109 protein-coding genes and 4 tRNA genes (2 of these 113 cut by a window edge) are annotated in these 112,328 nt (G+C 64.9%); 41 read left to right on the top strand and 72 right to left on the bottom strand.

The features are described 5' to 3' along the window. The 6 genes from AC5RTB_RS06030 to AC5RTB_RS06005 all read right to left on the bottom strand — a co-directional run. Positions 1-1,039 carry the 5' portion of a GNAT family N-acetyltransferase gene (locus AC5RTB_RS06030; RefSeq protein ID WP_494060171.1) on the bottom strand. Its footprint begins 56 nt before the window's first position, so only the first 1,039 of its 1,095 coding nucleotides appear in the window; its start codon is at positions 1,037-1,039; the stop codon falls past the left edge of the window. Between the two features lie 120 nt (positions 1,040-1,159). Beyond that, on the bottom strand, positions 1,160-1,867 hold the full coding sequence (rplA, locus tag AC5RTB_RS06025; protein ID WP_494060170.1) for a 50S ribosomal protein L1: 708 nt from the start codon (positions 1,865-1,867) through the stop codon (positions 1,160-1,162). A 202-nt stretch (positions 1,868-2,069) separates the two neighbouring features. Further along, on the bottom strand, positions 2,070-2,498 hold the full coding sequence (rplK, locus tag AC5RTB_RS06020; RefSeq protein ID WP_490889702.1) for a 50S ribosomal protein L11: 429 nt from the start codon (positions 2,496-2,498) through the stop codon (positions 2,070-2,072). A gap of 119 nt (positions 2,499-2,617) precedes the next feature. Continuing rightward, complete coding sequence (nusG, locus tag AC5RTB_RS06015) at positions 2,618-3,466, bottom strand: transcription termination/antitermination protein NusG (protein ID WP_494060169.1); 849 nt, start codon at positions 3,464-3,466, stop codon at positions 2,618-2,620. Positions 3,467-3,526: 60 nt separating this feature from the next. After that, a complete protein-coding gene (secE, locus tag AC5RTB_RS06010; protein WP_494060168.1) occupies positions 3,527-3,787 on the bottom strand; it encodes a preprotein translocase subunit SecE in 261 nt (86 codons plus the stop codon). 105 nt (positions 3,788-3,892) lie between these two features. Next, a tRNA-Trp gene (locus AC5RTB_RS06005) sits at positions 3,893-3,965 on the bottom strand. Positions 3,966-4,248: 283 nt separating this feature from the next. Here AC5RTB_RS06005 and AC5RTB_RS06000 point away from each other — a divergent pair. Continuing rightward, positions 4,249-5,481: a pyridoxal phosphate-dependent aminotransferase gene (locus AC5RTB_RS06000; protein WP_494060167.1), complete on the top strand. Its 1,233-nt coding sequence runs from the start codon at positions 4,249-4,251 to the stop codon at positions 5,479-5,481. A 136-nt stretch (positions 5,482-5,617) separates the two neighbouring features. Here AC5RTB_RS06000 and AC5RTB_RS05995 read toward each other — a convergent pair whose 3' ends face one another. Both AC5RTB_RS05995 and AC5RTB_RS05990 read right to left on the bottom strand, forming a co-directional pair. Beyond that, positions 5,618-6,268: a LuxR C-terminal-related transcriptional regulator gene (locus AC5RTB_RS05995; protein WP_494060166.1), complete on the bottom strand. Its 651-nt coding sequence runs from the start codon at positions 6,266-6,268 to the stop codon at positions 5,618-5,620. Next, complete coding sequence (locus tag AC5RTB_RS05990; protein ID WP_494060165.1) at positions 6,261-7,505, bottom strand: ATP-binding protein; 1,245 nt, start codon at positions 7,503-7,505, stop codon at positions 6,261-6,263. The genes AC5RTB_RS05995 and AC5RTB_RS05990 overlap by 8 nt, the downstream gene beginning before the upstream one ends. Before the next feature lie 124 nt (positions 7,506-7,629). On the opposite strand from AC5RTB_RS05990, the gene AC5RTB_RS05985 reads away from it, so the two are divergent. The 5 genes from AC5RTB_RS05985 to AC5RTB_RS05965 all read left to right on the top strand — a co-directional run bounded on the left by AC5RTB_RS05985 (position 7,630) and on the right by AC5RTB_RS05965 (position 11,633). Then, positions 7,630-9,156, top strand: coding sequence for a PspC domain-containing protein (locus tag AC5RTB_RS05985; protein WP_494060164.1), 1,527 nt, complete (start codon positions 7,630-7,632; stop codon positions 9,154-9,156). Continuing rightward, complete coding sequence (locus tag AC5RTB_RS05980) at positions 9,153-9,371, top strand: hypothetical protein (protein ID WP_494060163.1); 219 nt, start codon at positions 9,153-9,155, stop codon at positions 9,369-9,371. The genes AC5RTB_RS05985 and AC5RTB_RS05980 overlap by 4 nt, the downstream gene beginning before the upstream one ends. A 63-nt stretch (positions 9,372-9,434) precedes the next feature. Further along, a complete protein-coding gene (locus AC5RTB_RS05975; RefSeq protein ID WP_494060162.1) occupies positions 9,435-9,677 on the top strand; it encodes a PspC domain-containing protein in 243 nt (80 codons plus the stop codon). A gap of 132 nt (positions 9,678-9,809) precedes the next feature. After that, positions 9,810-10,835 carry a 6-phosphofructokinase gene (locus AC5RTB_RS05970; RefSeq protein ID WP_490889720.1) on the top strand — a complete coding sequence of 342 codons (1,026 nt, stop codon included), beginning with the start codon at positions 9,810-9,812 and terminating at the stop codon, positions 10,833-10,835. 60 nt (positions 10,836-10,895) lie between these two features. Further along, positions 10,896-11,633, top strand: coding sequence for a GNAT family N-acetyltransferase (locus AC5RTB_RS05965; RefSeq protein ID WP_494060161.1), 738 nt, complete (start codon positions 10,896-10,898; stop codon positions 11,631-11,633). Here AC5RTB_RS05965 and AC5RTB_RS05960 read toward each other — a convergent pair. The 4 genes from AC5RTB_RS05960 to AC5RTB_RS05945 form a co-directional block, all read right to left on the bottom strand. Beyond that, complete coding sequence (locus tag AC5RTB_RS05960) at positions 11,630-12,031, bottom strand: ankyrin repeat domain-containing protein (RefSeq protein WP_494060160.1); 402 nt, start codon at positions 12,029-12,031, stop codon at positions 11,630-11,632. The two genes, AC5RTB_RS05965 and AC5RTB_RS05960, sit on opposite strands and share 4 nt — an antisense overlap. Then, complete coding sequence (gene ygfZ, locus AC5RTB_RS05955; RefSeq protein ID WP_494060159.1) at positions 12,028-13,113, bottom strand: CAF17-like 4Fe-4S cluster assembly/insertion protein YgfZ; 1,086 nt, start codon at positions 13,111-13,113, stop codon at positions 12,028-12,030. The genes AC5RTB_RS05960 and ygfZ overlap by 4 nt, the downstream gene beginning before the upstream one ends. A gap of 63 nt (positions 13,114-13,176) precedes the next feature. Beyond that, positions 13,177-13,776: a heme-binding beta-barrel domain-containing protein gene (locus tag AC5RTB_RS05950; protein WP_494060158.1), complete on the bottom strand. Its 600-nt coding sequence runs from the start codon at positions 13,774-13,776 to the stop codon at positions 13,177-13,179. A 188-nt stretch (positions 13,777-13,964) separates the two neighbouring features. Then, positions 13,965-14,702, bottom strand: a complete 738-nt coding sequence (locus tag AC5RTB_RS05945; protein ID WP_494060157.1) for a hypothetical protein — start codon at positions 14,700-14,702, stop codon at positions 13,965-13,967. Positions 14,703-14,950: 248 nt separating this feature from the next. Between AC5RTB_RS05945 and AC5RTB_RS05940 the strand changes: the two genes are divergently transcribed. Next, a complete protein-coding gene (locus AC5RTB_RS05940) occupies positions 14,951-15,655 on the top strand; it encodes a winged helix-turn-helix transcriptional regulator (RefSeq protein WP_494060156.1) in 705 nt (234 codons plus the stop codon). Between the two features lie 141 nt (positions 15,656-15,796). Here AC5RTB_RS05940 and AC5RTB_RS05935 read toward each other — a convergent pair whose 3' ends face one another. Together AC5RTB_RS05935 and AC5RTB_RS05930 are read right to left on the bottom strand one after the other, a co-directional pair. After that, positions 15,797-15,988 (bottom strand): alpha/beta fold hydrolase, encoded by a 192-nt coding sequence (locus tag AC5RTB_RS05935; RefSeq protein ID WP_494060155.1) that lies wholly within the window; start codon positions 15,986-15,988, stop codon positions 15,797-15,799. Then, a complete protein-coding gene (locus AC5RTB_RS05930; protein WP_494060154.1) occupies positions 15,946-16,527 on the bottom strand; it encodes an alpha/beta fold hydrolase in 582 nt (193 codons plus the stop codon). The genes AC5RTB_RS05935 and AC5RTB_RS05930 overlap by 43 nt, the downstream gene beginning before the upstream one ends. A 138-nt stretch (positions 16,528-16,665) precedes the next feature. On the opposite strand from AC5RTB_RS05930, the gene mshD reads away from it, so the two are divergent. From mshD to AC5RTB_RS05895, 7 genes are all read left to right on the top strand, one after another. After that, entirely contained in the window at positions 16,666-17,655 is a 990-nt protein-coding gene (mshD, locus tag AC5RTB_RS05925) for a mycothiol synthase (RefSeq protein ID WP_494060153.1), read from the top strand. Between the two features lie 73 nt (positions 17,656-17,728). Further along, complete coding sequence (locus tag AC5RTB_RS05920; protein ID WP_494060152.1) at positions 17,729-19,954, top strand: RNA degradosome polyphosphate kinase; 2,226 nt, start codon at positions 17,729-17,731, stop codon at positions 19,952-19,954. A 2-nt stretch (positions 19,955-19,956) separates the two neighbouring features. Further along, positions 19,957-20,919 carry an NUDIX hydrolase gene (locus AC5RTB_RS05915; protein ID WP_494060151.1) on the top strand — a complete coding sequence of 321 codons (963 nt, stop codon included), beginning with the start codon at positions 19,957-19,959 and terminating at the stop codon, positions 20,917-20,919. A gap of 25 nt (positions 20,920-20,944) precedes the next feature. Continuing rightward, on the top strand, positions 20,945-21,754 hold the full coding sequence (locus AC5RTB_RS05910; protein WP_494060150.1) for a thymidylate synthase: 810 nt from the start codon (positions 20,945-20,947) through the stop codon (positions 21,752-21,754). Then, the gene (locus AC5RTB_RS05905; protein WP_494060149.1) at positions 21,751-22,326 is read left to right on the top strand and encodes a dihydrofolate reductase; all 576 of its coding nucleotides are present in this window, start codon (positions 21,751-21,753) and stop codon (positions 22,324-22,326) included. Before AC5RTB_RS05910 ends, AC5RTB_RS05905 begins: the two co-directional genes overlap by 4 nt. A gap of 47 nt (positions 22,327-22,373) precedes the next feature. After that, complete coding sequence (gene asd, locus AC5RTB_RS05900; RefSeq protein WP_494060148.1) at positions 22,374-23,531, top strand: aspartate-semialdehyde dehydrogenase; 1,158 nt, start codon at positions 22,374-22,376, stop codon at positions 23,529-23,531. Between the two features lie 101 nt (positions 23,532-23,632). Continuing rightward, positions 23,633-24,061, top strand: a complete 429-nt coding sequence (locus tag AC5RTB_RS05895; RefSeq protein WP_494060147.1) for a hypothetical protein — start codon at positions 23,633-23,635, stop codon at positions 24,059-24,061. A gap of 67 nt (positions 24,062-24,128) precedes the next feature. On the opposite strand, the gene AC5RTB_RS05890 is transcribed toward AC5RTB_RS05895, so the two are convergent. From AC5RTB_RS05890 to AC5RTB_RS05825, 14 genes are all read right to left on the bottom strand, one after another. Continuing rightward, positions 24,129-25,202: a UDP-N-acetylmuramate dehydrogenase gene (locus AC5RTB_RS05890; protein ID WP_494060146.1), complete on the bottom strand. Its 1,074-nt coding sequence runs from the start codon at positions 25,200-25,202 to the stop codon at positions 24,129-24,131. After that, complete coding sequence (locus AC5RTB_RS05885; protein WP_494060145.1) at positions 25,199-25,639, bottom strand: MaoC/PaaZ C-terminal domain-containing protein; 441 nt, start codon at positions 25,637-25,639, stop codon at positions 25,199-25,201. The genes AC5RTB_RS05890 and AC5RTB_RS05885 overlap by 4 nt, the downstream gene beginning before the upstream one ends. A gap of 2 nt (positions 25,640-25,641) precedes the next feature. After that, positions 25,642-26,091 carry an FAS1-like dehydratase domain-containing protein gene (locus tag AC5RTB_RS05880; protein WP_494060144.1) on the bottom strand — a complete coding sequence of 150 codons (450 nt, stop codon included), beginning with the start codon at positions 26,089-26,091 and terminating at the stop codon, positions 25,642-25,644. A gap of 109 nt (positions 26,092-26,200) precedes the next feature. Then, on the bottom strand, positions 26,201-26,434 hold the full coding sequence (locus AC5RTB_RS05875) for a hypothetical protein (protein WP_494060143.1): 234 nt from the start codon (positions 26,432-26,434) through the stop codon (positions 26,201-26,203). A 55-nt stretch (positions 26,435-26,489) separates the two neighbouring features. Next, positions 26,490-29,027, bottom strand: coding sequence for an AMP-binding protein (locus AC5RTB_RS05870; protein WP_494060142.1), 2,538 nt, complete (start codon positions 29,025-29,027; stop codon positions 26,490-26,492). 25 nt (positions 29,028-29,052) lie between these two features. After that, positions 29,053-30,186, bottom strand: coding sequence for an ABC transporter ATP-binding protein (locus AC5RTB_RS05865; protein WP_494060141.1), 1,134 nt, complete (start codon positions 30,184-30,186; stop codon positions 29,053-29,055). A 4-nt stretch (positions 30,187-30,190) separates the two neighbouring features. After that, positions 30,191-31,885 carry an ABC transporter permease gene (locus tag AC5RTB_RS05860; protein ID WP_494060140.1) on the bottom strand — a complete coding sequence of 565 codons (1,695 nt, stop codon included), beginning with the start codon at positions 31,883-31,885 and terminating at the stop codon, positions 30,191-30,193. Next, complete coding sequence (locus AC5RTB_RS05855) at positions 31,882-32,910, bottom strand: extracellular solute-binding protein (protein WP_494060139.1); 1,029 nt, start codon at positions 32,908-32,910, stop codon at positions 31,882-31,884. The genes AC5RTB_RS05860 and AC5RTB_RS05855 overlap by 4 nt, the downstream gene beginning before the upstream one ends. A gap of 136 nt (positions 32,911-33,046) precedes the next feature. Further along, the gene (locus tag AC5RTB_RS05850) at positions 33,047-33,955 is read right to left on the bottom strand and encodes a DUF2797 domain-containing protein (protein WP_494060138.1); all 909 of its coding nucleotides are present in this window, start codon (positions 33,953-33,955) and stop codon (positions 33,047-33,049) included. A 91-nt stretch (positions 33,956-34,046) separates the two neighbouring features. After that, positions 34,047-34,613, bottom strand: a complete 567-nt coding sequence (locus AC5RTB_RS05845; RefSeq protein WP_494060137.1) for a type 1 glutamine amidotransferase domain-containing protein — start codon at positions 34,611-34,613, stop codon at positions 34,047-34,049. Positions 34,614-34,680: 67 nt separating this feature from the next. Further along, positions 34,681-36,105 carry a MinD/ParA family ATP-binding protein gene (locus AC5RTB_RS05840; protein WP_494060136.1) on the bottom strand — a complete coding sequence of 475 codons (1,425 nt, stop codon included), beginning with the start codon at positions 36,103-36,105 and terminating at the stop codon, positions 34,681-34,683. A 132-nt stretch (positions 36,106-36,237) separates the two neighbouring features. Continuing rightward, positions 36,238-36,311 (bottom strand) — tRNA-Met (locus tag AC5RTB_RS05835). 55 nt (positions 36,312-36,366) lie between these two features. Continuing rightward, positions 36,367-36,438 (bottom strand) — tRNA-Thr (locus AC5RTB_RS05830). Between the two features lie 153 nt (positions 36,439-36,591). Next, positions 36,592-38,517 carry a DEAD/DEAH box helicase gene (locus AC5RTB_RS05825; protein ID WP_494060135.1) on the bottom strand — a complete coding sequence of 642 codons (1,926 nt, stop codon included), beginning with the start codon at positions 38,515-38,517 and terminating at the stop codon, positions 36,592-36,594. 423 nt (positions 38,518-38,940) lie between these two features. Between AC5RTB_RS05825 and AC5RTB_RS05820 the strand changes: the two genes are divergently transcribed. Next, the gene (locus AC5RTB_RS05820) at positions 38,941-40,716 is read left to right on the top strand and encodes a BCCT family transporter (protein ID WP_494060134.1); all 1,776 of its coding nucleotides are present in this window, start codon (positions 38,941-38,943) and stop codon (positions 40,714-40,716) included. Between the two features lie 37 nt (positions 40,717-40,753). Here the strand turns inward: AC5RTB_RS05820 and AC5RTB_RS05815 are convergent, their stop codons facing one another. Both AC5RTB_RS05815 and AC5RTB_RS05810 read right to left on the bottom strand, forming a co-directional pair. Then, entirely contained in the window at positions 40,754-41,398 is a 645-nt protein-coding gene (locus tag AC5RTB_RS05815) for an MOSC domain-containing protein (RefSeq protein WP_494060133.1), read from the bottom strand. Between the two features lie 36 nt (positions 41,399-41,434). Then, positions 41,435-42,187, bottom strand: a complete 753-nt coding sequence (locus AC5RTB_RS05810; RefSeq protein WP_494060132.1) for an SDR family oxidoreductase — start codon at positions 42,185-42,187, stop codon at positions 41,435-41,437. Positions 42,188-42,251: 64 nt separating this feature from the next. Between AC5RTB_RS05810 and AC5RTB_RS05805 the strand changes: the two genes are divergently transcribed. Then, on the top strand, positions 42,252-43,427 hold the full coding sequence (locus AC5RTB_RS05805; RefSeq protein ID WP_494060131.1) for an amidohydrolase: 1,176 nt from the start codon (positions 42,252-42,254) through the stop codon (positions 43,425-43,427). A gap of 1 nt (position 43,428) precedes the next feature. Further along, positions 43,429-43,881, top strand: coding sequence for a hypothetical protein (locus AC5RTB_RS05800; RefSeq protein WP_494060130.1), 453 nt, complete (start codon positions 43,429-43,431; stop codon positions 43,879-43,881). Positions 43,882-43,883: 2 nt separating this feature from the next. On the opposite strand, the gene AC5RTB_RS05795 is transcribed toward AC5RTB_RS05800, so the two are convergent. From AC5RTB_RS05795 to AC5RTB_RS05785, 3 genes are read right to left on the bottom strand one after another with little or no spacing between them, the layout of a single operon-like run. Further along, positions 43,884-44,474 carry a TIGR03086 family metal-binding protein gene (locus AC5RTB_RS05795; RefSeq protein WP_494060129.1) on the bottom strand — a complete coding sequence of 197 codons (591 nt, stop codon included), beginning with the start codon at positions 44,472-44,474 and terminating at the stop codon, positions 43,884-43,886. A 32-nt stretch (positions 44,475-44,506) separates the two neighbouring features. Continuing rightward, positions 44,507-45,661, bottom strand: a complete 1,155-nt coding sequence (locus AC5RTB_RS05790) for a cystathionine gamma-synthase (protein ID WP_494060128.1) — start codon at positions 45,659-45,661, stop codon at positions 44,507-44,509. A gap of 28 nt (positions 45,662-45,689) precedes the next feature. Beyond that, complete coding sequence (locus AC5RTB_RS05785; RefSeq protein ID WP_494060127.1) at positions 45,690-47,066, bottom strand: cystathionine beta-synthase; 1,377 nt, start codon at positions 47,064-47,066, stop codon at positions 45,690-45,692. A 75-nt stretch (positions 47,067-47,141) separates the two neighbouring features. Between AC5RTB_RS05785 and AC5RTB_RS05780 the strand changes: the two genes are divergently transcribed. Further along, positions 47,142-48,104, top strand: coding sequence for a DNA-3-methyladenine glycosylase family protein (locus AC5RTB_RS05780; RefSeq protein WP_494060126.1), 963 nt, complete (start codon positions 47,142-47,144; stop codon positions 48,102-48,104). Between the two features lie 41 nt (positions 48,105-48,145). Beyond that, positions 48,146-48,895, top strand: a complete 750-nt coding sequence (locus AC5RTB_RS05775) for an SDR family oxidoreductase (RefSeq protein ID WP_494060125.1) — start codon at positions 48,146-48,148, stop codon at positions 48,893-48,895. Positions 48,896-48,956: 61 nt separating this feature from the next. On the opposite strand, the gene trxA is transcribed toward AC5RTB_RS05775, so the two are convergent. After that, positions 48,957-49,358, bottom strand: coding sequence for a thioredoxin (gene trxA / locus AC5RTB_RS05770; protein WP_494060124.1), 402 nt, complete (start codon positions 49,356-49,358; stop codon positions 48,957-48,959). A 171-nt stretch (positions 49,359-49,529) separates the two neighbouring features. Between trxA and AC5RTB_RS05765 the strand changes: the two genes are divergently transcribed. Further along, complete coding sequence (locus tag AC5RTB_RS05765; protein ID WP_494060123.1) at positions 49,530-50,237, top strand: hypothetical protein; 708 nt, start codon at positions 49,530-49,532, stop codon at positions 50,235-50,237. A 122-nt stretch (positions 50,238-50,359) separates the two neighbouring features. Here the strand turns inward: AC5RTB_RS05765 and AC5RTB_RS05760 are convergent. Next, positions 50,360-50,441: transfer RNA gene (locus AC5RTB_RS05760), tRNA-Tyr, on the bottom strand. 214 nt (positions 50,442-50,655) lie between these two features. On the opposite strand from AC5RTB_RS05760, the gene AC5RTB_RS05755 reads away from it, so the two are divergent. After that, positions 50,656-51,144, top strand: coding sequence for a YajQ family cyclic di-GMP-binding protein (locus AC5RTB_RS05755; protein ID WP_309071229.1), 489 nt, complete (start codon positions 50,656-50,658; stop codon positions 51,142-51,144). An 85-nt stretch (positions 51,145-51,229) separates the two neighbouring features. On the opposite strand, the gene htpX is transcribed toward AC5RTB_RS05755, so the two are convergent. The 5 genes from htpX to AC5RTB_RS05730 form a co-directional block, all read right to left on the bottom strand. Beyond that, positions 51,230-52,108, bottom strand: coding sequence for a zinc metalloprotease HtpX (gene htpX, locus AC5RTB_RS05750; RefSeq protein ID WP_494060122.1), 879 nt, complete (start codon positions 52,106-52,108; stop codon positions 51,230-51,232). A 65-nt stretch (positions 52,109-52,173) separates the two neighbouring features. After that, on the bottom strand, positions 52,174-52,821 hold the full coding sequence (locus tag AC5RTB_RS05745) for a 4a-hydroxytetrahydrobiopterin dehydratase (RefSeq protein WP_494060121.1): 648 nt from the start codon (positions 52,819-52,821) through the stop codon (positions 52,174-52,176). 49 nt (positions 52,822-52,870) lie between these two features. Further along, positions 52,871-53,602: a GntR family transcriptional regulator gene (locus tag AC5RTB_RS05740; RefSeq protein ID WP_494060120.1), complete on the bottom strand. Its 732-nt coding sequence runs from the start codon at positions 53,600-53,602 to the stop codon at positions 52,871-52,873. Next, positions 53,599-54,093, bottom strand: a complete 495-nt coding sequence (locus tag AC5RTB_RS05735; RefSeq protein WP_494060119.1) for a PTS sugar transporter subunit IIA — start codon at positions 54,091-54,093, stop codon at positions 53,599-53,601. The genes AC5RTB_RS05740 and AC5RTB_RS05735 overlap by 4 nt, the downstream gene beginning before the upstream one ends. Continuing rightward, positions 54,090-54,320, bottom strand: coding sequence for a PTS sugar transporter subunit IIB (locus AC5RTB_RS05730; RefSeq protein WP_494060118.1), 231 nt, complete (start codon positions 54,318-54,320; stop codon positions 54,090-54,092). Before AC5RTB_RS05730 ends, AC5RTB_RS05735 begins: the two co-directional genes overlap by 4 nt. 191 nt (positions 54,321-54,511) lie before the next feature. Here AC5RTB_RS05730 and AC5RTB_RS05725 point away from each other — a divergent pair, with 191 nt between their 5' ends. The 3 genes from AC5RTB_RS05725 to nagB are packed head-to-tail and all read left to right on the top strand — an operon-like array spanning position 54,512 to position 57,820. Next, positions 54,512-55,834 (top strand): PTS transporter subunit EIIC, encoded by a 1,323-nt coding sequence (locus AC5RTB_RS05725; RefSeq protein WP_494060117.1) that lies wholly within the window; start codon positions 54,512-54,514, stop codon positions 55,832-55,834. Beyond that, a complete protein-coding gene (gene nagA / locus AC5RTB_RS05720) occupies positions 55,824-57,041 on the top strand; it encodes an N-acetylglucosamine-6-phosphate deacetylase (protein ID WP_494060116.1) in 1,218 nt (405 codons plus the stop codon). Before AC5RTB_RS05725 ends, nagA begins: the two co-directional genes overlap by 11 nt. A gap of 2 nt (positions 57,042-57,043) precedes the next feature. Next, a complete protein-coding gene (nagB, locus tag AC5RTB_RS05715; RefSeq protein WP_494060115.1) occupies positions 57,044-57,820 on the top strand; it encodes a glucosamine-6-phosphate deaminase in 777 nt (258 codons plus the stop codon). 4 nt (positions 57,821-57,824) lie between these two features. Here nagB and AC5RTB_RS05710 read toward each other — a convergent pair whose 3' ends face one another. Next, entirely contained in the window at positions 57,825-59,096 is a 1,272-nt protein-coding gene (locus AC5RTB_RS05710) for an MFS transporter (protein ID WP_494060114.1), read from the bottom strand. A 137-nt stretch (positions 59,097-59,233) separates the two neighbouring features. Between AC5RTB_RS05710 and AC5RTB_RS05705 the strand changes: the two genes are divergently transcribed. Then, positions 59,234-59,974 carry an MBL fold metallo-hydrolase gene (locus AC5RTB_RS05705; RefSeq protein ID WP_494060113.1) on the top strand — a complete coding sequence of 247 codons (741 nt, stop codon included), beginning with the start codon at positions 59,234-59,236 and terminating at the stop codon, positions 59,972-59,974. Between the two features lie 4 nt (positions 59,975-59,978). Here AC5RTB_RS05705 and AC5RTB_RS05700 read toward each other — a convergent pair whose 3' ends face one another. After that, complete coding sequence (locus AC5RTB_RS05700; protein ID WP_494060112.1) at positions 59,979-60,668, bottom strand: esterase/lipase family protein; 690 nt, start codon at positions 60,666-60,668, stop codon at positions 59,979-59,981. Then, positions 60,655-61,410: an alpha/beta fold hydrolase gene (locus AC5RTB_RS05695; RefSeq protein WP_494060111.1), complete on the bottom strand. Its 756-nt coding sequence runs from the start codon at positions 61,408-61,410 to the stop codon at positions 60,655-60,657. Before AC5RTB_RS05695 ends, AC5RTB_RS05700 begins: the two co-directional genes overlap by 14 nt. A 93-nt stretch (positions 61,411-61,503) precedes the next feature. Between AC5RTB_RS05695 and AC5RTB_RS05690 the strand changes: the two genes are divergently transcribed. Together AC5RTB_RS05690 and AC5RTB_RS05685 are read left to right on the top strand one after the other, a co-directional pair. Continuing rightward, a complete protein-coding gene (locus tag AC5RTB_RS05690) occupies positions 61,504-61,980 on the top strand; it encodes a Fur family transcriptional regulator (protein ID WP_494060110.1) in 477 nt (158 codons plus the stop codon). A 14-nt stretch (positions 61,981-61,994) separates the two neighbouring features. Next, positions 61,995-63,491 carry a catalase gene (locus tag AC5RTB_RS05685; protein WP_494060109.1) on the top strand — a complete coding sequence of 499 codons (1,497 nt, stop codon included), beginning with the start codon at positions 61,995-61,997 and terminating at the stop codon, positions 63,489-63,491. A 42-nt stretch (positions 63,492-63,533) separates the two neighbouring features. Here the strand turns inward: AC5RTB_RS05685 and AC5RTB_RS05680 are convergent, their stop codons facing one another. The 11 genes from AC5RTB_RS05680 to AC5RTB_RS05630 form a co-directional block, all read right to left on the bottom strand. Then, positions 63,534-64,151, bottom strand: a complete 618-nt coding sequence (locus AC5RTB_RS05680; RefSeq protein ID WP_494060108.1) for a TetR/AcrR family transcriptional regulator — start codon at positions 64,149-64,151, stop codon at positions 63,534-63,536. A 44-nt stretch (positions 64,152-64,195) separates the two neighbouring features. Continuing rightward, positions 64,196-65,704 carry an amino acid permease gene (locus tag AC5RTB_RS05675; protein WP_494060107.1) on the bottom strand — a complete coding sequence of 503 codons (1,509 nt, stop codon included), beginning with the start codon at positions 65,702-65,704 and terminating at the stop codon, positions 64,196-64,198. Positions 65,705-65,775: 71 nt separating this feature from the next. Further along, the gene (locus AC5RTB_RS05670; protein ID WP_494060106.1) at positions 65,776-68,346 is read right to left on the bottom strand and encodes an MMPL family transporter; all 2,571 of its coding nucleotides are present in this window, start codon (positions 68,344-68,346) and stop codon (positions 65,776-65,778) included. Positions 68,347-68,361: 15 nt separating this feature from the next. Then, the gene (locus AC5RTB_RS05665) at positions 68,362-68,976 is read right to left on the bottom strand and encodes a TetR/AcrR family transcriptional regulator (RefSeq protein WP_494060105.1); all 615 of its coding nucleotides are present in this window, start codon (positions 68,974-68,976) and stop codon (positions 68,362-68,364) included. 76 nt (positions 68,977-69,052) lie between these two features. Next, the gene (locus AC5RTB_RS05660; RefSeq protein ID WP_494060104.1) at positions 69,053-70,207 is read right to left on the bottom strand and encodes an FAD-dependent monooxygenase; all 1,155 of its coding nucleotides are present in this window, start codon (positions 70,205-70,207) and stop codon (positions 69,053-69,055) included. 166 nt (positions 70,208-70,373) lie between these two features. Then, complete coding sequence (locus tag AC5RTB_RS05655) at positions 70,374-71,747, bottom strand: MFS transporter (protein ID WP_494060103.1); 1,374 nt, start codon at positions 71,745-71,747, stop codon at positions 70,374-70,376. Between the two features lie 11 nt (positions 71,748-71,758). Next, positions 71,759-73,615: an ATP-binding cassette domain-containing protein gene (locus AC5RTB_RS05650; RefSeq protein ID WP_494060102.1), complete on the bottom strand. Its 1,857-nt coding sequence runs from the start codon at positions 73,613-73,615 to the stop codon at positions 71,759-71,761. Further along, entirely contained in the window at positions 73,608-74,465 is an 858-nt protein-coding gene (locus AC5RTB_RS05645) for an ABC transporter permease (RefSeq protein WP_494060410.1), read from the bottom strand. Before AC5RTB_RS05645 ends, AC5RTB_RS05650 begins: the two co-directional genes overlap by 8 nt. A gap of 43 nt (positions 74,466-74,508) precedes the next feature. Beyond that, positions 74,509-75,450 (bottom strand): ABC transporter permease, encoded by a 942-nt coding sequence (locus AC5RTB_RS05640; protein WP_494060101.1) that lies wholly within the window; start codon positions 75,448-75,450, stop codon positions 74,509-74,511. 43 nt (positions 75,451-75,493) lie between these two features. Continuing rightward, positions 75,494-77,041, bottom strand: coding sequence for an ABC transporter substrate-binding protein (locus AC5RTB_RS05635; protein ID WP_494060100.1), 1,548 nt, complete (start codon positions 77,039-77,041; stop codon positions 75,494-75,496). A gap of 164 nt (positions 77,042-77,205) precedes the next feature. Next, positions 77,206-78,642, bottom strand: a complete 1,437-nt coding sequence (locus AC5RTB_RS05630; RefSeq protein WP_494060099.1) for an FAD-dependent oxidoreductase — start codon at positions 78,640-78,642, stop codon at positions 77,206-77,208. A gap of 172 nt (positions 78,643-78,814) precedes the next feature. Here AC5RTB_RS05630 and rarD point away from each other — a divergent pair, with 172 nt between their 5' ends. Continuing rightward, positions 78,815-79,777: an EamA family transporter RarD gene (gene rarD, locus AC5RTB_RS05625; RefSeq protein WP_494060098.1), complete on the top strand. Its 963-nt coding sequence runs from the start codon at positions 78,815-78,817 to the stop codon at positions 79,775-79,777. A 7-nt stretch (positions 79,778-79,784) separates the two neighbouring features. Here the strand turns inward: rarD and AC5RTB_RS05620 are convergent, their stop codons facing one another. From AC5RTB_RS05620 to AC5RTB_RS05610, 3 genes are all read right to left on the bottom strand, one after another. Then, complete coding sequence (locus tag AC5RTB_RS05620) at positions 79,785-81,326, bottom strand: APC family permease (protein ID WP_494060097.1); 1,542 nt, start codon at positions 81,324-81,326, stop codon at positions 79,785-79,787. 226 nt (positions 81,327-81,552) lie between these two features. Further along, positions 81,553-82,920 (bottom strand): 4-aminobutyrate--2-oxoglutarate transaminase, encoded by a 1,368-nt coding sequence (gabT, locus tag AC5RTB_RS05615; RefSeq protein WP_494060096.1) that lies wholly within the window; start codon positions 82,918-82,920, stop codon positions 81,553-81,555. A gap of 33 nt (positions 82,921-82,953) precedes the next feature. After that, positions 82,954-84,384, bottom strand: coding sequence for a gamma-aminobutyraldehyde dehydrogenase (locus AC5RTB_RS05610; protein ID WP_494060095.1), 1,431 nt, complete (start codon positions 84,382-84,384; stop codon positions 82,954-82,956). A gap of 149 nt (positions 84,385-84,533) precedes the next feature. Between AC5RTB_RS05610 and AC5RTB_RS05605 the strand changes: the two genes are divergently transcribed. Continuing rightward, the gene (locus AC5RTB_RS05605) at positions 84,534-85,961 is read left to right on the top strand and encodes a PucR family transcriptional regulator (protein ID WP_494060094.1); all 1,428 of its coding nucleotides are present in this window, start codon (positions 84,534-84,536) and stop codon (positions 85,959-85,961) included. Positions 85,962-85,963: 2 nt separating this feature from the next. On the opposite strand, the gene AC5RTB_RS05600 is transcribed toward AC5RTB_RS05605, so the two are convergent. After that, the gene (locus AC5RTB_RS05600) at positions 85,964-86,314 is read right to left on the bottom strand and encodes a TraR/DksA family transcriptional regulator (RefSeq protein ID WP_494060093.1); all 351 of its coding nucleotides are present in this window, start codon (positions 86,312-86,314) and stop codon (positions 85,964-85,966) included. An 85-nt stretch (positions 86,315-86,399) separates the two neighbouring features. Here AC5RTB_RS05600 and AC5RTB_RS05595 point away from each other — a divergent pair, with 85 nt between their 5' ends. Both AC5RTB_RS05595 and AC5RTB_RS05590 read left to right on the top strand, forming a co-directional pair. Beyond that, positions 86,400-87,032: a putative glycolipid-binding domain-containing protein gene (locus AC5RTB_RS05595; RefSeq protein ID WP_494060092.1), complete on the top strand. Its 633-nt coding sequence runs from the start codon at positions 86,400-86,402 to the stop codon at positions 87,030-87,032. A gap of 263 nt (positions 87,033-87,295) precedes the next feature. Continuing rightward, positions 87,296-87,451: a zinc transporter permease gene (locus AC5RTB_RS05590; protein WP_494060091.1), complete on the top strand. Its 156-nt coding sequence runs from the start codon at positions 87,296-87,298 to the stop codon at positions 87,449-87,451. On the opposite strand, the gene AC5RTB_RS05585 is transcribed toward AC5RTB_RS05590, so the two are convergent. Beyond that, positions 87,448-89,109: a sensor histidine kinase gene (locus tag AC5RTB_RS05585; protein ID WP_494060090.1), complete on the bottom strand. Its 1,662-nt coding sequence runs from the start codon at positions 89,107-89,109 to the stop codon at positions 87,448-87,450. The two genes, AC5RTB_RS05590 and AC5RTB_RS05585, sit on opposite strands and share 4 nt — an antisense overlap. Before the next feature lie 154 nt (positions 89,110-89,263). On the opposite strand from AC5RTB_RS05585, the gene AC5RTB_RS05580 reads away from it, so the two are divergent. From AC5RTB_RS05580 to AC5RTB_RS05565, 4 genes are read left to right on the top strand one after another with little or no spacing between them, the layout of a single operon-like run. Further along, positions 89,264-90,385, top strand: coding sequence for a PP2C family protein-serine/threonine phosphatase (locus AC5RTB_RS05580; protein WP_494060089.1), 1,122 nt, complete (start codon positions 89,264-89,266; stop codon positions 90,383-90,385). After that, a complete protein-coding gene (locus tag AC5RTB_RS05575; protein WP_494060088.1) occupies positions 90,382-92,334 on the top strand; it encodes a glycosyltransferase family 2 protein in 1,953 nt (650 codons plus the stop codon). The genes AC5RTB_RS05580 and AC5RTB_RS05575 overlap by 4 nt, the downstream gene beginning before the upstream one ends. Next, the gene (locus AC5RTB_RS05570) at positions 92,318-92,650 is read left to right on the top strand and encodes an STAS domain-containing protein (protein WP_494060087.1); all 333 of its coding nucleotides are present in this window, start codon (positions 92,318-92,320) and stop codon (positions 92,648-92,650) included. Before AC5RTB_RS05575 ends, AC5RTB_RS05570 begins: the two co-directional genes overlap by 17 nt. Next, the gene (locus tag AC5RTB_RS05565) at positions 92,643-93,074 is read left to right on the top strand and encodes an ATP-binding protein (protein ID WP_494060086.1); all 432 of its coding nucleotides are present in this window, start codon (positions 92,643-92,645) and stop codon (positions 93,072-93,074) included. Before AC5RTB_RS05570 ends, AC5RTB_RS05565 begins: the two co-directional genes overlap by 8 nt. 38 nt (positions 93,075-93,112) lie before the next feature. Here the strand turns inward: AC5RTB_RS05565 and AC5RTB_RS05560 are convergent, their stop codons facing one another. From AC5RTB_RS05560 to AC5RTB_RS05515, 10 genes are all read right to left on the bottom strand, one after another. After that, on the bottom strand, positions 93,113-94,570 hold the full coding sequence (locus AC5RTB_RS05560; protein ID WP_494060085.1) for an FAD-dependent oxidoreductase: 1,458 nt from the start codon (positions 94,568-94,570) through the stop codon (positions 93,113-93,115). A 67-nt stretch (positions 94,571-94,637) separates the two neighbouring features. After that, entirely contained in the window at positions 94,638-95,840 is a 1,203-nt protein-coding gene (cobA, locus tag AC5RTB_RS05555; protein ID WP_494060084.1) for a uroporphyrinogen-III C-methyltransferase, read from the bottom strand. Next, positions 95,837-96,778, bottom strand: coding sequence for an ABC transporter permease (locus AC5RTB_RS05550; protein WP_494060083.1), 942 nt, complete (start codon positions 96,776-96,778; stop codon positions 95,837-95,839). Before AC5RTB_RS05550 ends, cobA begins: the two co-directional genes overlap by 4 nt. Further along, the gene (locus AC5RTB_RS05545; protein ID WP_494060082.1) at positions 96,768-97,481 is read right to left on the bottom strand and encodes an ABC transporter ATP-binding protein; all 714 of its coding nucleotides are present in this window, start codon (positions 97,479-97,481) and stop codon (positions 96,768-96,770) included. Before AC5RTB_RS05545 ends, AC5RTB_RS05550 begins: the two co-directional genes overlap by 11 nt. Next, positions 97,478-98,647, bottom strand: a complete 1,170-nt coding sequence (locus tag AC5RTB_RS05540; RefSeq protein WP_494060081.1) for an ABC transporter substrate-binding protein — start codon at positions 98,645-98,647, stop codon at positions 97,478-97,480. The genes AC5RTB_RS05545 and AC5RTB_RS05540 overlap by 4 nt, the downstream gene beginning before the upstream one ends. Then, the gene (locus AC5RTB_RS05535; protein ID WP_494060080.1) at positions 98,637-100,022 is read right to left on the bottom strand and encodes a sulfate adenylyltransferase subunit 1; all 1,386 of its coding nucleotides are present in this window, start codon (positions 100,020-100,022) and stop codon (positions 98,637-98,639) included. The genes AC5RTB_RS05540 and AC5RTB_RS05535 overlap by 11 nt, the downstream gene beginning before the upstream one ends. Beyond that, positions 100,022-100,981 (bottom strand): sulfate adenylyltransferase subunit CysD, encoded by a 960-nt coding sequence (gene cysD / locus AC5RTB_RS05530; protein ID WP_494060079.1) that lies wholly within the window; start codon positions 100,979-100,981, stop codon positions 100,022-100,024. Before cysD ends, AC5RTB_RS05535 begins: the two co-directional genes overlap by 1 nt. After that, positions 100,978-101,724, bottom strand: a complete 747-nt coding sequence (locus tag AC5RTB_RS05525) for a phosphoadenylyl-sulfate reductase (protein ID WP_494060078.1) — start codon at positions 101,722-101,724, stop codon at positions 100,978-100,980. The genes cysD and AC5RTB_RS05525 overlap by 4 nt, the downstream gene beginning before the upstream one ends. After that, positions 101,721-103,457 (bottom strand): nitrite/sulfite reductase, encoded by a 1,737-nt coding sequence (locus AC5RTB_RS05520; RefSeq protein WP_494060077.1) that lies wholly within the window; start codon positions 103,455-103,457, stop codon positions 101,721-101,723. The genes AC5RTB_RS05525 and AC5RTB_RS05520 overlap by 4 nt, the downstream gene beginning before the upstream one ends. A 129-nt stretch (positions 103,458-103,586) precedes the next feature. Further along, the gene (locus tag AC5RTB_RS05515; RefSeq protein WP_494060076.1) at positions 103,587-104,345 is read right to left on the bottom strand and encodes a sirohydrochlorin chelatase; all 759 of its coding nucleotides are present in this window, start codon (positions 104,343-104,345) and stop codon (positions 103,587-103,589) included. A 62-nt stretch (positions 104,346-104,407) separates the two neighbouring features. Here AC5RTB_RS05515 and AC5RTB_RS05510 point away from each other — a divergent pair, with 62 nt between their 5' ends. Genes AC5RTB_RS05510 through AC5RTB_RS05500 form a run of 3 tightly spaced genes read left to right on the top strand, consistent with a single transcriptional unit; the run spans position 104,408 to position 105,974 of the window. Then, positions 104,408-105,046 (top strand): trimeric intracellular cation channel family protein, encoded by a 639-nt coding sequence (locus AC5RTB_RS05510; protein WP_494060075.1) that lies wholly within the window; start codon positions 104,408-104,410, stop codon positions 105,044-105,046. A 35-nt stretch (positions 105,047-105,081) separates the two neighbouring features. Beyond that, entirely contained in the window at positions 105,082-105,504 is a 423-nt protein-coding gene (locus tag AC5RTB_RS05505) for a hypothetical protein (RefSeq protein ID WP_494060074.1), read from the top strand. Further along, entirely contained in the window at positions 105,501-105,974 is a 474-nt protein-coding gene (locus AC5RTB_RS05500; protein ID WP_494060073.1) for an HIT family protein, read from the top strand. The genes AC5RTB_RS05505 and AC5RTB_RS05500 overlap by 4 nt, the downstream gene beginning before the upstream one ends. A gap of 180 nt (positions 105,975-106,154) precedes the next feature. Here AC5RTB_RS05500 and AC5RTB_RS05495 read toward each other — a convergent pair whose 3' ends face one another. From AC5RTB_RS05495 to AC5RTB_RS05485, 3 genes are all read right to left on the bottom strand, one after another. Further along, positions 106,155-107,258, bottom strand: a complete 1,104-nt coding sequence (locus AC5RTB_RS05495; protein ID WP_494060072.1) for a polyprenyl synthetase family protein — start codon at positions 107,256-107,258, stop codon at positions 106,155-106,157. Between the two features lie 188 nt (positions 107,259-107,446). Next, complete coding sequence (locus tag AC5RTB_RS05490; protein WP_494060071.1) at positions 107,447-108,733, bottom strand: geranylgeranyl reductase family protein; 1,287 nt, start codon at positions 108,731-108,733, stop codon at positions 107,447-107,449. Further along, on the bottom strand, positions 108,734-109,498 hold the full coding sequence (locus AC5RTB_RS05485; protein WP_494060070.1) for a demethylmenaquinone methyltransferase: 765 nt from the start codon (positions 109,496-109,498) through the stop codon (positions 108,734-108,736). A gap of 93 nt (positions 109,499-109,591) precedes the next feature. Between AC5RTB_RS05485 and AC5RTB_RS05480 the strand changes: the two genes are divergently transcribed. The 3 genes from AC5RTB_RS05480 to AC5RTB_RS05470 all read left to right on the top strand — a co-directional run. After that, positions 109,592-110,944: an isochorismate synthase gene (locus AC5RTB_RS05480; RefSeq protein WP_494060069.1), complete on the top strand. Its 1,353-nt coding sequence runs from the start codon at positions 109,592-109,594 to the stop codon at positions 110,942-110,944. A gap of 119 nt (positions 110,945-111,063) precedes the next feature. Next, positions 111,064-111,870: a transporter substrate-binding domain-containing protein gene (locus tag AC5RTB_RS05475; protein ID WP_494060068.1), complete on the top strand. Its 807-nt coding sequence runs from the start codon at positions 111,064-111,066 to the stop codon at positions 111,868-111,870. Positions 111,871-111,951: 81 nt separating this feature from the next. Then, on the top strand, positions 111,952-112,328 hold the beginning of the coding sequence (locus tag AC5RTB_RS05470) for an amino acid ABC transporter permease (RefSeq protein WP_494060067.1). Its footprint extends 409 nt past the window's final position; only the first 377 of its 786 coding nucleotides appear in the window; it begins with the start codon at positions 111,952-111,954; its stop codon lies off the right edge, out of view.

Below are 112,328 nucleotides of genomic sequence, written 5' to 3'. Positions count from 1 at the left end.
CCAGCTCGATATTCACGTCGAGCATGTGCCGGTTCTCTTCTGCGTTCCAGGTGTAAATGCGTTGTGTTTCCGGCCAGACGTCGACGACAGCGAGCAGGTTGGCAGCCTTCAGCCACATCCCGAGGCGGTGCCCCCGGTGCGAGGACAGCACCAGCGTGTCTTCCTGGTAGACGATGTCCGGCTTTTCCGAGCGCCTCTCCAGAATCGTGTGACCCACCAGCCTCCCGCTCGGCCTGTGCAGCACGGTCCGGACGAGGCTGCTGCCACCCTCACGCGCCAGGCGGTCCTCGTCCTCACGGACGCGGGAACCGTCCCAGGATTCCTCCTCCCAGTCCAGTTCACCCAGCGGAATGTCGGTGCTCATGGTTTGGCGTAGCTGGGCGTACTCCTCGAGCAAACCACCCGGGCAGTGATCAACCCAATCGACAACGGCGTAGTCCGGTCCCGCGGCCCGCTCGGCGTCGTCGGCAAGCACCTTGAGCCTGCCACGATCCCGGTGGACAGGCAGGATGCTGCAGCGGTCCACTTGCGCCAGGGTAAAACCACGTGATGTGGCGAATCGCGCGGGTAGGGACTTCGCGGGGAAGGCCCCGGCACCCGTTGCCGGAATGAGCACGTCAGCGGAAGGATCGAAATCGGCGCGGTGGTCCGTCCACGCCATGATCGTGGTCCGGCCCCGTGACCGCGCATGGTTCTCCACCGCCTCATAGAGAGCGGACCCCAAGCCCTGGCAGCGGCGCTCCGGGTGGACAATCACCAGCGCATAGCAGGTCTGCAGGTTGTCCCGAAGAGGTACATCCACCACGGCTTTCCCAACCACCTGCTCTCCCTCGTACGCCAGGAAGATTCTGCGTTCCTCAAAGTCGTTGGGCCTGGAGCTTTCATAGCGCGTTTCGGCCGTATGGCAATGGTCCTCGTTACCCCACACCTCCCGCTCAATGAGGTTACTTAGATCAGAAGCGGCAATGAACGGAAGCGCCTCGGGGACTGCCAGCGATTCGGGCAACACATACGGCTGAATAGTCGCTGTAGTGGTCATGACAAGAATCATCGTTCAGCGATTGGGAATTGTCAATCACTTGATCGCAGGAACCCTGATCGATAACCCATGAAAAAGGGCGGGTGCAGCATCGCTGCACCCGCCCTTTTTTTCAGTCGCTTATGCGTCTGCGAGGACCTTGGTGACGTTGGGGTCAACCGAGATGCTCGGTCCGAAGGTGGTGGTAACGGTTGCCTTCTGGATGTAGCGGCCCTTCGAGGCGGACGGCTTCAGGCGAAGCACTTCCTCGAGCGCGATCGCGTAGTTCTCGGCGAGCTTGCGGGCATCGAATGACACCTTGCCGATGATGAAGTGAAGGTTGGAGTGCTTGTCGACGCGGAAGTCGATCTTTCCACCCTTGATGTCGGTGACAGCCTTCGTCACGTCGGGGGTCACGGTGCCGGTCTTGGGGTTAGGCATGAGGTTACGGGGACCCAGTACCTTTCCGAGACGGCCGACCTTGCCCATGAGGTCCGGTGTGGCGACCGCTGCGTCGAAATCGACCCAGCCGCCGGCTACCTTCTCGATCATGTCGTCGGATCCGACGAAGTCAGCGCCGGCAGCGATTGCTGCTTCAGCCTTGTCGCCGGTTGCGAAAACCAGGACGCGCTTGGTCTTACCGGTGCCGTGGGGCAGGTTGACGGTGCCGCGCACCATCTGGTCTGCCTTGCGAGGGTCAACGCCGAGGCGGAAAGCCACCTCAACCGTTGCGTCGAACGACGAAGGGTTGGTGTCCTTCGCCAGGGCCACTGCCTCTACCGGCGCGTACTGCTTGTTCGCGTCGATCTTGGCGGCAGCTGCCTCATATGCCTTGCTGCGCTTTGCCATCTGCTCTTTCTCCTTATGCAGTCGTGGTCTGCGGACCGCGCTGGGCCCTGCCACAGACATTCCGTGCCGGTGCGGCGCGGTGTCTTTCTTGGTTGTTTATTGCTCGTCGCCGTTAGACGACAGCGTTCGATTGTCGACTAACGTGCGGGGCTTGCTCCCGGCGGACCCTCGTTCCTCGGCTCCACCGTACGCAATCTCCTCGTTAGACGACGGTGATGCCCATCGACCGGGCGGTACCGGCGATGATCTTCGCCGCTGCCTGGACGTCGTTGGCGTTGAGGTCTTCCATCTTCATGGTGGCGATTTCCTCAACCTGCGCCTGGGTCAGCTTGGCAACCTTGACGGTGTGCGGCGTAGCCGAACCCTTCTGGACGCCGGCGGCCTTCTTGATCAGCTCAGCAGCCGGAGGGGTCTTGGTAACGAAGGTGAACGAGCGGTCCTCGTACACCGTGATTTCGACGGGGATAACGTTCCCGCGCTGGGATTCTGTTGCGGCGTTGTATGCCTTGCAGAACTCCATGATGTTGACACCGTGCTGGCCAAGCGCAGGACCGATCGGAGGAGCCGGGTTAGCGGCGCCTGCCTGGATCTGCAGCTTGATGAGGCCGGTGACCTTCTTCTTGGGGGCCATGAAAGGGTCCTTTTCTTACATTTCGTTCCTCGGGACAGGAGCGTCCCGGGGATGATGACCGCCATGGCGTGGCGGCCGGCCGTCCTGACGGGCCAAAGCGAACCCGACGAAGACGAAGTCTATTGGATCTTGGTTACCTGATTGAACGAGAGAGTAACCGGTGTCTCGCGCTCGAAGATCGACACCAGAACAACCAACTGCTGTGATTCGGGCTTGATCTCGGAGATGGTGGCCGGAAGGGTTTCGAACGGACCCTCGTTGACGGTCACCGACTCGCCGACCTCGAAGTTCACCATGGTCGGCGTGGCCTGGGCACGCGCAGGCTTTCCGGCCTCGGCGCCGGTCTTCACAATGGTGTGCTCCAGCATGGAAAAGACCTCGTTGAGGCTCAGCGGCACGGGATCATGGGCGTTGCCGACGAACCCGGTGACGCCGGGAGTGTGGCGGACCGCGCCCCACGACTCATCCGTGAGATCCATGCGCACCAGCACGTAGCCGGGGATACGGACACGGTTGACGATCTTGCGCGTGGTGTTCTTGATTTCCACGACTTCTTCCATGGGCACCTGGATCTCGAAGATGTAATCTTCCATGTCCAGCGTCTGGATACGGGTTTCCAGGTTTGCCTTCACGCGGTTCTCGTAACCGGCGTAGGAGTGGATCACGTACCAGTCGCCCTCCTGGCGACGAAGCTTGGCCTTGAAATCCGCGACGGGATCGACCTCAGGTTCCTGCGCCTCGTCGGCGTCGCTACCGGCTGCATCTTCAGCGGAATCCCCGGATGCTTCTTCAGCGGAATCCCCGGCAGGCTCGTCAGCTGCATCCTCCTCGAAGGAGAGGTCATCGATGTCCGCGGGCGCAGCGGCATCAGCAGGGGCGTCATCCGCACCTGCTGCAGTTACCTGATCCTCGGTACCCAGATCTTCCTCGTCGGTTGTGATCTGTCGTTCGAGTTCTTGCTCGGACACCTAGCTGCCTGCTTTCTGGATTGCTGTGCTTGCTCGATACTGCCTTTTATGGGGCAGAAACTAGCTGTCGCCGCCAAAGACCCACACTGCGCCGGTGCCGAACAGGAAGTCCAACCCGGTCACGATGAGCATCATGATGATCACGAACACCATGACTGTGATGGTGAACCGGACCAGTTCCTTGCGGGTGGGTACAACCACCTTGCGCAGTTCGGCGATGACCTGCCGTACAAAAAGGATGATTCGACCGAAGAATCCACGCTTGGGATTCTCGTTGCCGGCGGGGTTTCCCTTGGAGCTGCTCGCAGCCGTATCGGTCACCTTCAACCTCACCAATCTTGTAGGTACCTGAGCTGGCCGCACTGACCCATCACTCATAGAGCGTTCAACGCCGCACTGCCGCATGCTGACCATGACGGTGATGCGCAGGGCAGACAGGACTCGAACCTGCAACCTGCGGTTTTGGAGACCGCTGCGCTACCAATTGCGCCACTACCCTTTGGAGTGAAGCTTCACCGTTGCTCATGCCCTGTGCGGAGATTCCGTCGTACAGATTCCGCGGTGCGGGCATGAACCATCATGGCGACTTCAACACCGAGGAACCAGTCTACGCAATCAGGGACGCAACGTCGAACCGGGCCGGGCGCACGCCTACTGACGCCCGCGCCGCCCGTCATTCTCCCCGCCATTCGACGCGTCGTAGAGGTGGCGGTTCAGGGGTGAACCCCTAAGCTGGTGTGGACTCACCCTCACACCCACCCAAGTCGACTGATGGGAAGACAATGACTGCCGCTGATGCCCTGTCCCAGCACTCCAACGGACGCGTGTCCCAGCGGATCGGCGCTATCGCCGAGTCCGCTACCCTCGCCGTTGATGCAAAGGCAAAGGCGCTCAAGGCTGCCGGGCGCCCTGTGATCGGTTTCGGCGCCGGCGAACCGGACTTTCCCACACCCGATTACATCGTGGATGCGGCGATAGAAGCCGCGCGGCAGCCCCGGTTCCACCGCTACTCCCCCGCAGGAGGGTTGCCCGAGCTGAAGCAGGCCATCGCGGAGAAGACGCTGCGCGATTCGGGATATCAGGTTGACCCCGCGCAGGTGCTGGTGACCAACGGCGGCAAACAGGCAGTTTACGAGTCCTTCGCTACACTGCTTGATCCGGGCGACGAGGTGCTGGTCCCGACCCCTTACTGGACCACCTACCCCGAAGCCATCCGGCTGGCCGGAGGCGTCCCCGTCGAGGTATTCGCGGGTCCCGAGCAGTCCTACCTGGCGACCATCGACCAGCTGGAAGCCGCGCGCACGCCCCGCACGAAGATCCTGCTGTTTGTTTCCCCGTCCAACCCGACCGGGTCGGTGTACTCCCCGGAACAGGTGCGGGAGATCGGCGAGTGGGCAGCGGCGAACGGCCTGTGGGTCGTCACGGACGAGATCTACGAGCACCTCACATACGACGACGTCCCGTTCACCTCCATCGCAACGGCGGCCCCTTCGCTGGGCGACCGCGTAGTGATCCTCAACGGGGTGGCCAAGACTTACGCAATGACCGGTTGGCGCGTGGGCTGGATGATCGGTCCGAAGGACGTGGTGAAGGCGGCAACGAACCTGCAGTCGCATGCGACGTCGAACGTTGCGAACGTGTCCCAGATGGCTGCTCTCGCCGCTGTATCCGGCCCGCTGACCGCAGTGGAGGAGATGAAGAAGTCCTTCGACCGCCGTCGTCGTGCCATGGTTTCAGGGCTGAACGAGATTGACGGTGTCCAGTGCCCCACTCCGCACGGTGCCTTCTATGCCTATGCGGACGTCAGGGAACTGCTGGGCCGGGAGCTTGCCGGTGCACGTCCGGCCACGTCGGCCGAACTTGCTGCCCTCATCCTCGACAAGGTTGAGGTGGCCGTGGTGCCAGGTGAGGCCTTTGGCCCAAGCGGATTCATCCGCCTCTCCTACGCACTCGGCGACGAAGACCTCGCCGAGGGCGTCGGCCGCCTTCAGGAGTTCCTGGGTAAAGCCCGCTGACTCGCTTCTGCCGCGCTGCGGCGGCCACCGCGGGCCCTGCCCGCTCCGCGATGCCCAACCACACCGGGGCATCGCGATGGCCGACGCAGCGCTAGTGCAGATCAGGTCAGGTCAGGGGCAAGCCTTGTCATAGAAGTTAAAGCAACCGGCGCTCGGCTGCCCAGCGGGTGAGCTCATGCCGTGAGGAGAGCTGCAGTTTTCTCAGGACGGCCGAGACGTGGGTTTCGACCGTCTTGATGGAGATGAACAGCTCCTTCGCGACCTCCTTGTAGCTGTAGCCCCGGGCGATCAGCCGCATCACTTCCAGCTCCCGTGCGGAAAGCCGGTCCAGTTCGCTTTCGGCTGCCGCGACGGCGGCAGTTCCGAAGGCATCGAGAACGAATCCGGCGAGCCTCGGCGAGAACACGGCGTCCCCCGACGCCACCCGCAGCACGGCGTCGGAAATGTCGGCACCCGTAATGGTCTTCGTGACATAGCCGCGAGCACCGGCCCGGATGACCGTGACCACGTCCTCGGCCGAGTCGGACACGCTGAGCGCGAGGAAACGGGTGGTCTGACCTACATCGGCGCATCCGGCGATCACCTCGGCGCCGCCGCCGCCCTTCCCGCCGGGAAGATGGACGTCGAGCAGGACCACCTGCGGCTGCTGGGCATGAATGACGGCGATCGCCTCCTCAACCGTGGCGGCCTCGCCGACCACCTCGACACGTGCGTCAAGGTCAGCCTTCACACCGGATCGGAAAATGGCGTGGTCATCGACCACGACGACGGTGATCGGCTCAGTCATGGGTAGCTCCTGCTTCCTCTTGGGGCATGGTCAGCTGTACTTCTGTTCCCGCGTCCGAACTGCGGATCCGGGCAGTCCCGCCGTGGCGCTGCATGCGGTTGATGACGGACTCCCGGATCCCCAGCCGGTCAGCGGGCACCTCGTTCACATCGAACCCCGCGCCGCGGTCGCGTACGAAGACCTCCGACCCGGCGGTTCCTGCCTCAAGATAGACCGAGACCGCACCGCCCGCATGTTTGGCCGCGTTGAGGATAGCCTCGCGTGTGGCCTGCACGAGGGCCTCCTGGCGCGGTGTCATGGGTGTGTCCCCGACGGACACGACGTCCACAGGATGTCCGTAGGCTTCTTCCACTTCCGCAGCGATCGCCTTGATGCGGTCGGCCAGATTGCCGGTCCGCTCGGCGGAGTCGGCATAGAGCCAGCGCCGCAGCTCACGTTCCTGGGCGCGTGCCAGACGCACAACGTCCTGCTCCGAGGCAGCCCGGTTTTGGATCAGCGCCAGCGTCTGCAACACCGAGTCGTGGAGATGGGCGGCAATCTCCGCCCGCTGGGTTTCACGGACGCGGGCAGAACGCTCCTCCTCGAGATCCCTCCAGAACTTCACACCCCATGGCGCCAGCACCAGCCCCACGCCGCCAAGTACCGCCGCCGTTGCGAGGAGAACCGGCCAGGTGAACTCCCACGACAGCGAGCCCGAAACCAGGATCAGCAGTCCGACCATCACCAGGACCAGGCCCGCTGCCAGCCGAGCCACGCCTTCAGCCCGGGTAGCGCCTGCGTGATTCATCAGCCTGGTTCGGCGGGTCTCGTCGAGCTGCGACCAGGCGAGGACCGCGCCGAGCGCCACCGCAGCGACCGGAACGAGCCAGCCCCACTGCACATTCACTCCGAGCTGCTGGGCGATGAAAGCCGCAGCAACCACGAGGAGTCCGACGCCGATCATCACCTCACGCCCGCCGGCCGTGCCGAATGAGCGCGCAGGCCTCGACTCCGGTCCCGCAAGGACCGGCGCACCCAGCCGCAGGCCGGCAGGAGTCGCCACGCCCCGCCGTCGTTCTTCCGCAGTGGGAACCAGCAGCCACAGCCAGCCATAGAGAACGACGCCGGCACCCCCCACCAGCGCAAGCGCAACCATCCCGATGCGGGCAGCCCGCTGCGATACTCCCAGGTGGACCGCCAGGCCCGAGCAGACGCCCGCAATGACGGCGTCATTGGAGCGAAGCAGCGGGGGTCTCATGAGTCAATCCAAGCACGGTCAGGGCCCGGTGTTACCCGTTATCAGGGGAATCCCGCGGGAGGTCAGGGGCGGTTCAGGGTCAGCCCCGATGGTTGGAACGGTGGCCGGGGATCAGGATGGAGATATGAACCCGCATCAGGACCCTTCTTCCTCACCCCGGGACGCTGACGACGCTCCGGACTCCCCCGCTGGCTCCACCCCAGACGCCGGTGCAAACCCGGACACTGCGTCCAGCGGCAACCCTGGCACCACGTCCGGCGGCAACCCGCACGCACCCGGCGGGAGCACGCGCATCGGCCCCGGTGCCGGTGCCGGTGCCGGTGCCGGTGCCGGCTTCTTCGGCTGGGTCCGAAGCCTGAGGATCGTTCGCGGCCAGGACCGCTGGATCGGCGGTGTCGCAACCGGCATTTCAGCCCGGACCGGACTGGACGTCATCCTCGTCCGCGGTCTCTTCGTGGTCCTCGCAATCTTCGGCGGAATCGGACTCCTCGCCTACGGACTGGCCTGGGCGCTGCTGCCCGAGCCCGACGGCCGCATCCACGCCGAATCCGCAGGGCGCGGCAGCTGGACCTCCGGCATGACCGGCGCCCTGGTGGTATCGCTCCTCGGCCTGTGGCGTCCTGACGCCCCCTTCTTCGGCAACACCGGCGGGTTCGGCGGTTTCATCTGGAGTCTGTTCTGGATCGGCGTGGCGGTGTTCATCGTCTACTGGATTTCCAACTCCAGCAGGAACAGGGCCGACGGCGGCTCCCGCACTCCTCCGGCCGGTACTGTACCGATGGGTCCGTTCCCTGCCGGCACTCCGTCCGCTAGCACTGCGTCCGCCAACACTGCTTCCACCGACACCGCTTCCGCCAACACCGCTACCGCCGGCAACGATTCCACCGACGCCTTTGCGCCGACTACCGACCCCACATACTCTTACGCCGGTTACTCCGGTTATACCGGCCCCGCCGCCAAGCCCGCGCCCAAACCGGTGGTACCGAGGCCCACGGGAGCCGACATCGCAATCTTCGTTGGCGGGGCGCTCCTCTGTGCGGCTCTGGTGCTTGTCCTTGACTACGTTGGATTCCTCGACCTCGGAGACAGCGTCATCGCCGTCGCACTGGCGACCGGCGTCGTCGTACTGGGGCTTGGAATCGTCCTGCTCGGCATCCGCGGACGTACTTCCGGGGCTCTAGGCTTCCTGGCGATGGTGGGCATCGTGGCCACCATCATCTCGTCTTCATCTCCCCCGACGGGTAACTGGGTCCTCGCCGACCAGGGCAGGTGGTCAATGACCGCCGCCAACCCGGCCTCAGGAGGCTACACCGTCGTCGTCGGACAGGGCCGGGTGGACCTGACGGGTCTCGGGGACATCACCGAAGACGTCATCATTCCAGTCAACGCAGCAGCAGGAAACGTCGGCATCCTCGTTCCGGAGGACGTACCGGTGGATGTGCGCTCCCGGATGGCGCTCAGCTCAACCGAGGTTGTCTCCGCAGATGACACAACGAGCGTCGGCGGCCTCTGGCAGCCCCGCACCCTTCGCCTGAATGAGGACGCGGAAGGCGCGCGCATCATCCTCGACGTGCGGGGTGTGGTCAGCCATATCACCGTCGCCACTACTGAAGAAGCACTCCGAGACACCGAAAGCAGGCAGGAACGATGAGCACCGCCTATCCGAACCAGCACGACGACGACGCCCGACCCCGCGCCGGCACCATCATCTGGGGAGCGCTCGCCATTGTCATTGGCCTGCTCGTCCTGGCGGGCGAGCTGACCGGTCTGGTGCTCGACCCCGTGCTCGTGGTCATGGTGCTCCTTGTAGGCACCGGTGTGGCCCTCATAGTCGGGGGCGTTCTCTCGATGAACCGCCGCAACTAAGTGCAGACCCCGGATATCCCATATTCCCGTGACAACCCCTCACCGATACGAAAGCATGGACCCATGGATCCCTTTTTCAACGCTCTCCGCTCTTCCCCCATCAAGCGCGCACCCGGCGGATGGTTCGGAGGAATCGCCTCCGGGATTGCCCTCAAGTTCGGCTGGCCCGTAGGGCTGGTGAGGATCGGCATCCTGCTCAGCTTCCTGCTGCCCGTCATCGGGCCTCCGCTGTATGTAGTGCTCTGGCTGCTGCTCCCCAAGACGGACGGAACAATCGCACTGGAGAAGCTCGTCTCGAACCGCTGATTGCACGTGCCGTGTGCCGCCGCGGAAGGCTTCACAAACATCCGCGGCGGTTCAGTGTGTCTAGAATCATACGGGGCTCAAGGAGGCGCCTGACCAACTTATCCGTCCCCAATTGATTGGAAAACGCCTTACATGAAGATCGGAATCCTCACCAGCGGAGGCGACTGCCCCGGGCTCAACGCTGTGATCCGCGGAGCTGTCCTCAAGGGCATCAAAACCGACGGCCTCGAGTTTGTGGGGTTCAGGGACGGTTGGCGGGGCGTCGTGGAAGGGGAGATCATCGATCTTCCCCGTCACATGGTGCGGGGCATTTCCAAGCAGGGCGGCACCATCCTGGGTACGTCCCGCACCAACCCGTTCGATGGCAACGGTGGACCCGACGCGATCAAGGCCACCCTTGACCGGCTTGGCATCGACGCATTGATCGCTATCGGCGGTGAAGGCACGCTCGCGGCCGCCAAGCGCCTCACCGACGCAGGTTTGAAGATCGTGGGCGTCCCGAAGACCGTCGATAACGACCTCGACGCCACCGACTACACCTTCGGCTTTGATACCGCAGTGCAGATCGCCACCGAGGCGATCGACCGGCTCCGCACCACCGGTGAGTCGCACTCCCGCTGCATGGTGGCTGAAGTGATGGGCCGTCACGTCGGCTGGATCGCACTTCACGCAGGCATGGCCTCGGGAGCGCACGCCATCCTCATCCCCGAACAGCAGACCTCCATCGAACAGGTCTGCGAGTGGGTCACCGATGCCCGCGACCGCGGACGTGCACCGCTGGTGGTCGTCGCTGAGGGGTTCGTCCCGTCCCACATGGAGCAGGCGCACTCCGAGCGCGGCCTGGATACCTTCGGCAGGCCCCGTCTGGGCGGCATCGCCGACCAGCTTGCACCCGAAATCGAAGCACGCACCGGCATCGAAACCCGCGCCACCATCCTCGGTCACATTCAGCGCGGCGGCGTCCCCTCCGCTTTTGACCGGGTGCTGGCGACCCGCCTCGGCATGGCCGCCGTCGACTCGGTCATCGATGGGCTGTGGGGAACCATGGTCTCCCTCAACGGCACGGAGATTGCACACGTGGGCTTCGAGGCAGCGCTGGGCAACCTCAAGCGCGTCCCTCAGCACCGTTACGACGAGGCGGCCATCCTCTTCGGGTAAGCACTGTCAGCTGGACCCCGCCAGTTCAGCCGGTTCACCCGATCGCGCTAACGTTGATCTATGAATCTCGAGATAAATCTCGAACCGGGCACCATCTCGATCATCCAGCTCGCCTGGTCCAGGCTGCTGGGGTTCGACGACGGCGCGATGGCCGGCGGCCCTGACCGCATCTACCGCGAGGACAACACCGCACCGCTGCTCACCTTCGTCTCACTCTTCGGGAAGGAAGCGCTGGTAGGGCCCACCTGGGCGCTGGATGCGGCCAAGGGTTTGTCGGGTGCAGAGCTGGCCCAGCATTCAACCCTGTTGTCCATGAGCCGGCCGCACGGCGGGCGGGGGCTCGGCGAATCTTTCCTGTACTTCTGCGACACCCTGCCGTCCTTCCCGGAGGACGGGCCTCCCGTCAGCAGCGACCCCGAGCACGCTGTTGCACTGGAACGGCTCTGCCCGCCGGACGATGTTGCCGAGGTCGGTTTGAGCGGTATGGAGCACAATTGCGTGCTTGTGGACGAGTCCCATGAACCGCTGCTCCTCCTCGCCGGCGCCGGCTACGACATTTGGGAGGGCATCCTCGCACACCTTGGGGTACTCACGGCACCGGCCGAACGCCGCCGGGGGTACGCGTCCTACGTTGCGTCGATCGCCGTCGAGGAATCGATGGCGGCCGGGCTCATCCCGCAGTGGCGTGCGCGCACGGATAACACGGCCTCACATCGGACGGCCCTCAGTGCGGGATTCATCCGCGCCGGGAGCCAGACCTCCGTTGTGCTGGAAGGCGATCCCGGGCAACCGGGTTAGTTGAAGAGTTCCAGCATCTCCGGCCGGCCGAACATGCCCGCGGCAGCGCGAGCCGACGGCGTTCCGGCGTCGGGATCCGCTCCTGCGCCGAGGAGGGTGACCACGACGTCGATATATCCCTTGAAGACTGCTCCGGCGAGGGGTGTCTGGCCGCGGTCGTTCGCCGAGTTGGCGTCGGCTCCGCGCGCCAGCAGGTCGGCAACCACCGATGTGTGACCGTTGTAGGCCGCCAGCATCACGAGGCTGTCCCCGGCAGCGTTGGTCAGGGTCGCCGGCACACCGGCGTCGAGATACTTGCGCAGGGTTGCGCCGTCGCCTTCCCGTGCTGCGTCCAGAAGCCGGTGAGCCAGCGCGATCGCCGCGTCGGCTGAGGAATCCGGGGTGCCCTGCTCGGTCATGCTCTGCCGCCTTTCAGCAGTCCTTTTGGACGGCCGACCACCTGGCCGGCGTCCGTGGCAACGATCAGTTCCTGGGCGGCGGCGTAATGCTCATCGCCGTCGACAACCTCTACGGCGGCATCCGGATCCACGCTGCGCTTGATGACCGCAAGGCCTACAGCGCCCATCTCGTAGTGCTGGCCGACGGAGGTCAGCGTGCCCACAGTCCGTCCACCAACGACGACGGCGCTCCCCCGCTCCGGCAGCGTGTGCTGGCTGCCGTCCAGCTGAAGGAAGACGAGCCGACGCGGCGGGTGCCCGAGGTTGTGGACCCGTGCGACTGTCTCCTGGCCTTTGTAGCAGCCCTTGGTCAGGTGGACTGCCGTGCGCAGGAGATCCAGCTCATGCGGGATGGTGCGCTCATCAGTCTCGATGCCCAGGCGCGGGCGCCAAGCCGCTATGCGCAGCGCTTCGGACGCCATCATGCCTGCCAGCTGGAGCCCGTCCACGGCTTCTGCGAGATCGGCGCGGGGAACCAGGTACTCCTGCCAGGGCCGCTCAGCACCCGGGTGTGAGTCCTCGGAGACAGCGCTGTAAGAGTAACCGCCCGAGCGGACGTGGGGCCAGGAGTCGACCCAGGTGATGTTGCCGCTGAAGCGCTCGACAGGCTTCACTGAACCGATCGTGGCCCATTCGGAGGTCACGTCCGCAATCTCGACGCGCAGCATGAACTTCATGCGATCCAGCCACTGCGCAAGCGGAGCAGCTTCCCAGGCTTCGGTGAGGAGCCAGGTGGTGGTGCCGTCGTCGACCACTTTGGGGCTGTACTCGATGCGTCCCTGCACGGTAAGCAGGAGCGTCTCGGTGGATTCACCCGGCACCAGGTCCAGGAGCAGCTGCGAGGAGAGGGTATTGAGCCAGCTCAACCGGTCAGGGCCTGAGACGGTCACGACGCCGCGGTGAGAGAGATCGACGACGGCCTCTCCGCGGGCGAGCGAACGCTGTTCGCGGAGGGGATCGCCGTAGTGCGCTGCCACGCCCTCATCGGGTGCGCCGGCAGCCACGGCGCCGCGCATGGAAAGAAGCGGGCTTGAGAAGGTCATACCGTTAGCAACGTCCTTGGATGGGAGTGGTATTCCGGCAGTGGGGCCAACTATCCGGACGGTTCAGGAGGTCTTCCTGAGTATTGCGGAAGCGTGCGGTTCCAGCGAGTTGCCGTCCGCGGCAATGTCCCAGCGCCAGTAGAGGTCCCCGTTGACCAGCCCGAACAGCCGTGTGGCAGCCGAGTAGTCCTTGGAGTGCTGCCCGCGCATCACGAGGTCGGTGGTGAGCTGGATCTGCGGGCCCTTGATGTTGCCGTAGTACAGCTCCGCGATCCCGCCCGGGTGGACGATGGTGGCCGTGATGTTGAACCCGCCCGCTTCATTACGGAACTGTTCAACCTCGTCGGCACTCTTCAGCGCGGGCACAATGTCCGCAGGCGACAGACCGGGGCCGACGTCGGCGTCGTTCAGTTTGCGGTCCAGCGCCCAGAAGCCGGTCTCCACGGACAGCGGACGCAGAGTGTTCCCCTCTTCATCCGTCAGCCAGCTCTCAGCCGTGTACTGCACGTAGGGCAGTCCATGCTGCACGAAGGTGGCACGCTGGAAGAAGTGTTCGGAATCCGCGTTGCCCTCACCCAATCTGCCGGAGCCCTCCCACGTGCCCAGCAACCAGGACAGGGGAACGAGCTCGGGGGTCAGGTCTGTGGGGATCTCAAACGACATGGATCAGCGTGGGTTACTTCTGGCCCTTGTACAGGCGTGCGATGACGAGTGCAGCGAAACCGGCCATGCCCAGGCCCGCGACGACCAGCAGCGAGATGAAGAAGATTTCCAGCGCAAGAAGTGACATGTTTCCATCCTAACGCCGTGTTTCATTCGCCCGCGCCACTATGAAGGGCGTGTGGGCGGTCTCAACTCAGCAGGAGCCGCTCAAGGAAGTACACGAGCGATCCCATGCCCAGGATGGGCGCCAGCCCGACGGCGAGGACCGACGCCGTGTCCAGGGGCTCCTCCCGGCTGACCACGAGGCGCCGGGCAGCCATGACGACGGCGCCGCACACCGCGCCGATGATTCCGGCGGCAAGCCCCTCCACGTCAGTGAATATCAACGCACACAACGGACCGGCGAGCGCGGCGAGGACAACGCCGAGCGGCCCGACCATGCGGTCCGGCCATGGAAGCAGGGCTGCGGCAATCGCCACCAGAACGCTGATTCCCGTGACGAGCGTGACGCCGGACGTCCCGGCGTTGATGCCGAGGTTCTCGATCGCAATCCAGCCCGCGCCCAGGGCGATGATCAGAACGCCGGAACTGGCTCCGAGCGTCGATTCGAGGCGCAGACTTTGACCTGTACCCCGGACGAGTTGGATGAGGAAGACAGCGCCGAGACCAAGCGCCACCGCAACCGGCAACCAGATAAGTGCTGCTCCGGAGGGAGACAGATAGGCAGCGGCGCAGGCGGCGAGCGCGCTGAGCGCGATGGCGGTGGACTGGCTCTTGCGCGCCGGAACACCCAGAAGGTACGGCCATCCGATCGCAGCCACCAGGATCAGAACGACGACGACGGCGGCGCTCACCTCCAATGACACGTAGGAGGCGCCGACGATAGCGATCAGAGCTACCGCCCCGACCAGTGCCGCCATCATCATTCTCACCCCTGCAATACTGCCTTACCCATGTGGGAGGCGTCGAAAGCGGCAGTCCGGAAGCTGCGTACGCCCTTGTCCGCATCGATTTCCCTACAGCGTGGTGGCCGCAGAATGTTACGGAGTGCAAAGAATCACACCGGTATACTGAACGGAATCCGCTGCGGGCCTGCCGGAACACCCCACTGCTCGCGGCACCCGGCCACCGTTGCGCCCGCCCGATGATGCGCGTCCCAATCCCTGGAGGACATATGCCGCACATCCTGATGCTGACGAACAGCCCGGGCTCGTCCGTGGAGATCCTCCCTGCGCTGGAGCTGCTCAACCACAAGGTGCACATCCTGCCCGCGGAGCCCACCGCCCTGCTTGATACCGAACCGTCCGACGTCGTCATCATCGATGCGCGCAAGGACCTCGTAGGAGCACGTTCACTGACCCAGCTGCTCCGGGCCACCGGACTGAGCGCCCCTATCATGCTGGTCCTCACCGAAGGCGGAATGGCAGCTGTCGCCGCCAACTGGCTGGCCGACGACGTTGTCTTGGACTCCGCCGGCCCCGCTGAGGTCGAGGCGCGCCTGCGGCTGGTGATTTCGCGGGCCAACACAGCGGCAGAGGAGGTGTCGAGCGAGATCCATGCCTCCGGCGTCGTCATCGATGAAGCCAGCTACACCGCACGGGTGGGCGGCGAACCGATGAACCTGACCTACAAGGAATTCGAGCTGCTGAAGTACCTTGCCCAGCACCCCGGCCGGGTTTTCACCCGGGACCAGCTACTGCACGAGGTGTGGGGTTACGACTACTACGGCGGCACGCGGACCGTGGACGTCCATGTGCGTCGCCTGCGTGCCAAGCTCGGTGCCGACCACGAGCAGCTGATCGGCACCGTGCGGAATGTGGGCTACCGGTTCACGCTGAGCCGGCAGTCGGACGACTCCGCGGTCAACCAGCAGGCATAAAGCCAGCAAAGATAAACAAAGACTCCCTCCCGCATCGCGGAGAGGGAGTCTTTTGTTGGTGGAGGACATACGGGTCGAACGTATCGAGGGTGCCCCACTGGCACATCCCCCCGGTTGCACTCTTTCGGGCGCTTGAAAAGCCTAACGCATCGCGCCGATGCCGCCAAAACCTCCCCGACCGTTGACAAGTACGTCCTGGTCGCTGCGCGGGACGAACGGGTCGCGGTCGCCCCAGATCAGAAGCGTCGGCGCGGTGATCCGGTCCAGGAGCGTGGCGGGGTCGGCATCGATCAGCCCGAGCAGCGTGTCCTTCCAGACCCGGGCGGGGACCATAGACTCTCGTCGACCAGGATTTCGAGGAGTTTCTCGGGCATGTGCTCCGGGGTGGTGGCGCGCACGAAGTCCTCGACGAACGCACGATCAAGCGGATCCCTGAGGAGCGCGATGGTGTGCTCCATTTCTGCGACGCCGGGCTTGCCGGCCAGGCTTGCCGGGGTGCTGATGAGCACCAGCCCGGACACCCGGTCAGGACTGTCGACGGCGAGGGCTTCGGCGACCAGTCCCCCGCTGGAGGCACCCACCAGGACCGCCCGGCGAAGGCCGACCGTGTCCATGAAGCCGACCAGGTCGGCGGCGAAGTCGGCGGGCCGGTAACCGTCGCGAGGCTTGTCCGCGTTGCCGTGGCCGCGTTGGGTCGGCGCGTAGCCGTGGATGAACGGCGGCAGGCGTTCAAGGACGGTTTGCAGATACCGCCAGGACTCCACCCACGCGTGCACAAACACTACGGCGATCCCGCCCGGATCCCCGACCTCTGCGTAAGGAAGTCTCAGCTGGCTGGTCACGGCCGCGGTCTTCACTGCAACACCCGTCATGGCCGCCTTCCTTCCGGAGGCTGTCGCCTCACCAACGCTGTGGATGGGGAACCTGCATCCATTGTCACCGGTCGACGAGTTCGCTTGCCACCTTCCGCTTCGTTCGCGTCGGCGCCCTCGCCCACTACGCTTGGTCCCATGACGGATGAAGTAACCACCTGGCCCATCCTCACCATCGGCGGCGCTCCGCGTTACGAGGTACTGGAGGACATTGTCGGCCTCGCCCGCGCCGCTGAGGACGCCGACGGTAACCCTCCCCTCTCTGAACAGACGCTGGTGAATCTGCGCGCTTCCCACGAGCACCCGGATTCACTGCTGGTCTTCGCTACCTACGCCAGTGATGGAGCCAGCGCCGGTGACGCTGATGAGGAACTGGCCGGTGTCGCTGTCGTCAGCCTTCCCCGCGCGGGGGGCCAACCGGGGGTGCTGGAACTCGTGGTCCGGCCCACCTACCGAAACCAGGGCGTCGGCACAAGCCTGGTTCGCGCCCTGCAGGACCATCAGTTGCCGGAGCTCCGGGCATGGTCGCACGGCAATCACGCCGCCGCCGTCGAACTCGCCGGCAAAGCAGGGTTCACGCCCGTACGCGAGCTGTGGCGGATGCGGCAGACGCGCGCAGCGCTCGAAGCATCGGTGCCCGACGCCGTCGTTCCTGACGGGGTCCGCCTGCGCGCTTTCGAACCGGGCCGCGACGAGCAAGCGTGGCTCGAAGCGAACGCCGCCGCTTTCGCCCACCACCCTGAGCAGGGCGCAATGACCCTCGAGGATCTGCAGGCGCGCTTGGCTGAGGACTGGTTCGATCCGAAGGGCCTGATACTGGCAGTCCGTGAATCGGATGACCAGCTGCTCGGCTTCCACTGGACCAAGGTGCACCCCCGCAGCGGCAAGCATCCCGCCATCGGCGAGGTTTATGTGGTGGGCGTGACCCCCTCCGCGCAAGGCATGGGACTCGGCAAGGCGCTGACGATTGCCGGGATCGATCATCTGCATGCCCTCGGACTGCAGGCCATAATGCTGTACGTAGACGCCGACAACACCGCCGCCGTCGCTCTCTACCGTTCGTTGGGCTTCACCCGGTGGGACGTCGATGTCATGTACGCGCCCGGCAATCAAGCGGACAACTTGTAAGGTTGGATTGGGCCTCGACCCGCCGTCCCACGGCAGGTAGGCGTGCCCCGCCGGAACCACAAAAGGAGACACTATGGAAGCCGAAACCGCCGCCCGGATCCCGGCACGGTATGGATCGTCAGAAGTGGCTCCAGCCCGCGCAACGCAGGACCGCATCGACATCCCTGACTTCGCGCCGAGCCTCCTGCCCTCAGGCGAAATTTCCCCGGACCGTTTCCTGGACCGCGAACTGAGCTGGCTCCATTTCAACGCCCGCGTCCTCGACCTCGCCGAGGATCCGGACCTTGCCCTGCTTGAACGGGTCAACTTCCTCTCGATCTTCGCCTCCAACCTGGACGAGTTCTTCATGGTGCGCGTGGCCGGTCTGAAACGCCGCATCGCCACGGGCCTGGCCGTGCCTTCTGCCGCCGGGATGAGTCCCATCGAGCAGCTCGAGACGATCATGACCGAGGGATTGGCGCTCCAGCGACGGCACGCCACAGTGTTCTCGAATCACATCCGGCCCGCACTCGCCGGCGAGAACATCCACCTCACCACGTGGGATCAGCTCGATCCCACGACGCAGGCCGAACTCAACACGCTGTTCGCGGAGAAGGTCTTCCCGATCCTGACACCGCTCGCGGTGGACCCTGCCCACCCCTTCCCATACATCTCCGGACTCTCGCTGAACCTCGCCGTCGTCGTGCGCAATCCGGTGAGCGACAAGGAACTCTTCGCACGTGTGAAGGTGCCCGACCAGTTGCCGCGGCTTGTCTCCGTGGATGGCCCCCGCGCGGGGAACGTGGCCGGCCGGACTGCCCGCTTCATTCCCCTGGAAGAGGTCATCGCCGTCCACCTGGACCAACTGTTCCCCGGAATGGAAGTCCTTGAGCACCACACTTTCCGCGTCACGCGCAACGAAGACCTTGAAGTGGAAGAAGACGACGCCGAGAACCTCCTGCAGGCGCTCGAAAAGGAACTCCTCCGGCGCCGCTTCGGTCCTCCGGTCCGGCTGGAAGTTACCACGGACATCAACCCGAGCATCCGGGCGCTGCTTTCGCGGGAGCTCGGCGTGGAGGAGGCCGAGGTCTATGACCTGCCGGCCCCGCTGGACCTGCGCGGGCTCACCGTGATTGCCGGCATCGACCGCGGCGACCTGCATTATCCGAAGCATGTGGCGCACACCAGCCGCGACCTCAACGAGAGCGAAACCTCGAAGGCGGCGAACGTCTTCGCTGCCATGCGGCGCCGCGACATCCTTCTGCACCACCCGTATGACTCCTTCTCCACCTCGGTTCAGGCGTTCCTCGAGCAGGCCGCGGTGGACCCGAAGGTCCAGGCAATCAAGCAGACCCTGTACCGCACCTCCGGTGACTCCCCCATCGTCGATGCGCTGATCGACGCCGCGGAGGCGGGCAAGCAGGTGCTGGCCCTGGTCGAGATCAAGGCCCGCTTCGACGAGCAGGCCAACATCTCCTGGGCGCGGAAGCTCGAGCAGGCCGGGGTCCATGTTGTGTACGGCATCGTGGGCCTGAAAACCCACTGCAAGCTCTCCCTTGTTGTGCGCCAGGAGATCGACGGACTTCGCCGCTACTGCCACATCGGCACCGGCAACTACCACCCGCGTACCGCCCGCTATTACGAGGATCTGGGGTTGCTGACCGCCAACCACCAGGTGGGCGAGGATCTCTCCCGGCTGTTCAACCAGCTCTCCGGGTATGCCCCCAAGTCAACGTTCAAGCGCCTTCTCGTGGCGCCGCGTTCCGTCCGTTCGGGCCTCATCGAACGCATCGAACAGGAAATCGCAAACCACCAGGCCGGGCTGGAGGCGCGCGTCATCATCAAGGTGAACTCGATTGTTGACGAAGCGCTCATCGACTCCCTGTACCGGGCGTCACAGGCCGGTGTGCGGGTCGATGTGATCGTTCGGGGAATCTGTTCGGTGCGCCCGGGCGTCCCCGGTCTCAGCGAAAACATCACCGTCCGCTCCGTCCTGGGCAGGTTCCTCGAACACTCCCGGGTCTTCGCCTTCGCCAACGCGGGCGATCCCGCCGTGTTCATCGGCTCCGCCGACATGATGCACCGCAACCTCGACCGTCGCGTGGAGGCCCTGGTCCAGCTGTCCTCGCCCGAGCACATCACGTACCTGATCTCTCTCATGGACCGTTACCTCGACAGTGGTACTGCGAGCTGGCACCTCGACAGTGACGGAGAGTGGATCCGCCATCACAAGGACGACGACGGCACGCCCCTGAGTGACGTGCAGTCCTGGCTGCTCGCCTCCCGCTCCCGCAGCCGTCTGCGGCCGGCCCGCCGGTGATCGTGCAGCCCGAAACAGCGATTGATAGCAGGCGGGGCAGGCACGGGGCCGCCGTCGTCGCTGCCGGTGCGCTCTGCTGGCGCAAGAGGTCCGGTGCGCTGGAAGTCCTGCTCATCCACCGACCCCGTTATGATGACTGGTCCTGGCCGAAGGGCAAGATCGACGTCGGTGAGACCACTCCCGAGTGCGCAGTACGCGAGGTCCGCGAGGAAATCGGCATCACCGTGAAGCTCGGTCTCCCGCTGCCGACCATCGAGTACCAGGTGTCGTCCGGGCTCAAGGTTGTGCACTACTGGGCTGCGAAGGCAGAGGGCCTGACGCCGGACCCCGACGGCAAGGAAGTCGACGATTTCCTGTGGTGTTCGGCCGAACGCGCCGCTGAGCTGCTCAGCAACCCCTCCGACCGGGAGCCCCTGGACGCTCTCGTCGAAGCATGTGCTGAAGACAACCTTGACACCTGGCCGCTGATCGTAGTCCGTCACGCGAAGGCCAAGCCTCGGTCCTCCTGGACGCGGGCCGAAGGTGAGCGCCCGCTTGCCGCGTCCGGACGGCGCCAGGCTCTGGCAGTGAGCCGGCTGCTGCAGGCGTGGTCGCCCGAGCGCATCGTCAGCAGCCCTTGGGACCGGTGCGTGCAGACGATCATGCCGTACGTGAAACGCTCCAACGCGAAGCTGAAACTCGTTGACGCCCTCACGGAACGTGATGCCGCCCGGAAACCGGCACGGGCAAGCAGCACGGTCGACAAACTCTTCGACCGGCGCGTCTCGGTAGCCGTGTGCAGCCACCGGCCGGTCCTGCCGCTGATACTCGACGTGCTCCGCACTCATATGCCGCCCCATCTCGGAAAGATGCTGCCGGTGTCGGACCCGTACCTCGCTCCCGGTGAGGCCATAATCTGCCAGGTGAGTTCCAGGAAGTCAGGGCAGGTCGTCTCGGTTGAGCAGTTCCGCGCCTATGACGACTGAAGTCGGCCCCCTTAGACTAAGTGCCGTGACTACCCCGGTTCCCACGCCCTATGAAGACCTGCTCCGCAACGTCCTTGCCAATGGCACGCCGAAAACGGACCGGACGGGGACCGGAACCCGCAGCGTCTTCGGACGGCAGTTGCGCTTTGACCTCTCGGAGTCCTTCCCCCTCATCACCACCAAGCGGGTGCACTTCAAATCGGTGGCCCTGGAGTTGTTGTGGTTCCTCCGCGGTGACTCCAACGTCCGCTGGCTGCAGGAGCGGGGGGTCCGGATCTGGAATGAATGGGCTGACGACGACGGTGAGCTCGGTCCCGTCTATGGAGTGCAGTGGCGTTCATGGCCCACGCCCGACGGCGGCCACATCGACCAGATTGAGCGCCTGATCGAGGGTCTGAAGGCCAATCCGGACTCCCGGCGGCACATTGTCTCGGCCTGGAACGTCGCCGAGATCGAGAACATGGCCCTGCCGCCCTGCCACGCCTTTTTCCAGTTCTATGTGGCGGACGGCAAACTCTCCTGCCAGCTGTACCAGCGCTCGGCCGACACCTTCCTGGGCGTGCCGTTCAACATTGCGTCCTATGCTCTGCTCACCCTCATGGTGGCGCAACAGGTGGGGCTGGAGCCCGGCGAGTTCGTCTGGACGGGCGGTGACGTGCACATCTACGACAGCCACCTTGAGCAGGTCGCGGAACAGCTCTCACGCGAGCCCTACCCCTACCCCACGCTGCGCCTCAACCGGAAGCCCGAGACCATCTTCGACTACGAGCTTGAGGACTTCACGGTGGAGAACTACCAGCACCACCCCACCATCAAGGCGCCGATCGCCGTATGAGCGAGCACGCGAACCTGACCGCGTCGGTCGGGACACCACTGGTCGGAATGATCTGGGCACAGACCATCGACGGCGTCATCGGTCGGGACGGCGGCATGCCGTGGCACTTGCCCGAGGATCTCGCGCATTTCAAGCGCACCACCGAGGGTCATCCCGTCATCATGGGAAGGCGCACGTGGGAGTCCTTCCCGGAGAAATACCGTCCGCTCCCCGGCCGCACGAACATCGTGGTGAGCAGGAAAAATCTGGATCCTGCCGACTACCCGGGTGCCGTCCTCGTCGGCTCGCTGGAGGAGGCGTTCAATCAGGCGCGCCGCAGCGAGGGCGCTGAAGAAGTCTGGATCATCGGTGGCGGCCAGGTCTACGCCGAGGCGGCGTCGCACGCCAATGCCGCGGTTGTGACGGTAATCGATACCTCGGCTGAGGGTGATACCTACGCGCCCGTGCTGGCGAACTCGTGGAACCTCACGAGGGTTGAGCCGTCCGAGGGCTGGACGACGGCGCAGAACGGCACCCGCTTCCGGATCAGTCTCTGGACCCGCCCGGACGCTGATGGGCTCGACGTCACTTAGAAAGTAACGGACTGAGGGAGTTTGCCACCCTCCCCTAAACTGGAACCATGACTTCCGCCGCGCACCTGTCCTCGTCATCCGCGCCTTCCGTCGGTCTGGTCGGCTGGCGTGGAATGGTCGGCTCCGTACTTATGCAGCGCATGCAGGACGAGGGCGACTTCCGCCTCATCAACCCCGTTTTCTTTTCGACGTCCAACGCCGGTGGGGCTGCGCCGTCGTTTGCTGAGGGTGCCGGCCCCCTGCAGGACGCGTATGATGTCAAGGCTCTCGCGAAGCTGCCGATCATCGTGACCGCCCAGGGCGGCGGATACACCTCGGAGGTGTACCCGAAGCTGCGCGACGCCGGCTGGGACGGCCTGTGGATCGACGCGGCTTCCTCGCTGCGTATGGAGAAGAGCTCCATCATCGTGCTCGACCCGGTCAACCGCGACGTCATCGACGCCGGACTGGCGCGCGGCGTGCGCGACTTCATCGGCGGCAACTGCACGGTCTCCTGCATGCTGATGGGCCTCGGTGGACTGTTCAAGAACGGTCTGGTCGAGTGGGGCACCTCGATGACCTACCAGGCAGCATCCGGTGGCGGAGCCCGGCACATGCGCGAGTTGCTGACCCAGTTCGGTTCCATCCACGGGGTCGTTGCCAAGAATCTCGCGGACCCGGCATCAGCAATCCTCGACATCGACCGGGCTGTGCTGACCCAGCAGAAGAACCCGGCCATGGATGCTTCCCAGTTCGGGGTGCCGCTTGCCGGTTCAGTGATTCCGTGGATCGACGCCGACCTCGGCAACGGGCAGTCCAAGGAAGAGTGGAAAGCCGGCGCCGAGACCAACAAGATACTCGGCAATGACATCGCAGATGGCGCCCGGATCCCCTTTGACGGACTGTGCGTACGGATTGGCGCCATGCGCTCGCATTCCCAGGCGCTCACGCTGAAGCTCACCCAGGACCTGTCCGTGAGCGAGATCGAGTCCCTGATCGATCAGGACAACGAGTGGGCAACCGTGGTCCCTAACACCAAGGAAGCCACTCTTGCCGGACTTACCCCGGTGGCGGCCAGCGGAAGCCTGCAGATCCCGGTCGGGCGCATCCGCAAACTCGAAATGGGTCCCGAGTACATCAGTGCCTTCACCGTGGGCGACCAGCTTCTGTGGGGTGCTGCCGAGCCGCTGCGCCGCATGCTCCTCATCGCCACCGGCAACCTCTAGGATCCCCTAGCCGCACCGCGGGTATTCGCTGAGTGCGGCCATGCATGCCTTCGAATTTGTGTTCTAGCGAAATGTCGGTGGCATCCGGCAGACTGTGCTGCATGAATCAGATTCCGGTAGATCAGGTCCTGAGACGGTACTTCTCCGCGAGTGCCGCAGGTAGGCATCCCGCCACCGTTGAGCGCTACGAGCGCGTACTGGCCCACCTGCAACTGTTCCTTGAGCAGGAAGGCGACTCCACCGTCAGCGAAGATACGGCCGCGCTGCTCGCGCTGGAGAGACAGTTTGATCCTGAAGGCGCATTCGGGCGGGTCCTCGGTCCGGAGCAGCTGGTCTTCGCACTCCCCCGCTTCCTGAGCGGCACTTGGCTGCTCACTGACTTCCACGATCGCCTGGCGCAGATCAGCCTCATCTCTCGGCTGGTGCAGTGGCTGTGTAGCCGCGAGCTCGTGGACAGCCGCTGGCACCGCCATGCCGTCATGCAGACCCGTGCGGCCGCTGAAAAGGCGCGGCGTCGGGCCACGACGTGATGGGGGTGTCCCGCGTGGTCGCTGAGAGAGTGCCCGGTTCAGCATCGCGATCAGGTCAGCGCAGAGCTCAGTTCAGCGCGCAGCCGATCAGGAGCGGTTCCGGGTGCAGCCGAATGCCGAAGCGCTCCTCAACGCCGTCTGCCACCAGCCGGGCGATGCTCAGTAGGTCCTCTGCTGATGCTGCGCCGCGGTTCGTGACGGCGAGAGTGTGCTTCGTGGACAATGCGGCACGGCCGCCTGCCGCGCGGTAACCGGCGTCGTCCGCGAGCCCGAACCCCTTGCCGAACCCTGCGTGTTCGATGAGCCAGGCTGCACTGAGCTTCACCGTGTCGTCAGGCATCGCGTATCTCGGCGCGCTCTCGGGCAGGGATCCAGCCGCAGCTGAGTCCACCACGGGATTTGTGAAGAAGGATCCGGTGCTGTAGGTGTCGCGGTCAGCGGGATCCAGCACCATTCCCTTCGCGGCCCGCAGCTTCAAAACTGCGCGGCGCACGTCATTGGCGTATGTACGCCCCCCAACGTCGATGCCGAGCTCCCGGGCCAGTTCCGCATATCGCACGGGTGCCCCCATTCGGCCGAGTCCCAGCTGGAACTGCACCGTCAGCACCACGTAACGGGGTGTCCCCGCGTCGGTGGTGCGCTTCAGGAGGGAGTCGCGGTAGCCGAACTTGAGATCGAAGTTGGCCAGCGACTTGATGGACTTCGTTTCGCGGTCATACGTGCGCACCATGGCGATGGTCTGTGAAACTTCAGCACCGTACGCACCCACGTTCTGCACCGGAACTGCACCGGTGGACCCCGGGATGCCGGACAGTGCCTCAAGGCCCGAATAGGCGTGACGCACTGTGTACTCGACGAGCTCGTCCCAGGGCTGCCCGGCCTGAGCGGTGACCATTACGCCTCCGCAGGTGGCGTCGTCGTCGTTCACGCTGAAGCCCGTCGACGCAATCCGGACCACCGTGCCGGCGAAGCCGGTGTCAGCGACCAGCAGGTTGGAGCCGCCGCCGACGAGCAGGAGCGGCTCCCCCGCTTCATCGGCGGAGCGAACCGCATCGATAATCTCGGCTTCGGTGCGCGCCTCTACGAGTTTGCGGGCGGGTCCCCCGACGGCCGACGTGGTGAACTGGGCGAGCGACGTCACCAGATCCGCACCACTGCCTGTGCCTTGACCAGCACCTTCTGCCCGCCGGCGGTCACCGTCAGATCGATGCGGGCAGTGGAATTGTCCTGGTCAACCGCACCGACGACACCGACAACTTCGATGACCGCGCCGGCAACGCCGGGCTGATCGGTGGTGTCCTCGACAACCACCGGCCGGGTGAACCGGGTCTGGTAATCGATGACGGCGGCAGGGTCACCGATCCAGTCCGACACCACCTGAACGGCCGAGCCCATGGTGAACATACCGTGGGCAATGACGCCGGGCAGGTCCACACCACGTGCGAAGGATTCGTTCCAGTGGATCGGGTTGAAGTCACCGGACGCGCCGGCGTACTTCACCAGGTCCAGTCGGGTGACCTCAACCGGGGACCGGCCGATTTCCTGGCCTACCTCAAGGTCCGTCAGTGCAACTGTCATATCTACTGCTCCTCCCCGCGCACCAGGATGGATGACGTGGTTGTTGCGGTCTTCTCGCCCTCCACCGTGGAGATTTCCGCCCGGGTGGTAATCATTGCCCCACCGCCCATCGCGCGAACCTGGTCAACGTGAAGCTCGGCGACCAGCTCGTCACCGGCGATGATCGGCCGATGGTGGATGAACCGCTGGTCGGCGTGAACCACGCGGGTGAAGTCAATACCGGCCTCCGGGTCATTGATCAGCTGCGCGTCGGCACGCTGGGCAATGATGATCGCGAAGGTGGGAGGTGCAACGACGTCACGGTGACCCAGTGCGGCCGCGGCTTCCGGGTCGAAGTGCGAAGGATGCGTGGCTTTCACGGCCGTCGCGAACTCGCGGATCTTCTCGCGCCCTACGGTGTAGACCTCGGCAGCTGGGTAGCTGCGCCCCTGAAGGTCGGGATTGATCGTCATGAAACTCCTTCTTGTTGGGCTGCCGAAGTAACCGGCTTCTCGGGCGCGGACACGCATCTCCCAGCGTAGCTGTATTGGTCCGTTACCTGCCGGTCGCTTCCGCTTGCGCTCAGGCCTGCGGCGGGCGGCTACGACGACGCGCGTCACGTCCGCGCACCACCAGCCCGCCGAGGTGCGCGGTCATGCCCGCCACAATGATGGGCAGTGCAGCCAATACCAGCGGATCCGTCTGCAGCATGGCACCGGCGACAGCCAGCAGAATGCCCACGCCGGTAAGGATTAACGCGGCGATCACGAGCTTCCGGTACAGCGACGATCCGGTGTCCCAGGGTGTATTGAGCATGGTTCTATCCTAGGGTCCGGGCGGGAACCGCCCGGCAGGGGTGCACGCCCCCGTGTCAGACCGCCACACTCCGGCTTGCTCCTTTGCGGCTTCCGGTCGCCATTCGTACCAAGCCCGGCACGCGCATGACGAGCGCCCAGTAGAGCACTCCTGCAACGAGGGATGCGGCCACGGCCACCGACGGATGCATGGCTTCGAGGTGCGGGAACACGAGCCAGTGGGTGAGGTAGATGTACAGCGATGCGCTGGCCAGCACGACAGTTATGCGCTGTAGACCGCGGGGCACCGGCAGTGTCCGTAGCCAGACGAGCACCAGAATACCCACCAGCAGCGTCATTTCCCGGGGCAGGTCAAGGAAGAAGTAGCCGGGGACGCAGAGCAGCACAACGGCGGAGATGAGGCAGCGGTGGAGGGTGGTCCGCGCCTGGGCGACGGCCCATCCCAGAGCAAAAAGCCACAGGGCGGGCGCGGTATTGGGCACCTCAAGATCGATGACGTTGAACCGGGTCAGCAGACCAGCCGCGGTCAGCCCGAGCGGGAAGCCCAGGGGGAAACGCCGTTCCAGCCTTGCTATCGGGGGGAACGCCAGGAGCGCCACTGTGCAGACGAGGAGGTAGGTCAGGACCTCAACGAACCAGAAATGCCATTCGGGCGTCACTTCCTGGGGACCGACGAGCGCGTTGAGGAGGAAGATGTTCGCGACGCTGTAATGGTCCGTGATGAGGTAGCCGAAAGCGATGAGCGCCATGCTCGGCACCACGATCCGGGCAACGCTGGTCAGCTGGCGCCGTAACCGTTGTGTCCGTTCGCCCTGAAGGTGGAATCGCGCGAAGTTGTATCCGGCCGCTGCCAGCAGCACGTGGGCGGTGCCTTCCCAATGGAACAGCCCGATGTGGGTACTGATGATGAGAATGATTGCCACGGCGCGCAGCACGATGCTCGACTCGGTCGGCGCGAAGAACCTGCGTTGCCGTCGGGCAGGGCAAACTCCTTCCAGCTCTGCCACGGATCGCAGATGCCAGTCGGCCGGGAGGGTGCCAAGCGCATTCTCCAGACGTACCGACGTCGCTACGTAGGACAGCGAGTCGCCGCCCAGCGAGACAAAGGTGCTCCCGTCGTCGACGGCGGACACTTCCAGCTGCTCGGCGAAGATGGCGCGAACATCCTGCGGCCCTTCCTTACGCGTCGGCGCCGCTTCCCCCGGCCCTGGAGCGGGTTCGGCGAGCGCCAGCACCGCCTGGTAATCCGGTTTTCCGCTGCCCAACCGGGGAAGCTGTTCCACGGCGTACATTTTCAGCGCTCCGCGGGGGATTCCCAGCTCACGTGCCAGCACCTTCCTGAGCAGGTCGGGCTCGTGATCTCCCTGGACGGCGACGACGAGGTGCTCGTCCGTGCCGGCGCTTGTTGCCAGCACTCCGAATCCGGCGAGGATCTGCTCCACCCGTCCGAGATCGATGCGCAGTCCGGCGATCTTGATGAAGCGGCTCCGGCGCCCCACCACCTCGTACAGCCCGTCAGGATGGCGCCGGGCCAGGTCCCCGGTGCGTAGCTCGGTCACTATTCGGCCGGCCGCGAGGTCCTCGGGACTCTCCGCATAGCCCAGCATCACGTTGGGGCCGGTGTACACCAGTTCGCCGTCTTCCAGGCCGGCCACGGGATCGATCCGGAAACTGCCGCCCGGCACCGGTACGCCGATTCGCGAAGGATTCTCCGCGGCGAGGGCGGGCGGCAGATACGCCATCCGTGCGGTGGCTTCGGTCTGACCATACATGACGAAGAGTTCCCAGCCCCGCTCGCCGGCCAGTTCCGCGTACCGCCGGACGAGCTCGGGAGCCAGACGGCCACCTGCCTGGGTGACATAGCGCAACGTGGGCAGGTCCATATCGGAGAAACCCACGCGTTCCAGCAACTCGAAAGTGTATGGGACGGCGGCGAAGGCGGTTGCTTCAGTGCGGCGGAACAGGTCCCAGAAGCAGGGGTCCACAACCGAGAGGTTGGTGAGCACCACCGACGCTCCGGTGAGCAGGTGGCTGTTGATGACAGACAGGCCGTAGCAGTAGGACATCGGGAGGGTGGTGACGGCCCGGTCCCCCGGCCCGAGGCGCAGGTACTCCGCAATGGCCGCGGCGTTGGCCTCCAGGTTCTGGTGCGAGAGCCGCACCAGTTTCGGTGACCCCGTCGAGCCCGAGGTGCTGAGGAGCAGCGCAAGATCCGGGTGCAGATAATGGCTGGTTACAGGACGGACCTCCCGGAATCGCGGCTGTCCGTTCCCATCCCCGGCTGCCATGACGACGTCCGGATCGAAGGTGTCACGGATCGAATCGATGGCGGAGGGCTTGTCCCCCGGCGCCAGAATCACGGGATGCCCTCCGGAAAGCGCCGCGAGGTACGCGACGAGGGAGTCGACGTCGTTGGTTGCCGCGAGCAGCACCAGGCGCCGGACGGGACCGAGACGGTCCGCGACCGCTTCCACGCGATCAGCCAGCTGCCGGTAGGTGAGCGTCCCGGAATCCGTCACGACTGCGGGGTTGTCGGCGAAGCGGGCGAGCCTGGCCGCGAAGCCTCCGGACCGGGTAGCCGCTTCCAGGGGCATTGTCGGCATAGTTATGGACACAGCATTACCTCAATGTAGTGATGGGTGAACGCTCCGGAGACTGCGGAGAAGGGTTTACGGCACCGACCGGCGGCTCGGTGACGGCCCGGTCATTGACCAGGAGAGTGGGCGACGTTCCCGCCGCGACAGTTACGCTGACCGGAGTACCGGCGGCGTAGCGAACATGGTGCGGTTGCCAGGACCGCAGCGTACGGCCAGAGGCCAGACGCACGTAGTGCAGCACAAAGGCTCCCCGATACTCCTGGGAGATGACCCGGGCGGAAGCGTCCGGATCGTGGGCGAGCGCAACTTCGTGGGGCCGGAGGACCACGTCGACGTTGACGTCGCAGTTGGCCCACCCCGGAACCGTGGAAACTACACCGATCTCGCACGTCAGCAGTGCGTTGTGAACATTCGCCGGCAGGAAATCCGCATCTCCCATGAAGGAGGCAACGAAGCGGGTGGACGGCTGTTCGAACACCCGTTCCGGCGTGTCCGTCTGCTCGATGACTCCCTCGCGCATCACCACCACGCGGTTTCCCACGGACAGCGCCTCTGTCTGGTCGTGGGTCACCAGTAGGCTGGTGGTCCCGGTTTCCTTCAGGACGGCGACGAGATCGGCACGAACTCTGCCCCGCAGGGTCTCGTCCAGGCTGGAGAACGGTTCATCCAGCAGGACGACGGCGGGACGGGGCGCCAGGGCGCGCGCGAGTGCGACTCGCTGCTGCTCGCCACCGGACAATTCGTGCGGATAGCGGGCAGCCAGGTGGTTGAGCCGCACCAGTTCCAGCACTTCGGCAACACGCTTCTGCCTATCCCGGGCAGGCAGCCGGTTCAGCCCGAAGGCAACATTCTTCGCGACCGTCAGGTTGGGAAACAGTGCGTGATCCTGGAACACGAGGCCCACGCGGCGACGTTCCGGTTCCTGGAACCGACGGCGGTCGGCGACGACTTCACCCGCAATCGTGATCGTTCCGGAGTCCGGCCGCTCCAGTCCGGCGATCATCCTGAGCATTGTCGATTTCCCGCAGCCGGATGGCCCGATCACGGTTACCATCTCCCCGGCGGACACAGACAGGTCGAGGGACGTGGCAGCGGGAACACCGCCGTATCGCCTGCTTACGCCGCTCAGGGTCAGCGCCGGGGTTTCGACGTCCATAGCGTTACTGTCCACGGTTCACCGTCCCGGTTTTGAGCCCCGCCGACCGGCGGAACAGGAAGTACACGGGGATCACGGCTACCGCGACGATGCCCAGTGCGGGCATGGCTGCCTTCTCCCAGAAATTCTCGCGGGCCAACTCGTAGACCCAGACGGAGATGGTGGTGAATCCGAACGGTCGCAGAAGGAGCACGATCGGCAGTTCCTTGACTGCGTCAATAGCGACGAGCACGAGCGCCACCGCGGCGCCGCGGCGAGCCAGGGGCAGATGCACGCGGGTCAGAAGCCTGCGCGGCGTGGATCCGAGGCTGAGGGCGGAAAAGGTGAGTGCCGGTGAGATCTTCGCGAAGCTCGCGTCGACAGCCTGGTAGGCCGGAGCAAGGAATCGCACCAGATACGCAAAAAGGATGCCCGCCACTGAACCGGTGACCAGCAGCCCTGTGCCTCCCGGAACACCGGCGAACTCGAGCCACTCATCGAGCCGGGCGAAGGCGATGAGCACACCGATGCCGATCACTGCGCCCGGAACGGCATAGCCAAAGGTGGTGAGCTGTGCTGCGGTTGCCACCACCGGACCTCCGCCGAGGCGTTGGGCATGCCCGATGGTGAGCGCGATCCCGGCGCACAACAGTGCGGCAACCGACGCAACGGTCACGCTGTTCACGAGATACTCCACAAACCGGGGATCCAGCAGAGGTTCGGAGCTGCCGATGGCCTCCCCCATAGCCCAACCGATCAGCTGGGCAACCGGGAGGATGAAGCCTGCTCCGAGCATGCTGAGGCAGACCAGGGCGGCGGCCCAGCCCCTCCATCCGGCCAGCCGCCGGGCCTGCAGGCCTTCGCCCCGACCGTTCTTCTGGTGGAAGCGGGACCGTCCGCGAAGGAGACGCTCAACGGCCAGCACCGCGACCGCAAACAGGAGCACCAGCACCGAAAGCTGGGTTGCCGCGTTGAAATCGAAGCTGCCCTTCCAGACGAGATAGACGCCGACGGAGACGGTCTGGACATTGAAGTACTGAACCGTCGCGAAGTCCGTCAGCGTTTCCATCATGACCAGCGCCAGGGCGGCAGCAAGTGACGGCCGGGCCAGGGGGACCACAACCCGCCACAGCGTGCGGGAACGGCTGGCACCAAGGGTGCGTGCGGCGTCGTACGTTGTTGCGCTCTGCTCCACGAGCGCGGACCGTGCCAGGAGATAGACGTATGGGTAGAGCGTCAGCGACATGACGACGACGGCGCCGAGCAGGGTTCGCACGTCGGGCAACCAGGCGCCGGGACCGAGCACCGTGCGCAGCAGGGCCTGTACCGGGCCTCCGACGTCGAACGTGGACAGAAACACGAAGCCGAGGATGTACGCAGGCATGGCCAGCGGCAGCACCAGCGCCCACGAGAGCAGGTTCCGCAGCGGGAAGTCGTAAGCCGTGACCAGCCACGCCAAGCCGCCGCCGACCAGCAGGGTCCCGCTGCCGACTCCGAGCATCAGGAGGACGGTCGTCAGGACCATCGGACCGATGTCCCGCGGCATGCTGCTGGAGTTCAGGCTGCCGAGCCCGTCGATCAACACAGCAATAACCGGCGTCGCCACAAGGGCTGCGGCGAGCAGCACAGCCGCCGACCACAGGGGACGGCCGTTCCCGGTCAGGAGGCGCCGGCGTTGCCCGGAAACCCCCGCATCAACCAGGACAGCCGATTCACTCACTTGTAGCCGGCCTCTGCAAGCACATCGATGGCCTCGGCGTTCAGGTCGCCGTAGGCTGCAGCGTTCAGCGGCATACGGCTGAATTCACCGAACTCGGCGATCACCGGTTCCGGCTGTGCCTCCGGGTTGACCGGGAACTCATGGTTGGCGTCAACGAAGGCGTTCTGCCCCGTGGTGGCAAGCCATTCAATGAGCTGCTGGGCCTGCGCCGCATTGTCGGAATTCGCTACGACCCCGGCGCCGGAAATATTCACATGCGTGCCGGCTCCCTCCTGGCTGGCCCAGAAGAGGTCGACGGAGAGGTCGGGGTTTTCCGCCAGAGTGCGCGCCAGGTAGTAGTGGTTGTTGATGCCCACGTCGCAGGCACCGGCGTCGATCGATTCGAGAAGGAGAACATCGTTACTCATGATGGCTACGTCATTAGCCACCCATCCCTGGACAATTTCGAGGGCCTTCTCCCGGCCGTGGAGGTCGATCAGGCTCGCGACCAGCGACTGCGTGTAGGACGAGGTTGCATCCCGCATGCAGAGCCGTCCTTTCCACTTCGGGTCGGCCAGCCCGGCGTAGCTGTCCTGGGCATCGAACTCCGAGGGGTCTACGTTCTCCGGGTTGTAGGTGAGCGTCCTGGCCCTCATGGCCAGCCCGAACCACTGTCCTTCCGGGTCCCGCAGGTCCTCGGGGACCGCTTCGTCCAGCGCGGCCGAGCTGGTCTGGGCGAGGACATCCTGGCGCGCGGCGTTCCAGAGGTTCCCGGCATCCACGGTCATGAAGACGTCAGCAGGTGTGTCGCTTCCCTCGGCCTTGAGCCGCTCGAGGAGCTCGGCGTCGTCACCGGTGATGAACTCCACCGAGATGCCGGTTTCGTCGGTGAACTGGCCGAACGCGCCTTCCAGGTCGTAGTGCCGCGCCGTGTAGATCTGCAGGTCGGCCGGGGCCTTGCCAATGCCGAGCACGCCGCAACCTGAGAGGGCCAGGGCGGGGACCGCGAAAGCGGCGCAGGCAGCAATGAGCTTGGGTCGGTGCATGAGGGGTACTCCTGGAGGAAGCGGCAGAGGCCGCAAGCAAAATTACAAAGGTAAGCCTAACCGAACCTACGCATGGCGCCGAACACTTTTCCCGAATCATGACTCCGTATGTAACACGGACGCCTGGGCGCGAGCGTCAGAACAGTTCGTCCTGCACCGCCACGGGCGCGGACCTGTAATCGCCGAGTTCCAGGCGCCGGCCACGCAGCAGCGCGAGATTTAGGAGGAACTCGCTTTCCGGAAGAGCGAGCAACGCGGTCGGTCCAAGGAGCGCCAGGATGCTGCCGCCATGTTCCCCGCCCTCAAGGCTCAGCGGATAGACCGCTGCCCGGGCCTTCAGGACCCGTTCCCAGCCCCCCGGGGCCTGCCATTGCTCCTCGACTGCTTCGAAGCCGTCGATACCCAGGCCCTGTGCCAATAACCCGCGTACGACGTCGGCCGCATCGGCGTTCAGGAGGTCCAGTTTCGATTGCGCTAGCGGACGGGTGAGGGCCGCCGTTTTGGCTGCCGACCGGACGGCCTGCGGCAGGCCGGCGTGCCGTGTCACAGTGTCTTCGAGAACGCGGACCACCCTGCCGTCGTGCGCGTGGGCAACGTAGCGGGCGACGATGGCGCCCTGCTCGGCCAACCGGGTCCACTTGCTGCGGTCCGAGGCCGTCCCCACCTTGGTGGAGCCATCCGCGAAGGTCGCGACGTACAGCCAGTGATCCTGCGCGAGGTACGCTGCGAGCGTGTCGGGCGCTATTCCGGAGCGGTGAACGTCGTGCATGTACCGGAAGTCGTCCCTGGCAAAGCAGGAGCCGCACTGGTAGCCGCGTTCCGCCGTCGTCTGTTCAGGGCAGGGGAAGGAGCGACGGCCCTTCGGTCCCAGCGCTTTCGAATACCCCAGACAGAAGCGCTTCCCGCTGGTGAGGCGGAAGCCAAGAAAGAGCGGCAGATCATCGAGGTGCAACGGCGTCGTCGCTCCCCGTGGTGTGGCGAGCGTCAGCGACGGGCCTGACGGGCTCCAGGACACACCGTGGCAAAGGAAAGGTCCGGTGAGCATGCCGCCACGCTACCGGACCCGGAGTTGGAGCCGCCCGGTTGCCGTGAACCGTCGGGAACAGGCAACCGGGCGACAGATACTTTGTCAGGGGTTAGGCCGTCTGCCCCTCGTGCGTGCCCTCAGCGATCTCTTCGAGGACCTTGTCGTTGAAGGCGGGGAGGTCATCGGGATTGCGGCTGGTGACGAAGCCCTGGTCCACAACCACTTCATCATCGGTCCACTGGGCGCCTGCGTTCCTGAGGTCCGTTTCGAGCGTGTGGTACGACGTCATTGACCGGCCGCTCACCACGCCGGCTTCAATCAGCAGCCACGGTGCGTGGCAGATCGCGGCAACGGGCTTGTGCTGTTCGAAGAAGCTGCGGGTAAAGGCCTGCGCATCCTTGTCCACGCGAAGGTGATCGGCGTTGACGACGCCGCCCGGCAGGACCAGCGCGTCGAAGTCCTCAGCCTTCGCGTCGCTGACCGCGAGGTCGACCGGGAACGTATCACCCTTGTCCGTGCCGTTGAAGCCCTGTATCGACCCCTCACTGGGGGCAATAAGCGATGGCACTCCACCGGCACCCTTGACGGCCTCCCAGGGGCTGGTCAGCTCAACCTGTTCGACGCCGTCCGTGAGCAGGAAGGCCACCTTCTTTCCGGAAATATCGTGCATAGTCATGCTTCCTCCATTCCGTTGGCTTACATCTCCAGCCTAGGAACATCAGAAGTACTAAGCAACCTGACTATCAGAGTCCGTCGGCAACAGCGGCGGCCGCTGCAAGCCATGCGCCCTGCGTAGCTGGCTTGAGGGCGCCCCAGCGGATGCGGCCTTTCAACAGCGCAACGTCATACGGGATGGTGACGGCGCTGCGCGCAAGCTGTGCGAACCCGTCTGCAATTTGCTTCGCCTGCGCCGCAGTACCGTTCTTGTCCGACTGGCTGACGATGACGACGGCGTTCTGCGACAGCTCCGCGTACTTCCCGCCGCGCCCCCGGAGTGCCTCCAGCAGGAGCGCACCCGCCTCCGCGTGTTCCTCGAGAGTGGTGGTTGCGATGACGAGCTGATCGGTGTGGTGAATCATGCGCAGCCAGCGCTCTGCGGTTTCATCGTTTCCGGAGTCAACGATGTTCAACCGGAAGTATTTGGAAGCAACCTCGTGGAGTGCATCGAAGTCATCGGCGGTGATCTTCTGCTCGGAGGCAAGCACGTCCGGCTTGGACCGCAGGACGTCGTACTTGTCTTCCGTCTGGTGGTGGACGTACCGGGCGAGCAACGCGGACTGCGCCGAGGGTGCCAGCAGCTGACTCGTCTCCGGCAGGAGATCCATCACCGATGAGTTGTGGGGACCTTGCTCGGTGCGCCAGCCCAGTGTGCCGCGGGTTTCATTGTTGTCCCAGGCGAGCACCGGTCCCCCGCCGTTCCGGGCGAAGACCGCGGCGAGCATGACGGTGGTCGGGGTCTTGTTTGCGCCGCCCTTGCCGTTCACCACGGAGACGGTCCGGGGGCCCGGCCAGTGCTGGCTGACGGCACGGGTGTGCGCGCGTACCGACAGTTCCCGCTTCGACGGCGCCACACGGATCCCGATCCGGGACAGCAGTCCGCGGAACCCGGTCTCGGCCGGAATGGTGCCGTTGTCAGGCGCCAGGAAGGAACGACGCCGGCCCTGCGAGTTCTCCTGCCGGCGCGACTGCCTCGGCGGATCGGCGGGCATGCTGGGGACGGCAGGGATGACCGGCGCTGCCGGTACTGTCGGCGCTGACCGGACGGGCGTCGTCGTGCTGGTGCGGGCTTCTGACTGCATTCTGTCCTCCGATGCGCTGGCCGGTGCTGCTGCGGGTGCCGGAGGCACGGGGCCTGCTACGGCCGGGGCCCGCTGCGGAATCACGACGGGCACCGACATGGTGCGTGCACCATGGGCTGACTCGTCGAAGCGGATGTCGAGAACCTGACGCCGGACGGTGTACTCGTCCACCTCATCGTTCGACTCTGGCGCGCCCGGTTGGGAGGCCCCTTGCGGTGGCTGCGGGGCCGGCGACAGACGGTCGGCGAAACGGGGAACCTCCGAGATAGGCCCGGTTCCAGGCTCACGTCCTGATCGTCGTCGGCTTGCTCGGGTTGGAAAGTCTTCCGGCTTTTCGCCCGGCCCCCAGGCCGAATCGTTGTCAGTCATGCTTCCTGTCCTGTCGATGTCCCTCGCGCTTCATCCTATAAGGAGGCTGACCGCTGCCCGCGTCGGACTGTGCGTACCGGGGAAAACGAAACAGGCCGGCAGCTCGTTGAAGAGCCGCCGGCCTGTTGTCTGTAGCGGTGGCGGGACTCGATCCCGCGACCTCACGATTATGAGTCGTGCGCTCTAACCAGCTGAGCTACACCGCCATAAATGAGACTGCCCGCTTCAATCTTACGATCTGCGGCGGGCCTCCCATTTGAGAGCCCCCCACCGGAATCGATCCGGTGACCTCGTTCTTACCAAGAACGCGCTCTACCACTGAGCTAGGGGGGCAACAGCAGAAAACTTTACCAGCTAATTCGCGTGCTGAAAAATCGAGCCGCGAGGTGCGTTGCCCGTCACTTCCGGACCCCAAAAACGACGACGCCGGCCCCCCGCAGCTGCGGAAGACCGGCGTCGTTCTATGGCGCTAAAGAGAGCCCGGAATCACCACTTGTCGCGGCGTCCGGTGCCGGCGCCGGCACCCTTCTTGTGGCGCGGCTTGCGGTCGTCGGAGTCGTGTCCGCGGTCGCTGCGGTAATCGCCTTCATGCGCGCGCTCCGGGCGGAAGCCGCCGTCGTGCCCACGGTCGCTCCGGAAGCCTTCGCCACCCTTGCGGTGCGGCTTCTTGAAGTCACCGGCGGGACGCTCGCGGACAGGGCGACGGCCCTTGTCCAGTTCGAGGTGGATCAGTTCGCCGCCGATGCGGGTCTTGGACAGCGCACGCCACTGATCCTTGGAGAGCTCAGCTGGGAGCTCCACCAGGGTGTGGTCCGCGCGGATGTCAATTCCGCCGATCTGCGACGACGACAGTCCACCCTCGTTGGCGATTGCGCCGACGATGGAACCGGGCATTACCCGCTGGCGACGACCGACGGCGATGCGGTAGGTCGCGTTGCCCTCAGTGAGAGTGCGTGTGGGGCCACGGGAACCGAAGGCATCCTTGCGTCCGCCTGCGCGCTCTTTCTGGCCGGCCGGAGCCTGCGGGATGTCCTTGACCAGGATCGGGTTGCCGCCCTGTGACATGACTGCAAGCGCAGCGGCGATCTCGGCGGCAGGAACGTTGTGCTCGTTCTCGTAGTTCGCGATCAGGTCGCGGAAGATCGAGACGTCCTCGGTGGCCAGGGTTTCCGTGATGCGCTCTGCGAACTTGTTCAGGCGCAGTTCGTTGACCGCCTCCGTGGAGGGCAGGTGCATTTGCTCGACCGGCTGGCGCGTTGCCTTCTCGATGGAACGCAGCAGGTACTTCTCGCGCGGGGTGATGAACAGGATCGCGTCACCCGAACGGCCCGCACGGCCGGTGCGGCCGATACGGTGCACGTAGGACTCGGTGTCGTGCGGGATGTCGTAGTTGACCACGAGCGAGATGCGCTCAACGTCGAGGCCGCGGGCCGCGACGTCCGTCGCCACCAGGATGTCGATCTTGCCGTCGCGCAGGGCCTCGATGGTGCGCTCACGCTGCTGCTGCGGAATGTCACCGTTGATGGCAGCGGCCTGGAAGCCCCGGGAACGCAACTTGTCCGCCAGGTCTTCAGTGGCCATCTTGGTACGCACGAAGGCGATGATTCCGTCGAAGTCCTCGACCTCAAGGATGCGGGTCATGGCATCAAGCTTGTGCGGACCCATGACCTGCAGGTACCGCTGCCGGGTATTGGCGCCGGTGGTGGTCTTGGACTTGACCGTGATTTCCTGCGGGTTGTTCAGGTACTTCTGCGCAATGCGGCGGATAGCGCTCGGCATGGTCGCGGAGAACAGCGCAACCTGCTTGTCCTCCGGGGTCCCTGCGAGGATCTGCTCCACATCGTCGGCGAAGCCCATGCGCAGCATCTCGTCCGCTTCATCAAGCACGAGGTACTGCAGGTTGGACAGGTCGAGCGATCCCTTGGACAGGTGGTCGATGACACGGCCGGGCGTTCCGACGACTACCTGGGCACCGCGGCGGAGTCCTGCCAGCTGCGGACCGTATGCGGATCCGCCGTAGACGGGCAGCACGCTGAAGTTATCGATGTGCTTTGCGTAGGAGGCGAACGCCTCGGCGACCTGGAGCGCGAGCTCGCGGGTCGGTGCAAGGACCAGGACCTGGGTGAACTTCGCAGGACCGTTGAGGTCAGCGAGCTCAGCCATCTTCGACAGGGCCGGGATAGCGAACGCGGCGGTCTTGCCGGTACCGGTCTGGGCGAGGCCGACGACGTCGCGCCCTTCCAGCAGGGCCGGAATGGTCGCAGCCTGGATAGGCGAGGGCTTCTCGTAGCCGACGTCGGACAGCGCGGCCAGCACGCGTCCATCGAGATTGAAGTCAGCGAACGTGATATCCGGTGTCTCGGTGTTCGCAGTTTCGGTTTCAAGGGTTTCTGAGGGCAGGTTTTCAGGCATGGGGAAGTTGACCTTCACTAGGAGCCGGGCGGCTGCATGAGCCGTATGAACAGGAAATCCAGCGCTGTTTCAATCCCGCGGCAGGACCATACATTCCAGCTTCGGCCGCTATCACAACGGTGAAGTGCAATGTTCTCTGACCGGCGCTCCCTGAATGAATCTGCCCGCTTCGCTAGACGCAGCGGGCCCCAACACAACCAATCCATGCCGCTTCAAGGGCAGGAATAAAGGGAAAACCGGTGTGGGGGATGTTTCAAGTGTACCCCACGACGTCCCGCACCCTTTCCAGCAGGGCCCTGGTTGCCACGTGAGGCTGACCACAGCCGGATGAAATTCCTACTCGGGAGTTCATTTGCATCTGAACTAGAGCATGAAAAGCTGGTGAACAAATGTAGCGCCCCAATAGCTGCCCGAAGGATGGACATGAAATCAGAACGGGAATCAACCGCACAGGAGAGCTCACTCTCCGGGAGGCAGCGAAATGGAGGCAAGGGCTTCATACTTGCACCCAACATCTTCTGGCCTGCCCTGATCATCATCGTGGCTGCCGCGGTGCTTGCCATCATGTTCCCCGAAGGCACGGGAACCGCACTGTCAGCCGCGCAAAGCGGCGTCGTGGCGGTATTCGGCCCCTACTACCTCCTTGCCGTAGCCGGCTTCGTTGTATTCGCCGTATGGATGGGACTGAGCCGTTTCGGTGACATCAAACTCGGTAAGGACGACGGCGTACCCGAGTTCAAGCTCCTGTCCTGGTTTGCGATGCTCTTTGCTGCAGGCATGGGAATCGGCCTTGTTTTCTGGGGTGCCGCGGAGCCGCTGACATTTTTCGTCAATCCGAAGCCCGGCGTCGACGGTGACGCCCGGGAATTGGCCAGCGCAGCCATGACGCAGACCTACCTGCACTGGGGATTCCACGCGTGGGCGATCTACGCGGTTGTCGGTCTCTCACTTGCGTACGCCATTCACCGCAGGGGTCGGCCCGTTTCGATCCGGTGGGCCCTTGAACCGCTTCTGGGCGACCGTGTTCGTGGACGGGTGGGTGACGTCATCGACATCATCGCCATCGTCGGCACCGTCTTCGGCGTCGCAACCTCGCTCGGGCTCGGCGTGCAACAGATCGGGGCCGGCCTGGTCCAGCTGGGCGTCTTCGGCGAATCCACCGACGCACTCCTGGTTGGGCTCATCATCGTCATCACGTTCATCGCTATCCTCTCGGTTGTCAGCGGTGTCGACAAGGGCATCAAGTGGCTGTCGAATATCAACCTCGGCATGGCGGGCATCTTCCTCATAGCGGTACTGCTGCTCGGCCCCACGCTGTTCCTGTTCCGTGAATTCGTCCAGTCACTCGGTTCCTACCTGCAGTCCATCGTTGGGCTGACCTTCGACACCAGCGCCTTCGCCGGGGAGGAAGGCCGGAACTGGCAGGCCTCCTGGACTGTCTTCTACTGGGGATGGTGGATGTCCTGGGCGCCTTTCGTGGGCCTCTTCATCGCCAGAATCTCCCGTGGACGAACAGTGCGCGAGTTCGTGTTGGGTGTGCTGCTGGTTCCCTCCATGGTGAGTTTTATCTGGTTCGCGGTCATGGGCGGCAGCGCGATCAGCCGTGCATTCGAGGACTCCAATGGAGGCCTGTTCGATCCGGCCGTGGGCATCGTCTCGGAGAACGTGCTGTTCAACCTGATTGAGGGGTTGCCGCTGGCCGGGGTCCTGTCGGTCGTAGCTATCGCCCTGGTGGCGATCTTCTTCATCACCTCCTCAGACTCCGGCTCCCTCGTCGTTGACATGCTGGCCTCCGGCGGCGAGACGGACCCGCCGAAATGGAGCCGCGTGCTGTGGGCCGGCCTGGAAGGCGCCATTGCGATTGCACTGCTGCTGGCCGGTGGCCTGGCTGCGCTGCAGACCGGTGCCATCCTGACGGCGCTTCCCATCAGCGTTGTCATCATCGGCATGTGCATCTCGCTCTACAAAGCGCTGAGCGCCGAGCAACAGGCGCTGATCCGGGTCGAGCGGCGCCAGCGGCGGATGGAACTCGAACGCGAGATCGGCGAGAGCGTGACGGAGCATCTCTCCGAACACTTCGATGAACACTTCGGTGAGCACGTCGACGACCGCATCGAGACAGCCCTGCCCAACAATTTCAACGGCCGGCCGCGGCCCTGGCTTCCCCGGCGCAGGTCAAGGCCGGGGTCGGGCCGCTAGCAGGCGGGAGGCCGTCCGGGATTAGGCGGGAAGGGAGTTACGCGGGAAGCTTCTGCGCCCGTGCGAGTGCTTTGGCGACGTCGGGCGTAAGCTTCGCACCGCCGTCGTGCGCGGCCTGGAGCCTGGCCGCCTGGTCAGGCCCCAGGCCGGCGAAAAGCTGGCCGATGGTCACCCCGTGCTCCGGCCGGTGCTCAACGACGACGGCGTCCCCCGCCTCGATGTATCCACCCTTAACCACGCGCAGGTACGTGCCGGTCCTGCGCTCCCCGGAGAAGCGCTTCACCCAGTTGGGCTCACCCAGGAAGCGGGCGAAGTTGATGCACGGGGTCCGGGGCTCGGTGACCTCAAGGAGCACCTCACCGATCCGCCAGCGCTCGCCAATGACCGCGTGTGTGGCCTCGATTCCGGAGACCCGCAGGTTCTCACCGAATGTGCCCGGCGCGATGTCGCGTCCCACTTCCGCTGACCAGAAATCCGCGTCTTCCTGCGAGTACGCGTAGAGGGCCTTGGACGGGCCGCCGTGATGCTTGCGGCTCGCCTGGATGTCTCCGGTGAGTCCGAGTCGATGCACCTTCACCCGCCCGGCCGCTGCCCGCTTGTCGATGGCTGTGACGCCGGTCGAGTCCTTTGTGGGCAGCAGGGCATGGACGCGACACACGGCGAGCAGGAGACCAGCAGTCATTCACCGATCCTAGCGGCCACCCGCCGGCCGCTCACTTCAGGAGGCGGAGAACCCGCCGTCCGCTTTAATGAGCTGCCCGTTGATCCAGCGCCCCTGCCGGGACAGAAGAAAGACGACGACGTCGGCCACGTCGGCGGGCGTGCCGAGCCTGCCGGTGGGCTGCCGGGCGGTGAGTGCCTCCCGCACTTCGTCCGTCATCCAGCCGGTGTCGACCGGTCCGGGGTTGAGCACGTTGGAGCTGATCTTCCGCTCGCCCAGTTCGCTGGCTGCGGCAATCACGATCCGGTCCAGCGCGCCCTTCGATGCGCCGTACGGCAGGTTGTGTACGGTGTGGTCGCTCGTGAGTGCCACGATCGCGCCGCCGTCGCCGGGGCACTGCTGCGCGAAGGCACGGATGAGTTGCCAGGCTGCCCGGACATTGACGGCGAAGTGGCGGTCGAAGCTCTCGACCGTCGTGTCCAGGATGGACGAGTCAACACTCTCGGCGTGTGAAAGCACCAGCCCGGTGAGCGGACCGAGTTCCGCGGCGTCGTGAATCAGCGCATCGGCGATGTCCGGCTGTTCAAGGTCCGCTGGCAGGAGCGTCACGCGGGAACCGATCGCTTCGAGTTCCGCCGCAAGGTCACGCAGTTCGGCGTAGGGTTCCTCCATCTGGTGGACCCGCTGGTCATAGGGGTGCCAGTAGGAGAGGACCAGGTCCCATCCGTCCGCTGCGAGGGCTCGGGCAATTCCCGCTCCGATGCCCACGGAGCGCCCGGCGCCGGTGATCAGGGCTGATCGTCGCGTCATCGCATCAGTGTAGTCAGACGGTAAGTTTGGCTGTGACCCCACCCCAGGCGAAAGGTCCAGACCCATGACTGCCACAGCAATCATCAATGCCCATGTCGTCCCGATCGAAGGCGAACCCTTCGATGGAACCGTCGTGATCGAGAACGGGAAAATCTCCGCACTGGGAGCCGATGTCACCGCGCCCGAAGGCGCCGACGTCATCGACGCCGCGGGCAGGTGGCTCCTTCCCGGATTCGTGGACGCGCACGTACACCTCGGCACCCATGAAGAGGGTGAGGGCTGGGCCGGCGATGACACCAACGAGATGACCGACCCCGTTACTGCCGGCGTCCGTGCACTGGACGCCATCAATCCCTTCGACCCGGGATTCGATGACGCCCTCGCCGGCGGCGTGACCTCAGTGAACGTGAATCCGGGCTCCGGAAACGCTATCGGCGGGCTGACCGTCGCCATCCACTCGCACGGTCGCTACATCGAGGAGATGGTACTGCGCTCCCCCAGCGGCCTGAAGTCGGCTCTCGGTGAAAACCCCAAGCGCGTCTACGCCGAAAAGAAGCAGACACCCTCTACACGGCTCGGCACCGCCATGGTGATCCGGAAAGCCTTCATGGATGCCCAGAACTACATGGGCAAGGCTGAGGAGAACGCCCGGGACCCGAAGCTCGAGGCATTGGCCATGGTGTTGCGCCGCGAGATTCCCTGGCGCCAGCATGCCCACCGCGCCGACGACATCGCCACCGCCCTGCGCATCGCGGACGAGTTCGGTTATGACCTTGTCCTTGACCACGGTACCGAGGCCCATCTGCTCGCCGACGTCCTGGCTGAGCGCGGCATTCCGGTGCTGATCGGCCCGCTCTTCACCACAAAGTCGAAGGTGGAGCTGCGGGGCCGCTCGATTGCCAATCCGGGCAAGCTGGCCGCTGCCGGCGTCGAGATTTCCATCATCACGGACCATCCGGTCATCCCGATCAACTTCCTGGTCCACCAGGCAACACTCGCCATGAAGGAGGGCCTGGACAGCATCACCGCATTACGCTCAATCACGATCAATCCCGCGAAGGTATTGGGGTTGGCCGAGCGCATTGGCTCCCTGGAGCCGGGCAAGGACGCCGACGTCGTGCTGTGGAGCGGTGATCCGCTGGATGTCATGCAACGCGCGCTCACCGTCTGGATCGGCGGCAAAGAGGTCTATCACTACGACACCGACGCCCGAACCGGCGTCGTAGCTCCCCGAGGCTGAGATGGCACGACAGTCCCGCCCCGGCCTTCCCCCACCGCCGCTGACCATACGGGCAGCCATCGCCGTGGAGGTGCTGGTCAGCGTCCTCTTCCTGATCGCCGCGGGATCTTTCCTGCTCTCAGCGGCAGCCCAGGAGATTGACCGGGCGGGGCTCGTCGGCCTCGGCGTTCTGCTGGGCGCGCTCGCTGTTGTGCAGTTGGTGCTGGTGCTTGGATTGCAGCGGGGAAAGCGCGGCGCCCGTGAACTTCTCACGACGATCGGTCTCATCGTCGGCGTCCCGATCCTGGTCCGCAGAACGCCCGGGCTCTCCGTGGTGTGCGCGGTCATGCTGATCGGCGTGGTGCTGATGTGGCTGCCGACGTCGACTGCCTGGTTCCAGCTGATCAGCCCCAAACCGCAGAACAAGTGGGTTCGGCTGGCCAGCCGAACGGCCAGTCCCTTCCGGAAAGGCTGACTTCAGCCCGACGGGGTCCACCGAGGATCGCGTCCGCTCAGAGCGATGACCCGCTCGAGTTCGGTGGCCCCTTCCGGCACCGGCTCCGCGGGCCCGAAGAGACCGTCCCGGGGCTGTCCAGGTTCCGACATTTCCTCCACGAACTGTCTCGCGGCGCCCAGCGCTCCGGCATCCCAGTCGAAGGACTGCCCGGTGGCCCGGGCGAGGTCCCAGCCATGAATCACCAGCTCGTCGGCGGCGACGATGCCCGCCACTGAACCCGGCAGTTCGATCCCGCCTGCCTGGGTCATGCCCTCCCACGCCTCAGTGTGTAACCAGGCTTCCGCCATCCCCCGCAGCTGAGCCGCGATGCGGGGCCTCCACCCGTCGCCGAGCGGCGGTGCCTCACCGCCGGGCGGCGTGGAAGTCTTCGGACCGAAGTTCTTCTCGGCCGCGGCAGTGAAAGCCAGCGACAGGCCGTCAACATGCTGCAGCAGGGCCTCGACCGTGTACTTGTCGCACGGCGTCCTCGATCCGAGCTGACTGTCTTTGACACCGTGCACCAGCGACGCCATCTGCGCTGCCGCCGGTCCAAGATCAACCTGCTTCTCCATGCGACCAGTATGCCGAGAATCCGGCGCCTTGTTTAGAGGTTCGCGAAAGCCTTCGCGAGGTCCGCGATGAGGTCCTCGACGTCCTCGATTCCCACGGAGAGACGCACCAGGTTCTCGGGCACCGCGAGCTCGGTTCCCTTCACCGACGCGTGGGTCATCTCCGACGGGTAGTTCATCAGGGATTCGATTCCACCGAGGGACTCGGCGAGCGTGAAGAGCTCGGTGGATTCAGCGACGGTGCGCGCAGCCTGCTCGCCGCCCTTGAAGGACACCGAGATCATGCCGCCGAAGTCGCGCATCTGGCGCGCCGCGAGCTCGTATCCCGGGTGTTCCGGAAGGCCGGGGTAGTAGACCTTCTCGACTTCGTCCCTTCCGGAGAGCCACTGGGCAATAGCGAGCGCATTCGAGCTGTGCCGGTCCATCCGCACGCCAAGGGTCTTCAGGCCGCGCGTGGTCAGCCAGGCCTCCATGGGGGCGGAGACAGCACCCACCGCGAACTGGATGAAGCCCACCTTCTCGGCGAGGTCGGCGTCGTTGAGCACGACGGCGCCGCCGCTGGCATCCGAATGCCCGCCGATGTACTTCGTGGTCGAATGAACGACGACGTCGGCACCGAAGGAGAGCGGCTGCTGCAGGTACGGAGTGGCGAAGGTGTTGTCGACGACCAGCAGGGCGCCTGCCTTCCCGGCGACCTCGGCGATTGCTGCGATGTCGGTGATTTTCATCATCGGGTTGGACGGCGTCTCGACCCACACCATGCGGGTGTTCCCGGAAGCGACCGCCTTCTCCACCGCGTCCAGATCCGACATGTCGACCGCAGAGTTGGTGATGCCCCAGTCAGCGAGCACACGGTTGATGAGCCGGTAGGTTCCGCCATACGCGTCGTTGCCCAGCACGATGTGGTCGCCGGGCCTCAATGCTGCGCGGATCAGGGCATCTTCAGCCGCAAGGCCGGACGAGAAGCTGAACGCGTGCTCTGCGCCCTCGAGCGCCGCGAGCTGCGCCTGAAGCGAGTCGCGGGTTGGGTTGGTGCCACGCCCGTACTCGTACCCGTTGCGCAGCTGGCCGATGCCGTCCTGCGCGAAGGTTGTGGTCTGGTACAGCGGCGGAATGACCGCACCGGTTGTAGGGTCCGGTGTCTGGCCGGCGTGGACCGCACGGGTGTTGAAGCCGTTTGTTGAAGGCATTGCTCGCCTTTCCGATCGTGATAGAGGTTTAGCTGCTCAGGTACGTCAGCAGGTCGTGGCGCGTAAGTATTCCCACCGGTGCCCCGACGAAGGTAACCATGAGGGTGTCGCTGTCCTGCAGGCGTTCGCGCGCGGTGGTCACGGACTCGAGCGAACCGATGATCGGCATCTTCTCAGCCATATGCTGGGAGATCTTGTCTGTGAGCTTGGCCGTGCCGTGGAAAATCTTCTCGGTGAGCAGCCGTTCGTCGACCGACCCGAGGACCTCACCCATGACCACCGGGGGCTCCTGGGACAGAACCGGGATATTCGATACGCCGAACTCGTTCATGATCATGATGACATCACGGACGGTCTCGTTCGGGTGGGTGTGTACCAGATCCGGGAGGGATCCGTTCTTTGATCGGAGGACTTCACCGACCGTTGCCTCGTCACCGCTGTCCATGAAGCCGTAGGACTTCATCCAGTCATCGTTGAAGATCTTGCCGAGATAGCCGCGGCCACTGTCGGGAAGAAGGACGACGACGACGTCGTCCTTGGTGAGGTCCTTTGCCGCCCGGAGAGCAGCGGTCACCGCCATACCCGACGAACCGCCGACAAGGAGGCCCTCCTCCCGGGCGAGCCTGCGGGTCATGGCGAAACTCTCGGCGTCGTTCACGGCAATGATCTCGTCCGGGACCGACGGATCATAGGCGTCCGGCCACATGTCCTCACCGACGCCTTCAACGAAGTAGGGCCGCCCTGAGCCGCCCGAGTAGACCGAGCCTTCCGGATCGGCACCGACGACACGGACAGGGCCGGACTCACGGTTCTTGGAAACGTCCTTGAGGTAGCGGCCGGTGCCGCTGATGGTGCCACCGGTGCCAACGCCGGCGACGAAGTGCGTGATCTGACCCTCGGTGTCACGCCAGATCTCCGGTCCGGTGCTCTCGTAGTGGCTGAGGGGGCCGTTGGGGTTGGAGAACTGGTCGGGCTTGAACGCGCCCGGTATCTCGCGGGTGAGGCGATCGGACACGCCGTAATACGACTGGGGGCTGTCCGGCGCGACTGCTGTGGGAGTGACAACAACCTCGGCACCGTAGGCAGCCAGGACGTTGCGCTTGTCCTCGCCCACCTTGTCCGGGACCACGAAAATGCACTTGTAGCCGCGCTGCTGCGCAATGAGCGCCAGCCCTACGCCGGTGTTCCCCGACGTAGGCTCGATAATTGTGCCGCCGGGCTTGAGCTTGCCCTCTTTCTCCGCAGCGTCAATGATCTTGACGGCGATGCGGTCCTTCACGGACCCGCCCGGGTTCATGTACTCCACCTTCACCAGGACCGTTGCGGCGATCCCCTCCGTGACCCTGTTGAGTTTGATGAGAGGGGTGTTACCGATCAGATCCACGACGGAGTTGGCGAACTTCATGGTTAACAAGTTACCGCGAGCCACCGACACTCCCCGACTGAGGAACTGTCACCCGCGCGTGCGAGCATTAACGCCATGACCCTCACTGCCTCCGCTCCAGCCGCTCTGTCGGCCGTCGTGGAGCCGGAAGGAGCCTACTCGCTGCTGGCCTCGGTGGGACCGTTGCAGTGTGGTCCTCACGATCCCACAGTGATTTTCGGTGACGGCGCGGTATGGATGGCCTTCCGGAATGACGACGGCGCGGCCACCCTGCGCCTGTCACAGCGGGGCGGGCTGCGGTCGTCTGCGGTGCTCGCGACGGCGTGGGGTCCGGGCGCCGCACTTGCCCTGGACTCTGTGCCGCGGTTGATAGGGCTGCTGGATGACTGGAGCGGATTTGATGAGCCCGGTTTCACGGCAGGTTTGCCTGAGCTCGCGCGGAAAGGCCGCTATCTGCAGCCCGGTCTGCGGTTGCCCGCGACCGGAAGGATGCTCGACGCCGTCGTCCGCGTGATTCTGGAGCAGAAGGTGACGGGACTCGAGGCAAAACGGGCCTGGCGGTATCTGGTGAGCCGCTTCGGAGATCCTGCTCCTGCCGCTCCCGGCGCTCCACGGGAGCTGCGGCTACCGCCTACGGCCGCCCAGTGGCGACGGGTTCCGTCGTGGGAATGGCACCGGGCCGGGGTTGATGCGAAACGATCGGCGTCCGCGCTGAGGGCGGCCGGCGTCGCCTCCGGTCTGGAACGGCTGGCCGGTCTCGATGCTGCCGGTGTGCACGCCGGGTTGTGCTCGATCCCCGGAATCGGCCCGTGGACAACCGCCGAGGTGCTTCAGCGCACCCACGGGTGTCCGGATTCCATCTCGGTCGGGGATTTCCACCTTGCGGCGTACGTTGGGGCGGCGCTGACCGGCGAGCGCACTGACGACGCCGGGATGCTCGAACTGCTCAAGCCCTGGGCCGGGCAGCGTCAGCGGGTTGTACGGATGCTTTATGCGAGCGGGTTCAGGAAGCAGGCCTACGGGCCGCGGCTTTCACCGGAGGATCACCGGCGGCGGTAGGTTCTCAAGTAGCAGCGTGCCCAGACGAGAAGGATGATGACATGAGGATTGCTGTTGCCGGAGGTACAGGAATGGTTGGCCGTCATGTCGTCGAGCGTGCCCGTGAGCGCGGGCACCAGGTCGATGTGCTCAGCAGGTCGGAGGGCGTGGATCTCGCAGGCAGCGAGCCGCTCGATCTGAGTGGTGTCGGAGTGATCATCGATGTCACGTCCAAAGAGACAGCCAGCGCGGCCAAATCTACGAAGTTTTTCACGTCGGTGACAGGGAAGCTTCTCGCGGCAGGCCTGGCAGCAGGCGTCGACCACTACGTGCTCCTCTCGATCGTTGGAATCGATAAGGCGCCCTACGGGTACTACGCGGGAAAGTTCAAGCAGGAACAGCAGGTCAGCGAAAGCGATGTTCCCTGGACAATCCTCCGCGCGACGCAGTTCCACGAGTTCGCCGGCCAGATCTTCACCCGGATGAAGTCTGGCCCGGTGTCGTTCGTGCCGGCCATGCAGTCCCAGCCCGTCGCCGCCAACGAGGTAGCCGTGAGGCTGGTGGACCTTGCAGAGGCTGGCCCCTCACAGCGAGTCCCCGACCTCGCGGGGCCTCGGGTGGAACGGATGGCGAAGCTCAGTCGGCGGTGGGCAGAAGCCACCGGAGCAAAGGGAAAGGTCCTCGAGCTTCCGCTTCCCGGCGGTTTCGGGCGCGCGATGCGGAACGGAACCCTGTTGCCGCAGCCCGGCTCTGATCTAGGCAAGCAAACCTTCGACGAGTGGCTGCAGCACGCGCCTCGAACAGGTCCCTGAACCCACAGAGGCCCGGATCCCGACGTATGTTCGGGATCCGGGCCTCTGGAGTGAAGTCTGGTTATGCCTGGGGCTGAGCGCCGTCAGCCTCAGCCTTGGCTTTCGCCTGCTGCTCCGCGACCTGCGCATGGACTTCCTTCATGTCCAGCGCCTTGACGGCTTCGACCAGCTCGCTGAACTGGTTGTTGTTCAGCGCGCCCGGCTGCGAGAACACCAGGACCTTCTCGCGGAACGCCATGAGCGTGGGGATCGAAGTGATGCCTGCTGCCGCGGCGAGCGACTGCTCGGCTTCGGTGTCCACCTTCGCGAAGGTGACGTCGTCGTGCTGCTGGGACACGGCGTCGTACACGGGAGCAAACTGCTTGCACGGGCCACACCATTCGGCCCAGAAATCAACGAAGACAATGTCGTTCGTTTCGATCGTCTCGGGGAAGGTTGCCTCGGTGATGTCAATAGTTGCCATATCTTCACGCTAACGAGAATCGACGCGGATGTCTTGTCCTGTTCGCTCCGCGCGAGGCCGCTTGGTACAACTTCACATACTCCTCGCATCTCGGTGCTGCCCCGCCTTCTCTTCCGCGCCTAATCCGGAGACTCCATACTTGCAAGATAGACATCTTTCGAGGGGGAAACGATGAACAATAAGCACGCATTCTCCGCTGCGATACTCGCGCTTCTCTTGACTGGTTGTGGAGGTGCAGATGGTGACGACGACGCGGCGGCTCCGAGCGTCCCTCCCGCGGCCGAAACCACCCCGGAACCCGAGCCAACGACCGCGGAACCTTCCGACGAACCGACAGAGGAGGTGACCGCGGAAGCTACCGAGGAGGTGACTGCGGAACCTACTGAGGAGCGCACGACCGAAGCGCCCCAGGTTGAAACCTCGGTGCGGGGGAATCTAGTCAAAGACATTGGTGAAGCTGCTGCCATTCTGGGTGAGGATGGTGAGCCCTTAGCGACGTTCGTCGTTCACAGCATTACGCCGGACGTCATATGCACCGAGGATTACGTTGAGCCGGCGCAGAACGGCGTCTTCCTGGCCGTTGACGTGTCGGTGCAGACTTCTCCGGCGATGGCGGAACCCGACTCGATACTGACGAGCTTCGATATGGCTTCCCATATGTTCCGCACGATCGCCCCGAATGGCACATCTTCGAACGCGAGCGCGGATACCAGCGCTACGTTGTTCTGCCTCGACGATTCCGTACTACTTCCCAGCTCGATTGGTCCAGGTGAAAACGTAAAGGGCATAGTCCTGCTCGACGTGGAAACGCCCTCGGGAATCCTAATCTTTGAGGACTACTGGACCGGCAGTGGGTGGGAGTGGAACTACCCCGGCTAGTTCAATCCTCAACGCGTTCATCAGTGCGACTGTGGACAATTCGTGGGCACTGCCCTGACTGGACAAAGCGAAAGGCCCGCACTCCCCTGTGTTTCTCGGGTAGTACGGGCCTTCGTGGCGAGTGGCAGATGAGGGATTCGAACCCCCGTAGGCTGTGCCAGCTGATTTACAGTCAGCCCCCTTTGGCCGCTCGGGTAATCTGCCGAACGTCTTCGATGAAGACCACCTGCGGATCGCCGTCCGCAGGCAAAACAACTTTACAGAACATCCCGCCCATAATCGAATCGGGCGTCGGACACTGGAATTTCAGCGCCCGGAAGCCGCCCGCCGCCGGTTCAGCCCTGGATCAGAGCCGCCCGTTTCGACGGCGTGAATTAGGGTAGAAGCAGGAAAAAACCAAACCCAGAAGGAGGCAACGGTGGCCAGCGAATCCACATTCGACGTTGTGAGCAAGGTAGACAAGCAGGAAGTCGCCAACGCGCTGAACCAGGCACAGAAGGAACTCGCCCAGCGCTACGACTTCAAGGGCGTCGGCGCAGAGGTGGATTTCAGCGGCGAGAAGATCCTCATGAAGGCCAACTCTGAAGAGCGCGTCCTCGCTGTGCTGGACGTCCTGCAGTCCAAGATGATCAAGCGCGGCATCTCCTTGAAGTCCCTCGACACCGGTGAACCGTACCCCTCGGGCAAGGAATTCCGGCTCGAAACCTCCATCAAGGAGGGCATCGCCCAGGACGTCGCGAAGAAGATCAACAAGCTCATCCGCGACGAGGCGCCCAAGGGCGTCAAGTCCCAGATCCAGGGCGATGAGCTTCGCGTCAGCTCCAAGTCCCGCGATGATCTGCAGGCCACCATGGCTCTGCTCAAGAACTTCGACGAGGCAGACCTCCAGTTCGTGAACTTCCGCTAGGCGGACCAGCCAACCAAACGACGACGGCGACGCTCCCTTGTGAGGGGGCGTCGCCGTCGTCGTCGTACTGGGCTCAGTGCCGGGGCTACTGGAGGGCCCGGCCCGCCATACCTTCAAGACGGGAGATGCGCTGCTCCATCGGCGGGTGTGAGGCGAACATCTTCTGTACCCCGCCGCCGCGGAACGGGTTGGCGATCATAAGGTGTGACGTATTGACCAGCTGCTGACTCTGGGGCAGCGGCGCCTGTTGGGTTCCGCGCTCCAGCTTCCGCAGCGCGGACGCGAGGGCCAGGGGGTCACCGGTGAGGCGGGCGCCGTCCTCGTCGGCGTCGTATTCGCGGGTACGGCCGATCGCCATCTGGATGAGACCTGCCGCGAGCGGGGCGAGGAACGCGAGCAGCAACGCCGCGATGGGGTTCCCGCCCTGGCCGCGGTGTCCGCCCATCATGCCGGTGAAAGCAAACATCTGCGCCACGGAGGTGATCACGCCGGCGACAGCGGCTGCAACCGATCCGGTCAGAATGTCGCGGTTGTAGACGTGCATGAGTTCATGCCCGAGTACGCCGCGCAGTTCGCGCTCGTTGAGGATCTGCAGGATGCCCTGGGTGCAGCAGACCGCCGCGTTCTCCGGGTTCCGGCCGGTGGCGAAGGCATTCGGCGCCATGGTCGGCGAGACGTACAGGCGGGGCATCGGCTTGCCTGCCTTCGTGCTGAGCTCACGCACGATGCGGTACATCGCCGGCGCCTGCTGCTCCGTAACCGGAACGGCTCTCATGCTGCGGATGGCAAGCTTGTCGCTGTTCCAGTAGCTATATGCGATCGACCCGACACCGATCAGCGCGAAGATCCACAGGAACGCCGAGCTGCGCGTCGCCGACGCAATCACGGCGCCGAAGAGCAGAAAGATCCCCATCAGGGATCCGAAGAGCAGGGCCGTCTTGGCCCCGTTGAAGTGGTTGTGCACCTGTTCTCCTTGTTGGGTTACCTACCGGTACAACGGCTGTGTAATGCCAGCTGTTCCACAGCCTGTCAGCGTTCGACGACCGTGCACACACACGCGCGGTTGCCCTCGCCGTCGGCCAGCACCGTGAAGGACGGTGCCTGTGAATCGTCGACGACGGTGCCTCCGGCCGCGACAGCTGCGGCGATACGAGCCTCGGCCGTGTCATGTGGCACCCAGACATCGAGGTGGAACCGCTGGCGCGGGGTCTCATGCGCGTCGGTGTCCTGAAACCAGAGCAGGGGAACGCGGCCAGCCGGGTCGACGACGTCGTCGCCGTTCACGTTGTCGGCGTCGCCGGTGAGCAGCGCTGCCCAGAACGGTCCGGCGGCGGCGAGCGCGGCGGTATCGAGAGCCAGTTCCACCTCGGCGAGCGCCTCCGGTTGCGGCTTCAGGCCCTGGTCACTCGCAATGGAGCTGATGGTCCGGGCGAGGTTCACATCGCGGTTTGTCAGCGCGCCGACGTCGTGACTGATCAGTTTCAGGTCGACGTAAGGGTAGGTAAGGGTGACGTCCGGGTGGTGGTTCGCCGCTTCAGCGGCTTCGGAGATGGCTGTGACGAACCGCAGGCCCGCGGTGAAGCTGCGGGTGCGGAACCGGGCGTGGATGCCCTGCGCGAGCTGGCGCCAGTCGTCGAGCCCTGCTTCGAGAATCTGCGTGCTGGTGAGCTTGTCCATGACCCCAGTATGTCGCGGTATGTGATCGGTGTAACCGTCCCATCAGCCGTTACTGGGCGAGAGTCATCGAGATCTGGTATCGGTCGGACCGGTAGGTGGAGATGGAGTACTCGATCGGCGTTCCGGATTCTTCCGGTCCTGCGTAGGAGCGGCGATGGAACAGCAGCACCGGCGCGCCGGGAGCAATGTCGAGCAACGCCGCGATTTCCGCTGATGCCGCGCTGGCCTGGACCGTTTGCTCCACCCGCCGCACGGGGTGACCGGATACCGACAGAACCCGGTACAGGGAACCCGTCAGGTCTTCGGAGAGCAGCTCAGGCAGCAACGCGGGAGGCAGCCATGATTCGTCCACGCTGACAGGGGCATCGTTGGCGAGCCGCAGCCGTCGCAGCCGGTACGCAGGCTCATGAGGCGGCAACTGCAGGTGGGTTGAAGCAGCTTCAGGCGGATCCTCGAGATCAGCTGTAATGACGCGGGTGCTGGGCGCGAACCCCGCTGCGCGCATGTCCTCGTTGAAGGACGCCAGGTGCAGCACCGAGCGCACCATGCCGTGGGAGACGAACGTCCCCTTACCCTTCTCCCGGACCAGCTCGCCATCCCGGACGAGGTCGGAGATAGCCCTGCGGACGGTGATCCGCGAGACCTCGAACATCTCCTCCAGCTGGCGTTCGCCGGGCAGCGCCTCGCCGGGTTTGAGTTCCCGCGCCAAGTCCTGGAGTTGCCGCCGCAGGCGCAGGTGCTTGAGTTCACCCGATGCTTCCCCGGCCTCCCGTGCGCTCACGGAAGCGGCAGACTGAACAGCGGTTGGCCCGCTCCAACACGCGCACCGGGGTCGCCCACCGAAACCGTGCCCACCTTCGAATCAAGCACGACGACGGGGCAGCACGGGCTCAGCCCACGCCCACGCAGCAGCGCCACATCGACGTCAACCATCGGGTCGCCGGTCTTGACCTCGTCGCCTTTGGCTGCCCGCACCGTGAAGCCCTCCCCCTTCAGGTGGACGGTATCGATGCCGACGTGCACCAGCACGGCCGTCCCGGAAGGGTGTTGAACGATGTAAGCGTGTGGCATCACCTTGATGACCCGCCCGTCAACGGGAGCGACAGCGGTGAGGACACCGGCGTCGTCGTCGGGCAGGACCGCCGCGCCGTCACCTACGAGCGACTGGGCAAAAACCGGGTCCGGCACCTCGCTCATCCGCAACACGACGCCGGGAAGCGGGGACGCGACGACCAGCGTGGTCTGCCCGCCCTCCTCCGTTCCAGAGCTCACATGAGGTCCTGAATGTCATCGGCAAGGGCGTCCGCTTCGGGGCCGACAACCACCTGGACAACGGTTCCAGCGACCATGACACCATGGGCACCCGCTGCCTTCAGAGCTGCCTCATCGATGCGGGAAGAGTCAACCACCTCGGTCCGAAGCCGTGTAATGCATCCTTCGATGTCCTCCACATTGTCGGCCCCGCCGAGCGCAGCCAGGATGTCTTCCGCCTTGGACATATCTCCACCTTCTCTCTGTTGCGTGAACAGCTTCGGCCCCGAAGTTTCAACCCGAGGTTGACAACCGGGGCCACCGCATATCACAGTGATGTCTGTCACTGGTTATAACCAGTGAGATGAACTCTACTAACTTCACCAACAACGCACAAGACGCGCAGCATCGCCCACTCCGTCACCGAATCGAGGATCACATGTCCACCGAAAGCACCTCATCCGAGCCGGGCAAGGGCGCCCGCAAGGCACCCGCTGAGAACGGCGCCGGAACGAATACGCCGGACCAGGTACCCGGGCAGACCCCGGACAAGACGAAGGGCAGCGGGAAGACGCTGCAGAACCTGCAGCGCTTCGGACGCAGCCTCATGCTGCCCATTGCAGCACTCCCGGCGGCAGCACTCCTGCTTCGCCTCGGGCAGGACGACCTCCTTGGCCGGTTTGAAGGCCTCTCCACCGCAGCGCAGGTGATCGGTGCAGCAGGTGGTGCGCTGTTCGAGAACCTTCCCCTGCTCTTCGCGGTGGGCATCTCGTTCGGTTTCGCCCGGAAGGGCGACGGATCAACGGCGCTGGCCGCCGTCGTCGGTTATCTCGTCCTGACGAATGTCTTCGAAGTCATGGCGCCGCTCGTGTTGGGTGAGGCGCCGGAAGGCGGGGAAGATCCCGTCATCAATTACGGCGTACTGGCCGGCATTGTCATGGGGCTTACGACGGCGTGGCTATGGCAGCGCTTCCACCGCACGAAGCTGCCCGACTGGCTGGGCTTCTTTGCCGGCCGTCGCCTGGTCCCGATCATCACGGCCTTCGCGGCGATCGCTATCGGTGTGGTGATGGCGCTGATCTACCCACTGTTCGACCGCGGGCTGACTGCCGTCGGCAACACGGTCGCTGAGAACACGGTGGTGGGCAGCGGCATCTACGGTTTCCTCAACCGGATGCTCATCCCGCTTGGCCTCCATCACATCCTGAACTCCATCGTCTGGTTCGTCATCGGTGACTACGAGGGTGCCCAGGGTGACTTGAACCGGTTCTTTGCCGGCGACCCCGAGGCCGGCGTCTTCATGACCGGTTTCTTCCCGATCATGATGTTCGCCCTGCCCGCCGCAGCGCTCGCCATCTGGCAGGAAGCGCGCCCCTCCCAGCGGAAGCTCGTGGGCGGCATCATGCTCTCCACCGGCCTCACGGCCTTCCTGACCGGCATCACCGAGCCGATCGAGTTCTCCTTCATGTTCGTCGCCTGGCCGCTGTACATCATCCACGCCGTGCTCACCGGCGTCTCGATGATGACGGTCAACCTGCTCGATATCCATCACGGGTTCGGGTTCTCCGCTGGCGCCATTGACTACCTGCTGAACTTCGGTATCGCGACCAACCCGCTGCTGCTCATCCCGATCGGACTCGTTTTCGCGGCGGTCTACTACGTGCTCTTCCGGTTCGTGATCCGCAAGTGGAACCTGCGCACCATGGGCCGCGAGGACGAGACAACCGACGCACCGTCGATGGCCCGCCCGGATGCCAGCTGACCTCAATCCCGGCCAGGACCGGGTACTCCGCGGCCGGCTGGTGACCGGCCGGCCGGCCGCGGAAGAAATTGACGACGGCGCCGTCTGGCTCGCCGGGGACCGCATCGAATGGTGCGGTCCGGCGTCGGCCCTTCCACCCGGCAGCCCGGAACTCGTCGACCGGGTCCCGGTGATTCTGCCGGGGCTGGTGGACCTTCACTGCCACGGCGGGGCAGGGCACACCTTCTCCGCCGACCAGGAGGCAGCGCGCACGGTTGCCGCCCACCATGCGGCCAACGGAACGACGTCGCTGCTTGCCTCCCTGGTCTCCGCACCGGACGACGAGCTGCTCGGACAGATCGAGGCGCTGCGCGACCTCGTCGACGACGGCACGCTGGTCGGCCTGCATCTGGAGGGTCCGTTCATCGCCGTCGACATGTGCGGGGCACAGAACCCGGCAGCGATCATCGACGGCAACCCGGCTCTGCTCCGCTCCTGGCTGCAGGCTGGGCGCGGGACCATCCGGTCCATCACGCTTGCCCCCGAGACCGCTCACTTCGACGAACTCGTCGCGTTATGCCGGGAACACGGCGTCGTGCCGTCGATCGGGCACACGGCTGCGACATCCACCGGGGTGCGTACGGCCCTGGATTCCAGTCCGGAGGGACCGTGGTCGGCTACCCATCTCTTCAACCGGATGCCACCGCTCGATCATCGCAACCCGGGGCCCATTGCCGTGCTGTTGGAGACCGCCCGGCGTGCGCCGGAATCCATGGTCCTCGAACTCATCGCCGACGGCGCCCACCTGGACCCGGACACTGTCCGGATGGTCTTCGGGCTGGTCGGCCCGGACGGCATCGCGCTGATCACGGACGCCATGGCCGCTGCCGGAATGACGGACGGACACTACACTCTCGGTGCACTGGACGTCGAGGTGCGCAACGGCACGGCGCGGCTCGCTTCCCCTGAGGGGCACCAGGGCGCGATCGCCGGAGGCACCAGCAGGCTACTGGAGAACGTCCGCCGGTGCCATGACTGGGGCATCCCCCTCGTCGACGCAGTCGCCGCCGCGTCCTCCACTCCAGCGCGCCTGATCGGATACGACGACGTCGGGATCCTCGCGCCGGGACGCAGGGCAGACGTGCTGGTCGCCTCGAACGAGCTCGAGGTTCTGCAGGTGTACCGCGCCGGCACCCTGCTGAAGCAGCCAACAAGTGGAAGGACGTAATTGTGCAGGTCATCATCTGTGACTCACCGGAGCAGGTTGGCTCGCGAGCCGCGGACATCATCGAAGCGCGTGTGCGGCGCGGACCGGCGGTGCTGGGACTGGCAACCGGCAGCTCACCCGCAGGAACCTACCGGGAACTCATCCGGCGCCACCGCGAAGAACAGCTGAGCTTCCGGGACACCACGGCGTTCACTCTCGATGAGTACGCGGGACTGCCCCTGAACCATGAGCAGTCGTACCACTCCACCATCCGGCGGGAATTCGTCGACCACGTGGACCTTCCGCTCCCTCAGTTGCTCACTCCGCATGGGGATGCCGAAGACCTGCGCGCTGAAGCCGCCCGGTACGACGCGGCCATCCGCGATGCCGGAGGTGTCGATGTCCAGATCCTCGGCATCGGCGCGAACGGCCACATCGGATTCAATGAGCCGACCTCGTCCCTTAACTCGCGGACAAGGGTCAAGACGCTGGCCCGGGCCACCCGGAAGGATAACGCGCGGTTCTTCCCCGGAGGCGAAGTTCCGCAGCTTTGCCTGACCCAGGGGCTGGGCACAATCGGCGAAGCGAGGCAGGCTGTGCTCGTGGCACTCGGTGCCAGAAAGGCCTCCGCCGTCCGGGCGATGATTGAGGGCCCGCTGAGTGCCTTCTGCCCCGCATCGGTCCTCCAGCTGCACCCGCGGGCGGTCGTCGTTCTTGACCCGGAGGCCGCCTCTGAACTGCAGCTCATCGACTACTACCGGCGGGCGCAGGACCTGAACGACCGGCTGCTCGGCCGGTAGCGGATCAGGGTTCAGGGTTGCGGGAGTCATACTGGCCGAAACGCGGCTGAAGACGCGCCAGCAGCAGCACGAGCAGCATGCAGAAGATCCCGCCCCACAGGGCTGTCCACCCCTCGCCGATCCACTCGGCGAACCCTCCGCCGACCAGCTCGCCCAGCCTGGGACCGCCGGCGACGACGACGATGAACACGCCCTGCAGCCGCCCCCGCATCGCATCCGGAGTGGCTGACTGCAGGATGGTGCTCCGGAAGACGCCGCTGACCGAATCCGAGACGCCGGCCAACAGGAGGCAGCCCGCAGCGGGAATGATCCAGGGGGTCATTTCGCCGTCGGGAGAGCGTCCGGCCAGAATGACCACGAGTCCGAAACCGCTGATTGATGCGCCCCAGCCGACCACTGCCCACTGGACAGCCCTGCCCTGGCGGTGTACCTGCCCCAGCGGGCCGGAAAACAGGCCGGAGAGAACCGCACCGAATGCGGTCGCCGCCAGCAGGATCCCGACCGTCAGCTCACCGCCCCCGATGAACACAGCGCCCACTGCCGGCAGGAGCACCCGCGGCTGCGCCATGACCATCGCAGCGAGGTCAATGAGGAAAGTCATCCGGATGTTCGGACGCGTGCCGAGATAGCGGAACCCCTCGATGACGGTGCTGAGACCGGCGCGGCGCACCGGCCCCTCCGGCGGCATCGACGGGAGCCGGAACAGCGCCCACAGCGCGGCGGTGAAGGTAACGACGTCGATCGTGTAGGTCCAGCCGTAACCCACCTGCGCGATGAGCAGTCCTGCAAGCATGGGACCCACCGTAAACGCGAGCCCGAACGTGATCATGGAAAGGGCGTTGGCCGCCGGCAGCAGTTCCGGACGCACCAGTCTCGGAATGATGGCGGTCCGCGTCGGCTGGTTGATACCGGCGAACCCACTGTGCACGGCGATCAGAATGTAATGCAGCCAGACATTGTCCGCGCCGATCCACGCCTGCACCGCGATGCCGATTGTCGAGGCCCACAACCCGACTCCGGACAGCAGTGCCACCTTGCGGCGGTCGTGTGCATCGGCGACGGCGCCGCCATACAACCCGGCGAAGATGAGCGGCACCAGGGCAAACAACCCGATCAGGCCCACGTTGAGGCTGGAGCCGGTGATGTCGTAAACCTGCAGACTGACCGCCACGAGGGTGAGGTTGGTGCCGATCGCGGAGAGTGCGGTTCCGAAATACATCCTGCGGAAAGCCGGACTTTCCCTCAGCGGAGTGATGTCGGCGAGGAGTCTGGGCACCGGGCAAGTCTACCGGCGAAGCGGTTACCTTCAGCAACGACTCGCGCACCCTCAGCAGGTCATCAGCCTGCTGACTTTCACTGCTCCTATGGCTAGGGTTGCTCCCACAGCGGGATTGATAACGGAAGGGAATCGCCATGCTCACCAGCGAGGTCGCCGAAGGCATCCACTGGCTCGAACACGCCTACGTGAACGTTTACTTCGTCGAGCAGGACGGACGCGTCATGATCGTCGACGCAGGCCTCCCGCGCATCTGGCCGCGCATCCGGAAAGCACTGCGTGAACTCGGATTTGAGGACTCCGTGGTGGCACTGGTCCTCACTCACGGGCATTTCGACCACTTAGGCGCTGCCGCCCGGCTGCGGAGCCACTACCGCCTGCCCATACTGGTCCATCCCGACGACGCCTATATCGCCGCTCACCCCTATCGTTACAAGCACGAGCTGAACCGGCTGAAGGTCCCACTGCAGAACCCCAGGAGCCTTCCTATCCTGGGCCGGATGAAGATGGCTGGGGCGCTTACTGTCCGCGGTGTCACCGACACCCTGCCTCTGACAACCGGAATCGCGAACAGCCTGCCCGGGACGCCGGAGGTGCTGCACGTACCGGGGCACACCGACGGCCACATCGCCCTCCACTTCGCCGACCGGCGGGCACTCATCTGCGGGGATGCCTTCGTCACGCTGAACCCCTACACGGGGGTGAAGGGCCCCCAGATCGTCTCCGGAGCGGCAACTGCCAACTCGCCGCAGGCGCTTGAATCACTCGACCGGCTTGCGGCGCTGCCAGCTGACAAGGTGCTTACCGGACACGGTGAGCCGTGGCTCTCAAGCCCGGCTGAAGCCGTCGCAATCGCCAAGCGCATCGGTCCTTCCTAAAGCACTAGCTCGCCGGGCCTGGAGAAGGTGTCAAGATGGCGGCATCGACGGCTTCGAGCAGCCGCTCGTTTCCCAGGATCCGGAAATGTCCCATCACATCCAGTTGCACGTTCGTGGCGCCCACCAGTTCACTTCCGCCCGGGATGTGCGGGTCGAACGTTCCATAGATGGACGTGATGCGGGAGTTCACCCCCAGATTGGCCCGCAGCGCATTGAGCGTCCGGTTCCGCGGAGAAAAGGCGCGCAGGCTGGGCAGCAGGGCGAACATGGCGTAGACCGAACCTGAGAACGGCGAGTTCACGGCAACCAGCTGACGGATGCGCGGCGCCGAATCGGGAAGGGTCATGACGTATTTGCCGATCAGTCCGCCTTTGCTGTGGGCCACGAGAACAACGTCATTGAGGTCACGTTCCCGAAGATACTGGGCCACCAGTTCCGCCATTGCAGGAACACTTCCGCGGTTGTATCCCAGCGCCGTCACGGCATGTACAGGGTGCCCGTTGCCGTGAAGATGGGAAGCCACGGGATGCATGAACTGCCAGGGCTCATAGATGCCGGGGAGAAGGACAACGGGCGCCTTCTCTCCGGATAACTGACGGCGGGCGTCGCCCCGGAAGATGAAACCGCGGACCTGCCAGAAGCCAACGTAGGCATAATCAAGCATCCATGCCCACCCGCGCCTAAGCAGCAGCATGCGGGTCTCCCGTGAGGACTCCCCTGGCGGTTTCTGCCGGGCGACTATGCATCAGGATGTGCGGCACCCCCGGAACCTCCACGATTGTGCTGTTCGGGTTAGCAGCGGCCAGGCGTCCCAGCCAATCCAGGGGAACGATGGGATCGAGTCCGCCGCGGATAAGCACTATAGGGCAGGAGACCTGGGGAAGTGTGTCCTCGAGCCTGTGGTTCACCATTGCGGGAAGCGTCCGCATGTAGGGGACGAACGAGCGCAGGTAGTCCGTGAACACCATCCAGTTAGCTGCCGGTGACTCGCGCAGCGTGTCCTGTGCCAGGCGGAGCGCCTGCATGCGGATCGAGCGCTCGCGATCATTCACCGTGGGACCGAGCAGCACGAGTTTATGCACCAGTTCCGGGGCACGGGCGGCCGTCTCGGTTGCCACCTGGCAGCCCATCGAGTGGCCTACGAGAACGACGCCGCTGAGGTCGAGAGTGCGCAGAACCGCCAGGACGACCTCGCCAAACTCAGGCACCGATAGCTGCCTGTGGGGCCAGGGAGACCCTCCGAAGCCGGGGAGTTCGATCGCATACACAGCGTTGTCCTGGGCCAACTCGGCGGCAAGGCGCTTGAAGTAACGTGCAGAGACACCGATTCCATGGACCAGCACCACAGGCTGCCCGCCTTGCCCAGCGGAGCGCACGGTAACTGCGCAGTCTGCAACCCGTTCTTCACGTACATTTTCCCAGGGCGCATGGGCCATTCAGGGCACTCCTTGTCATCGTCGTTATTCCAGCGTAGACGGTATGGCTCGCCTTATTATGAATTACTCAGAATAGATGGTTGACTGTTCCCCATGACCGAGCACACCGCACCCGTGGACGTTTGGGCTATGTCCCTGCGTTCAGTGGGACGCAGGGTAACCAAGCAGCGTCTGGCGGTCCTTGCCGCCGTCGAGCGGTCGCCGCATTCAACCGCCGACGACGTCGTCACCGCGGTCCGCGCCGATCTCGCCGACATCACCGTGCAGTCGGTATACGTCGTTCTCTCCGACCTCACCACAAGCGGGCTGCTGCGGAGGATTGAACCGCCGCACTCCCCCGCGCGCTATGAAACCAGGGTCAACGACAACCACCACCACGCCGTGTGCACGGGGTGCGGCCGGATTGAGGACGTGGACTGCGCCGTCGGACACGCACCCTGTCTCACGCCGCACTGGTCCCCCGGATCCAGTCAGATGACAATCCAGATCGCCGATGTGGTCTACCAGGGTCTCTGCACTGACTGCCGTGAGAAGAATCTCGAACTTCCCGAACTAGTTACAAATCATTGAAAGAAGGAGAATCCATGACTGCCAACTTCAGCACGACCCAATCGGGTGCCCCGGTTGTTGACGACAGCAATTCCTCAGCACTGGGCCGCGACGGCGCCATCCCGCTGACTGACCACTACCTGATCGAGAAGCTCGCTCAGTTCAACCGCGAGCGCGTTCCCGAGCGCGTAGTGCACGCCAAGGGCGGCGGCGCGTTCGGCGTCTTCGAAGCCACCGAAGACGTGAGCAAGTACACCAAGGCCGCGCTGTTCCAGCCGGGCGCGAAGACCGAGACGCTGCTGCGCTTCTCCTCCGTTGCAGGCGAGCAGGGCTCCCCCGACACCTGGCGCGACCCCCGCGGTTTCGCTCTGAAGTTCTACACCTCCGAGGGCAACTACGACCTCGTGGGCAACAACACCCCGGTGTTCTTCATCCGCGACGGCATCAAGTTCCCGGACTTCATCCACTCCCAGAAGCGCCTCCCCGGCTCCAACCTGCGCGATGCAGACATGCAGTGGGACTTCTGGACCCTCTCCCCCGAGTCTGCACACCAGGTGACCTGGCTGATGGGCGACCGCGGCCTTCCCGCCTCCTGGCGCACCATGAACGGTTACGGTTCGCACACCTACCAGTGGATCAACGAGGGCGGCGAGAAGTTCTGGGTCAAGTACCACTTCAAGTCCAACCAGGGCCATGAGACCCTCACCACCGACGAGGCTGAGGCACTGGCCGGCTCGGACGCCGACCACCACATCCGCGACCTTTACGAGAACATCCAGCAGGGCAATTTCCCCAGCTGGGACCTCAAGGTCCAGGTCATGCCCTACAGCGACGCCAAGGACTACCGGTTTAACCCGTTCGACCTCACCAAGGTGTGGCCGCACGCTGACTACCCGCTGATCCCGGTCGGCAAGCTGACCCTGAACCGCAACCCCGAGAACTACTTCGCGCAGATCGAGCAGGCCACTTTCGCGCCGTCGAACTTCGTGCCGGGCATCGCGGCTTCTCCGGACCGCATGCTGCAGGCCCGCATCTTCTCCTACGCAGATGCCCACCGCTACCGCGTTGGCACCAACCACGCGCAGTTGCCGGTGAACGCACCGAAGAACGAGGTACGCAACTACTCGAAGGACGGCGCTGCCCGCTACAGCTTCAACTCCCCGCAGACTCCGGTCTACGCTCCGAACTCGGTGGGCGGCCCCGCGGCCGACCCGGCACAGTACGGTGCGCACGGCGGCTGGGAGAACGACGGCGATCTGGTGCGTACTGCGCATAGCCTCCACGCCGAGGACGATGACTTCGGTCAGGCCGGTACCCTCTACCGTGAGGTATTCAGCGAAGCCGAGAAGGCCCGTTTCCTGGAGACCATCACGGGAGCGGTTGGCGGCGTGACCATCGCGCACATCCGCGAGCGTGCAATCCAGTACTGGACCAATGTCGATGCCGACCTCGGCGCGAAGCTCCGCGCCAACCTCGGCAACGAATCAGGCGCCGCTCAGAACTCGGACGCTGAGGCCGCGAACAAGTTCTAAGCAGAACCAAGAATGAGAGGGTGAGCCATCCGGCTCACCCTCTCATTTTTGTCCGCTGGATGCATTGACCTCGCCACCCAGCACTGTGTCGAGGGTCTGAATCAGCTGATCAAGCAGAACATTCAGCGCTTGCTCCACAGCCGGCCGGTCGTTGTTCAGGACGTAGTCGTACTGGAGGCCGTACAGGCCTGAAGTGAAAACCCGAGCCGCGGGGTTGGCCCGGTCACGGGGAAGGCCCTGGGCAATCAGCCAGTCCGTGATGAACGAGTGCCAGTACGCGAACTTCTCCGTCGCGCTGTCGCGTGGAGCCGGGCTCACAGGGTCCTGCACGGCGGCCTCGAACTCGAGGCGCTGCAGGTGCCGGTTCCGCTCCATCAGCAGCCAGTTCCAACCCTCCACCATCCACTCGCGGAAGCCGTCCGGGGTCAGGTCCGCGGGCTTTTCCGGTTTCAGTGCATCGTGACGCGCTTCAATGTGCCGGACGATCTCGTTGACGAGTTCCTCGCGGTTGCCGAAATGGTAGACAAGCACGTAGCTGCTGATGCCGAGGCCATCGGCCAGCGTGCGGAAGCTCAGGCTCGCGAAGGTCTTGTCGAGGAGGTACTCGACAATCTGGTCGAGGAGCTCGTTCTTGCGTTCCGGGTTCGGGGGGCGCGCCATGGCTGCATAGTACAGGCGCATGGCCCGCCCCCGCTGACCGGTTCCTAGGCGCCGGTGCGCACTTCGTCCCGTTCCGGCTCGCCCGCAACGTCCGTAGCCAGCCGTGAATGGCGCTGTCCGTAGGCGAAGTAGATAGCGAAACCGGCTACGAGCCAGATGCCGAAGAACACCCAGGTAATGGTGGCCAGATTCAGCATGAGGTAGAAGCAGAGCAGCGCCGACATGATGGGGATGACCTTGCCGAACGGCACACGGAAGGACGGCTTGAGGTCCGGGCGCTTCCTCCGCAGGATCAGGATGCCCAGGCTGACAGTGACGAACGCCGACAGAGTGCCGATGTTGATCATCTCGGCGAGCAGCTCAACCTCGGTGAAGCCGGCCAGGAGAGCCACAACGACGCCGCAGAGGATCTGCGTGCGTGCGGGAGTGCTGCGCTTTTCCGAGGTGCGGCTCAAAGCACGCGGCATCAGTCCGTCGCGGCTCATCGCGAAGATCACGCGTGCCAGGCCCATGAGCAGGACCATGATCACCGTGGTCAGCCCGATGAGGCTTCCCACCGAGATGATTCCTGCGGCCCAGTCCGCGCCCACGAGCTGGAATGCTGTGGCCAGGGACGGCGATTCGGTTGCTGCAAGGTCGCGGTAGGAAACCATGCCGGTCACCGCAAGGGTAACGAGGATGTAGAGCACGGTCACCAGCGCGAGTCCGCCGAAGATTCCGCGCGGAAGAGTCTTCTGCGGGTCCTTCACTTCCTCGGCGGAGGTGGCAACGACGTCGAATCCGATGAACGCGAAGAACACCAGCGCCGCACCGGAAATGATGCCGGTGAAGCCGTACATCGCGGGAGTCGCGCCACTGAGGAAGGCGAGGAACGGCTGCGTTGTCCAGCTGCCCTCCACTTCAGTCGGCGGTTCCGCTGCGGGGACAAACGGTGCGTAGTTCTCGCCGTTGACGTAGAAGAAGCCGACCACAATAACGAACAGGACGATGGCGATCTTGATGATGGTGAAAATGTTGTTCACCCGCGCGGAAAGCTTCGTTCCGAGCACCAGAATCACGGTGAAGACCGCGACGATGATGAGCGGCCCCCAGTACAACGTGACCCCCAGGAGGTTGATCTGGGACGGGACGTCCAGGTTGAGCACCGCGAACAGGTCACTGAGGTACACGCCCCAGAATTTCGCAATGACGGCGCCGGCCATGAGCAGCTCCAGGATCAGGTTCCAGCCGATGATCCAGGCAAGCATCTCGCCCATCGTGGCGTAGGTGAAGACGTAGGCGCTGCCTGCCACGGGGATCGCCGTGGCGAACTCGGCATAGCACATGATGGCCAGCGCACACGTGACGGCCGCCAGCACAAACGAGACGGTTACGGCCGGGCCGGCGTTGAAGGCAGCCGCCTGCGCGCCGACCGAAAAGATGCCGGCGCCGACGGCAACGGCGACACCCATGATCATGAGGTCCCAGGTGGTCAGCGACCGCTTGAGTGTGCGGCCCTTCTCACCTGAGTCTGCGATCGATTGTTCGACCGACTTGGTACGGAAAAGATTCACGGTTGTGGGTCCTTGCTGGGGAAAAGTGACCGACCAATCGTAGTGATTGCGTTATGGACGCACCTAATTTGTCAGCGTCCCGTCGGGACAGGGTCCGACGCCGGGAGCCGGCGTGCGCCGTCGTCGTCCGTTTTCTCCACCAGGCGCGCACCTTCGACGTCGACATCCGGGAGGATGCGGTCCAGCCACCGGGGCAGCCACCAGGCCGAACGGCCAAGCAGGTGCATGGCCGCCGGGATGAGAGTCATGCGGACAATGAACGCGTCGAGCAGCACGCCGAACGCGAGACCGAATCCGATCGGCCGGACCATGGTCAGGTGCGAGAACACGAAGCCCGCGAACACCGCCACCATGATGATCGCGGCGGCTGTCACCACCCGCGCACCGTGGCTGAACCCGACCCGGACCGCTTCCCGGGCCGGCCGGCCGTGCACGAAGGACTCGCGCATGCCGGAGACGAGGAACATCTGGTAGTCCATTGCGAGCCCGAAGAGCACGCCGATCAGGATGATGGGCAGGAAGCTCAGGATCGGACCGGGGTTCGTCACGCCGAAGACGTCGCCCAGCCAGCCCCACTGGTAGATCGCGACGGTGGCGCCGAAGCTTGCGATCAGCGAGAGCAGGAACCCTGCCGTGGCAATGAGCGGCACGAGGATGGAGCGGAACACCAGCAGCAGCAGGATCAGTGACAGCCCGACGACGATGCCCAGATACAGCGGCATGGCCTCCATGAGCTTGGCGGACACGTCGATGTTTGCGGCGGTCTGCCCGGTGACGGAGACGGTCACGCCCGTAGCGTCCTCGATGCTGACGGCCTCCGCGCGCAGGTCCCGGACGAGTTGTTCGGTGCTTTCGCTCGCGGGGCCTGCCTCTGGAATGACCTGGTAGATGGCGGTCCGCCCGTCGTCGCTGATGCCGGCCGGGACGGCGGTCACGACGTCGTCGATTCTAGCGAGGCGGTCGGCAACGTCGAGCCGAAGGTCCGTGCGTTCGCCTTCATCCTCGATCGCCGGCAGTTCACCGACGACCAGCAGCGGGCCGTTGGTGCCCTCGCCGAACTTCTCCCCCACCAGGGTGTACGCCTCGTAGGCGGTGGAATCGGCGGGCTCGGATCCGCCGTCGGGCAGTCCCACACGAAGTTCGAGCGCGGGGAGCGCAAGAACACCGAGCGTGACGACGCCGGCAAGCACCGTGAGGATCGGCTTGCGGGTCACGATGCCGCCCCAGCCCCGGCCGGCGGCATATGAATTATCAAGAGAATGTTCGTCGACCTCCGCAGCGCCTGCTTCTACTTCGCGCACTGAGTGAGCCGTCTTCCAGCGGCGCTTGGAGATCACCTTGCGGCCCATGAAACCGAGCAGCGCCGGGGTCAGGGTCAGCGCGACAAGCACGGCAACGGCGACGGTTCCGGCAGCGGACAGGCCGAGGATCGTCAGGAACGGCAGCCCCGGGACCGCGAGCGCAGCCAGCGCGATAATGACCGTGATGCCCGCGAACAGGACGGCGTTTCCGGCGGTACCGGTGGCACGGGCGATGGACTCCTGCAGCGGCATGCCACGGAGCAACTGGGTGCGGTGGCGGTTGACGATGAACAGTGAGTAGTCGATCCCGACGGCGAGGCCCAGCATCAGCGCGAGAACCGGTGAAATCGAGCTCATCTGAATGACCCCGGTGAGAGCGAAGGTGATCCCGACGCCGACACCCACGCCGACAATCGCCATGAGGAGCGGCAGCCCGGCAGCCACGAGCGTTCCGAGCATGACGATCAGCACGACGGCGGCGACGAGGAGGCCGATAACCTCGGCCGGCCCGAAGATCTCGGAGATGTCCTGGACGATCTCCTTGCTGTACTCGACTCCCAGACCTGCGTCAGTGACGGTATCTGCCGCTTCCTGGACCGCTTCGCGGGTCTCGGGCGTGACGGCGTCGACCGCTGTAGTGAACTGGACGCTGGCAACCGCCGTGGTGTCGTCGTCGGACACGAACTGCACGCCGGAAGAGGCCTCGAGGAGGCGTTCGCCGCGCTCGAGCTCAACACGGGCGGCGTCGAGCTCCGCCTGGCCGTCGTCGAGCTGCCCGCGCTGGGCGTCGATCTCGGCCTGGGCCGCGTCAAGCTGTGCCACGGTCGCGTCGATCTGCGGGGCTGGAAGGAAGGCCTTCCCTGCTTCGAACTGGCCGCGCTGCTCATCAAGCTGCGCCTGGCCGGCGTCGAGCTGCGCAGCGCCGTCGGCCAGCCGCTGGGCTCCGGCTTGGAGTTCCGCCCGGCCGTTCTCGATCTCTTCACGACTGTCGGCGAGCTGCTGGGCGGTCACGAACGGATCGATCACCGCTTCCACGCCGTCGAGGTCGGCAATTCCGGTGAGGGCCGCGCTGACTGCCTCCTTCTGCTCGCCGGTGAATTCTCCGTCCGGGCTCTGGAAGACGATGGTTCCCATGCCGCCGACGGCCTCGGGCATCTCCTCCTTGAGCTGATTGAGGACGCGCTGGGATTCAGTGCCCGGGATGGTGAAGTTGTTGCTCAGGGTGCCGGAGAAGGCGACGGCGGAGCCGCCCACAGCCACCATGATGGCCAGCCAGGCGGAGACCACCCACCAGCGGCGGCGATAGGCGAAGGAACCGAGTCGGTACAGGAGGAATGCCATGTTGTGCGTCCTGGATTAGAGCGTTGGGTGGGAGAAGCCGTCGCGCAGCATGTTGAGCGTTGCGACGATGAAGTTTTCGAGTGTCTGTGCGGCGTCGACATCGGGATTTTCACCCGATGCCCACTCACGCATCGCCGCCTTGGCGCAGGACAGCAGTGAACCGACGAGCGCGTGAATATAGAGGGTCGAGGCCTGGCCACTCAGCCGGTGCTCCACTGCGCTGATGATGCGGGCTTCGGCCCGCTCCCAGGCGAGGAGATGCGTGCCGAGAAGGTCCGGGCTACCAGCCGACATGCGGAAGAGGTCACCGCAGTCCTTCAGGTTTTCCACTTTCGTGGTGGCGGCGAGGGCGGCGATCATGGCATCCAGGATGGGCTCATCCTTGGGGCGTGCCGCCAACTCGGCTTCCGCGCGGTCCAGGAAGGACTCCGTGGAAACGATGAGCGCCTCTTCGGGGCTGTGGAAGTAGTTGAAGAAGGTCCGCCGGGAGACATTCGCCTGGTCGGCGATCTGCTCCGCCGTGAAACCGCCCATGCCGTGCGTTCGCGCGAGATCAAGGGCCGCATGGGCGATAGCCCGCCGCGTTTCGAGCTTGTTCTGCTCGCGGCGGCTGATTTGCTGTTCCGTCACGTACTTACACTAGGTGCAAGTTTGCACAGCGTGCAAGTTTTGAGCTGCTAGTGCCACTCCGGCTGCGGTACCGGGGTTAGCGCACGGGCACAGCCTTGCCCGCCAGCGAATTGCCGATGAACCGGCTGACGAACGGAAGACCGGAAAGCCTCAGCATCAACCGCCGGAGCACCAGTTCCGTGGTCGACGACGGCAGGAACCAGCGCGCTGCACGCCTGCCCGTTTCCTGCCGCTCCTGCACAACGGGCATCCAGTGATTCTGATAGGCGGCGAGACCGTCTGCGATCGACGGGTACTCGGCCAGATGGTTGGCCAACACTCGGGCTGCCGCAATCGCCAGTGAGGATCCCTGACCGGCGAGCAGCGACACTGCCTGGCACGCATCGCCCACCAGGACCACCCGGCCCGAGTACCAGCGGTCCATGTGGACCTGCGCGACGACGTCGTAATAGGGGTCCGCGGGCGTCTGGTCGAGGGCGCGCGGTGCGAGCCAACCGGCGTCGGCATACTCGCGGCGCAGCGCCTCCCTCCGGTTCGCCGGCAGGGCGGGTGAAGCATCCCGGTGGAGCAGGAAGGCCGCGACTCTCGTGCCGCGCAGCCCATACAACCCGACTTGCCTGTTCCTCGTATCGCTGAGGGCAAACCTGCCACTGACCCGTTCGTTGACCTCGGCATCGTCGAAGATGAAGGCCGCGGTGTGGAACCCGAGGTACTTGATGAACCGGCCTTCCGGACCGAAGACGGCTTCCCGCACGCCCGAGTGAATCCCGTCAGCGCCCACCACCAGGTCGCCGTCGACAACCCCGCCGTCGGATGTCTGGACGCGTACGCCGTCGTCATTGTTCTCGATCCGCTCGAACGTTACTCCGTAGCGGAGCCGGACCGACTCGGGGAGACTTTCCCGCAGTGCCTCCTCCAGATCCGGCCGCATGATGCTCAACAACCGGCCGTTGACCGCGTCCGCGAAGCGCTTGAAGCTGAGCCGCCCCGTAGTGCGGCCCTTCGCATCGAAGTAGGACACTTCTTTGACTGAGTAGGCGCGGGCCTTCAGCGCGGGCAGCACACCCATTTTCTCGGCAGCGTCGTACCCGGGGCCGAAGAAGTCCATCATGTAGCCGTTGGTTCTCGGGCCGCTGAAAATCTCAAGGACCTCCACCTGCCACCCGGAGTCCGCAAGGTTCTTCGCCGTGGCGAGACCCGCAATTCCCGCCCCGATGATGATGGCCTTCACGATCGGTCCTTCCTGTGAGCGCGTACCGGTTTCCCCGGCTACTGAACACCCAGGGGCGTGTCGTACAACGACACGCCGCCTGTTGGGCCGAGCCGCCGCCAAAACGTGGGGAATCCGGCACGCCCAACAGTGCAGAGACTACCCCCCGCGGGCAGGGCAGTGCCTGCTACCCGGTCCTTTCCGATGCCTCGGGTTGGTGCTCGTGCAGGTTTCCGTGCAATAACCGGGGCAGTATCAGGGCGGCCAGTGAGGCTAGCGAGATAAGCGGCAGCCAGGGCGTCCCCGGCCACCACTGGTGCCGGTCGGTCAGGTCCAGCAGCCAGCCCAGCAGCGCGTTTCCAGCCAGCACTGAAACCCCGCCGCACGTCGCCGCCAGCCCGTAGTAGGCCCCACGCGCTGACGCAGCCCCACTCGTGGGAATGAACATCGGAATCAGGGACAGGATGGTGGGTCGGAGGAGCATATGACCCAGAATCAGTACGCCGACAATGCCGGCCATGAGCGCCGCGGCCGTCGGGATGCCAGCCACAGTTTCCGTAGGCGTTTCCCATCCCGGTGACACCGTATCGGTCCCCGCGGGCACCGATGTGATAGCGGCGGCGCCCAGTGCGGTTGCCACCAGCAGGAAGCCGACGGACATGGCACGGCCTGGCCCCAGGCGCTGACCGGCCGCTGCGACGGGCAGTTGCAGCAGCAAGGTCATCACGGAGGCGAGCAGGAAGAGCATGGCCAGCCATGAACTGTCCAGGCCCCGCCGGCCCAGTTCGAGCGGGAACGCGAAGTAGAGCTGGTTGTACGCCAGCATGCTCGCGCTGGCGATCAGGCAGAACGCGACAAACCGCCGGTTCCGCAGGCATGCCAGTGCGTTGCGGGGGCGGCCGGAGCCGGATTGGGCCTCGCCGGCATCTTCTTGTGGCCGCTGCCGGGGAGCGGCGGGGAGCCGGAACCACAGCAGAACCGTTACGGCTACGAAAATCGCGACTCCCGCTGTCAGCGCCGCGTCGAACCCCCACCCCAGCAGGGCAACTCCGAGCAACGGTCCGAGGAGCGCACCGATTTCCCCTGTGATGGCCAGCCAGACGAACACGGACCGCCGGCCCTTCTTTCGCTCAGCGCGCACTCCTGCCTTACCCGTGCGGCCGGGCTGTTTCTGGTCAGCCTGGTTGACGTGATCGGCATGGGACAGCTGCGACTCGAGGGCCGGCGAGAACAGGGCACCTCCCGCCCCGGTGAGCACGGCGCCCAGGAGGAACAGCGTGAAATCGGACGCTGCCGCCAGCGTCGCATAACCGGCGATGCGGACCAGGCAGCCGGTCAGGATCGCCCGCCGAGCGCCCCACCGGTCGGCCAGCAGGCCGCCGAACAGGAACATTCCCTGCTGGCTGAACGTCCGCGCACCGAGGACAAGTCCGACGGCGGCTGCGTCCAGTCCATAATCCTCGCCCATGGCGCCGGCAAGGAAGGGAATCACAGCGTAGAAGCCCAGGTTGAAAATCAGTTGCGCGCCCAGCAGTGTGCGCGTTTCAGGCAGGTATCGCATGGTTCGGGTGCTCAGGCGTCCGGGGTGCTGAGGAGGCCCAGGCCGCCGGGAGCGGTGGGCGGGCCGGTCGCAGGATCGTTGGTGCCGGCACCCCGTGGCTCCGGGCGGGCCGCAGCCACAAGCTGTTTGCTGTGCCCGTGCACCGGGTGCGCGAAGAAGTCCGTGGTGCGTGCCAGTTCCACCAGGGCGCCCTGGTAAAGCACTGCCACCCGGTGGCTCATGTACCGGATGACGTTCATGTCGTGGGAGATCATGATGAGGGAAAGCCGGCGGTTGCGATGCAGGCGCAACAGCAGGTCCAGAATCTTGCGCTGCGTGACCGCGTCCAGCGCGGAGGTAGCCTCATCGCAGATCAACACCGCCGGATCCAGAAGAAGCGCCCGCGCAATCGTCAGTCTTTGCAACTGGCCGCCCGAGCACTGGCCCGGATACCGGTCCAACAGGTCGGGATCCAGTTCAACATCCCGAACCGTCTTCCGAATGAGCTCCTCCCGCTCGTCTGCGGCGAGTTTCCGGCGCAGCAGCGCAGCCTCCAGGCTGGCGCGCAGTTTCATGCGCGGGTCGAAGGAGTCGTGGGGCTCCTGGAAGACAAGCTGCACCGCGGTTCCGTCCTCACAGATGTTGGAACCGTCTCCATGGAGCGACCGGATGATGTTGCCGCGGTCAGGGGTCTCAACCCCGACAAGCAGTCGGGCCAGAGTGCTCTTCCCTGAGCCGGACTGCCCCAGGACGCCCAAAATCTCACCCTCGCGGAGGCTGAGGGAAACTCCTGCGAGGGCCGGCCGGGCAGCGCGCCTGCTGGAGGAGAAGCGCTTCGTGACATCTTCCAGCGCCAAAATAGTGCGTGGTTCCGCGGGCACCGGTGCGGATGCTGCGCGCCTGCGGACCGGAGTACGAAGCGGAGTCCGCACCGAACCCCCTTCCGCCGGTGGCCGACCCGGCATACGGACCGGCCTTCGCAACGGCGTTCCAGCCGTCGAGGTTCGCTCCGGCGGTGTCTGCAGCACCATCCGCAGCGGGATGCGGACGGGTGCCCGCCCGGGGGTCCGCGCAGTTGTCAGGGCCGACGCCGCCAGGAGATCTTTCGTGAACGTGGTGCGGGGTGTATCGAGAACAGTCCTGGCCGGACCAGTTTCATGGACGCGGCCGCCATCCATCACTACCATGCGGTCGGCGAAAGCGGAGACGGTGGCGAGGTCGTGGGTGATGTAGAGGATCCCAAGACCGTGCTGGCGCCTTTGCCTGTCGATGAGCTCCAGGATCTGCCGCTCCAGCACCTTGTCCAGCGCGGAGGTCGGCTCATCCGCAAGCAGCAACTCCGGCTGACCGGCCATGGCCAATGCAAGCATGGCGCGCTGGGCCATGCCTCCCGAAAGCTGGTGCGGGTACGCGCGGGCGCACCGGACCGGATCTTCGAATCCGGCGTCCGACAGCAGGTCCAGCGCTTCGACGGTGGCACGCCGTCCGCGCAGTTCTCGGTGCAGCTTCAACGGTTCGGTCAGATGACTGCCAATCGTCATCCGCGGGTTGAACATGCGCTTCGGCTGTTGGTACAGCATGCCCAGCCGGCCGCCGCGGATACGGTTGAGCTCCTTGTCGCCGGCCTGCAGGAGGTCCGTCCCGCCCAGCTGGATGGAGCCGGACTCGACGTGGATCTGCGGCGGCAGCAATCCAAGGACAGACAGTGCGGTCATGGTCTTACCGCTTCCCGACGCGCCCACAAGGGCCACAAACTCGCCCGGTGCCACGGACAGGCCGACGCCGGAGAGCACCGGACGGGCGATCCGTTCTTCCGGGGACGGCACTTTGCCCGACGGCTTGCCGTACAGCATGAGGTGCAGGTCCTCGATGATCAGGCCCTCACGCATGACTGGCCGGAGGTGTCGGAATCGAGGTGGCCAGCAGCAACCGGCTGCTTGACATGCGCGCCACGTGCTGGCCGAGGAGTGTGACGCATAGCGCCACCACAAAAACGACCAGGCCAGGGGCGAGGATGGTCATGGGTGCCCGTACGGCGTAGGGCTGGGCCGCGGCGAGCATCGATCCCCAGTCCGACTGCGGCGGCTGCACTCCGAGGCCCAGATAGGACAGGGCGCCGACGCTGATCAGGAACTGACCGAACCGGAGCGTCGCCTGACCGAGCAGGGGCCCGGTGAGATGGGGCAGGATGTGCCGCATGACGATGAACCAGGGCGGGCAACCCAGCACGCGGGCCGCCTCGATGAACCCGCGCGCCGAGACGTCATACGTGAGGGCCCTGGCCATCCGGGCGAAGGGTGTCCAGCCTGTCACCGTCAGGGCAAGCAGCAGCGACGGATAGCCGGGGCCGAGGGCCGCCACCAGGAACAGTGCCACCACCATCTCCGGCATCGCCAGCAGGACGTCGCTGGTGCGGGTGAAGAACTCGTCCAGCCAACCCCGCCGGCGTGCACTGAGCACACCGATCACTGTGCCGATCACCGCGGTGAGTACGGTGGCAAGGGCTGCGATGGTCAGGGAGAACCGACCGCCGTCGAGCAACCGGCTCAGTGTGTCGCGGCCCAGGTGGTCCGTGCCCAGCCAGTGTGACCAACTGGGCGCAGCCAGCCGGGACGCAAGGTTCTGTTCGGCCGGCGGATACGGCGCGATCCAACCGGCCAGCGCAACGGAGATCACAACCAGGGCGAGGACCGAGGCGGCAATCCACAGATGCACCGGCAGGTTCCGCGCAGGGCGGATGCGCAAGGCTAGGTTGCGCAAGGCTGAGTTTCGCGAGGCTGGATTAAGCACGGCGCATCCTGACCTGGGGGTTGAGGAGCCCGTGAACGAGGTCCGCTGCCGTGGTCAGCAGGACCGCAAGCCCGACGACGACCACCACCGCCCCCTGCGCCAGCGGGATGTCGCTGTTCAGGACGCCGTCAAAGAGCAACCGTCCCATGCCCGGGATCGCGAAGATGACCTCGATGATGACCGATCCGCCCAGCAGGCCCGCGAACCAGACGGCAACCAGGGTGGTCAGCGGCAGCATCCCGTTGGGGACCACGTGCTTCCGCACGGTGTTGAAGTGGCTGAGGCCCCTGGCCCGCGCGGCCACCACGTGGTCGGCGGAGAGTGCCTCAAGCATTCCGTCGCGCACGGCCGACGTGAAATGGCTCGCCGGCCGCAAGGCGAGGACCGCCACGGGCAGCACTGCCGACGTCGGTCCTTCCCATCCGGCGGAGGGCAGTACGGAGAGCTGGATCGCAAAGATGAGCACCAGCATGGGCGCGAGCCAGTACTCCGGGATAGCGATGAACGCCTGGTTCACTGCGGTGATGACCCTGTCCGCCGCACGCCCCTCGTTGAGGGCGGCTGTGATGCCCAGGACGACGGAAACCAGAGCCGCCACGGCAAGGGTCATGACGACGAGGCTGAGCGTGATCCAGAGGGCGGGCAGTACCTGTTCCACCACCGGGGTGCGGCTGGTGTAGGACAGGCCCATGTCGCCGGTGACAAACCTTCCCAGCCAACGCAGGTACTGCGTCCACAGCGGATCCTGGAGTCCCAGCTGGAGTGCCAGCGACTCGACGGCGGAACCGTCCACGATGTCTCCGGCCACCCGGGACCGGATGATCTTCCGCACGGGGTCGCCCGGGGTCACGTACGGGATGAGGAAGACCACGAAAGACGCCAGAAGAACGGCGGCCACCAGGGCCGCCGTTCTTCTGGCGAGGAACAGCATCATCCGCGGCCTTGACCTTCGGGCCGCCTCAGAGAAAAGGACACGGTCAGGATCCGGACTTCGCCGTCTCCGCGGTGAGCACATACCGTGCCAGCGGGTCCTGGACGTGTCCCTGCAGGTCCGTGCGGACGGCGTCGATGGCCTGCTCGTTGACGAGCCAGATGTTCACTGCCTGGTCCTGGAGGATCTGCCCTGCTTCGGCGTACAGCTTGTAACGCTCCTCGGCGTCGGCCGTCGTGGCCGCCTTGGCCACCAACTTGTCGTAGTCCTCGTTGCAGAAGTGGCTGAGGTTGTAGGTTCCATCGCAGGTGTAATCGGCGGTGAGGAAGCCGATGGGGTCCGCGATGTCGATGAGGCGATTGCGCTGGCTCAGCACCATGTCGTAGTTACCGGACAGCAGGTCCGGTTCCACTGCGGCATACTCTTTGGTGATGATCTTCACCGGAACACCCACGGCTTTCAGGTTCTCCTGGATGACGGTGGCCACGTCAGCGAACTCTGCGCGTTCTACGATGGCAATGATTTCCAGCGGCTGGCCGGCGGTGTAGCCGGCGGAGGCGAGCAGCTCCTTGGCAGCGTCGATGTCCTGCTTCGGCACCTCGGCACCCTCAATGGCCCACGGCTCCGATGGGGCGAACGGACCGCTCGCCGGAAGGGCCGCACCTTCGTAGACGCTGGCGGCAAGGGCGTCCAGGTCGAGTGCAGAGCGGACCGCCTTGCGGAAGTTGACGTCGTCGAACGGTGCTTTGCCGTTGTTCATGTAGAGCGTGGCGGTCCTGGGTGAATCAACCTTCAGGACCTTGACGTTGGAATCTGCTTCCAGGGTGGCTAGCCCGGAGACGGGGATGGAGAGGGAGACGTCCGCTTCGCCAGTCTGGATCTGGGCGGCGCGGGTGGCGCCGTCGGTGATGAACCGGATCTCGGCGCCGGCGAGTTGCACGTCACCGCCCCAGTAATCTTCGTTGCGGTCGAGGGTCAGGGACTGCTTGGGCTTTTCGGAAACGGGCTCGAAGGGACCGGTGCAGTGGCCGAACGGATCTACTGATTCACCCTCGAAGGCGGCCGGCGACAGCACGCCCGTGTTAACGCTCGCGAGGCGGTAAGGAACCAGCGGGCTCTCCGTGGTGGTTGTGACACGAACCGTGGACTCATCGATCGCCGTGACCTCGCTGACCACCTTGGTGCTGAAGGCGCGGGCCGGTACGTCCGCGTCGAGGACGTTCTGCAGCGAACCGACCACGGCGGCGGCATCCAGCGGACTTCCGTCCTGGAACGTGACGCCCCCACGGATCTTGAAGTCCCACTCAAGGGGGGAGACCTGCTCCCACTCGGTTGCGAGCGAGGGCACGATCTTTCCTTGCGTCTCGTCGTAGCGGGTCAGGGTCTCCAGACAGCCGGAGAGGGAAAGGATGTAGGCGGCGTCGCTCTCCAGGGCCCAGTCAGCAACCGGGGCGCGGAAATTGTTGACGACAATCCGCTGGTCAAGATCGGCGGTCTGGCTGGATTGTTCTGACGTGCCGCTGAAAGTGCAACCGGACAGTGAGAGAAGCGCCACGAGTCCCAGGGACGCGGACGACGGGAGTGAGTAACGCAACGGGAAAACCACCTAGCTTTAGCGCCTGATGCTGGGGCAGGCGCAGTGGGAAGGCCGGACAGGCCAAAGAAAGTGTAGGCTCACCTAACTTATGACTCAAAAAGCGTTTCATATCCGGCGTCATGAACCCGTTTTCAAACCTCCATGACGCCGCAGGCGGAGCGCTACTCCCCCCGGGAGATGGCGATCATGTCCTCGCGGGGAACCAGCTTCACGCGTTCCCGGACTAGTTCGGCGAGACCGGTGTCGTCGTGGACGTAGTTGGCCCCGAGCTTCATCTCGTGGGCATCGAGCCGCAGCCAGCCCTCCCATGTGGTGTAACGGACGCCGCGCTCCTCAAGGAGGTTGATGATGGCGTCCTCGGAAGGATGCTCGGCGGCCGGAAGGTTCAACCTGTCCTCGAGAAGAAAGCCGATGGTCTCGAGGGCGTCGCCCTTGGTGTGGCCGATCAGGCCGACCGGACCACGCTTGATCCACCCGGTGCAGTATATGCCCGGGACGGGATTGCCGGACTCGTCGATGACCCGCCCGCCCTCGTTGGGGATGACGCCGTTCCGCTCGTCGTAGCCGACCTCGGGCAACTCCGATCCGAAGTAACCGATGGCACGGTAGACGGCCTGCACCGGGTAGTCGATGAATTCGCCGGTCCCCTCGACGGACCCGGAACCGTTGAGACGCGTGCGCTCGAAACGGATGTTGGCTACCTTCCCCGGAGTCGCGGGGGAATCGGTGATCTCGACGGGGCTGTGCAGGAAGTGGAGGTGCAGCCGGCGTGATGCGGTGAGTTCGGCCGGGTCATCGGGCTGCTCCACCAGCCAGTTGGTCAGCGTCTTGACCATGGTCTTGGTCTGGTTGTTGCTGGCTATCTGCTGTTCGGAGGCTTCATCGAAGTCGAAGTCCTCGGGGTAGAGCACGATGTCAACGTCGCGGGAGTGGGAGAGCTCGCGCAACTCCAGCGGCGTGAACTTCACCTGCGCCGGACCGCGGCGGCCGAACACATGCACGTCCGTCACCTGCGACTTCTTCAGCGCGGCATATACGTTGGCGGGGATTTCGGTGACCAGCAGGTCATCGGCGTGCTTGGACAGGACGCGGGCGATGTCGAGAGCCACGTTGCCGTTGCCGATGACGGCGACCTCCCTGGCATCGAGGGGCCAATCCCGGTCGACGTCCGGGTGCCCGTCATACCAGGACACGAAGTCCGCCCCACCAAAGGATCCCTCGAGCTCCACGCCGGGGACGTTGAGGTCTGCGTCCTTCACCGCGCCCGTTGCGAAGATGACGGCGTCGTAGAAGGTGCGGAAATCGGACAGCGTGAGGTCGCGGCCGTAGTTGACGTTGCCGAGGAAGCGGATGTCGCCACGGTCGAGGACCTTGTGCAGAGCGTTGACTATGCCCTTGATGCGCGGATGATCGGGCGCCACACCGTAGCGGATAAGGCCGTACGGCGCCGGGTACTGGTCGAAGAGGTCAATGGAGACTTCGAAGTCTCCGCCCTTGACCTCCTGCGACTTGGTCAGGATGTCTGCGGCATAAACACCGGCCGGGCCTGCGCCGATGATGGCGACCCGAAGCGGACGGGCCGACGTCGTGCTGGACACTGATGCCTTCTTCCTGGTGGATTACCCTGGGGGGCTTCCCGGAGGGATGACCGCGCGCATTAGCGCACAATTTCCTATTCTAAATCCCCAATTCGGTCGGCGTCGAAACCAGTGGCGAGGCTCACCCGCGTACACCCGGAATAGGAACGGCCCGACGGCGGTTGGCACGCATGTGAGCCGCACCCACACCACTGAGCGCCCCGCCCGCAGCGACAACGCTACGGGCATCCTTTCCGGCATCGGCGCATACGGGCTGTGGGGGCTTCTCCCCCTGTATTTCCTCATCCTGCTGCCGGCCACCGCCGTGGAAATCGTGGCGAACCGGGTGCTGTGGTCGCTGATCTTCTGCGCGCTGCTACTGACAGTCCTCCGGTCATGGGGCACCCTCCGGGCGGCGGTCACCAACCCGAAGGTACTCGGGACCCTCGCCGTTGCCGGGCTTCTCATCGCCGTAAACTGGCTCGTTTACACCTACGGCGTCACCAACGGCCACGCCATTGAAGCGTCACTGGGCTACTTCATCAACCCGATCGTGTCGGTGCTTCTGGGCGTCCTTGTACTCCGGGAAAAACTCCGACCGTTGCAGTGGGCGGCCGTGGGGATGGGGCTTGTAGCCGTCGTCGTTCTGGCGGTTGGATACGGCAACGTGCCGTGGATCGCCCTGGCGCTCGCGTTTTCCTTCGGGTTCTACGGATTCGTCAAGAAGCGCGTCGGACCGAGTGTCGACGCCGTGACCAGCCTCAGCGTCGAGACGGCGGTGTTGACGCCGATTGCCGCGGCAGTGATGATCTGGCTGACACTCTCCGGCGGAGCAACGCTCACCACTGAAGGACCCGGCCATTTCTGGATCATGGCGGCCTCGGGAATCATCACCGCTGTTCCGCTGATCTTCTTCGGTGCGGCTGCCCGGCGGCTCCCCCTGACCACCATCGGCCTCCTGCAGTACCTCGCACCGGTGCTGCAGTTCATTCTGGCCCTGACGGTCTTCGGAGAAGAAATGCCGCTGGAGCGGTGGATCGGCTTTGGACTGGTGTGGGCAGGCCTCGCGCTCCTCACCGTGGACATGATCCGTACGGTCCGGAAGAGCGCGAGGCCCCGCAAGGGCGGACAGTTGGAGCAGCCCGCCACTGTTTAGCAGAGGGTTACTCGGCCACCTCAAGCGCCGGGGTGTCCTGCCGCAGGGTTTCACCGCGGAAGAACCCGGGGCGGGTGCGTCGGACGGCGAGCATCACGAGCACGCCGAGCGCGATGATCCCCACGCCGATGACGAACACCAGTCCCACTCCGAAAATCTCCGAGCCGCTGCCGAAGGCAGGGTCCCAGCTGTCCACGGCGGTCTGCAGGAACACAACCACCAGGCCGAGTCCGCCGAGCAGCGGGGCGAGGAAACGGAACACGAAGTGCCGTGCCGAGCTGAATGCGCTCTGGCGGAAGTACCAGACGCAGGCCAGCGCGGTAAGTCCGTAGTAGAAGCAGATCATCAGGCCGAGGGCCATGATCGTGTCGTTCAGGACGTTGTCGCTGATCACCCGCATGAGCGAGTAGAACCCTGCGGAGATGACGCCGGCAACCACTGTCGCGAATACAGGCGAGCGGTAGGTCGGGTGCACAGTGGCGAACTTCTCCGGCAGCGCCTTGTAGTACCCCATGGCGAGCAGGCTGCGGGCCGGCGAAAGGAATGTCGACTGCAGCGATGCCGCGCAGCTCGACAGGACCGCGAGCGAAAGCAGGATCGCGAACGGTCCCATGATCGGCGCGGCCAGCGCAGCGAAGACGTTTTCCGAGATGTCGGCGTTGTTGAGGCCGAGACCCTCGGTGCCGACGCCGGCGAACATCACGGTTGCAATGGCGCCGAGCAGGTAGATTCCCAGTACGACGACGGCTGTCACCGCCGCTGCCAGCCCTGCTGTCCGCTTGCCGTTCCGGGATTCCTCGCTCACCGTGAGGCAGACATCCCAGCCCCAGAACGCGAAGATGGAGAGAGAAAGGCCCAGCGCGAAGGCGGAGAAACTCTCGATGGCGAACGGGTTGAACCAGTCCCAGCTGAATGAGATGGCGCCAACCGCAGCGCCCTGCTGGATGCGGCTGAACGCAGCGATGACGAACCAGGCCAGCACTCCCACCTGAAGTCCGACGAGCGCGTACTGGACGGCCTTCGTGGTCTTCACGCCGCGGCAGGAAACCCACACTGCCGCCGCGACGAACACCAGGCAGGTCAGGATGTTCAGCCAGCGGATACCGGCCAGGTCAGCGATCGCTTCCTGACCGGTGAGCTGGGCCAGGAACAGATAGAAAAAGTCCACGGCTACGCCAGCCAGGTTGGAGAGCACGATGATGTTCGCAGCCAGCAGGCCCCACCCGCCGATCCAGCCGATGTAGGGGCCAAAGGCCTTGGTGACCCAGGTAAACGTGGTTCCGCTGTCGGGGGTGTCCGCGTTCAGTTCGCGGTATCCGAGCGCCACCAGGAACATCGGGATGAACCCGACAATGAAGATCGCCGGTAGGTGCTCGCCGATGCTCTGCACGGTGGGGCCGAGGGTGCTGGTCAGGACGTAGGCCGGGGCGATCGTGGAAATACCGATGACGACGACGGCGAGCAGGCCGAGCTGCCCCGTCTTCAGTCCCTTACCGGAGTACTTGGGCGTGTTGTCTGGAGCGCCGGTGCGCACTTGCGTAGTGCTCATGGGTTCCTTACCTCTTTGTTAGGAAATGGTGTGAGGACCGCCGTGTGGGAAGCGGGGTATCCACTGTCACCGGGATCACATAAACGAATTACGTTCGTTTAGTATGCCGGTTGATGCTCCTGTGCGCAAGGACACACTGCCCAGGCCTCACACAACGACGGCGGCCGGCCGGTCCAGCTCCGAAGAACTGTCCAGCCGGCCGCCGTCGTACTCCGGGCGGGAGGCGTTACTTGACCGAGCGGATCGCCGCCTCCAGGACGTCGAGGCCGTCCTTGAGCAGTTCCTCGCCGATGACCAGCGGAGGCAGCAGGCGGACGATGTTGCCGTACGTCCCGCAGGTCAGGATGATCACGCCTTCATCGAGGCATGCGGCGGCAATGGCTTTCGTTGCAACGGGGTTCGGCTCCTTGGAACCGGGCATCACGAACTCAACGGCAAGCATCGCTCCGCGGCCGCGCACCTCGCCGATGATGCCGGTCTCCTCCTGTAGTGCCTTCAGACGGGGCACCACGATTTCCTCGATCCGCCGCGCACGCGCTGACAGGTCCAGGTCCGTCATGGTGTCGATCGCTGCGAGGGCCGCAGCACAGGCGACGGGGTTGCCGCCGTAGGTGCCGCCGAGGCCGCCGGGGTGGACGGCGTCGAGCAGGTCCGCCCGACCGGTGACAGCGGACAGCGGCATGCCGCCGGCTATGCCCTTTGCCATGGTGATGATGTCCGGCACGACACCCTCATGGTTCACCGCGAACCACTCGCCGGTGCGGCAGAAGCCCGACTGCACCTCGTCGGCGATGAAGACGACCCCCTTTTCCTTCGCCCACGCGGCGAGGGTCGGCAGGAATCCGTCGGCAGGGACAATGAAGCCGCCCTCGCCCTGGACCGGTTCGATGATGATCGCGGCCAGCGACTCGGCTCCGATCTGCTTCTCCATCATGGTGATGGCCCGCTTCGCCGCTTCTTCCCCGGTGATGGCCGGGTTCTCCTCGCGGAACGGGTAGCTCATGGGCAGGCGGTACACCTCGGGCGCAAATGGACCGAAGGTGCCGTCCGGGCCGGCCTTGTAGGGCAGCGACTTCGCGGTCAGCGCCATCGTCAGGTTGGTGCGCCCGTGGTAGGCGTGATCGAATGCGGCAACAGCCGACCGGCCCGTGGCCAGGCGTGCGATCTTGACGGCGTTCTCCACCGCTTCCGCCCCCGAGTTGAAGAGCACTGTGCGCTTCTCGAAGTCGCCCGGGGTAAGCTCCGCCAGCTTCTCTGCCACCGCTATGTACCCCTCGTACGGGGTGACCATGAAACAGGTGTGTGTGAAGTGCTCAACCTGCTCCTTCACGGCTCCGACGACGGCGGGATCCGACGCGCCGACGCTCGTCACCGCAATGCCGGAGCCGAAGTCGATGAACGAGTTGCCGTCGACGTCGTGCACGATGCCGCCGTCAGCGTCCGCAACGTACACGGGAACGCCGGAGGCAACACCCTTGGCGACGACGGCGGAGCGGCGTGCGTTGAGCGCGGTGGACTTGGGGCCGGGGAAATCACCGATGATGCGGCGCTTCTGCTCGAGCCGGAATTGTGGCTGGAGTGCCTGGGTGGTCATAGGAAGGTCCTTTCTGGGCCGTGTTGCGCTTGCTTAGGCGTCCAGCGCGCTCATGACGTGCTTGATACGGGTGTAGTCCTCCACGCCGTACATGGAGAGATCCTTGCCGTAGCCGGAGCTCTTGAACCCGCCGTGGGGCATCTCGGCGGTGAGGAGGATGTGGGTGTTGATCCAGACTGCGCCGAAGTCCAGGTCGCGGGAGAGGCGCATGGCGGTGCCGTGGTCGGTGGTCCATACGCTGGATGCGAGGGCGTACTCCACGTCATTTGCCATCTCGATCGCTTCGTCCTCGGTGGAGAACTTCTGCACGGTGATGATCGGGCCGAAGGTTTCCTTCTGCACGATGTCGTCGGTTTGCTGGGCGCCGGTGATGATGGTGGCTTCGAAGAAGTAGCCCTTGTCACCGGAGCGCTTGCCGCCGGTCGCCACGGAGCAGTGCGAGGGCAGCGCATCCATGACGGCGTTGACGGCGTTGAAGTGGTTGATGTTGTTAAGGGGCCCGAAGTAGTTCTTCGAGTCGTCGGCGTCACCCGTGGTGAGGGTCTTGGTGTGGTCAACCATGGCGGCCACGAGATCATCGTGAGCCGCATCCTGCACCAGTACGCGGGTAATGGCGGTGCAGTCCTGGCCCGCATTGAAGAAAGCGAACTCGGCAAGGGCAGCCGCCGTCTTCTTCACATCAGCATCAGCGAAGACGATGGCGGGAGCCTTGCCTCCCAGCTCGAGGTGGGCGCGCTTCAGGCCCTTCGCGGCGCCGGTGGCGACAGCGATGCCGGCGCGCACGGAACCGGTGATCGATACCATGGCCGGCGTCTTGTGCTCAACCATGGCCGCGCCGGTCTCGCCGGTGCCGAGCACCACGTTGAGTACGCCGTCGGGCAGGATTCCCTGGGTCAGGCGGGCAAGGACGAGCGTGGACTCGGGAGTGGTGTCGCTGGGCTTCAGCACAATCGAGTTGCCTGCGGCGAGCGCCGGTCCGATCTTCCAGATGGCCATCAGGAACGGGTAGTTCCACGGAGCAACCTGCGCGACGACACCCACCGGCTCACGGCGGACGTACGAGGTATGGCCCTCGAAGTACTCACCGGCGGACTTTCCTTCGAGCACTCGTGCGGCGCCCGCGAAGAATCGCAATTGGTCGGCGCCGGCAGCGATCTCCTCCGAGGCGATCATGGCGCGGACCTGGCCGGTGTTACGGTGCTGGGCCTCGACGAGTTCGTCGCTGTTGGCCTCGATCGCGTCGGCGAGCTTAAGCAGCATGAGCTGGCGCTGGCCGGGGGTGACCTTCTTCCAGGAGGTGAAGGCCGTTTTGGCGGCGCTCATGGCGGCGTCAATGTCAGCCTGCACGGAAACCGGAGATTTCGCGACAACTTCCCCGTTGGTGGGGTTGACGATGTCGATCATCTCGGTGCCGCTCGGGGTGACGAATTGCCCGTTGATGAAGTTCTGCAGGGTGGTTACCACGGCATTTTTCCTTTCGTTTCCGGGACAGTACTGCCCAAATTCACTGCCGACCCTACGTGGTCCACGCCACTCCTCCTAGGTTTATCCGCACAACGCTTCGATGGAACCGTCATGCATCCGCACAAGCTTCGGCGCCTATAGTTGAAGTTATGGCGATCACACTGTCAGCGCTCCTTGCGACGCCCGCGCTGAAACTGCAGCAGGTCGGCACCAGCGAAGTCACCGACGTTCCCGTTCAGTGGGTCGCCGTGACCGAACTCGAGGACCCTCAACCGTTCCTCAGCGGGGGCGAGATCGTGCTCACCACCGGCCTGCGGCAGAAGTCCTCCACGTCGCAGCGGAACTTCGTCCGGCACGTCCATGCAACGGGTGCACTCGCGATCGGTTTCGCCACCGGCCTCAGCCACGAGAAGGTGCCCGCTGCCTTCCTGGACCAGGCCGACGAGCTCGGCCTCCCGGTCTTCCGGGTCCCTTACGAGACGCCCTTCATCGCGATCGGGAAGATGGTCGCTGATTCCCTGTCCGCGGAGCACTACGCGCGTCTTGAGAACCTGCTGAAGGGCCACCAGGTGCTCGCCTCAGCCCTGTTGAGCGGTGGCGGCCTCCCCCAGCTCCTCCGGGAGCTCGCCGCGATGCTGCGCACCGACGTCGCTCTTTCCCAGTACGGGACGCAGCTCTTCGCGACCGGCAGCGCTGCATCCTCGCTCGGCGGGAAGGACCGCGCTTGGCACCGGGTCCCTGTGGCGACCGGGTTGAAGGACCGCTGCACGCTCGCCATCGCTGAACCCTACGAACGTGACGCCATCACCGACTACGCCCAGAGCCTGATCAGCGTCGAACTGAGTAACCAGGCGAGGCGCAGGGCGAGTGACCGCGCCGTCGTCGGGCAGTTGATGCAGGACGTGGTGCGCGGCACGCTGGCGGGGAGCGACGCCGCGGCCCGCCTGGGCAGCGCAGGAATCGACACTGCCCGCCGGCAGTGCATTGTGCTCGCGGACGTAGCGACCGGTCAGCGCCGCGCGTTGCGGACGCTTCCCCTGCCGGGAAAGTACGACGACGTCGTGACCGCGGTCCTGGATGACCGCCTGGTCATCGCGGTGCCGGAAAGCGACGGAGAGTCCCTTGGCCGGGCGCTGAGCACCTACCTGCACGGCGCCGGCTTCACCGCGAGAGTGGGCTTCGGCGGCGGCTATGCGCAGGTGAGCGGGCTGCGCTGGAGCTACTTTGAGGCGCGGGAGTCGCTGACCCGGGGCCAGCCGGTCAACCGCCCCGACCGGCTCAGCCTCACCTCACTCCTGATGGCGAGCGAGGACGTGCCGCTGGCGGACCTGGCTGCCGAAGCACTCGACCCCGTGGTGGCGTTCGACGAACGGCACGGCGCCGAACTGATGCTCACGCTCGAGAAATACCTCGCCCACAACGGGTCCGTGGCGGCTGTCGCGGACGTGCTGCAACTGCACCGCAACACGGTGCGGTACCGGCTGCAGCAGATTGTTGACCTGACTGGCTACGACCCGGCCGTAACGGCCGACCGGGTGCACCTGTACCTCGCGCTGAATGTTCGCGGCCTGCGGTAACCTCACCTGCCCCCTGTGTGATTGATGCAGAACCTCGTCCAGGGCCGAGCCTCCAGCCGGCCTTGGGCGATGCGGCATCCGCACACCTTGCACGTCCCATAACGTCCCTCGTCCAGGCGGCGCAGAGCCGCCTCTACTTCGGCGATGCGGGCGTCCGCATCACGCAGCAGCGTCGCAGACTGCGAGAGTTCAAAAGCAATGGTTGATCCCTCGGGGTCATGTTCGTCGTCCACGTTGGAATCGCGACGCAGGTCGCTGGTGGACACGATGTCCCCATTGAGGGCCGTTTGCGCCTTAAGCGACTCGGCAAGCTCGCGCTGAAGCAGCGGCCGAAACCGCTCTTCATCGCTCATGTGGCCTCCCGGATATCAGTGTTGCAAGGATCCTACCCGCGGCGCCCTCTGGCGTGGCGCCCCCACCGATCCATAAGGTGAACGAATGGGAAATGAACTGCATACGAGCCTGCTGCACACCTGGCAGGGCATCGAGGATCCGGCCCGCCTGGATTCCGCGACGATCAACCTCGAGCCGGGCCGGCTGAGCGCGCACGGCACATCCCGAACGGATTCGTATGCCCTGAGCTGGGCGCTTACAACCACCGACGGCTGGGTAACGCGCCGGCTCACCGCAACAGTTCACGGCTACGGCTGGAGCCGCCACCTTGAGCTGGAACGCGATGACGACGGCGTGTGGTCAAGCACCGCCTCCAGCGCCGGCGAGTGCAGCCTTCCCGCTCCCGGCATCGAAGACCCGTCACTGCTGACGGGTGCGCTGGATTGCGACCTGGGCCTGTGCCCGGTCACGAACACCATGCCGATCCTGCGGTTGAACCTCCATTCGGAGGAGCTGGCTCCGGTGGACGAGACATCGCTGTTTATGGCGTGGGTGGACGTTCCGAGCCTCCGCGTGATGCGCAGCAGCCAGATGTACAGCCAGCTGCGGGCTGCGAACGAAGACCGGAACGGCGTGGTGCTGTACAGCTCCGACAACCATGGATTCACCGCTGAACTGCAGATCGACCGTGAAGGCATCGTGGTGGATTATCCCGGTCTGGCCACCCGAATCCGGTAGATTCCGGTGCCTCCCTCACGGGCGATGGCGGCCCCTGTCCTTCGTCGAAATATCAACATGTATTTATGTATTGATGATTGCTGACGATAAGACCCGCTGGTTTCCCAGCACCTGAAAACGCTGCGGGGAAACAACCTGGTCACCGTCGAACGCGTAGGCCGGGAGGCTTTTTACGCATTGGCCGATGACCACGTCTCCCATGTCAACCGGGACACCATCACCAGGGTAACCCGGCTGACAGATTGCCAGCCAAAGGAACCATCATGACTGAAGAAGTCCAAGCAGAGCACACCATGGCCGAGCACACGCACGGAGCGGAGGACTGTACGCACGAGACCGTGCAACACGAAGACCACGTGGACTACGTTCACGACGGCCATCGCCATGCCGAACACGACGACCATTACGACGAGCACTAACGGGTCTGCGGGTTGTCCGGCAGCTCGAACGTGAAGGTGGTGCCACGGCCGAGTTCACTGCGGCAGTAGATCCGGCCTCCGTGTTCTTCAACGATCGACCGGACGATGGCGAGGCCGAGCCCGACGCCGGGAATCGCCGCCTGGCGCACGGCCGAGGTCCGGAAGAACTTGGAGAAGACCTCGGCGCTGTCTTCCGGGCTCATGCCCATGCCGTGGTCCTCGACTTCGCAGATCACGGATTCGGGCCTCTTCTGCGCCCGCACCGTCACCGTGCCCCCCGCCGGCGAGTACTTGACGGCGTTGGACAGCAGGTTGTCGAGCACCTGGCCGATCCGGGCGGGATCGCACCGTGCAATCGTGCCCTCGGGGACCTCGTTGACGATTTCTACGCCGGCCTCCTTGCCGCGTGCGGAAATGGCGGCCACTGATTCCTTCGCGATACCGGCGAGGTCTGCTCGCACGGGGGACACTTCCGGCGGCCCAGAGGCTGCAGTGAGCAGATCGTCAACCAGCCGACGAAGACGCGCCACGTTTCGGCCGACGACGTTGAGCCCAGCCTCGGTCTCCGGCGGGAGGTCGTCATCGAGCATGAGCTCCAGGTAGCCGACGATCACCGTCAGCGGTGTGCGCAGCTCGTGCGAGACCATCGCGACGAACTCCTCCTTCGCGTTCAGCGCGTTCACGAGCTCGGTGACATCGTTGAAGGCGACGACGGCGCCCTCCCGCTTCCCGCCCTCGTCCAGCAGCATGCGGGCGGAAGCTGACAGGACACGCTGTTTGTCACCGGCGCCTACGCGGATGAGGTAGTCGGAGAACGTCTCCCCGGCAACCGCCCGGTACGCCGGGCGCTGCTCCATCGGGATGGGGGTGACGCCGTCAGCCTTGAACAGCAGGAGGTCTTTCTCGGAGGCGTCGTCAGCGCCCACCGGCAATCCTGCGCGATGTATCTCGTGCTGACGCCGGTTGAACAGGATGTCGTGACCGTCCCCGTCGATGGCGAGCAGTCCGACGTCGACCGTGTTGACCGTTGCGTTCATCAGCCGCTCACGCTGGGCGCTGCGTTGAAGGAGCTGCTGCAGTGCGTGGTCCTTCTCCTCCATGGCCTGTTGCTGGTCCATCATGCTGGCGGTCATCACTCGGACCGTGACGGCAATGCCGAAAATGATGACGGGCAGCAGAATCGATTGGGTCAGGCTGGCGGGCGACACCTCGGCGTCGGTTATGAAGAGCGGCACCCAGATCATCGCGAGGGGCCCCAGCAGGCTGAGCGCAAGGCAGAACTTTGGATAGAGGCCGGAGGCACACAGCCAGACCACCGGAAATACCGCCAGAAGCCCAACTCCCAGAACGTCTGTGCCGGCACCGAAACGAAGCAGACTCACAGGGATGAAGTCGAGGATCGGGATGATAAGGAAGACGCCGTAGGGCACGCGGTCCCATGGGGTAAGCGCACAGCCCAGGAGGATGATGCCGCTCAGGGCGATCCCCCACTGGAACGACGTGCTGGACCACACCACCGGGTGGAAGAAGATGCTGCCGATTGCCAGAAGTGCAGTTGTGATGGAGATAGGCGCCTGGCTGAGGAGCACCCGGGCCCACATCGACAGTTCGTGGAACTGCCGGGTGTTGAACGTCAGGTAGGACAGAACATTGTCCATGGTGTCTGGTGCTCCTAACGCTCCGGTGCGGCCGAATAATGCCAACTCTATAGAGCCGAAAGGCACCGCAACGCCCGGCACACTGCACGGCAGGTGAGCGGTGACGTCGCGTTATGTTGCGTTACCTGACTGCACTTGTGGGTTAAATGGGGGAATGACTCTCGCACCCCCGGAACGCCGCGCCCTTGTGATCGAAGACGATGCGGACATCCGGATGCTCCTGGTGGGAGTTCTGAAGCGCGAGGGATTCACGGTGGAGGAAGCCGGGACCGTGCGCGAAGGAGTCGAAGCCGCACGCCGTGGTGTGGACATCATCACCCTCGACCTCAACCTGCCCGACGGCGACGGTCTTGACGCCTGTGCACAGATACGTCCCATTTCGGATGCCTATATCCTCATGATCACCGCGCGCGGCAACGAGATGGACCGTCTGAAAGGCCTGGACACGGGTGCCGACGACTACATTCTCAAGCCATTCAGCCCACGCGAGCTGGTAGCTCGCATCAACTCACTGTTCCGCCGCCAGAACCGGCAGCTCGCTGTGACAGAAGCCGCCAGCGAAGCCGAAGCCAGTGAGCACCGCCGCGCCGCACATGTGCAGCAGAGCCTGCTCCCCCGGCACGGCCTTCAGCTTGCCGGGTACGACGTCGCCGGGAAGTTCCGGCCGTCGCGCTCGGTCGGCGGGGATTTCTTTGACTGGTATCCCGCCGCTGACGGCATACACTTCACCGTCGCGGATGCCATGGGTAAGGGGATGGCTGCCGCCCTCGTCGCGGCGACTGTGCGGGCGGTGCTCCGGTCAACGGCGGAGGAACCGGACCTGGGTCAGGCCTTCGCCTCGGCCGCGGCGTCCCTCGAAGCGGACCTCGAGCGGGCTTCCTCCTTCGTCACGCTCTTGCACGGCCGACTTTTCACTGCCGACGGCGGCGTGGACCTGATCGATGCCGGACACGGCCTAGCGCTTCACATCAGCCCTGACGGGACGTGGCGGCGCCTCGCCTCCGGCGGAGTACCGCTGGGCTCGGTTCCGGGCTGGGACTGGGAGGTGATGAGGCTGACGCTCGCTCCCGGGGACTCGCTTGCCATGATCAGTGACGGCCTGCTGGACATCTATGACACCCTGGACCAGTTCGCCGTCGCTGCCGCAGCAATCGTTTCGGCAGCCGATTCGGCCGTCGACGCCTGTGAACAGCTCTTGATTCTGGGGGCGGACCCACGGGTGGAAGATGACGTAACGGCGGTTGTCGTCCGACGAACGATCGAGGACGCGGCATGAACGCTTTCCTGGTGAGGCTGCTGGTGGTGCTCACCGTCATCCTCGGCGTCAACTACATCGCCTGGCGATGGCTGGAGTCGCTGAACTGGGAAGCCTGGTGGATCGCGGTTCCGCTCGTGGCAGCAGAGACCTACAGCCTGATCGACGTCGCGCTCTTCGGACTGACCGTGTGGAAGCTCAAGCGCCGCACCTCCCCCGACCCGCCCGCGGGTGCCACCGTTGACGTCTTTGTCACGACCTACAACGAGCCCGTCGACATGGTGATGAAGACAGCCCGGGCAGCCAGGGACATCACTTACCCACACAGCACCTGGATCCTTGACGACGGCTCCCGTCCGGAACTCCAGGAGGAGGCAGAACGGCTCGGAATCGGTTACGTGACCCGCGGGCCGGAGTGGGCCAACCGCCCGCGGCATGCCAAGGCGGGCAACCTCAACAACGCCCTGATGGTGACCTCGGGCGAGTTCCTCCTGATTCTCGACGCCGACCAGGTGCCGGATCCGCGCATCCTGGATCACACACTCGGATACTTCAACAACCGTCGCGTCAGTCTGGTCCAGACGCCCCAGTACTTCGTCAACGTGCCCGATGATGACCCGCTGGGCAGCCAGGCGCCGCTCTTCTACGGACCCATCCAGCAGGGCAAGGACGGATGGAATGCAGCATTCTTCTGCGGGTCCAACGCCGTTTTGCGCCGTGAAGCGCTCATGCAACTCGGTCTGGCCGGCTATGTCGCGGAAGTGGAACGCGCGGTTACGGCAGCCTTGAAATCGGCGGGCGCAGCCGTGCGCCGTGCCCGCAAGTCACCTGAAGCCTCGAATCCGTTGGTCGCACGTCTGCTGGATGACGTCGAGAAGGCAATCGTCACTGCGCGGGCAGAGAAGGCGTCCGGTGCGCCACTTGCCGAAGTTACGTACCGGGTGCGCCGCTCTGTGGACAATGCGGTACAGCAGATGGTTGCTGCCGACATGTCGGCGATGGAGGCGGACCTCGCGGAAATTGCTGCGATGGACCTGGGAGTCGAACCGGGAGTTGCTGTACCGGACAATCTGGACGAGGCCGTCGAGAAACTATCAGAACGCGCATGGTCGCCACTGGGTGCACTTGAGTCCGTCCAGGCCGTGCTCGACGCCGTTTCCGTAGACCGGGATGATGAGGCCCAGCCGGTCATGCCTCTGGCCACGATCTCCGTGACCGAGGACATGGCCACCTCGATGCGCATGCACGCCATGGGCTGGCGGAGCGTGTACCACCACGAAATCCTCGCCTACGGTCTGGCGCCCGAGGATCTGAAAACCATGCTGACGCAGCGGCTGCGCTGGGCACAGGGCACCATTCAGGTGCTGCTGCGGGAAAACCCGCTCCTGAAGAAGGGCATGAGCTTCGCTCAGCGACTGATGTACTTCGCAACGATGTGGAGCTATCTGAGCGGATTCGCCGCGGTCGTCTATTTCGCTGCCCCGATCATCTACCTCACGCTGGGCATCCTGCCGGTGACCAGTCTCAGCTTCGACTTCTTCATCCGATTCCTCCCGTTTATGCTCGTCAACCAGTTGCTTTTTGCGGTGGTCGGGCGAGGGGTGAGCACCTGGCGGGGGCAGCAGTACAGCCTCGCGCTCTTCCCGACGTGGATCAAGGCCTGCACCACGGCCGCCCGCAACGTTTGGTTCGGCCGTCCACTCGGCTTCGCGGTCACGCCAAAGGCCCGCCAGGATGGTGGGCCAAGCTGGAGCCTGATCCGCCCGCAGCTGATCGTGATGGTGCTGCTCGGGATCGCGGCGGTGGTAGGCATCGTCCGGTTGGCCACGGGCCTGAATGAACCGCTTGGTACGTTCGTGAACGTAGTCTGGGTTGTCTTTGACCTGATCGTGCTCAGCGTACTGATCAAGGCTGTGAAATACGAGGGATACGTCACCGAGGAGAGGAGCGCTGATGCAGTTCGCGATTGAGGATAGAGGCACATACACCGAGGTGGTGGCCACGGGTCGGCTCAACATGGTGTCAGCACCCACCCTCCGCACCACCGTCGATGAAGCTATCGGGGCCGGCAGCCGGCACATCGTCGTGAACCTGGCGGCCACGAACTTCATGGATTCGTCCGGTCTGGGTGCCCTGATCGGCTGCCTGAAGGTGGCCAGGCAGGCCGGCGGTGACCTGCGCATCGCGTGCGTACAGAAGCAGGTGCAAATGGTCCTGGAGCTCACCAATATGAACCGGGTGCTCGCACCGTACGCCACGGTTGAAGGGGCCTTCGCGGATGACTGACCGCGAGTCTCAGCGACGGTTCGAAAGTGAGGCAACGCCACAGGCACTGGACGAACTCCATGATGAACTGGACCGGTTCTGGAGTGACCTCGATGACGTCCCGTTAGAGGACCAGATGGCGTTCACCACCGCAGTCATCGAGGCCGCATCCAACGTCATCGAGCACGGAGTTCCGCTGGACCGTGCGGGAGTACGGCTCGGCGTCGAGCTGCGCGCAACGTCCACACGGCTTCAGGCCCGGATCCTGGAGATCAACGCTGAAGCTCATCCTGATGAGTTTTCGGCCGGGACCGCACAGCCAAACGATGCCGAAACCGGGCGGGGCCTGTTCCTGATCAATGCCTTGGTCACCACCGTCACCGTGGAGCGTCAGGGAAACACGAATATCTGGGTGCTCTCAAAAGAGTCCGCGCCCCGGCAGTAGAACTGCCGAGGCGCGGTGCTGGTTTTGCGGGATGAGGATTATGCGTCGGCCTGAGCCTCGACGTGCACGCTGCGGGACACGGAGACCATGTCTTCCCGGGGCACAACCTTGATCCGCTCACGGACAACGCCGTCGATCTCTGTTGCCGCATCGCCCAGTGCGCGCTCGTGCGCATCCAGCGCGAGCCAGCCCTCCCAGGTGGTGAACTGCACGCCGCGGGAGGTCAGGAGTTCGACGACGGCGCCGTCGTCGGGCTCGGCTGCCGCCTGAAGGTTCTCTAAATCCTCCAGCAGGTAGGTGATGGTCTCGAGCGCATCACCCTTGGTGTGTCCGATGAGCCCGACCGGTCCGCGCTTGATCCAGCCGGTCGCGTACACGCCCGGCACATGGGTGCCGGCGGCATCCAGCACGCGGCCGCCGTCGTTCGGGATGACGCCGCGGCGGTGGTCGAACTCAACCTCCGGCAGGGCGGAACCGAAGTAGCCCACCGCGCGGTAAACGGCCTGGACCGGGTAGTCGATGTACTCGCCCGTTCCCACGGCGTTGCCTGTGCCGTCGAGTGCGGTGCGCTCGAACTTGATGCCGGTCACCTTGCCGTCTTTGCCGAGAACCTCCACGGGGTTGTGGAGGAAGTGCAGGTGCAGCCGCCGGGAGGCCGTGAACTCGGCAGGATCTTCGGGCTGCTCGGCGATCCAGTTGGTGAGCGTGCCGACCATGGTCTTGGTCTGGTTGTTCGTCTGGATCTGGCGGTCGGACTCCGCGTCGAACTCGAAGTCCTCGGGGTAGAGCACGATGTCGACGTCGCGGGAGTGCGAGAGTTCGCGCAGTTCCAGCGGCGTGAACTTCACCTGAGCCGGACCGCGGCGGCCGAACACGTGGACGTCCGTTACGGGCGAGTTCTTCAGCCCCTGGTAGACGTTGTCCGGGATCTCGGTGACCAGCAGGTCTTCGGCGTGCTTGGACAGCACGCGCGCCACGTCGAGCGCCACGTTGCCGTTGCCGATTACGGCGATCTCCTTCGCCACAAGCGGCCACTCGCGCGGGACGTCGGGGTGGCCGTCGTACCAGGAGACGAAGTCCGCTCCGCCGAAGGACCCCTCAAGCTCGATGCCCGGGATATTGAGGTCGGCGTCCTTGATCGCGCCGGTGGCGAAGATGACGGCGTCGTAATGGGTCCGCAGGTCCGCCATAGTGAGGTCCGTGCCGTACTCCACGTTGCCGAAGAAACGGATGTCACCGCGGTCAAGGACCTTGTGCAGTGCGTTGACGATGCCCTTGATACGCGGGTGGTCCGGCGCAACACCATAGCGGATGAGGCCGTACGGCGCGGGGTAGCGGTCGTAGAGGTCAATGCTGACCGTGAGTTCGCCGGAGGCGACCGGTGCTGACTTCGTAAGGATGTCGGCGGCGTAGACGCCGGCCGGACCGGATCCGACGACGGCGACCCGCAGGGGACGCTGGGAGGCACCGTGGGAGAAGGTGGTGGATTGCGACACGGCTGTGTTCCTTTGCTGGGTTGCTTCGGGCTGATGATTCGGTGCGCTGGGTGCGCAGAAAACGGAGTTAGTGAGCCCAGTGGGGAGAAAGCGCGACGACGTCACCCACCACGATCACGGCAGGAGACTTCACCCCGCGCTCTTCGGCGAGGTCGGCGATCGTCAAGAGGGTGCCGGTGGTCACGCGCTGCGACTCCATCCACCCGTCCTCGATGATTGCGACGGGCGTGGATGGCGCCCGGCCGCCGGTGATGAGCGATGCCGCGGAGGACCGCAGCAGCGATACCCCCATCAGGAGGATCAGGGTGTGGTCGCTCCCCTGCGGGATGAGCCCGGTCTGCAGGCGGATGTCTTCATGCCCAGTGATGACACTGAAGCCCTTCGCCACTCCCCTGTGCGTAACGGGGATTCCTGCGGCGGCCGGCACCGAGATCGCGGACGTGACACCCGGGACCACCTCAACGGGGATGCCGTGATCACGGCAGTAGGCTTCCTCTTCGCCGCCGCGGCCCAGGACGTACGGGTCTCCACCCTTAAGCCGGACCACGCAATGGCCGAGCAGCGCCTGCTCCACCAGGATCCGATTGATTTCATCCTGCGGCACGGGGTGATGGCCGGGGAGCTTGCCCACCTCGATCACCTGAACGGCCGGGGAAAGGCCCGCGAGCAGGGAGCGCGGTCCAAGCCTGTCAGCCACCACGACGTCGGCTTGCGCCAGGAGCCGACGGCCGCGGGTGGTCAGGAGGCCGGCATCAGCCGGTCCTCCACCCACCAGGGCAACCGAACCCGGCCCGTCCTCGCGGCGGTGGCGCCTCAGCGGCAGCTCACCAGATTCGAGGGCGGCAGCTACGCCGTCGCGCAGGGCTGCGGCACGCTTCGGGTCACCGTGGGTGTTGACGGCGACGGTCACATCATCAATGCGTGCGACGGCGGGAACCCAGGCCGCGGAGGCTCCGGAGTCGCCGCCCTTGACGCACCAGATGCGGGCGGCGTCGGCCTCGGCGGCGATCCGGTCCTGCACTTCGGCGGAACCGGAGTGGGCGAGGACCAGCCAGGCGCCGTCGAGGTCGGCGGTGCGGTATTCGCGCTGCTGCCAGTCCACCCGGCCCGCGGCAGCGGCATCGGTGATGTCCTCGCAGGCGTAGGGCGCAACGACCGTGACCAGGGCGCCGTCGTCGAGCAGCGCCTGCAGTCGGCGCGCGGCCACGGGTCCGCCGCCAACCACGAGCACGCGGCGGCCGCGCAGTTGCAGTCCGATGGGGTAGGTCATCGTGAACCTCCGGTGAGCAGGCCGCGGCGGCGCAGCAGTCGTCGTTCGAGCGGGCCGAAAATAAGCAGCTCCACCACGATCCCGATGAACAGGATGAGCAGAATGGCTGCGATGACCGTGGCCATGGAAGAGAATTGCCGTCCCTGGTCCAGCAGGGCGCCAAGACCGAAGCCGAGGGTTCCGCCGGTTGCGATGATTTCGGCAGCCATCAGCGACCGCCAGGAGAAAGCCCAGCCCTGCTTCAGGCCGGATACGTAGCTCGGCAGGGCTGCGGGAAGGATGATGCGGGTAGCAAGTTCCCACCGGCTCGCGCCAAGCACGTGCCCAACACGGCGGTGCTGGTCAGGAACATGGTCGACGCCGGCAATCAGTCCGTTGGTGATCGACGGGATCGCGCCCATCAGCACCACGAAATACACGGTCGCGTCGCTGAGCCCGAACCAGATAACGGCGGCGGGAACCCACGCCACCGAAGGCAGCACCTGCAGGCCGGAAATCAGCGGCCCGAAGGCACCCCGCAACACCTTGCTCTGGGCAAGCAGCAGACCCAGCGGCGTCGCGATCACCACAGCGATCGCAAAGCCGACGACGCCGCGCTGCAGACTGGTGAGGACGGTTTCAACCGCATCGCCGTTCTGCCAGAGGGTGCCAAGGGTACCGAACACATCGAGCGGCCCAGGAAGCTGATCAGGCCGCGGCCGCGCGATCCACACATACATCTGCCATACGTAAATGACAGCGGCCAGCGCCGCTACCGGCAGGAACGCCTTGGAGAGGCTGGATCTCCAGGAGGACTGGGGGCGCGTCTCCTGCTGGAGAGCGTCGAGGCCCTTCTCCAGCGCCCGGTCATCATCGGAAGGCGTCAGAAGGGAGCTGTCGGTCGGAGTACCGTCACCGGTCGAAGCCCCGCGCTGAACGAGTGTCGATTCAGGCTGCATGGCGCCGGATCTCCTTACGCAACTCCGTGGTGATTTCCGCGGTCAGAGCCGCGTGATCCTGCTCCTCCACTGCCCACTCGGCAACAACACGACCGGGACGGGAGGACATGAGCAGCACCCGCTGACCCAGCCGAACCGCCTCGCGGACGTTGTGCGTGATGAACACGATTGTGCGCCCGGTTTCCCTCCAGACCCGCTCCAGCTCGTCATGCAGCAGGTCGCGGGTGATCGCGTCGAGCGCCGCGAACGGCTCATCCATCAGGAGCACGTCGCGGTGTTGTGCGAGCGAACGCGCAAGCGCTACACGCTGGCGCATGCCGCCCGACAGTTCGTGCGGCCGCTTGTGTGCGGCGTCGGAAAGGTGAACCAGTTCCAGCAGCCGTACGGCTTCCGTGCGCCGTTCGGACTTGGTTGCCCCGCGCAGCTGCAGCGCGAGCTCCACGTTGGCCTGCGCCGACAGCCAGGGGAACAAGGACGCATCCTGGAACATAAACGCTGCCTTCGGCGAGGCGATGGTGCCCGACGTCGGCTCCTCCAGTCCCGCAATCAGGTTGAGGAGCGTGGACTTGCCACAGCCGGAAGCCCCAAGGAGCGCCAAGAACTCACCCTTCCGGACCCGCAGGTTAACATCCTCAAGCACCAGCGGCGCGTCGTCGGAAAACCGTTTGGACAGCCCGGTGATTTCAATCTGCGCCGCGCTCATGGCGAGGTCACTCCGGCGCCGAGCCCGGCGTCGTCGTACGCTGTGCGTCCGGCTTCCTCCTGAAGCGAGTTGAGCAGGCGCAGGTCCAGGACGCCTTTGATGTCGGCATCCGCGGTGGTGCCGGCCTGAACGCCGTCCTCAAGCAATTGCGCCAACACGTCAGCGAGCGGTTCCTGGGAAAAGGTGACGTTCTCAAGTGCGCGTTCGAGGACCGGCGCGGCCAGGGGCTTGGCCTTCGCCGCCTCAAGACCCTCGTTGATGAGTGCCGGGGCTTCCTCCGGGTTTTCATTGAGCCAGGTAATGGCCCGCTCTTCCGCACGCAGGAGAGCTTCCACCTGGTCCGGGTGCGTGGCGAGGAACTGCTTGCTTACTACCAGGACGGTTGTGGCGAACTTGCCCTCCGGCCACAGTTCTGCCTCGTCGACGAGTACCTCGGCGCCGGCATCGACCACGAGCCGGGAGGCCCAGGGTTCAGGCAGCCAGGCTCCCGCGATATCGCCGTTCTGGAACAGCTGAAGCGTGGTTGCATTTTCCGTTGGCACAATCGCGACGTCCCCACCGCCGTCAATCCGGCTTTCGTAGCCCTGTTCGTCCAGCCATACTCGCAGGGCAACGTCCTGGGTGTTTCCGAGCTGCGGCGTGGCAAGTGTGACGCCTTCAAGATCGTCCACCGAATCAATCTCGGGATTCACCACGAGTTGAGCGCCTCCTGAGGTGGCACCGGCCACGATCCGCAGTGACTCACCGTTACTTTGGACATAGGAGTTGATCGCCGGATTGGGGCCGATGAAGGTGGCGTCGATGGCCCCGGCGTTCAGCGCCTCGATCGCCGACGGGCCCGCGTTGAAGACCTGGGTGCTCAGTTCGGTGTTGCCCAGTTCCTCGGCGAAGTAGTTGTTTTCCAGACCCACCAGGGCAGGCGCGTGGGTCAGGTTGCCGAAGTAGCCCAGCCGAACCTCTACGGCATCGGAAACGGGTGCCGCCGTCGTCATTGTTTCGGCGGCGGCCTCCGAGGAAGCATAGGCAGCGATTGCAGCGCCGGTTGCCGCTGCAACCACAGCGGTGCCGGCGATCGCGATCTCGGCGGTGCGGCTCTTCAGCAGGACTCCACGCCGCGCCGGACGTATCAGGTTTTCGTTAACCGGGCCCTTGGGGTCATATGTCATAGCGTTCGTCCTCGCGGGCCGCCAGTTCAAGGTGGTCCGATTCCACCAGTCCTGCGGCCAGAGTGTTGCCGTCGGAGGGGTCGATGACCAGGAAAGCTCCGGTGCGGCGGAAGTTCACGTAGTTGTCCACGGGCAGCGCGGCCGCGAGCCTGATCTGGACGGTCCCGATGTCGTTGAGCTCCAGGCCCGACGCCGGCTGATCGGCGAACGTTGACAGATCCAGCTTGTTGATGACCTGGCGAACCAGTCCCTGGACCGTCTTGCTGCCGTGCTTGATGAGGAGCCGCGAACCCTCTTTCAGCGGCTTCGGCGACAGCCAGCAGAGCGCCGCATACAGATCCTGGGTGGGTTGCGGGAGTTGGGAGATCGAATCAGGCGAACTGGCTTCCGCAAGGAGGTCACCGCGGGCGATGTCGATGTCATCGGCCAGCCGCAGCACCACGGACTGCGGAGCGAATGCTTCCTCCAGTTCCTGCCCGGCGAAGTCGATCCCGGTAACGGTCGTTTCGCGTCCGGAGGGCTGCACCGTCACGGCGTCACCCACCCGGATGGACCCGGCCGCCACCTGCCCGGCGTATCCGCGGTAGTCCCGGTAGGTATCGGCGTCGAGCCCGGGAGCCACTGCGCCCTGCGGCCGGATGACGGTCTGGACGGGGAACCGGAACGCTTCGATGTCCGTCTCGAGGTCGGCCAGCGCCGGAAGCTGCTCCAGGGTCTCCAGCAGCGACGGCCCGCCGTACCAGGGGGTCTTCTCCGAGCGGTCCACCACGTTGTCGCCCTCGAGGGCAGACACCGGAATGATGGCCGGCTCATCGACCTTCAGCTCGCGGGCAGCCTGCTTGAGCTGCGCTTCGACGTCGCGGAAAACGGCCTCGCTGTAGTCCACGAGGTCGATCTTGTTTACCGCCACGATGATGTGCGCCACGCGGAGCAGGCGCGCCACCGCGAGGTGGCGGCGGGTCTGCTCCAGTACGCCCTTGCGTGCGTCAATGAGTACGACGACGGCATCGGCCGTGGATGCGCCCGTCACGGTGTTCTTCGTGTACTGCACGTGTCCCGGAGTGTCCGCGAGGATGAACGTGCGGTTCGCGGTGGCGAAGTAGCGGTAGGCGACGTCGATCGTGATGCCCTGCTCGCGCTCGGCCCGGAGACCGTCGGTCAGCAGCGCGAGGTCCAGGCCGCCGCGCTCCCCGCCGAAACCGCGCTCGGCGGAGGTGCGGGCAACGGCGTCGAGCTGGTCTGCGAGGACTGACTTGCTGTCATGCAGCAGGCGGCCCACGAGGGTGGACTTACCGTCGTCGACGGAGCCCGCAGTAGCGAACCGAAACAGGGTGGAGTGCTCGAGTGCTGTCTCAACAGCGGTGGGGGTAGCCATTAGAAGTAGCCGTCCTTCTTGCGGTCTTCCATCGCGGCTTCCGAGATCCGGTCGTCCGCGCGGGTGGCGCCGCGTTCGGTGAGTGTGCTGAGGGCGACTTCGCGTACAACTTCCGCGACGGTCGCTGCGTCTGATTCGACTGCTCCGGTGCAGGACATGTCACCGACCGTGCGGTAGCGGACTGTGCGCGTTTCCACGGTCTCCTTCTCAGTCGGCTGGGAAACCTCACCGACCGCACGCCACATGCCGTCGCGGCGGAAAACCTCGCGCTCGTGGGCGTAGTACAGGCCGGGGAGCTCAATGTTCTCCCGCTCGATGTAGCGCCAGACGTCCAACTCGGTCCAGTTGCTGATCGGGAATGCCCGCACGTGCTGGCCCACGGTGTGCCGGCCGTTGTACAGGTTCCACAGCTCCGGCCGCTGATTGCGGGGATCCCACTGCCCGAACTCGTCACGCAGGCTCAGGATCCGCTCCTTGGCGCGGGCCTTGTCCTCGTCGCGGCGGCCCCCGCCGAAGACGGCGTCGAACCGGTTGGTGTTGATGGTGTCCAACAACGGGACGGTCTGCAGTGGGTTGCGTGTGCCGTCGGCGCGTTCGCTCAGCTCGCCGTGGTCGATGTACTCCTGGACGGAGCCGACAACCAGGCGAATCCCGAGCCGCTCAACTGTTCGGTCACGGAACTCAATGACCTCGGGGAAATTGTGGCCCGTATCGACGTGCAGCACCGGGAACGGCACCTTGCCGGGCCAGAAGGCCTTCGTCGCCAGGTGCAGCATGACGACGGAGTCCTTGCCACCCGAGAACAGCAGGGCGGGGCGTTCGAACTCCGCAACCACCTCGCGGATGATGTGGATGGCTTCGGACTCGAGCGCGTCGAGGCTGCTGAGTCGTTTCGCCGTAGCTTCACTATTCACAGTCTTCACGCGCGCGTCCTCAATGGTCTGAGTTGAATGGCTCATTGGTGGATTCCGCACTCTGTCTTCGCTAGGCCGGCCCAGCGGCCGGCTCTCGGGTCTTCTCCTGGAGCTACCGGACGGGTACAGGGCTTGCAACCGATCGAGGGGTATCCGTTGGACAGGAGCATGTTCACCGGGACCTGGTGCTCACCGGCGTAATCGAGCAATTGATCGAAGGTCCACGCTGCCAGCGGGTTGATCTTGACCAGATTATGCACCCGGTCCCAGGTGACCAGCGGCGTGTTGGTCCTCGTGGGAGCCTCGTCGCGACGGACTCCGGTGAACCACACCTCGTAGCCGGAGAGCGCCTTCTTGAGAGGGTCCATCTTGCGCAGGGCGCAGCACTGGGCTGGGTCCCTGTTGAACAGGTCCTTCCCGTAGGTTGCATCCTGTTCGGCCACCGTCAGTTCAGGCATGACGTTGACGATCGTGATGTTGAGCTGATCGGCTACTTCGTCGCGGGTGATATGCGTTTCGGTGAAATGGTAGCCGGTCTCAAGGAAGAGTACGTCCACACCGGGGAACTGCTGCGAGACCAGGTGCGGGAGGACGGCGTCGGCCATGGAGCATGCCACGGCGGCCTGGGACAGGTCGAAGTTGCGGGCAACCCAGGCGATTACCTGATCGGCGGAGGAATCCCAACCGAGTTCTTCGGCGCCCTTGGCGGCAAGTGCCTTCAGCTCTTCGTCCGAACGCCGGGGCTGCTTGGCGGCGTCAAGTTCGACATTCTCCGGTGACAGGCTCACTGCAGTACTCCTTCATCGACCCGGTGTGACCACTGGGCGAAGGTCTCGTTCTCATGCCGGCCTGCCGCGTATCGGCGAACCACGCGCTCAACGTAGTCGGGCAGGTTGTCGACGGTCACCTTGAGCCCGCGGATGGTGCGGCCAAGGCCCGCCTCGCCCCGGTCCACGGAAGCCAGTCCGCCGCCGAGGTGAACCTGGAAGCCCGGCGTGGGGTCACCGTCGGGCGTGGGAAGCATCATGCCCTTCAGTCCGATGTCCGCCGTCTGGATGCGGGCGCAGGAGTTGGGGCAGCCGTTGATGTGCAGCGCGATCGGCTGGGTGAGCGTGCCGGCGTCGACGAGGTCTGCGAGACGTCGCTCGAGTTCCGCGATGGCCGTAGCCGCGGTGACCTTGGTTTCGACGATCGCGAGCTTGCAGTACTCAATGCCGGTGCACGCGATGGTTGAGCGACGGAACAGCGACGGACGGGCGGACAGCCCAAGCGCGTCGAGTTCCGTAATGAGCGGCTCCACCTGGTCCTTCTCGACGTCAAGGACGACAAGCTTCTGGTGGGGCGTGGTGCGCAGACGGGTGGAGCCGTGTGCCTCAAGAGTGTCCGCGAGCGAGGTGAGGATGGTTCCGGAGACCCTGCCCACGGTCGGTGCGACACCGATGAAGAACCTGCCGTCCTTCTGCTCATGAACGCCTACGTGGTCGCCCGGGGTGTCGGGCTTGGGTGCGGCCGGGCCGTCGGGGAGCTCGAAGCCGAGGTACTCGTCCTGGAGGACCTGGCGGAACCGCTGGGTACCCCAGTCATTCAGGAGGAACTTCAGGCGAGCCTTGGTGCGCATGCGACGGTAGCCGTAGTCACGAAAGATGCTGGTCACACCCAGCCATACCTCGGCGGCGACATCGGGTGAAACGAAGACGCCCAGCCGCTCGGCGAGCCGGGGGTTGGTCGAAAGCCCTCCGCCGACCCAGAGGTCATAGCCGGCACCGAGCTCGGGGTGGACCACGCCCACCAGGGCGAAGTCGTTGATCTCGTGTACAACGTCCTGGCTCGGGTGGCCGGTGATTGCCGTCTTGTACTTGCGCGGGAGGTTCGCCAGCTCAGGATCACCGATAAACCGCTCGCTGAGTTCATGGATCAGCGGAGTTGGATCGAGGATTTCGTCCTTGGCGATGCCGGCCACAGGCGAACCGAGGATCACGCGGGGAACGTCACCGCAGGCCTCCGTTGTGGAGAGACCGACTGCCTCGAGGCGGTTCCAGATCTCCGGAACGTCCTCGACCCGGATCCAATGCAGCTGAATGTTCTGGCGATCGGTGATGTCAGCGGAGTCGCGGGCGAACTCGGTTGAAATGCCGCCGATGACCCGCAACTGCTCGGTGGTCAGAGCGCCGCCGTCGATGCGCACACGGAGCATGAAGTACTTGTCTTCGAGTTCATGCGGTTCAAGTGTGGCCGTCTTGCCGCCGTCGATGCCCTGCCGACGCTGCGTGTAGAGGCCCCACCAGCGGAAGCGTCCGTGGAGGTCCGTGCCGTCGATGGAGTCGAAACCGTTCTTCGCGTAGATCGTCTCGATCCGCTCACGGACGTTGAGCCCGTTGTCTTCCTGCTTCCACGTTTCATTGGCGTTGAGGGGCGTGGTGCCGTCAACCTTCCACTGGCCGTGCGGCTTGGCGGCAGGCCTGTTCGCGCGGGGTTTCCGCGCAGTGTCGGTGGTGTCTGTGGTCGCGACTGAACTCGTCATGTAAAGACAGTAGGACCGGGGCGAGAGGCCCTTCAAAGGGTCGGCAACACCCGTTCACGTGACGACACAGCACGTCACAAAGGCGTCAGGGTATTGACACGGCGAGCCGCGTCTCCAAAAATCGCCCCGCTACGGGCGGGCGCACACCTTGACGAGGGACCTGCAGGGCCTGCCGCAGTCCCTGTTGGGGTCCGGCGCTTCAAGACGGCTGACGGCGTCGTCGTAACGGGCGAGCGCAATCTCGGCAACGGCCCTGGACGGGAGCAGCGGAGCACTCACGACGCTTGCCCCCGCCTTTGCCAGCTGGTCATGGAAGTAGCCGGGAGCCAGCAGGTAGGAAGCGATGGCCGGACTGGCAGCCTCTTCCTGCGCATCTGCGACCGCTTCCGGCACGGAGGGACGTGCGCTTGCACCGTACCCAACGACGATCCGGCCCGGGCGCACCTCCGCGAGTTGCGCCGCGAGCTCCTCGACATCCACACCGGCACACGCGTCCGAAGAACCCGCCGCAGCAAGGACGACGGCGTCATCCGGCTCCACCTGGGCTTCTTCCAACCGTTGCTGCAACAGCTCAGCCAGCCGGGGGTCGGGTCCCAGCGGAGCGGCCGCATACGTGCCCGGCCGGCTCTGCACCGCCTCGGCGATGTCCACCTTCACGTGGTAACCCACCGACAGGAGCAGCGGCACGATGACGGCAGGCCCGTCCGGGAGCGCGGCGACCACCTCAGGGAGGTCCGGTTGCTGAACATCGACATAGGCTTCCCGGATGTCGAGTTCCGGACGAAGGGCACGCATCTCATCCCGCAACCCGTTGACGGCAGCCTGCCCTTCGGCGCTGCTGGTGCCGTGTGAACACGCGATCAGGACGGGTTGGTTAGACGAATGCATGTTGGCCATTGAAGCACCCGCCTGCGACTATTGACAGTTGTGTCCCGTAACGAATTGACCCCATGAACGCCGCGCTGATCCTTGACCTGTTCGGCGTTTTCTTTTTCGCTGTGTCCGGTTCTTTGCTGGCCGCGCGGAAAGGATTCGACCTCATCGGCTCGCTCCTGCTGGCCTCCCTCGCCGCGCTCGGCGGGGGTGTCGCCCGGGACGTAATAATCGGCGTCGACCCCGTGGCGTTCACCAATCCCCTGTACCTGGTGCCGCCTTCACTGGCCACCATTCTGGTTCACTTCCTCTACTCGCGCTTCGAGAAGGTGACCAGTCTCCTGGTGCTGTTCGACGCCGGAGGATTGGCGCTGTTCTGCATTGTCGGTGCCCTGAAGGCTATCAACGCAGGATGGAATCCGGTGGCGGCAGTACTGCTCGGCGTGACTACCGCCGTCGGGGGTGGACTGTTGAGGGACGTCGTCGCGAACGAGGTGCCGCAACTGTTCAACCCGGGAGACATCTACGCGCTGCCCGCGTTTCTCGGGGCAGCCCTCACTGTTGTGCTCGCGAAGCTGGAACTGTTCAACGTCCTGACCGGAGTGACCGTCGCGGGGCTGGTGTTCCTCCTCCGGGTTCTCGCCTGGCGGGCGGGATGGCATGCACCCCTGGCGACCCGTTCACCGCGTCCTTCAGCGCCTCCCCGGGCGGGATAGGATTGAGCCATCCCCCAACCTCACCTGGAGCCACTGTGACCGAGCTGTTCCTGGATAAATTCCGCGCCCTCGTACCCGTTTACTTCGAGGAGCCCTGGGTCGCGGAGGACGGCCTGTCGGAAGACGAACTGGCCGAGCTGCGCGAGGGCCAGGACTTCCCGCTCCCGATGGCCATGCACGAGTTCTACCTCGCCGTCGGCGCGTCCGAGGACCTCATGGAAGCGTTCCACTACGTGTGGGATCCGGACGAGCTCGAGATCGAGGACGGCTTCCTGCTGTTTATGGAAGATGTCGATGAAAAGTTCGTCTGGGGTGTCAAGGCCGACCAGCTGACCGTCCCGGATCCGATCGTCTGGCGGCGCAACAACGCCCGCGGTTCCTGGAAGAACGAGGAAGGAACCTTCAGCGAATTCATGCTAGACATGTTCGACTGGGTGTTCGATGACGAGGCGGAATGACCTGGACCACCCACGCTCCCAAGGGATACGAGTGCCCGTTCTGTGACCTGGCCTCGGGAGAGTTCCGGTTTGCGTCCAACCTCTGCGAGCCGGGTGACCTGATCTACTCGGATGACCTGGTTCTGGCGTTCATCGCCTCCCACGGCTTCGAGCCGAACCCCGGTCATGTCCTGGTGACGCCGCGCGCCCACTATGAACTGCTGTACGAACTGCCCGACGACGTGGCCGGCCGCATCATGACCGTTACCCGCGACATGGCGATCGCCATCAAGCGCGCGTGGAACCCTGACGGCGTATCAACCCGCCAGCACAACGAACCCGCCGGCAGCCAGCACGTCTGGCACTACCACCAGCATGTGCTCCCCCGCTGGCACGACGACGGCTTCTACTTCACGCCGAGGCGGCCCATCGTTGACCCGGCGATTCGTGCCGACAAGGCCGCTGAGCTCCGCAAGGCACTGGGCCTCTAGTTCGTCCTCTTTCCGGGATTCGCATCATCGAGCGTCCCGGTTCCCCCAGCTTCTGGCCATCACTCGGCGTGTCGCATAGCGACACGCCGATTTTCCAGCGGGATACCGGCGATACCGGCGACAAGCTGGGGAATCCGGCACAAGCAGGCCAGCGCCGGGATGGGGAATGGAGCGCGTCGGCTAGACGTCGCGGCTGACAACCGCCTGCGCGAAGCTGGCCAGCGCAGTCTTGACCATGCTGTCGGGCAGCGGGTCGAGTGCGGATACTGCGTCTTCCGCCCACTGCTGCGCAACGGTCCAGGCCTCGCGAGTGGCCGAGTGCTCACGGAGCGCCGACACGGCTTCTGCAAGGGCCTCATCCGAGGTCAGGTCGCCGTCGACCAGTTCCAGTACGCGCTGTGCGGACTCGTCGCCGGCAGCAGCTGCCTGGCGCAGCAGGAGTACGGGCAGCGTGGGTACGCCCTCGCGCAGGTCGGTACCCGGGGACTTGCCGGACTTCGCTTTCAGCCCGGTGACATCGATGACGTCATCGGCCAGCTGGAACGCCACGCCGACCTTCTCGCCGTAGGACACCATGACATCAACAGCCGACGCCGGCGCGTCCGCGAAAATCGCCCCGAGCTGTCCGGACGCCGCAACCAGAGAGCCGGTCTTGTCGGCGATGACCGACAGGTAGTGCTCCACCGGATCCTCGCCGTCGCGGGGACCAACGGTCTCATGCAGCTGGCCGAGGCAGAGCCGCTCGAACGTACGTGCCTGAATACCCAAAGCACGGGAGCCCAGCTCAGAGACCAGGATCGACGCCCGGGCAAAAATCAGGTCACCGGTCAGGATTGCTACGGAGTTACCCCACACTTCGTGTGCCGTCGGAGCACCGCGGCGGTATGGCGCGGAGTCCATCACGTCGTCGTGGTACAGAGTTGCCAGGTGCGTCAGTTCCACGACGACGGCGGCAACCACCACTTCCGGCTTGGTCGGGTCCCCGAGGTGGGAAGCCAGGATGGTCAGGAGCGGACGGATTCGCTTGCCGCCTGCTTCCACGAGGTGGCGGGAGGTGGCGTCGGCCAGCGGGTCGGAACTCGAGATGGCTTCCCGAAGCTGTTTCTCGACTTTGGCGAGGCACGTTGACACGGCCGGGCCAAGCTCCGGATCCTCAGCAATCAGGGCGAAACCCGCGGGCAGGCGGAGCCCCGTGGCGATCACGCCGGTGCTCGGCTCCAGCTCGTCGATGAGCGGGCGCGGATGGCCAGCGCTGGTCCAGCTGGTTTGGGGGGAATCCGTCATGGGTCTAAGCCTATCGGGCGAGGGACCCGATGCGAGCGCAGCGAGCATTGGGAGCACGATGGGCGCTATCGGGCGAGGGACCCGATGCGAGCGCAGCGAGCATTGGGAGCACGATGGGCGCTATCGGGCGAGGGAGCGCAGCGAGCATCGGGCAGAAAGGGCACTGAACATTGGGAGCACGATAGGCGTTATCGGCTTGCAGGAACCGACTGGTTGTTCGTCGCCGGTACGAGGCTTTCGAGCACATGGATCAGTCGATCCTCGAATCCCTTGCCCCCGGAGTCGGTCAGGTTAGCCAGCATCCGAACAACGAAGCGCATCAGCACCGGGATCGGCATACCTGTGCGCAACGCGAGCCGCAGGATAGCCGGCTTGCCGATGAGCCCGGCGAAGACCCGGCCGAGGGTGAAGTGGCTACCCCACTGGTCGCGGATGTACGGCGCGTATCCCGAAAGCACGTTGTCACGCGCAAGCCCCGGGTCCACCGTGAGAGACCGTTCGATGAACTCGGCCGCATACCGCGCCGACTCCATGGCATAGGAAATTCCCTCGCCGTTGAACGGCGACACCATGCCGCCGGCGTCTCCTAGCAGCAGCATGCCCGGCGAGTAGTGCGGTGTCCGGTTGAACCCCATCGGCAGGGCCGCACCGCGGATCTCGCCGACCTGGTTCTCCTCTGTGAACCCCCAGTCGGCGGGCATCCCGGCGGTCCAGTCGCGCAGCACCTGCCTATAGTCGAGCTTGCCGAACGACGCCGAGGAGTTCAGGATTCCCAGCCCCACATTGGATGTCCCGTCGCCCACGCCGAACACCCAGCCGTAACCGGGCAGAGGCTTCCCGGAGGCGTCCGGCAGTTCCAGCCAGCCCTCCATCCACGGGTCTTCATGGCGGGGGCTCGTGAAGTAGGTCCGCACCGCGACGCCCAGTGGCCGGTCGTCCCGCTTGGCCATGCCAAGACTCACGGCCGTCCGGGTCGAGTTACCGTCCGCCGCCAGCACAACGTCGGCGCTCAGGGTCTTCTGCTCGCCGGTCCGCCGCCCGTCAGGGCCGAGGACGTTCACGACGACGCCGGTCACCCGCCCGGCCTGGTCCCGTACCGCTTCCGTGACCGAGTGGCCCTCGAGGATCTGCGCACCGGCGGACCGGGCGTGCGAGGCAAGCTGCTCATCGAAGCCGAGCCGCGTGCGCACCAGCCCGTAGGACGGGAAGTCGGACAGCTCAGGCCAGGGCAGTTCGACCTTTCTGCCGCCGGCCAGCAGCCGAAGTCCCATGTTCCGCCGCCACCCGAGTTCTTCGCCGTGCGGCAATCCCAGCAGTTGTATCTCCCGCACAGCGCGCGGCGTGAAGCCGTCCCCGCACACCTTCTCGCGGGGGAAGAACGTCTTCTCGACAACGGTTGTTTCGATCCCGGCGGCAGCGAGGTAGTAAGCAGCGGTGGATCCGGCCGGCCCCGCGCCGATGATAAGGACGGACACCTAGTTTGCGGCCCTGCTGCTGCGGCGGCGCTGGCGGGTCTGGGACGCGGCCGCCGTCGTGGTGATGGTGGCTTCCGGCTTGGTGGCTCGGTGCACGGCCACAATGCCGCCGTTCAGGTTGCGGTAGGCGACCGACTCCCAGCCGCTCTGGGTGATCCACGCGGCCAGCTCGTCCTGGTTGGGCCAGGCACGAATGGATTCGGCGAGGTAAACGTACGCGTCCGGGTTGGAGCTGACCTTGCTGGCGATCGCCGGGAGCGCCCGCATGAGGTACTCGGTATACATGGTGCGCCAGAGGGGAACGGTGGGCTGCGAGAACTCGGCAATCACGAGGCGTCCGCCCGGCTTGGTGACGCGGAGCATTTCCTCCAGCGCCTTCGTGGGGCGGTCGACGTTGCGCAGCCCGAAGGAGATGGTGCACGCGTCGAAGGAGTTGTCAGCGAACGGCAGGTTGGTGGCGTCACCGGCGATGAAGTCGATGTCCGGACGGCGGCGTTTGCCCACCCGCAGCATTCCGAGTGAGAAATCACACGCGACAACGTGCACGCCGGCATCAGCGAAGGGTTCGCTGGAGGTGCCCGTACCGGCTGCGAGATCAAGCACCCGGTCGCCCTTACCTGCATCCACGGCGTCCACCACAACACGCCGCCAGCGGTGGGTCTGCCCCAGCGAAAGCACGTCATTCACTACGTCGTATTTGGGCGCCACGTCGTCAAACATGGCGGCAACTTCCTCGGGACGCTTATCCAGCGATGCTCGATTCACCCCGTTATTGTCTCAAACATTGAACCGCACCCCCAATCGAACAGGGACTGGTCTGAGCAGGGAGGACAGCGCGCGGGAGTACGCTAGAGCATCATGAGCATTCCGTCCCCTGCTGCAGTGGCGACGCCGCTGAACCAGGCGCCGGCCCTTCGCAGCATCACCTTCGAGCGGGGCGACCTTCAGCTGGACACCGGCCTCCTCGATTACGTGGTGCGCAATGATGTCCATACATGGATCCGCCGCGGCGGGGGCCTGGTGGGCTTCGGTGAAGCGGCGCGCTTCACCACCTCCGGACCGGGCCGCTTCGCCGAAGCGCAGGCATGGTGGCGTGGCGTCGCCGCAGCAGCCGCCGTCGTCAATCCCCTCAGCCAGCCCGGCACCGGGCTGGTGTCGTTCGGCTCCTTCGCCTTCTCGAAAACCTCCCGCCACCTCTCCCGCCTGATTGTGCCGCGGATCATTGTCGGCAGCAGTGAGGGAAAGAGCTGGCTCACGTACATTACGGACGACGCCGGCGCCGAGTTGAGTGCCTCCGCCGCGGAAGCGGAGCTTGCCGCCTACCTTGACGAGGTCGAGCCGGAACGGAAGCCTTGCCCCGACGACCAGTTGGCTCCGGGCATCCTGACCGAAGAGCAGTGGATGACGGCGGTCAGTCGCGGCGTCGCGCACATCCGTGAGGGCGAGCTGAGCAAGCTCGTCCTGGCCCGGGACGTAGTTGCCGAGCTCGGTTCGCCCGTTTCCGCCGCGCAGGTGCTGCGCGAGCTCGCTGTCCGGTACTCCGATTGCTGGACCTACTCGGTGGACGGCCTCATCGGTTCCACGCCGGAAATGCTCATCAAGGTCGAGAACCACACTGCCCGCGCCCGGGTTCTGGCGGGCACCCTTGACCGGTCCTCGGCACCCGCGGGTGAGAGCGGCTACGCGGAGCGGGTGCTGGCCGGCTCGGAAAAGCAGCAACACGAACATGAGATCGCCATCGACTCCCTCACCCGGCAGTTGGAACCGTTCACCCGGACCATGACCTCACACAGCGAGCCTTTCGTCCTCGAGCTTCCGAACGTGTGGCACCTTGCTTCCGATGTCACCGCCGAACTTGCGGAGGACAGCGACGGCAACGTGCCGTCGTCGTTGGCCTTGGTCGAGGCCCTGCATCCTACAGCGGCGGTGTGCGGCACGCCCACCACGGTTGCCGGTGAGCTGATCCGCGAACTGGAGCATCTTGAACGAGGCCCGTACGCCGGGCCGGTGGGCTGGATGGACGCCGATGGAAGCGGCGAGTGGGGCATCGCCCTGCGCGGCGCGGTCGTCGAGACGCCGACGCGGGTGCGGATGTACGCGGGCTGCGGCATCGTTGAGGCCTCTCAGCCGGTGGCGGAACTCGCGGAAACGTGGAGCAAGTTCCGGCCCATGATCGAAGCGCTCGGCCTGCGGGCACCATCACGATCCTGATCTTTCGTCCGGAGCTGTTGGTTACCAATAGGCAATGGCTGTAGCCTGTGATGCACATCTCCATAACAGCTAGAATCGTCCATGACGTTTTCTTACTCCGTCCTGAGCTGAGGTACTGCATGTTTTCGAAGATTTCCAAGTCGCTTGCCGTTATGGCAATCGGCACCCTGGCACTCACCGCCTGCGGCGGCGGCACCGAGCCCGAGGAGGGCGGCGAGGCAGCCGGAGGCGGCTCCGAACTGAACCTCGTCTCCCCCGGCACTCTGACTGTCTGCTCCGACATCCCCTACGAGCCCTTCGAGTACGAGGAGAACGGCGAATACGTCGGATTCGACATGGATCTGATGAAGGAAATCGCCGCCGGCCTTGACCTTGAATTCACCGTGCAGGACGTTGGGTTCGACGGACTCCAGTCGGGCGCCGTGCTTGCCGCGGGCCAGTGCGACGTCGGCGCCAGCGCCATGACCATCACCCCCGACCGTGAAGAGAACCTGACGTTCTCGGAGCCGTACTACGACTCGCTGCAGTCGCTGCTGGTTCCGGAGGACTCGGGCATCGCTTCCCTGGAGGACCTTGCGGGTGAATCCGTGGGCGTTCAGCAGGGCACCACCGGTGAGGCATACGCCCGCGACAACGTCCCCGCCGACACCGAGGTAGTGGCATTCCCCAGCGACGCTGAGCTCTATCCAGCGCTGCAGGCCGGGAACGTCGCAGCGATCCTTCAGGACCTGCCCGTAAACCTGAACCACACCCAGGACGGTGCATACACCATCGCCGCCGAGTTCGAGACGGACGAGCAGTATGGCTTCGCGTTCCCCAAGGAGGGAAGCGAGGCCCTCGTCGAAGCTGTGAACACCGAGCTCGGTGAGCTGCGGGACAGCGGCAAGTACGACGAGATCTACAACACCTACTTCGAGGAGAAGTAACCACTCCACGGATCTGCGGCAGTTCCAGGTTCTGGAACTGCCGCAGCTGTGTTCACCTCCCGAAAGATAGGTAATAAACACGTGAAACCCACCACCCGTAAGCGGCTCTTCCGGGGTGTCCTCTATGCCATCTTCATCATCGCCCTCGCCGTGGTTGTGTTCCTGGCGGACTGGGAAGCGATCCGCTCAAACTTCTTCGATCTTGACGTCGCCGCGCAGGCCTTCCCGGGGGTCATCACCACCGCTGCGAAAAATACGGTCGTCTATACGGCAATCGCCTTCGTCGGAGGCATGATCGGCGGGCTCATCCTCGCCCTGATGAAGCTTTCGCCAGTCGGCCCGTACCGCTGGCTGGCGACCGCCTACATTGAACTGTTCCGCGGCCTCCCCGCCCTGCTGGTGATCTTCGGATTCGCCTTCGCGGTTCCGATCGCCTTCCAGTGGCGTCCTCCGGGCGG

Source organism: Arthrobacter sp. M71 S08, from assembly GCF_059089725.1.
This window is presented reverse-complemented; position numbering and strand designations above follow the sequence as displayed.

What these genes read in the sequence shown, in the direction of transcription:
- rplA (WP_494060170.1), bottom strand. Translation starts at nt 1,867, where the DNA reads ATGGCAAAGCGCAGCAAGGCATATGAGGCAGCTGCCGCCAAGATCGAC.
- rplK (WP_490889702.1), bottom strand. Translation starts at nt 2,498, where the DNA reads ATGGCCCCCAAGAAGAAGGTCACCGGCCTCATCAAGCTGCAGATCCAG.
- AC5RTB_RS06000 (WP_494060167.1), top strand. Translation starts at nt 4,249, where the DNA reads ATGACTGCCGCTGATGCCCTGTCCCAGCACTCCAACGGACGCGTGTCC.
- AC5RTB_RS05995 (WP_494060166.1), bottom strand. Translation starts at nt 6,268, where the DNA reads ATGACTGAGCCGATCACCGTCGTCGTGGTCGATGACCACGCCATTTTC.
- AC5RTB_RS05990 (WP_494060165.1), bottom strand. Translation starts at nt 7,505, where the DNA reads ATGAGACCCCCGCTGCTTCGCTCCAATGACGCCGTCATTGCGGGCGTC.
- AC5RTB_RS05985 (WP_494060164.1), top strand. Translation starts at nt 7,630, where the DNA reads ATGAACCCGCATCAGGACCCTTCTTCCTCACCCCGGGACGCTGACGAC.
- AC5RTB_RS05980 (WP_494060163.1), top strand. Translation starts at nt 9,153, where the DNA reads ATGAGCACCGCCTATCCGAACCAGCACGACGACGACGCCCGACCCCGC.
- AC5RTB_RS05975 (WP_494060162.1), top strand. Translation starts at nt 9,435, where the DNA reads ATGGATCCCTTTTTCAACGCTCTCCGCTCTTCCCCCATCAAGCGCGCA.
- AC5RTB_RS05970 (WP_490889720.1), top strand. Translation starts at nt 9,810, where the DNA reads ATGAAGATCGGAATCCTCACCAGCGGAGGCGACTGCCCCGGGCTCAAC.
- AC5RTB_RS05965 (WP_494060161.1), top strand. Translation starts at nt 10,896, where the DNA reads ATGAATCTCGAGATAAATCTCGAACCGGGCACCATCTCGATCATCCAG.
- AC5RTB_RS05960 (WP_494060160.1), bottom strand. Translation starts at nt 12,031, where the DNA reads ATGACCGAGCAGGGCACCCCGGATTCCTCAGCCGACGCGGCGATCGCG.
- ygfZ (WP_494060159.1), bottom strand. Translation starts at nt 13,113, where the DNA reads ATGACCTTCTCAAGCCCGCTTCTTTCCATGCGCGGCGCCGTGGCTGCC.
- AC5RTB_RS05950 (WP_494060158.1), bottom strand. Translation starts at nt 13,776, where the DNA reads ATGTCGTTTGAGATCCCCACAGACCTGACCCCCGAGCTCGTTCCCCTG.
- AC5RTB_RS05945 (WP_494060157.1), bottom strand. Translation starts at nt 14,702, where the DNA reads ATGATGATGGCGGCACTGGTCGGGGCGGTAGCTCTGATCGCTATCGTC.
- AC5RTB_RS05940 (WP_494060156.1), top strand. Translation starts at nt 14,951, where the DNA reads ATGCCGCACATCCTGATGCTGACGAACAGCCCGGGCTCGTCCGTGGAG.
- AC5RTB_RS05935 (WP_494060155.1), bottom strand. Translation starts at nt 15,988, where the DNA reads ATGGTCCCCGCCCGGGTCTGGAAGGACACGCTGCTCGGGCTGATCGAT.
- AC5RTB_RS05930 (WP_494060154.1), bottom strand. Translation starts at nt 16,527, where the DNA reads ATGACGGGTGTTGCAGTGAAGACCGCGGCCGTGACCAGCCAGCTGAGA.
- mshD (WP_494060153.1), top strand. Translation starts at nt 16,666, where the DNA reads ATGACGGATGAAGTAACCACCTGGCCCATCCTCACCATCGGCGGCGCT.
- AC5RTB_RS05920 (WP_494060152.1), top strand. Translation starts at nt 17,729, where the DNA reads ATGGAAGCCGAAACCGCCGCCCGGATCCCGGCACGGTATGGATCGTCA.
- AC5RTB_RS05905 (WP_494060149.1), top strand. Translation starts at nt 21,751, where the DNA reads ATGAGCGAGCACGCGAACCTGACCGCGTCGGTCGGGACACCACTGGTC.
- asd (WP_494060148.1), top strand. Translation starts at nt 22,374, where the DNA reads ATGACTTCCGCCGCGCACCTGTCCTCGTCATCCGCGCCTTCCGTCGGT.
- AC5RTB_RS05895 (WP_494060147.1), top strand. Translation starts at nt 23,633, where the DNA reads ATGAATCAGATTCCGGTAGATCAGGTCCTGAGACGGTACTTCTCCGCG.
- AC5RTB_RS05885 (WP_494060145.1), bottom strand. Translation starts at nt 25,639, where the DNA reads ATGACAGTTGCACTGACGGACCTTGAGGTAGGCCAGGAAATCGGCCGG.
- AC5RTB_RS05880 (WP_494060144.1), bottom strand. Translation starts at nt 26,091, where the DNA reads ATGACGATCAATCCCGACCTTCAGGGGCGCAGCTACCCAGCTGCCGAG.
- AC5RTB_RS05875 (WP_494060143.1), bottom strand. Translation starts at nt 26,434, where the DNA reads ATGCTCAATACACCCTGGGACACCGGATCGTCGCTGTACCGGAAGCTC.
- AC5RTB_RS05870 (WP_494060142.1), bottom strand. Translation starts at nt 29,027, where the DNA reads ATGCCCCTGGAAGCGGCTACCCGGTCCGGAGGCTTCGCGGCCAGGCTC.
- AC5RTB_RS05865 (WP_494060141.1), bottom strand. Translation starts at nt 30,186, where the DNA reads ATGGACGTCGAAACCCCGGCGCTGACCCTGAGCGGCGTAAGCAGGCGA.
- AC5RTB_RS05855 (WP_494060139.1), bottom strand. Translation starts at nt 32,910, where the DNA reads ATGCACCGACCCAAGCTCATTGCTGCCTGCGCCGCTTTCGCGGTCCCC.
- AC5RTB_RS05850 (WP_494060138.1), bottom strand. Translation starts at nt 33,955, where the DNA reads ATGCTCACCGGACCTTTCCTTTGCCACGGTGTGTCCTGGAGCCCGTCA.
- AC5RTB_RS05845 (WP_494060137.1), bottom strand. Translation starts at nt 34,613, where the DNA reads ATGACTATGCACGATATTTCCGGAAAGAAGGTGGCCTTCCTGCTCACG.
- AC5RTB_RS05840 (WP_494060136.1), bottom strand. Translation starts at nt 36,105, where the DNA reads ATGACTGACAACGATTCGGCCTGGGGGCCGGGCGAAAAGCCGGAAGAC.
- AC5RTB_RS05825 (WP_494060135.1), bottom strand. Translation starts at nt 38,517, where the DNA reads ATGCCTGAAAACCTGCCCTCAGAAACCCTTGAAACCGAAACTGCGAAC.
- AC5RTB_RS05820 (WP_494060134.1), top strand. Translation starts at nt 38,941, where the DNA reads ATGAAATCAGAACGGGAATCAACCGCACAGGAGAGCTCACTCTCCGGG.
- AC5RTB_RS05815 (WP_494060133.1), bottom strand. Translation starts at nt 41,398, where the DNA reads ATGACTGCTGGTCTCCTGCTCGCCGTGTGTCGCGTCCATGCCCTGCTG.
- AC5RTB_RS05810 (WP_494060132.1), bottom strand. Translation starts at nt 42,187, where the DNA reads ATGACGCGACGATCAGCCCTGATCACCGGCGCCGGGCGCTCCGTGGGC.
- AC5RTB_RS05805 (WP_494060131.1), top strand. Translation starts at nt 42,252, where the DNA reads ATGACTGCCACAGCAATCATCAATGCCCATGTCGTCCCGATCGAAGGC.
- AC5RTB_RS05800 (WP_494060130.1), top strand. Translation starts at nt 43,429, where the DNA reads ATGGCACGACAGTCCCGCCCCGGCCTTCCCCCACCGCCGCTGACCATA.
- AC5RTB_RS05795 (WP_494060129.1), bottom strand. Translation starts at nt 44,474, where the DNA reads ATGGAGAAGCAGGTTGATCTTGGACCGGCGGCAGCGCAGATGGCGTCG.
- AC5RTB_RS05790 (WP_494060128.1), bottom strand. Translation starts at nt 45,661, where the DNA reads ATGCCTTCAACAAACGGCTTCAACACCCGTGCGGTCCACGCCGGCCAG.
- AC5RTB_RS05785 (WP_494060127.1), bottom strand. Translation starts at nt 47,066, where the DNA reads ATGAAGTTCGCCAACTCCGTCGTGGATCTGATCGGTAACACCCCTCTC.
- AC5RTB_RS05780 (WP_494060126.1), top strand. Translation starts at nt 47,142, where the DNA reads ATGACCCTCACTGCCTCCGCTCCAGCCGCTCTGTCGGCCGTCGTGGAG.
- AC5RTB_RS05775 (WP_494060125.1), top strand. Translation starts at nt 48,146, where the DNA reads ATGAGGATTGCTGTTGCCGGAGGTACAGGAATGGTTGGCCGTCATGTC.
- trxA (WP_494060124.1), bottom strand. Translation starts at nt 49,358, where the DNA reads ATGGCAACTATTGACATCACCGAGGCAACCTTCCCCGAGACGATCGAA.
- AC5RTB_RS05765 (WP_494060123.1), top strand. Translation starts at nt 49,530, where the DNA reads ATGAACAATAAGCACGCATTCTCCGCTGCGATACTCGCGCTTCTCTTG.
- AC5RTB_RS05745 (WP_494060121.1), bottom strand. Translation starts at nt 52,821, where the DNA reads ATGGACAAGCTCACCAGCACGCAGATTCTCGAAGCAGGGCTCGACGAC.
- AC5RTB_RS05730 (WP_494060118.1), bottom strand. Translation starts at nt 54,320, where the DNA reads ATGTCCAAGGCGGAAGACATCCTGGCTGCGCTCGGCGGGGCCGACAAT.
- AC5RTB_RS05725 (WP_494060117.1), top strand. Translation starts at nt 54,512, where the DNA reads ATGTCCACCGAAAGCACCTCATCCGAGCCGGGCAAGGGCGCCCGCAAG.
- nagA (WP_494060116.1), top strand. Translation starts at nt 55,824, where the DNA reads ATGCCAGCTGACCTCAATCCCGGCCAGGACCGGGTACTCCGCGGCCGG.
- AC5RTB_RS05705 (WP_494060113.1), top strand. Translation starts at nt 59,234, where the DNA reads ATGCTCACCAGCGAGGTCGCCGAAGGCATCCACTGGCTCGAACACGCC.
- AC5RTB_RS05700 (WP_494060112.1), bottom strand. Translation starts at nt 60,668, where the DNA reads ATGCTGCTGCTTAGGCGCGGGTGGGCATGGATGCTTGATTATGCCTAC.
- AC5RTB_RS05695 (WP_494060111.1), bottom strand. Translation starts at nt 61,410, where the DNA reads ATGGCCCATGCGCCCTGGGAAAATGTACGTGAAGAACGGGTTGCAGAC.
- AC5RTB_RS05690 (WP_494060110.1), top strand. Translation starts at nt 61,504, where the DNA reads ATGACCGAGCACACCGCACCCGTGGACGTTTGGGCTATGTCCCTGCGT.
- AC5RTB_RS05685 (WP_494060109.1), top strand. Translation starts at nt 61,995, where the DNA reads ATGACTGCCAACTTCAGCACGACCCAATCGGGTGCCCCGGTTGTTGAC.
- AC5RTB_RS05680 (WP_494060108.1), bottom strand. Translation starts at nt 64,151, where the DNA reads ATGGCGCGCCCCCCGAACCCGGAACGCAAGAACGAGCTCCTCGACCAG.
- AC5RTB_RS05670 (WP_494060106.1), bottom strand. Translation starts at nt 68,346, where the DNA reads ATGGCATTCCTCCTGTACCGACTCGGTTCCTTCGCCTATCGCCGCCGC.
- AC5RTB_RS05655 (WP_494060103.1), bottom strand. Translation starts at nt 71,747, where the DNA reads ATGCGATACCTGCCTGAAACGCGCACACTGCTGGGCGCGCAACTGATT.
- AC5RTB_RS05650 (WP_494060102.1), bottom strand. Translation starts at nt 73,615, where the DNA reads ATGCGTGAGGGCCTGATCATCGAGGACCTGCACCTCATGCTGTACGGC.
- AC5RTB_RS05640 (WP_494060101.1), bottom strand. Translation starts at nt 75,450, where the DNA reads ATGATGCTGTTCCTCGCCAGAAGAACGGCGGCCCTGGTGGCCGCCGTT.
- AC5RTB_RS05620 (WP_494060097.1), bottom strand. Translation starts at nt 81,326, where the DNA reads ATGAGCACTACGCAAGTGCGCACCGGCGCTCCAGACAACACGCCCAAG.
- gabT (WP_494060096.1), bottom strand. Translation starts at nt 82,920, where the DNA reads ATGACCACCCAGGCACTCCAGCCACAATTCCGGCTCGAGCAGAAGCGC.
- AC5RTB_RS05605 (WP_494060094.1), top strand. Translation starts at nt 84,534, where the DNA reads ATGGCGATCACACTGTCAGCGCTCCTTGCGACGCCCGCGCTGAAACTG.
- AC5RTB_RS05600 (WP_494060093.1), bottom strand. Translation starts at nt 86,314, where the DNA reads ATGAGCGATGAAGAGCGGTTTCGGCCGCTGCTTCAGCGCGAGCTTGCC.
- AC5RTB_RS05595 (WP_494060092.1), top strand. Translation starts at nt 86,400, where the DNA reads ATGGGAAATGAACTGCATACGAGCCTGCTGCACACCTGGCAGGGCATC.
- AC5RTB_RS05590 (WP_494060091.1), top strand. Translation starts at nt 87,296, where the DNA reads ATGACTGAAGAAGTCCAAGCAGAGCACACCATGGCCGAGCACACGCAC.
- AC5RTB_RS05585 (WP_494060090.1), bottom strand. Translation starts at nt 89,109, where the DNA reads ATGGACAATGTTCTGTCCTACCTGACGTTCAACACCCGGCAGTTCCAC.
- AC5RTB_RS05580 (WP_494060089.1), top strand. Translation starts at nt 89,264, where the DNA reads ATGACTCTCGCACCCCCGGAACGCCGCGCCCTTGTGATCGAAGACGAT.
- AC5RTB_RS05575 (WP_494060088.1), top strand. Translation starts at nt 90,382, where the DNA reads ATGAACGCTTTCCTGGTGAGGCTGCTGGTGGTGCTCACCGTCATCCTC.
- AC5RTB_RS05570 (WP_494060087.1), top strand. Translation starts at nt 92,318, where the DNA reads ATGCAGTTCGCGATTGAGGATAGAGGCACATACACCGAGGTGGTGGCC.
- AC5RTB_RS05565 (WP_494060086.1), top strand. Translation starts at nt 92,643, where the DNA reads ATGACTGACCGCGAGTCTCAGCGACGGTTCGAAAGTGAGGCAACGCCA.
- cobA (WP_494060084.1), bottom strand. Translation starts at nt 95,840, where the DNA reads ATGACCTACCCCATCGGACTGCAACTGCGCGGCCGCCGCGTGCTCGTG.
- AC5RTB_RS05550 (WP_494060083.1), bottom strand. Translation starts at nt 96,778, where the DNA reads ATGCAGCCTGAATCGACACTCGTTCAGCGCGGGGCTTCGACCGGTGAC.
- AC5RTB_RS05545 (WP_494060082.1), bottom strand. Translation starts at nt 97,481, where the DNA reads ATGAGCGCGGCGCAGATTGAAATCACCGGGCTGTCCAAACGGTTTTCC.
- AC5RTB_RS05540 (WP_494060081.1), bottom strand. Translation starts at nt 98,647, where the DNA reads ATGACATATGACCCCAAGGGCCCGGTTAACGAAAACCTGATACGTCCG.
- AC5RTB_RS05535 (WP_494060080.1), bottom strand. Translation starts at nt 100,022, where the DNA reads ATGGCTACCCCCACCGCTGTTGAGACAGCACTCGAGCACTCCACCCTG.
- cysD (WP_494060079.1), bottom strand. Translation starts at nt 100,981, where the DNA reads ATGAGCCATTCAACTCAGACCATTGAGGACGCGCGCGTGAAGACTGTG.
- AC5RTB_RS05520 (WP_494060077.1), bottom strand. Translation starts at nt 103,457, where the DNA reads ATGACGAGTTCAGTCGCGACCACAGACACCACCGACACTGCGCGGAAA.
- AC5RTB_RS05515 (WP_494060076.1), bottom strand. Translation starts at nt 104,345, where the DNA reads ATGCATTCGTCTAACCAACCCGTCCTGATCGCGTGTTCACACGGCACC.
- AC5RTB_RS05510 (WP_494060075.1), top strand. Translation starts at nt 104,408, where the DNA reads ATGAACGCCGCGCTGATCCTTGACCTGTTCGGCGTTTTCTTTTTCGCT.
- AC5RTB_RS05500 (WP_494060073.1), top strand. Translation starts at nt 105,501, where the DNA reads ATGACCTGGACCACCCACGCTCCCAAGGGATACGAGTGCCCGTTCTGT.
- AC5RTB_RS05495 (WP_494060072.1), bottom strand. Translation starts at nt 107,258, where the DNA reads ATGACGGATTCCCCCCAAACCAGCTGGACCAGCGCTGGCCATCCGCGC.
- AC5RTB_RS05480 (WP_494060069.1), top strand. Translation starts at nt 109,592, where the DNA reads ATGAGCATTCCGTCCCCTGCTGCAGTGGCGACGCCGCTGAACCAGGCG.
- AC5RTB_RS05475 (WP_494060068.1), top strand. Translation starts at nt 111,064, where the DNA reads ATGTTTTCGAAGATTTCCAAGTCGCTTGCCGTTATGGCAATCGGCACC.